Genomic DNA, 113,014 nt, shown 5'->3' with positions numbered 1-113,014 from the left:
GGCCAGCGCCGCGGCGATCTTGCCGATTTCGCGGTTGTGATAGATGTCGCGCACCGTCACGTGGGCGAAGGCCGGATCGGCGCGCAGGGCAGAAGCCAGGCGCGCGGCGAAGAAGGAGTGGCCGCCAAGGTCGGTGAAAAAATCCGCGTGGCGCCGGATCGCCTGGCCGGGGAACAGCTTGGCCAGTTCGCGGAACAGCGCGGTTTCGGCCGGCGTCTCGGGCAGGTCCGATTCGCCAGCAAGGCCGGCCGGCGGGGCCGACAGCGGCATCGCCTTGAGCGCCTTGCGGTCGATCTTCCCGGAGGTCAGGCGCGGCATCACGGGCAGCATCTCGTAGCGGCCGGGCACCATGTACGGCGGCAGGTGTTCGGTCAGCGCGTGGCGCAGGGCAGAACCATCGAGGTCGCTGGCCGACGGCACGATGTAGGCCACCAGCTGGTCGATGCCGTCGTCCTTGCGCAGCAGGACCGCCACCGTGCCCACGCCCGGCTGCTGCGCCAGCACCGTTTCGATCTCGCCCAGCTCGACCCGGAAGCCGCGGATCTTGACCTGGTCGTCGGTGCGGCCAAGGCATTGCACTTCGCCGTCGGCGTCGATGCGGGCCAGGTCGCCGGTGCGGTACAGGCGCGCGTCGTGCGGGCCGGTGGACCAGGGATTGGCGATGAATTTTTCCGCCGTCAGGTCGGGGCGGCCCAGGTAGCCGGCGGCCAGGCCGATGCCGGTGATGCACAGCTCGCCCATTTCGCCGCGCGGCAGCAGCGTGAGGATCGGGCCTTCGGTGCCGATCACCAGCAGGCCGTAGTTCGGCAGCGGCGTGCCGATCGTGATCGGACGACCGGGCGCCAGGCGCGCCAGGCTGGCCGACACCGTCGCTTCGGTCGGGCCGTAGGTGTTGAACATCTGGCGGCCGGGGCGCGACCAGCGCTCGACCACCGATTCCGGGCACATCTCGCCGCCCAGGTTAATCAGGCGCAGGCTCTCGACTTCCTCGGCGAACAGCGCGAGCAGGGTCGGCACCGCGTGCAGCACGGTGACGTGGTTGGCGGCGAGCATGCGCGGCAGCGTTTCCGGGTCGCCCGAGATTTCCTTGGGGCCGACCCAGAGCGTGGCGCCGACCAGGTAGGCGATCCAGATTTCCTCGAACGACATGTCGAAGGCGACCGAAAAGCCCTGGTAGACGCGGTCGTCGGCGCGGATGCCCAGCACCTGGTTTTCGCTGCGCAGGAAGTGGCAGATGCTGCGCTGGCTGATCAGGATGCCCTTCGGCTTGCCGGTCGAGCCGGAGGTGTAGATGACGTAGGCCGGCGCGTCGGGCGACACCGGACCGCGGCCATGCGGGATCTGGCCGGCCGGCAGCGGCTCGAGCAGCGCTTCGTGGGTCCAGACCGGGCGCGCCACGCCATCGAGCTGGGGCGCGAACAGCTCGCAGCTGACCACGCCGATGGCCGACGCGTCGTCCAGGCACACCTGCAGGCGCTCGACCGGGGTGTCCTGGTCCACCGGCAGCCAGGCCGCGCCGGTCTTGGCGATGGCCAGCTGCATGACCAGCAGTTCGATCCCGCGCGGCAGCCACAGGCCGACGATGGCGCCGGGCGCGACGCCAGCGTCCATCAGGCGCGAGGCGGCCAGCGTGGCCAGCGCATCGAGTTCGGCGTAAGTGAGCTCGCGATCTTCGTAGATCAGCGCGATCTGGCCGGGCGTGCGCCGGGCGCTCGCTTCGAACAGGTCGGCGAGGATTTCTTCTCTGAGCAGGGAGGGATCGGCCGGGCCATACAGGACATCCGGGCTGAGACTGGGGGCGTGGGACTGGGCGAGGTCGTTCATTCAAGGGTGGTTCTGAGCTTGACGCGGCGGTTGCAGCGCCAGCCTCCACCTTACAGTATTTTCGGCGAAACATTGTTCCTTAACGTACTCTTAATGTTGGGAGGGACGTCTTGACAATCCGGCTCCTGCCCCCGATATTCGTCACACTTGATAAAGGAGATTCACAATGTCCATTCGATCCATTGGTGCAATAGCAGTTTTGGCGGCGTCTGCCTTGTGCGCGGCGCCGGCAGCATGGGCCCAGGACGCCACCGTCAAGCAAGTGTACGAGGCGGCCGAGGCCGGTAAATTCATCGAGGCGCAGGCCATGATGGACAAGGTGCTGGCCGACCATCCGAACAGCGCCAAGGCGCATTTCATCGAGGCCGAGCTGCTGGCCAAGCAGGGCAAGTTCGCCCGGGCCGGCACGGAGCTGGCGACGGCAGAGCGGCTGGCGCCGGGATTGCCGTTTGCCAAGCCGGCGGCGGTGGAAAAGCTGCGTTCGCTGGTGGCGGGCGCGAAGGCGCGCAGCGCGCCAGCGGCCGCGGCTGTGGAACCGGCGCGCGTGGCTGCCGCCGACATGAGTTATGAGCGGCAGACGCCGGCCGGCGGAGGAATTCCGTGGGGCATGATCGGTTTTGTCGGCATCCTGGCGGCGCTGGCGATGATGTTCTTCCGCAGGAAGTCTGCGGCGCAGGCGGCGCAAGGCGGGTATGCGCAGGCCGCGGGTCCGGCCGGCACGCCGGGCATGGGCGCGCAGTATCCGCAGTACGCCAATCCCGGCCAGGCGCCCTTTGGTGCGGGCGCGGCGCCAGGCGGCGGCATCGGCTCGGGCATCATGGGCGGGCTGGCGACCGGCGCGGCGCTGGGCGCGGGCATGGTGGCGGGCCAGGCGCTGGCGCATCATTTCACCGATGGCAATCGATCGAATCACGATTCGAATGCCAGCAACCTGACCTCGAATCCGGAGCAGTTCACGCCGATCGACACGCCGCCGTCCGGGTATGACATGGGCGGGGACGATTTCGGCGTGTCCGATCCGGGCAGCTGGGATAGCGGCGGCGGAGGTGGCAGCGACTGGGATTGATATATAGCTTGTCGTACCTGCGCAGGCAGGTACCCATACCGAGCGTGCGCCGTCTATCAGCATCCTCAGCATGGGTACCAGCCTGCGCTGGTACGACAGCGGGTACTGATCGCGGCGCTGAGTAATCGGCGAAGGTGGTAGATTACGGGTGAGTTCCGCATCCCCGCGGGGCGCACCCGGAGTCGCGCGATGCTTGGTCTTACGGCCCTTGAACTGGCGCGGATCCAGTTCGCCTTCACTATGTCGTTCCACATCCTGTTCCCGGCCATCACGATCGGCTTGGCGAGCTACCTGGCGGTGCTGGAACTGTGCTGGCTGCGCACCCGGCAACAGGTGTACATCGACCTGTACCAGTTCTGGCTGAAAATCTTCGCCGTCAATTTCGGCATGGGCGTCGTCTCCGGCCTGGTGATGGCCTATCAGTTCGGCACCAACTGGAGCTTCTTTTCCGAATTCGCCGGCAGCATCACCGGCCCCTTGCTGGCCTACGAGGTGCTGACCGCGTTCTTCCTCGAGGCCGGCTTCCTCGGCGTGATGCTGTTCGGCTGGACCCGCGTGGGCCCCGGCCTGCACTTTCTCGCCACCTGCATGGTCGCCGCCGGCACGCTGATCTCGGCCACCTGGATTCTCGCTTCCAACAGCTGGATGCAAACGCCGCAGGGCTACGCCATCGCCAACGGCGTGGTGGTGCCAATCGACTGGATGGCCGTCATCTTCAATCCGTCCTTTCCCTACCGACTGCTGCACATGTGCGTGGCGGCCTTCCTGTGCACCGCGCTGTTCGTCGGCGCGTCCGGCGCCTGGCACCTGCTGCGCTTTAACGACACGCCCGCGGTGCGCAAGATGCTGTCGATGGCGATGTGGATGATCGTGATCGTCGCGCCGATCCAGGCGGTGATCGGCGACTTCCACGGCATCAACACACTCGCGCACCAGCCGGCCAAGATCGCGGCCATGGAGGGGCACTGGGAGAACCGCGGCGACGAGGCGCTGCCGCTGATCCTGTTCGGCCTGCCCGACATGCAGGCCGAAACGACGCGCTACGCCGTCGAGGTGCCGCACCTTGGCAGCCTGATCCTCACGCATTCGTGGAACGGCCAGATCAGGGGCCTGAAGGAATTCGCGCCGCGGGACCGCCCAAATTCGGCGATCGTGTTCTGGTCCTTCCGCGTCATGGTGGGGCTGGGCGTGGCGATGATCGGGCTGGGGCTGTGGGGGCTGCTGAACCGGCGCGGCGGCGCGATCTTCACCTCGCGCGCCTTCCTGCGCGCCGCGCTGTGGATGGGGCCGAGCGGCCTGGTGGCGCTGCTGGCCGGCTGGATCACCACCGAAGTGGGGCGCCAGCCGTGGGTGGTGTACGGGTTGATGCGCACCAGCGAAGGCGTGTCGGCGCACGCGGCCGGGCCGCTGGCGCTGACGCTTGGCCTGTTCATCGTGGTGTACTTTTTCGTGTTCGGCGTCGGCATCGCCTACGTGTTCCGGCTGGTCAAGGACGGGCCGCGCCACTTCGACGCCAGCCGCGCGGCCGACGGCGCGCTGGGAACGCCGAGCCGGCCGCTGTCGGCCACGGCCGAACAACTGCCGCTGGGGAGGTGAGGATGGACTTCGACCTGGCGGTGATCTGGGCGATCATTATTTTCTTCGGCGTGTTCATGTACGTGGTGATGGACGGCTTCGACCTCGGCATCGGCATGCTGTTCCCGTTCTTCCCGGAGCGCATCGACCGCGACGTGATGATGAACACTGTCGCGCCGGTGTGGGACGGCAATGAGACCTGGCTGGTGCTGGGCGGCGCCGGGATGCTGGCGGCGTTCCCGCTGGCCTATTCGATCATCCTGAGCGGGCTGTACCTGCCGCTGGTGTTCATGCTGCTGGGGCTGATTTTTCGCGGCGTCGCCTTCGAATTCCGCTTCAAGGCGCGCGACCATGAGCGCCACATCTGGGACAAGGCCTTCATCGGCGGCTCGGTGGCAGCGGCGTTCTTCCAGGGCGTCACGCTCGGCGCCTTCCTGCAGGGCATCCCGGTGCACGGGCGAGCGTACGCGGGCGGGCCGTTCGACTGGGTGGCGGCATTCCCGCTGCTCAGCGGCGTGGGCGTGATGATCGCCTACACGCTGCTCGGCAGCACCTGGCTGATCATGAAGACCGACGGCGCGCTGCAGCAGCGCATGATCGGCGTGGCGCGTCCGTTCGCGCTGATGCTGCTGGGCGCGATCGGCGTCGTCAGCGTGTGGACGCCGCTGACGCAGCCGCTGGTGGCGGCGCGCTGGTTCAGCTTTCCCAACATCGTGCTGTTTTCGCCGGTGCCGCTGCTGGTTGGCGGGTGCGTGTTCTGGCTGCTGCGCTCGCTCAAGGGCGAGCCGTACCTGAGTCCCTTCCTGGCGGCGCTGGGGCTGATCTTCCTCGGCTACAGCGGCATGGCGATCAGCATCTGGCCGAACATCGTGCCGCCGGCGGTGTCGATCTGGGACGCGGCCGCGCCGCCGCAGAGCCAGGGCTTCGCGCTGGTCGGCACGCTGGTGATCCTGCCGTTCATTCTCGGCTACACGGTGTGGTCGTATTACGTCTTCCGCGGCAAGGTGCGGGCGGGCGAGGGCTACCATTGAAGGCGCGCTTGTGGCTGCGGCGGATCGGCTGGCTCGTCGCGATCTGGGCGGGCAGCGTGGCGGCCCTCGGATTGGCAGCGGGCCTGATGCGCTTGCTGATGCGGCTCGCTGGCCTGCACACCGGAATATGACCAAGTCGTCGACCTGCGGAGGCAGGTACCCATGCTGAGATAGCCGAAGTGGTCAAGCACGCTCACTACGGGTACCTGCCTGCGCAGGTACGACATGTATTAGGTTCGCGCGAAGCCAGACCATGTCACAATGCCCGTTCGTCATGATTCGTAGAGGAGACTGGCCGATGACCCCGTACCAACGCTTTGTCGAAGCACGCGATTTCCTGCAGCAGCATCGCACCGATTACGAGCACGCCTACCACGGCTACATCGCGCCCGCGCTCAACGAATTCAACTGGGCGCTCGATTACTTCGACGTCCAGGCGCAAGGCAACGACACGCCGGCCCTGCGCGTGGTCGGCGACGACGGCGCCGACCAGTCGGTCAGCTACGCCGAGATGTCCGCCCGCTCGAACCGCGCCGCGAATTACTTGCGTAGTCAAGGAGTTGGGCGCGGCGATCGCGTGCTGCTGATGCTGCCGAACCGCGTCGAATTGTGGGAGATCATGCTGGCCGGCATCAAGCTGGGCGCGGTGATGGTCCCGACCAGCATGCTGGCAATGCCGGCCGACCTGGCCGACCGCATGCAGCGCGGCGCCGTCCGCCACGTCATCGCGCAGGCGTCCGAGGCGCCGAAGTTCGCGCAGCTGGCCGGCGACTTCACCCGCATCGCCGTTGGCGGCTCGCCCGAAGGCTGGCGCGACTTTTCCGCCAGCGCGGCCAGCGACGCCGCATTCGTTGCGCAAGGCGTGACGATGGCGCACGATCCGCTGCTGCTGTACTTCACCTCCGGCACGACGGCCCAGCCCAAGCTGGTGCTGCACAGCCACGAGAGCTACCCGGTCGGCCACCTGAGCACGATGTACTGGATCGGCCTGCAGCCGGGCGACGTGCATTGGAACATCAGCTCGCCCGGCTGGGCCAAGCACGCGTGGAGCTGCTTCTTCGCACCGTGGAACGCCGGCGCCACCGTGTTCGTGTACAACTACGAGCGCTTCAGCGCCAGGGCCACGCTCGACGTGATCGCGCGCTGCGGCGTGACCTCGCTGTGCGCGCCGCCAACCGTGTGGCGCATGCTGATCCAGGAAGACCTGACCCAGTGGAAGCTGCCGCTGCGCGAACTGGTGGGCGCCGGCGAGCCTCTCAATCCGGAAGTGATCGAGCAGGTGGAGAAGGCGTGGGGCATCCGCATCCGCGACGGCTTCGGCCAATCCGAGACTACCGCGCAGATCGGCAACACGCCGGGACAGGTGGTCAAGCCAGGGTCGATGGGGAGGCCGCTGCCTGGCTACCATATCGAGCTGCTCGACATCGACGACCATCCGTCGGACGAGGGCGAAATCGCCGTCAAGCTCAAGCCCGACCTGGTGGGCCTGATGCTCGGCTACGAAGGCGAGCACGCCAAGACGTCCGAGGTGATGCGCGCCGGGTACTATCACACCGGCGACACCGCGACCCGCGACAACGACGGCTATTATTTTTACGTCGGCCGCAACGACGACGTATTCAAGTCGTCCGATTACCGCATCAGCCCTTTCGAGCTGGAGAGCGTGCTGGTCGAGCACGACCTGGTGCTGGAAGCGGCGATCGTGCCAAGTCCCGATCCCTTGCGCCTTTCGGTGCCGAAGGCCTTCATCACGCTGCGCGCGGGCGTCGAGGCGAGCAACGCGGTGGCGCAGGACATCTTCGCGTTCGCGCGCGCGCGCCTGGCGCCATACAAGCGGATTCGCCGTATCGAGTTTCGCGAGCTGCCGAAGACCATCTCCGGTAAAATCCGCCGCGTCGAGCTGCGCAAGGAAGAAACCGCGCGCGGCGATGCGGGGCAGGGCGCCGGCGAATTCCGCGAAGACGACGCCACCTGAATTTTTAGTCCATCATTGTTAGTGACATGAGCAAACCAACTACCCGCAGCAAATCCTACGAAGTCCGGCGTTCGACGGTGCACGGCAACGGCGTGTTCGCCACGCGCGCCATCGAAGCCGGCGAGCGCATCATCGAGTACAAGGGCGAGCGCATCGACTGGCCCGAGGCGCTGCGCCGCACCGCGGAGAAGGACGGGCCGGTGGGTCACACCTTCTTCTTCACGCTCGACGACGGCAACGTGATCGACGGCGGCGCGAAGGGTAACGACGCGCGCTGGATCAACCATGCGTGCGAACCGAATTGCGAGGCGTATGAAGATGACGGCCGGGTGTATATCCACGCGCTGATGGACATCGAGCCGGGCGAAGAGCTGAACTACAACTACGCGCTGGTGTACGACGAGCGCCACACGGCGAAGGTCAAGGCCCAGTTCAAGTGCCTGTGCGGTACGCCGGGTTGCCTTGGCACGATGCTGGCGCCAAAGAAGCGCAAGTCGCGCGCGAAGTCCGCCGTCGGCTGACGCCGGAAATTAACAGACTCCGGGTCTGACCCCGCAGGGTCAGACCCTTCGCGAAGCGCCGCGAGCGCCTGGAAGCCGCAGTCATTGCGCTAGCTGGCGATACTTCGGCAAGTTGCCTGACGATTCTTCAGCTTCTTCATAAAGGCCCTTCAACTCGTCAGCGACGAGCGAATAGTCCACCAGCTCTTGCTCGAGATCGGCCAGCAGCGGGTCTTGCGCATCCATGCGATCGTGCTGAGATGCAAGCCGCTCGACTTCCTTTTGAACTAGTTGCACCAACACGACCAGCGACTGATTGCTAAGTTTATTCATGTTCGGGCTCCGCCTCTGTTCTATTTGCTGGCCACCGACGCGAGTGCGGCGGGTTCAAAATGGTGGTCCGCAGCCAATGAAACCAAATTGTAGCCAGTGAGCCGAATGCGGAGCCTGCTTTCGCTCAGCATAGCTTTGTTGATTCCCGTCAACACTCTGCGCACAACTGCGGAGTAACTTGGCCGCTGCAGCAAGTTTCCTTCATGCTACGGCAAAGCCGGGCAGCCAGTGGAGGTGATAATGAGTGGTAGCCAGATCATTGCGGCAGGTGCGGCGCTAGATGCGTTTAGCTGCGACACTCAGCGCAATAGGCTCATGCGTCTAGAGTTCCCGTTCAAAGACGGCCCGCAAACCGCGATCCTTCTGCCAGACACGCTTCACGCCCACGAAGAGGTATCGCGCGACTTCCGGTTCGATGTAGAGTTGCTGTCGGACGATGAATGCATCCCACTCAAGATGCTGATGGGTAAGATGGTTGCGATCGCGCTGGTGCGCGCGGACGGGTCGCTGCGCTACTTCAACGGCTACGTTTCGGAGTTCCGGTTCGTGCGCACCGACAGCGGCTTTGCCTTTTACCATATGGCACTGGTCCCCTGGTTGGCGTTCGCCAGATTGCGCAAGGACAATGTCTCCTTCCACGCCAAGAGCGTCCGCGAGATCACCGAGGAAACTTTTAAGCAGTACAGTCAGGCCGACTGGCAAATGTGCAGTGTCGATAATGACAAGCGGCTGACCGTTGCCAATCAGTACAACGAGACCGATTACAACCACCTGCACCGCCGCTGGGAAACGCTCGGGCTGCACTACTGGTATGAGCACCGGCTCGACGGCCACACGCTGATGTTGTCGGACCAGAGCATGTTGCGTGGGCCGATTGACGATTCCGGTCACAACCATGCGGGCGTAATCCCGTTCCACCCCGAGAATGGGGCTCTGGAATACGAAGGTGTCCGCAAATGGACGGCCGTGCAGCGCCTGGGTTCCGGCAAAACCACGCTGGCGAGCTTCGACTACAAGAACCCGGTGGCTCGGCGCGCTAGCGCCCATTCGGAGAACGCTCAGCCCGATGTCGTCCCTTACGAGGTGTACGAAGACACCGGTTCCGACGGCTTTCGCACCCACCTCGACGGCGAACAGCTGGCGAAGCAGCGCATGTTGGAGAAGGACAAGGACACCCAATATTTCGAGGCTGAGGGTAACGACCGGGCAGTGCAGGCGGGGCGCACTTTCAGGCTTGGCAAGCACGTCAGCGCCAAGGTGCGCCTGGCGCAATACGATCGCGGGAGGGACGGCAGCGAGGGCAGTGGCGAATATCTGATCCTTTCGGTCGACCACGATGCCAGCAACAACTATCAAGCCGGGAAGGAGGCACGTTCGCACTATAGGAACCGGATGGTCTGCGTCCGCCAGGACGTCTGCTGGCGCCCGGGTACCAATTTCAATAGCCAGCCATGCCCCAATCCAGGCGTCCAGACGGCGATCGTCGTCGGCCCGGATGGATCGGAGATTTACACCGACGGCTTCGGTCGCGTCAGGGTGCAGTTTCACTGGGATCGGCTCGGAACGTACAACGAGAACAGTTCGCCTTGGATTCGGGTAATGGCGCCGGCGGCGGGCCAGCAGTCGGGTCAAATCCGCCTGCCTCGCGTGAACGAGGAAGTAGTCGTCGTTTACGCGAACGGCAATATCGACCATCCGCTCATACTCGGGTCGGTTTATAACGGGAAAAACTTTCCGCCTTGGAAGCTGCCGGAACAATCCGCATTGGCCGGCTTGCGAAGCCGGGGAGCTAGGTGGAGGCGTACGTGGCAACCACCTCATCCTGGACGATACGAAGGAAAAAATCCAGGTCCAGCTCAAGAGCGATCACCGTTGCAGCCAACTCTCGCTCGGGCACATTACGCGTATTGAAGACACTGCCGGCCGTAAGGACGCACGCGGCGAAGGCTGGGAGTTGCGGACCGACGGGCACGGTGTGGCGCGTGCCGCGCACGGCATGCTGATAACGACGGAAGCCAGGCAAGAGGCACGCGGGCCGATCAAGGACATGGGCGAAACCTCGCATCGACTAACCGTGGCGGGGGATCAACATCAGGTGCTGGCGAAATTGGCGCAGCAGAGCGGGGCCCAGGACGCGGGAGACAACCAAGAGAACGTCGCGGTCGCGCTGCAATCGCAGGCCGATTCGGTGCGCGGTTCCGTTAGCCCCGCCGAAGGATTTCCTGAACTTGGCGCCCCTCATATCGTAGTTGCAAGCCCGGCGGGCATTGCCGCCACCACGCGAGGTGACATCCATGTTGCGAGCGACCACCACACCGGCATCACGACTGGCAAGAATCTCTCGCTTGCCGTCGGGAAGAATCTCTTCGCGAGTATCCGCCAGACCCTCCGGCTATTCGTCCAGAAGGCGGGCATGAAACTGGTCGCAGCAGGCGGCGATATTGACATCCAGGCACTGTCGGATGGAATCAAACTACTGGCCAAACTCGAGATCTCGCAGCAGGCAAACCGCATCACCATCAGCGCCAAGGAGGAGGTCGTCATTAATGGGGGCGGGAGCTATGTCAAGTTTGCGGCAGGATCGATAGAACTCGGTACAAGCGGGACCTTCGTCGCGCATGCCGCAAACCACAGTGTGCGTTCAGCGAAAAGCGTTACGGTGCCTTCGATTACGCCCAAATATTCGTCGAGCTCTGAATACGATCCAAACGATTTGGAGCAGCACTTCTCCTTTCAGGACGAGGACGGCAACCCAATCACGTGGCTTCACCATCGGATCGACAGTTCCGGAACGAAGTTGCATGAAGGCGCCCTCGACGCCCAAGGACGAACTCCAGCGTTCCCGATGGACAAAGAAATACTCGGTACTTTTTGGATGAAGCGGGAATGATATGTCTGACCAAAAAAATGAGCAGCAGGAGCGAAGCCTATCCGCGCCGATTGAGGGGAACATCGACCCCGAAATTAAACTTTTGGCCGCCATCGCTTACGGTGAGGCGTCAGTACAGGACGAACCAGAGGAAGTTCTCGGTATCGCATATGCGGTATGCAACCGGGCTCGTGCCTGGGGGAAGACGGTTTCCGGCATGCTGAAAGCGGATTCCCACTATACCTACGCAGCAGATGGTACGAACAAGCGATTCAATTTGTTGTTGTCGTCATCGGCCGTAGCGATTAATAAGTCGATACCGATGCGGACAGCGGTGAACGCGGCTATCAATGCGCAGAACGAAAAAGGACATGATCCATCCAACGGCGCGTTTTGGTGGGATGGTGTGGATCTAAAAGAAAAGAGATCCAAAAACCCACGAATTAGCCGCGGATTTAAGTATGGGGCGCAAGAGCACAATATTTACCAAATGGAACCGATTCTTAAAGTTGGAATTCGGTACTGGCAAGTCCAAAACACGAAAACGAAGAAGCTGGTCGACAGTGCTGAGCGCGGGCGTTTTGATACGGTATATGTCTCGACTGCGGCGCGAGGGCAAACGATCTTTTGGCGGTACAACCCTGATTTCGTAAAAGCAACTGGTACAAAGGATTACAAATGAAATTCGGCATAATTCTTTTCGCTTTCTCGCTTTCTGCAACCGCGGCAGAGAAAGTGGACAACCAACGATTTTACGCTACCCGCGAGCAGCAAATTTTTAAGGAAGAAGATAAACGGGAATTCAAGTGGGGATACATAAAGGGCGATGATGTGCCATTTGCCACTTGGAGCGGCTTTGTTAGCGGACGCTCTGTCTATATTGAAGTTCACGGAAATACCGTAAGGTTGCAGGCGGGCGAAAAATGGACCATTTTATCCTTTGCCAGTGCGCCTGCTTTACCTGGCGGCGACGCGGGTTCGCCAACGCTCGACGACAAAGGCGCAGATATTTATGTCAAGTCCGCGAAGGACCGCCGAGACAGTCTTATCTGCATCGAATCGCTCGGTCCCGATATTTATACGCGTCACCGTCCATATTGGGAGGTGTATGTCATTACAAATCCTCTCGCCGATCCTGGTATTTATCGCATATCGGGCATAAATGCCGATTGCCGAGGAATTGAGCGTGCACATAATGGTAATTTGCTCGTGCCAACATGGGATGTTCGTAAAGATAAAACTCCGGGAGTTGTGATTAACTATTATGCGATAGAGAAAAATGGATTTCGGAAGACGGGGATTCGCTTTACAGGCAGCATTGCGTCGGAATACGCGGATGAGTACATAATCGACAGCAGGGATTGAACTCATGCTCAGAACATCCCGTTTTCATGCGCGCAGCAGCCAGATTCCGGCTCGGGCGGGGATCTGGTCAGCGCGCGAAGATGCACCGCCGACAAACACGCTACAGTCATTGCGCGGGCTGGCGATACTTCGGCACGGTACCGGACCATGGTTCCCAAGGTCTTCCTAGACGCTCCTCAGTTCGTCAGCGACCCGCGCACGGTCTAGCATCTCTTGCTCCAGAGCAGCTTTCAGCAGGCCCAGGTATCCCTATGATCGCTCGGGGACCGGCGATTCTCCGCGGCCCATTTCCTCGCACCTACGAAGGCAGGTACCAATACTGAATGTGCTTTCGGCGCATTTCTCGCGCAGCAACGGTGCCTGCCTTCGCAGGACGGTGAGCAGATTATTCGTTGGGGCGCCAAATTGCTTTATACTTAAACTATTATCAGGCCCATGGAGCGGGAATGAAGATAGTTTGCGTGGGAGGCGGCCCGGCGGGCCTGTATTTCAGCCTGCTGATGAAGCAGCACGACCCGTCGCACGAGATCACTGTCGTCGAGCGCAACCGCCAGGACGACACCTTCGGCTGGGGCGTGGTGTTCTCGGACCAGACGCTGGGTAATCTGGCCGCCGCCGACGAGCCGACCGCGCGCGCCATCCTGCAGTCGTTCAACCACTGGGATGACATCGACGTCCATTTCAAGGGCAGCACCGTCACCTCCGGCGGCCACGGCTTCTGCGGCATCGGCCGCATCCGCCTGCTTGGCATCCTGCAGCAGCGCTGCCTCGAGCTGAGCGTGAACCTGGTGTTCGGCACCGATGTGGCAGACGATCAAACGCTGGCCGCGCAATATGGCGCCGACCTGGTGGTTGCCTGCGACGGCCTCAATAGCCGCATTCGCAACCGCTACGCCGGCACCTTCCAGCCCGAAATCGACCAGCGCCAATGCCGCTTCGTCTGGCTCGGCACGCGCCAGAAATTCGACGCCTTTACCTTCGCCTTCGAAGAAACCGAGCATGGCTGGTTCCAGGCGCACGCCTACCAGTACGACGAAAACACCTCCACCTTCATCGTCGAAACGCCAGAAGAAGTTTGGCGCGCCTGCGGCCTCGATGAAATGAGCCAGCAGGACGCCATCGCGTTCTGCCAGCGCCTGTTCGCCAAATACCTGGGCGGCCACGACTTGATGAGCAACGCGTCGCACCTGCGCGGCTCGGCGATGTGGATCCGATTCCCGAAAATCGCCTGCCGCGAATGGGTGCACTGGAACGATTTCGACGGACGTCGCGTGCCGGTCGTGCTGATGGGCGACGCCGCCCACAGCGCGCATTTCTCGATCGGTTCGGGAACCAAGCTGGCTCTGGAAGACGCGATCGAACTGGCGCGCAGCTTCGCCCGCGGCGGCAGTGTCGACAAGGTTCTGGCGTCGTACCAGGAGGCCCGCTCCATCGAGGTGCTCAAGCTGCAAAGCGCGGCGCGCAATTCGATGGAGTGGTTCGAGAACGTCCAGCGCTACACGGCGATGGAGGCGGAGCAGTTCGCCTACTCGATGCTCACCCGCAGCCAGCGCCTGTCGCACGAGAACCTGCGCCTGCGCGACCCGGCCTACGTCGAACACTTCGAGCGCTGGATCGCGCGGCGCGCCTTCGAGCAGGCCGGTGTCAACATGCCGGCCGCTGCCAAGCCGATGCCGCCGATGCTCACGCCGTTCCGGGTGCGCGGCACGGTGCTGAAGAACCGCATCGTGGTCTCCCCGATGGCGCAGTATTCGGCGCAGGATGGCGTGGCCGGCGACTATCACCTGATGCACCTGGGCGCACGCGCCATGGGCGGCGCCGGCCTGGTATGCGCCGAGATGACCTGCGTGTCGGCCGACGCGCGCATCACGCCTGGTTGCCCAGGCCTGTACGAGCCGCGTCACACCGAGGCCTGGCGCCGCATCGTCAACTTCGTTCACGCCAACAGCGACGCGAAGATCGCGATCCAGTTGGGCCACGCCGGCGCCAAGGGCTCGACCCGGCGCGCGTGGGATGGCGCCGACCTGCCGCTCGACGAGGGCAACTGGCCGCTGGTGTCCGCCTCGCCGCAGCAGTACCTGGCCGGCGTATCGCAGGTGGCGCGCGAGGCGAGCCGCGACGACCTGCGCCGCATCCGCGACGACTTCGTGCGCGCCGCGCGCATGGCCGCCGACGCCGGCTTCGACTGGCTGGAGCTGCACTGCGCTCACGGTTACCTGCTGTCGTCGTTCATTTCTCCACTGACCAACCATCGCACTGACGAATACGGTGGCTCGCTGGATAACCGCTGCCGCTTTCCGCTCGAAGTGTTTGCCGCGATCCGCGCCGTCTGGCCGGAAGAGCGGCCGATCAGCGTGCGCGTGTCGGCGCACGACTGGGTCGAGGGCGGCATCGTGCCTGGCGACGCGGTGCAGGTGGCGCGCCTGTTCAAGGAGGCCGGCGCCGATATGATCGACTGCTCGTCGGGCCAGGTCAGCAAGCTGGAAAAGCCGGTGTACGGACGCATGTTCCAGGCGCCGTTTTCGGACCGCATCCGCAACGAGGCGCAGATTCCGACGATCGCCGTGGGCGCCATCTACGAAGCCGACCACGCCAACAGCATCATCGCCTCCGGCCGCGCCGACCTGTGCGCGGTGGCGCGGCCGCATCTGATCAACCCGGCCTGGACGCTGACCGAGGCGGCCAAGATCGGCTACACCGCGCTGCCATGGCCGAAGCAGTACTACGCGGCCAAGGTGCAGCTGGAACGCAATCTGGAACGCGAACGCCAGCTCGCTGCGGCAAACAGCGGCTTGACGCCGCAGCAAATCGCAGCCCGGCTGCTCGAAGGCTAAAGGAGAATCACACGATGCGACATTTGACGGGCGAAGCCCACCAGCTTCCCGGCCAGCGCAGCACTCTGGCCGATTACGCCGCGCGCCACTTCCGGTTCGAGCTTGGGCAGGGCGTGGCCACCATCACGCTCGACCGTCCCGAGCGCAAGAATCCGCTGACTTTCGATTCGTACACCGAGCTGCGCGACCTGTTCCGCAAACTGGCCGAGGCCGACGACGTGAAGGCGGTAGTCATCACCGGCGCGGGAGAGAACTTCTGCTCGGGCGGCGATGTGCATGAAATCATTGGCCCGCTGACGAAACTCGACATGCCCGGCCTGCTGGCATTCACCCGCCTGACCGGCGACCTGGTGAAAGCGATGCGCGCCTGTCCGCAGCCGATTGTGGCGGCCATCGACGGCGTGTGCGCCGGCGCCGGCGCAATGCTGGCGCTGGCTTCCGACCTGCGCTACGGCACCGCGCGCAGCAAGACTGCCTTCCTGTTCACCCGCGTCGGCCTGGCCGGCTGCGACATGGGCGCCTGCGCCTTGCTGCCGCGTGTGATCGGGCAGGGCCGCGCCGCCGACCTGCTTTACAGCGGCCGCAGCATGGGCGGCGAAGAGGCTGAACGCTGGGGCTTCTTCAATCGCCTGTGCGAACCGGGCGAAGTGCTGGCGCAGGCGCAGGCGCTCGCCGCCTCGCTCGCCGACGGGCCGACCTTCGCGCACGGAATGACCAAGAAGATGATGCAGCAGGAGTGGAACATGGGCGTCGACGAGGCGATCGAGGCGGAAGCGCAGGCGCAGGCGATCTGCATGGCCACCAACGATTTCCACCGAGCCTACCACGCCTTCGCGGCGAAACAGAAACCGCAATTTGAAGGCGACTGAGACGACATGGCAGACACCAAATACCTGGATTGGCCGTTCTTCGAGCCACGCCACAAGGAACTGGCGCAGGCGCTCGACGCGTGGGCGGCGGAGCATATTCACGACGACCACGGATCGAACATCGATGAGGCCTGCCGCTCGCTGGTGGCGCAGCTCGGAGCGGCCGGCTGGCTGAAACACGCGGTCGGCGAAAAAATCGACACGCGCGCGATCTGCCTGATCCGCGAAACGCTGGCGCGCCATTCCGGCCTGGCCGATTTCGCGTTTGCGATGCAGGGACTGGGCAGCGGGGCGATCTCGTTGTTCGGAAGCGAGGCGCATCGCGAGCACTACCTGCCGAAAGTGGCGCGCGGCGAGGCGATCGCCGCCTTCGCGCTGTCCGAGCCGGAGGCCGGTTCCGACGTCGCGGCGATGCAATGCGCGGCGCGGCTGGACGGCGACCACTACATTCTCGATGGAGAGAAGACGTGGATCTCGAACGGCGGCATCGCCGATTTCTACGTTGTGTTCGCACGCACCGGAGAAGCGGCCGGCTCGCGCGGCATCTCGGCGTTCATCGTTGACGCGGATTCGCCCGGTTTCGAGATCGCCGAGCGGATCGAGGTCATCGCGCCGCATCCGCTGGCGCGCCTGCGCTTTTCCAATTGCCGCGTGCCGGCGGTGAACCGGCTTGGCGCGTCGGGGCAGGGCTTCAAGGTGGCGATGGCCACGCTCGACGTGTTCCGCACCTCGGTGGCGGCGGCGTCGCTCGGGTTTGCGCGGCGCGCGATGGACGAAGCGCTGGCGCGGGCCGCTTCGCGCAAGATGTTCGGCAAGACTCTGGCCGACTTCCAGCTGACGCAGGCGAAGCTGGCGCAGATGGCCACCGGAATCGACGCCGCGGCGTTGCTGACCTACCGCGCCGCCTGGCAGCGCGACCGGGGCGAGCGCGTCACGCGCGAGGCGGCGATGGCCAAGCTGACCGCCACCGAAACGGCGCAGCAGGTGATCGACGCGGCGCTGCAGATGTTCGGCGGCCTGGGCGTGGTCAGCGGCCAGCCGGTCGAGAAGCTGTATCGCGAAATTCGCGCGCTGCGCATCTACGAAGGCGCCACCGAGGTGCAGCAATTGATCATCGCGCGCGAGCTGCTGGACGATGTCGGCGTGAAGCCGCAGGGCTGACATATTTAAAGGACGAACATGGAATTCTTGCACCCTGCAGGCTGGCCGCGTGCCAAGGGATATTCGAATGGCGTAGCAGCGTCAGGACGCACGATCTGCGTCAGCGGCATGATTGGCTGGGATGCCGATGGCGTGTTCCAGACCGACGACTTTGCCGGCCAGGTGCGCCAGGCGCTGGCGAACATCGTGGCGGTGCTGGAAGAGGGCGGCGCCCGGCCCGAGCATATCGTGCGCATGACGTGGTACGTCGTCGACAAGAAGGAGTACCTGGATGCGGCGCGTGAGGTCGGCATCGCTTACCGTGAGCTGATCGGCAAGCATTACCCGGCGATGAGCGCCGTGCAGGTGGCCGCGCTGATCGAGGACCGCGCCCGCGTGGAAATCGAAGTGACGGCGATTGTCCCGGAATAGATCGAAGCCGGGGTCTGGTCCTGCGGACCTGACCCCATTGTCGCAATTCGATAAACTCAACATGGGGTCAGGTCCGCAGGACCAGACCCCTTCCTCCGGTTACAGCCCGACGGGGAAAGTCTCTGGCGCCTCGCCGGTATCCCAGTGGCTGGTCGTCTCCAGCGGCTGCACCGCGTCGGTGCGGTCGAAGTGGATCACCGCGTCAAACTGCTGCGGCAGGTCGGCTGTGAAGTAATGGCTCTGGCGTTCGGTGCGCGGCAGGTACAGCACGCCGATTGCGCGCTCGAGCCGCTGTTCGCTCAGTGCCTCGCGCACCGCGCCGGCGGGCCGCAGCGGCAGCATGAAGTTGCCGATGCCGGTCTGGTGAAACACATCCTCGTAGCTGCCGTCGAGCGCAGGGCGCACCTGCTTGCGCTCGGCCGGGCCGTCCCAGTCCGAGGCCGCGGTGACCCAGCCGTCATACGTCGAAAAGCCCACCAGGAAGGCATCGTCGCCATAGCGTTTGCGCGACAGCTCGCCGACATTCCACTCGCCCTGGCGGCCGATTTCGGTGGCGCGCGCGTCGCCCACATGCGAGTTGTGCTCCCACACGACGATGCGCGGCGGCGTGCCGCGCGTTTCGCGCAGGTGCACCGACAGCGCGTCGAGCGTGTCCGACATGTGCTGGTCGCGCAGGTTCCATGAGGAGATCCGGCCGCGGAACATGGTGCGGTAGTATTCCTCGGCGTTCTTGACCAGCCGCGCGTTCTGCTGCGCGTAGAAGAAGGCGTCGCTGGCGGCGATGCCGTCCTGGCGCATGTAGTCGGCGGCGCGCTGCTGCAGCTCGTGCAGCTGGGCGATCACTTCGTGCTGGCACGATTCGGAGTGGCCGATGCCGGCCGCGTAGGCGTATTGCTGGCTGTCGTCGCCGTAATGGTCGAAGCAGCCGTAACGCTGGCGCGCTTCGCCGGCGGCGTCCGGGTCGACCTGGTCGAGGTAGCGCAGCACTTCGGACATCGAGGTGAACAGGCTGTAGAGATCGAGGCCGTAGAAGCCGGCCTTGGCGGCGGGCGCCTGGCGGTCGTTGTAGCTGCGCAGCCAGTCGACGAAATTGACCACATCGGCGTTGCGCCACATCCAGCTGGGGAAGCGCTGGAAGCCGGCCAACGCGCTTTCGGCGTCGTGGTCGTCGCCTTCGGCGCGCACGTAGCGGTTGACGCGGTAGGCGTCCGGCCAGTCGGCTTCGACGGCGACCGCGGTGAAGCCCTTTTCGGCGATCAGCCGCTGGGTGATGCGTGCGCGCTCTTCGTAGAATTCGTGGGTGCCGTGGGTGGCTTCGCCAAGCAGGACGTAGCGGGCGTCGCCGATCATGTCGAGCAGGCCGTCGTAGTCGGCGGGGGCGCCGCGGATGCACTGCGCGCGGGCGGCGATCGCGGCGTTCAGTTGCGATTGGGCGAGGCTCATGGCTCAGGAATCCTTTTCAGCGTGCCATGCCAACGCTAGCAGATCCTGCACTTCGGCGTCGCTCGTCTGGTCGAAGTGGCGGTACCACTGGCTGACCGCATGGAAGCCGAATGGCGTGGCCAGGCAGACCATCTCGTCGACTTCGGCCTCCAGCGCCGCCACGCTGTCCGGGGCGCCGACCGGGGCGGCGACGACCAGCCGTGCCGGCCTGCTTTTCTTGACCACTTCAACGGCGGCGCGCAGCGTGGCGCCGGTGGCGATGCCGTCGTCGACAATGATCACGGTGCGTCCTTCCAGCCTGGGCGGCGGGCGGCCGCCGCGGTACAGCTTGTCGCGGCGCTCGATTTCCGCCAGCTCGCGCTCGGTCGCTTCCTCGATCGCCTGCTTGGTCACGAGGCCCGATTCGACCAGGCCGGCCTGGACCACGCGCACGCCGCCGGCGCCGACCGCGCCCATCGCGTATTCCTCATGGCCCGGCATGCCGAGCTTGCGCACCAGCATCACGTCGAACTCGACGCCGAGGGCCTTGGCCACGGCGAATCCAACCGGCACGCCGCCGCGCGGCAGTGCCAGGATCAGCACATCGGGCTTGCCGGCATATTCCGACAGACGCTCGGCCAGCAACTGGCCGGCATGCGCGCGATCCTTGAAATGATCCCCGATCGCCATGGCCGCCCCCTACATTACGTCGCTCATTTCTTTATATGACAGGAGCCCGGCGAATTCAAGCCGGTGGAGTCAGCCCAGGTTTTCGCGGTGGAAGCGCAGATGGTCTTCCATGAAGGTGGAGATGAAGTAGTAGCCGTGGTCGTAGCCCGCATGGCGCCGCAATTCGAGGCGCTGGCCGGCCTGCGCGCAGGCGCTTTCGAACACTTCGGGACGCAGCTGGGTGCGCAGGAACTTGTCGCCCAGGCCCTGGTCGATCAGGATGCCGTTGGGGAAGGGCGCGTTCATCGTGCGCATCAGTTCGCTCGCATCGTAGCGCTGCCAGGCGGCGTGGTCGGCGCCCAGATAGCCGGTGAACGCCTTCTCGCCCCAGGGACAGAGCGAAGGCGCAGCGATCGGCGCAAAGGCGGACACCGAGCGGAACAGGTCCGGGTTGCGCAGCGCCATCACCAGCGCGCCGTGGCCGCCCATCGAATGGCCGAAGATGCCGACGCGGTCGCCGTCCACCGGCAGCTCGGCGACGACGAGTTCGCGCAGCTCGAGCAGATAGCTGTACATGCGATAGTGGCGGCTCCACGGCTCGGTGGTGGCGTCGAGGTAAAAGCCGGCGCCGGCGCCGAAATCCCAGTCGTCGGTTTCACCGGGCACGTTGGCGCCGCGCGGACTGGTGTCGGGGGCGATCAGGATCATGCCCTCGCGCGCCGCGTAGCGCTGGGCGCCGGCCTTGGTCATGAAGGTTTCTTCGTTGCAGGTCAGGCCGGCCAGGTAGAACATGGCCGGCAGACGCGTGCCCGCCGGCGCGCGGGGCAGGAAAACCGAGAAGCGCATCGGCAGGCCGATTGCGGCGGAATCGTGCTGGTAAAAGCGTTGCAGCCCGCCGAAGCAGGCATGTTCACTAAGTAGTTCTGGCATACGGTGGTCCGGATCGGGTTAACTGCCGCAGTATGCCTTGCCGCGCCGATTATTGCCAACGCGCGCAGATTGCGCCCGCTAGCCGTCGAGATGGTGCGATACGACGGCGCGCACCGTGGCGAAGTCGTCACTGGTCGCTCGCAGAGCGGTCGCCAGCAAGGTGAACCTGGCGCGGATCTCGAGGTCCGTCGGCCCGTGCTGGCCGGGCAGCGCGGGCGCGATGCCGATCCAGTCGTCCGCATGGATGCCAAACAAGGTTGCCCAACTGCCGATGCGCACGCCCGCATACAGAAGCTTGCATTCGAGCGGGGCGCAGCCGCCCGCCATGCAGGCGAGGAAGAACATGCTGTCGGCGTCGTCGCGCACGATGGCGGCGTTGCGCAGGGCAACGTCATGGATGATGGCCGCGCGCCGGTAGCGGCCGGTGAACGGGCTGCCCACCGAGGACCACAGCGTGCGGGGAATGGTGGCGCCATTGGTGACGGCGCCCTTGGGCGCCTCCCAGCGCCGGCCGCTGGGATCGGTGTACCAGAACGTTTCGAGCAGCCGCATGTCGCGGTCCTCGCCATTTTCACTCAGCCATTCAGTCTTGGGATTGCCCGAGAACGTTCCGCAGTCCATGATGGATCACCTCCGCCTTGCCATTTCAGCACGAGGTGCGCGATCCCGCGCTGGGCTGGCGCAAGAACGCGGGGGTTCTGCCATCCTCCATCGCGATCGTTCAGGCCGCGGCGACAAGATCGGGGTCAGGTCCGCAGGACCAGCCCCCCGGACTTCGTTTCAGACCAGCTGGAACGCGCCGACCAGGGCGCCGAACCCGAGAACCCACAGCAGATGGATTTTCGTGCGCCAGATGACCAGGCCGCTGGCCAGGGCGAGCGTCCACAGCGGCCAGTCGTGCCGCGCATCGGCGCCGGCCGAGCCAAGGATGAAGCTGGTCGAGAGCAGCAGCGCGATGACGATCGGCGCCATGCCTTGCTTGAAGGCACGCACCGCGCGCAACTCGCGGTTGCGGTGGCCCCACTGGGCCGCGACGTAGGTCAGCACGGTGGAGGGAATCATGATGCCCAACATGGTCACCATCACGCCGAGCACGGCGGCGGCCATGCTGCCGGCGTTGAGGCCGACATTCCAGCCCATCAGCGCGACGAACAATACGTTCGGTCCCGGCGCGGCCTGGGCCAGCGCAATCGACGCGTTAAATTGCGCCTGCGTCAGCCAGTGATGCTGCTCGACCAGGTAGCGGTGCATTTCCGGCGTGGTGGAGATGGCGCCGCCGACCGACATCAGCGACAGCATCAGGTAGTGCGAGAACAGGTCGAACCAGTCGGCCCAGCCGAGCACGAGGTGAATTGGCGGGCTCATGCTTTCAGCCTGCGGTAGGTCAGCACGCAGCCGAGGCCGCCGAGGCCGATCAGCACGTAGCTCAGGTGAAAGTGCAGCAGCGCGACCATGACGAAGCCGGCGATGGCGATGGCGGCGCACCAGGCCAGCGGCATCGGGTTGCGGCTCAGCGCTGCCGACAGTTTCAGTCCCGCCGCGCCGATCAGCCCGGCGGATACGGCCGCCATACCGCGCAGCGCGCCGGCCACGTACGGGTTGTCGGCGAACTGGGCGTGCACCAGGGCCAGCAGCAGGATCAGCACCAGCGGCACGGCCAGCATGCCGGCCAGCGCCGCCATCGCGCCGGCGAGGCCGAAATAGCGCCCGCCTATCATCATCGACAGGTTCACCACGTTCGGGCCGGGCATGATCTGGGCGACCGCCCAGTCTTCGATGAATTCGTCCGGCGTCAGCCATCGCTTGCGCTCGACCAGTTCGCGCTGCACCACGGCCAGCACGCCGCCGAAGCCTTGCAGGGCCAGTAAAGTGAAGGAAACGAACAGGTCGGTCAGCGATTGCGGACAGGGCCGCGGGTCGGGGGGCGCAGAGGTCATACAACCATTATCGCGTGGGGCGGCGCCGCTTGTCCATGCTGGAAAGTACTAATTCGGGGCGCATTCGTGCCGGACGACACGCGCCGTGAACGCGTGGTAGTGTGCACCTGTTCGCCGATGTTGAACGCCCGTATTGACATTTCGATGGGAAGCTGACATTGACTTTGACTGGCGTTCGCGGATACTCCCTCTGGGCAACGACGCGCAATGTGCGGCATTTTGTGTAAGGAATCGCGATGACTTCTCTCCCGAACGGTCTGGCCGGAAATCTCGCTCTTGATGAGCCGAACTATGAACGGCGCGACTCGCGCTGCCGCGACATCGTCGACCATGCGATCGCCGTCCAGGAATCGCGCAACACTATGTCCGCCGTCGAGTATCTCAAATCCCATGACATCGCCCCTCACGTGATCGAGCGCGTCCTGCTCGATCCGCAGCGCCGCCGCACCATCGCCGCCCACTGATCGTTCTCGCCTGACCATCCGGCGCTCGGCGCCGCCTGGCTCATCACGCGTCAATCAATATAAAAATGATATCAAAATCCGGTCTTCCGAAGGCATCGGAAATGCGGAGTTATGCACAAAAAAGTCCGGCGAGAATTATCGAGAAAATTTTTTTGAACTTCCGCATTGACTTTGCAAGCCATTGATTTCGTTGAGGTTTTTTATTGCCTTCTGAACGGGCATTTTGTTGAAAGCCCCGTCTTTCAAGGCTTGCGGGGTGTCAAGCGCCGCTTATCCACAAAGTTATGCACATCGATTGTGGATATGTGAAAAAGTGCTTTAAAAACGGCTACTTAGCTCATCCATTGAATTTGAAGGATGAGCAGCGGCGGCGCCGCGCGGCAAGTTAACAACACTGCGTCGCGCGAAAAGTGGCGGTTTTCCTTGCGCTATTTTACTGGATAAATGTACAGTTCTACTAATTTCCCGATCGATTGCCTTTCATGTCTGTTGTTGCCGTTCCCGAGATCCAGGACGATCCGTATTCCAGCCTTAATCCCGAGCAGCGTTCGGCCGTCGAGCACGATGTCGGTGCGGCCGAGGGCGCCGCACGCCCGCTGCTGGTGATCGCCGGCGCCGGCTCGGGCAAGACCAACACCCTCGCGCACCGGGTCGCGCGCCTGATCCAGAGCGGCGCCGATCCCCAGCGCATCCTGCTGCTGACGTTCTCGCGCCGCGCCGCCACCGAAATGACGCACCGGGCCGGCAGCGTGCTGCACCGGGTGATGGGCATGCGCGGCAGCCAGGCGCCGACCAGCCTGCCGTGGGCCGGCACCTTCCACAGCATCGGCGCACGCCTGCTGCGCGAATATGCGGGGCGGATCGGGTTGGACGAATCGTTCACCATTCACGACCGCGGCGACTCGGAAGACCTGATGGGCCTGGTGCGCCACGAGATCGGCCTGACCCAGACCGCCAAGCGCTTCCCGCTCAAGGGCACCTGCCTGTCGATCTATTCGCGCGTGGTCAACAGCCGCGATCCGCTGGCGCTCGTGCTGCAGAGCACGTTTCCCTGGTGCAGCGAGTGGGAGGCCGAGCTGAAAACCTTGTTCGGCGCCTACGTCGACGCCAAGCAGGAGCAGAACGTGCTGGACTACGACGACCTGCTGCTGTTCTGGTCGGAAATGGCGTGCGACCCGGAACTGGGGCCGGAGCTGGGCGGCCTGTTCGACCACGTGCTGGTGGACGAATACCAGGACACCAACCGGCTGCAGGCGGCGATCATCACCGGAATGAAGCCGGACGGGCGCGGCGTGATGGTGGTGGGCGACGATGCCCAGTCGATCTATTCGTTCCGCGGCGCGACGGTGCGCAACATCCTCGATTTCCCGAAGCAGTTTTCCCAGCCGGCCCGGATGATCACGCTGGACCGCAACTATCGCTCGACCCAGCCGATCCTCGACGCCTCGAACGCGGTCATTGCCGGCGCGCTCGAGCGCCACGCGAAGACGCTGTGGACCGACAAGGTTTCGACCGTGCAGCCGCAGCTGGTGCTGATTCCCGACGAGGCCGAGCAGGCGCGCTGGGTCTGCAACCGCATCCTCGAGCAGCGCGAGGCGGGCACGGCGCTGATCCAGCAGGCGGTGCTGTTTCGCGCCGCCAGCCACAGCGCCGCGCTCGAACTCGAGCTGATGCGCCGCAATATTCCCTTCGTCAAATTCGGCGGCCTGAAGTTCCTGGAGGCGTCGCACATCAAGGACGTGCTTGCGGTCTTGCGCTTCGCCCAGAATCCGAGCGGGCGCATGGCCGGTTTCCGCGTCGCCCAGTTGATTCCCGGCATAGGCCCGGCCACCGCGACCAAACTTCTCGACGCGGTGAGCGAGGCGGCCGAGCCGATGGCGGCGGTCGAGGCGTTTGCCGCCCCGGCCAAGAGCAGCGGCGACTGGCAGGAATTCGTCGCCCTGTACCGGGCGCTGCGCACGCCGGGCCTGCGCTGGCCGGCGGACATCGAGCTGGTGAAGAACTGGTACCTGCCGCACCTGGAGCGCATGCACGACGACGCGCAAGTGCGCGCCGCCGACGTCGAGCAGCTGGCGCAACTGGCCGGCGGCTATGGCACGCGCGAAACCTTCCTGGCCGAAATCACGCTCGACCCGCCGGAAGCGACCAGCGACCGCGCCGGCCCGCCGCTGCTCGACGAGGATTACGTGATCCTGTCGACCATCCATTCATCGAAGGGACAGGAATGGAAATCGGTGCATGTGCTCAACGTCGTCGATGGCTGCATTCCATCGGACATGAGCACCGGCAACGCCGACGATATCGAGGAAGAGCGGCGCCTGCTGTACGTGGCGATGACGCGCGCCAAGGAAAACCTGCACCTGGTGGTCCCGAACCGCTTCTTCATCAAGCAGCAGGCGCAGATGGGCGACCGCCACGTGTATGCGGCGCGCAGCCGCTTCATCGCGCCGGCCATGCTCAAGCATTTCGAGGAGTGCGTGTGGGTCACGGCCGACACGCAGCAGAGCCGCAAGCCGATGCCCGACAGCGTGCGCATGCTGGTGCGCGACCGCGCCCGCAACGCGTGGAAATAGAATCAGCCGGGTTCGGTGGCGACGGCGACGTACTGTTCGACCGTGCCGTCGGCGCCCTTGTAGGCCTTGATCGAGCAGTGCAGCTGGCGCGATACGCCGGCCACGTCGGTGCGCAGCGTGCCGCTCCAGGCGCCGGTGCTCGACAGCTCGGACAGGATCTCGGCGGCAATCTCTGGCGGAAAGGCCTCGCGGTGCACGGCGTGCAGGTCGCGTCCGCGCAGCCGTTCGAGCGGCTGGCCGGCGACCTGGCAGAAATGCGGATTGGCGTCGACAATGCGGCCTTCGCGGTCGAGCGTGAGCACCAGCGCCCGTTCGCCGACCTCGTTCAGTATCTGGCGCGCGCGCTGCAGCTCGGCCAGCGCGGCGTCGCGCGCGTGGGCGGCGTTGGCGAGGGTGGTGTAGGCGCGCAGGGCCGCGATGACCGTGGTGAACAGCTTGCGCGTGGTCAGGTCGGCCTTGCTCCAGAAATCGTTGATGTCGTAATCGACGATGATGCTGTGTTCGAGGGCCTGGCCCGGCTGGCCGGTGCGCAGCACGATGCGCACCAGGTCGTTGTGCAGTTCCTCGCGGACCTTGCGGGCAAACAGCAGGCCGGCGTCGGCCGTTTCCATCATCACGTCGAGCAGCACCAGCGCGATGTCGGGCGTGTCGCGCAGCTTCTCCAACGCCTCCTTGCCGGAGTAGGCGTGCAGGAAGCTGAGGCGGCGGCCCTGGAAGTGGGTGTTGCTGAGCGCAAATTTTGTGACCACATGGACATCGACATCGTCGTCGACAATCAGGATGCGCCAAGGCGCCAGCTCGTCCACGACAGGCGCGCCCTCAGAAGGCGCTTCGTCGTCGATGAACAGGTCCGGGTCGTCTTCGTTCACACGGTCGGTCGCTTGCATGGGCCAACACTAAGTCAGCGCGGGCGCTTTGTCAAAGCAATTCCGGCTGGGCGAAAACCTTGTTAAATCCATCTTCTTCGAGGACTTATCCCCCGCGCGTCGTTTTTGTAGGAATATGCCTCGTGGCTATGTGTAGGACAAAACGCCATCACACGCAAGTCATTGATTTGGAAAGGTTAAATTTCTGCCTGCGGAATGGGCATTTTGTCAAAAATGGCGTGGTTGATGGGCTTTCAAGGCGGCAATGATGCCTTGTCCACAATGTTATCCACAGTTTGTGTGGATATCTGGAAAAGCGCAATGAAATCCGGGGCTTAGCGACCCCGGCCGCGGCGACCGGCGCGTGCACGCAAGAAACGCTTGCCTGCCTGCAGCGCGGACAGGATAGCCGCCGGCGCCGCGATCAGCAGGGCGCCGATCGCGATGCCGGCTGGCGGACTGGCCAAGCCGCGCAGGTAGGCGACGCTGGCGAACCAGCAGGCGCAGCACACCGCCAGCTCGACGGCGGAATCGGTATCGGCGGTGCGGCTGCGGTTCGATGGGCTTGCCATGATCGGCTCCCGTGCAATTGGCCAGCGCCCATGCTAGCGCGCCGGAGCGTGACGAAACTTGAACCAAAGCAAGAATCAGAGCAACGCCTTCAGGCGGTCCAGCTCCGCCAGGAAACGGTCGCGCGACAGCGTGGGCGGCCACGGCTCCCACGCCTGCCCGCCGTAGTGCGCCACCAGCGGATCGTTCGACAGCGGCGGCACGGTGATTTTCAGCGTGTGCAGCACTTCGTGGGCCGACCAGCCCACCACGTGCACCGCTTCGCTGGCGGCGGCCAGGCGGTCGGCGCGCTTGTGCTGCGCGTGGTCGGCCGGCGTCCACGGCGCCAGCCCGTAGCGCAGGAACACCGCCCGTTCGAGGCGGCTGGTGAGGTCGCGGAAGCTGTCGCCCATGAACGGCTTGAGCACCGAGATGCAGTCGAAGCCCAGCAGGCCTTCTTCGGCGTCGTGCAGCAGCTCGCGCAGTTCGTCGAGCGGCGTGAGGGGCGCCGGCGCGGCGGCGCGGCGCAGCAGCAGCACCGTGATCGAATGCTGGGCCACCGACAGCGGCAGGGGCCAGGCCGAATGCCCGCCCCAGCGGTAGGTGCGGGCGAGGCCGAGCGCGAGGTCCTCGTCTTCCCAGTCGGACGGCGTCGGGTTGAGCAGGTCGAGCCGTTTGCCCGACGGCATGCGCACCCACGCGCGGGTGTGCGGATCGTGCGGTGTCGTTGTCATCGGGCGATTCTACAAGATCGCGCCCGCCTCGGACGCAGCCCTCAGGCTCGCCAGCGCGTGCGCGAGCGCCTGCTCGAACTCGGCAAACTGGGGGCAGGCCATGGCCAGCTGGCCGGCACGGGCGCGTGCTTCGAGCGCGCTGGCCAGTTCCTGCAGCCGCGGAGAACTCAGATAGCCGGCGCTGCCCTTGACCGCATGGAAGGCGTCGGCCGCGGCGCCTTGGTCCCCGCGGGCGATGGCGGCGCGCGCCTGGTCCACCCGGCGCGGCGCTTCCGCCAGGAAGGCTCTTGCGATGCTCACCATGTGGGCGGCGCTCAGGCCGGGCAGCGGCACGATGTGCAGCGGATCGGCGGGCGGCGTGTCCGGCGCGGCCGGCGCGGCCGGCGCGGCCGGTTCGGTGCGCGGCAGCTCGCGGCCCGCGGCCAGCAGTTTGTCGATGGTCTGCTGGATGGCCTCGTGCAGCCTGGCGTCGTCCACCGGCTTGGACAGGAAGCCGTCCATGCCGGCCGCGATATAGCGTGCGTTGTCGGGCGCGCTGGCGTTGGCCGTCAGCGCGATGATCGGGATGCCCGGATCGCGTACTTTCAGGGCTCCGGGCCGCGGCACGCGGATCGTGCGCGTGGCCTGCTCGCCGTCCATCACCGGCATGCGGATGTCCATCAGCACCATGTCGTAATCGGCGCTGGCCAGGGCGCGCAGCGCCTCGACGCCATTTTCGACGATGTGCACCCGGTGTCCCATCGTCTCGAGCAGCGCGCCGATGATGATCTGGTTGGTCCGCATGTCTTCGGCGCACAGGATGTTGAGCCGGTATGCGTGGCGCTCGCGACGCGGATCCTGGGGCGTCTCGGGCGGCGCCGCGGCGGCCGCCAGCGGCAGCGTGAAGGCGAAGCGCGAGCCGGCGCCGGGCTGGCTGTCCACCGAGATCGAACCGTGCATCAGCTCGACCAGTTCCTTGCAGATCGCCAGTCCCAGCCCGGTGCCGCCGTAACGGCGCGTGGTCGAATGGTCGGCCTGTTCGAATTTCTGGAACAGGCGCGCCTGCACGTCGGGATCGATGCCCGGCCCGGTGTCGCGCACCGCGAAACTGACCGGGGTGAGGCTGCCCACGGGCGGCCCGGCGGCGACGGTCAGCCGCACCTCGCCCCGTTCGGTGAACTTGATGGCGTTGCCGAGCAGGTTGACCAGGATCTGGCGGATCCGCGTCGGGTCGCCTTCGACGAATTCGGGCAGGCCATCGGCCAGGTTCACGCGAAGCGCCAGTCCCTTTTCGTCGGCCTGGCCTTGCAGGATGCCGGTGGCGTCGGCGATCAGGCCGGCCAGCCGGAACGAGGTCGATTCCAGCGTCAGCTTGCCAGCATCGATCTTGGAGAAATCGAGGATGTCGTTGAGGATCGCCAGCAGCGACTCGCTGTTGTGCAGGCCGATGCGCAGGTACTCGCCGGTGCGGCCCTGCACCGCGCTGTCGCGCAGGCCCAGCTTGAGCATGCCGATCACGCCGGCCAGCGGCGTGCGGATGTCGTGGCTCATCGCCGACAGGAAGTCGATGCGGTGGCGGCTGACCACCTCCGCGTGCTCCTTGGCCACCGTCAGCTCGGCGTTCGCGCGCAGCAGTTCCTGGGTGCGCGTGGCCACGCTTTGCTCCATCTTGTCGCGCAGGATGCGGATCTGGTCGGCCAGCGCGAAGGCCAGCAGCAGCGCATCGACCGTGCCGCCGACCAGCGAGAGCAGGGGAGTGTTGTTGCCCGCCGCGGAGATCAGTCCGAGGTTGGCCGGCACGATCAGCAGCGCCGGCGCCAGAACGGCGATGAAGCCGTACACGAAATAGCGGGCCGGATGGAAGCCGCGGCGCCACGCGACGATGCCGCAAATGAGCGCCAGGACCATCCAGAAACTGAGCATGATGGTGGCCAGCTTGTGCGCCCATCCGATCGCGAACAGGCAGGTGGGCAGCAGCAGCAGGGGCAGCACCAGGTTGATCTTGCTGATGGCCGCCAGCCTTGGGGCGATTTCCTTCAGGCGCAGGAACGGCAGGTAGAACAGGGTGGAGAACACCGGCAGCAGGAAAAACGGCACATAGTGGAAGCGCGCGTCGCGGAAGTCGATCAGGTCGGCAAGCACGTTGAATGCCGTCGCCCAGGCGAGGCCGAACGAGACGACATACAGCGCGTAGTACAGGTAGGACGGGTTGCGGGTGAACGAGTAGATGAAGAAGTTGAAGATCGCCAGCGCCGCGAGCGCGCCGAGCGAAGCGATGATGATGAAGTTTTCGCGCGCGACCAGTTGCTGGAACTCGTCGCGGGGCTGCATCACCATCACCGGCGCGCGGACGAAGTAGGGGCTCGAAAAGCGGATCACCAGCTGGTAATCGCCCTGCGGCGCCAGTGTGACGTCATTGCCGTAATGGAGCAGGTAGTCGTGATGGACCTTGAAGCCGGTGCGAAGGTGCTGGATGCTGCCGTCGGCGCCGAGCAGGCGCGACTCGGCCACGTAGATCATCGTGTTATGCGGCGACATCACCCACTGGGTCGATGGCGATTCGTTGCGCAGCGGGATCACCATCCAGTAGGCGCCGCCGGCCGGATCGACCTTGGCGACCGGCTCGAGCGTGGCCCGCCACGCCGGCACGGCCGCGGCGCTGGCCGGGAACTCGCCGCCGCGGTCCTTGAACAGCGCCGCGTCGGTCATTGCGACGCGGCCGGCATGGGCGAGCACTACCTGGCCGGCGCCTGCGTGTGCGAGGGCTGGCCAGACCAGCGATTGCAGGGCCACCAGGAACAGCAGTAAAAGGACGCGCATGGATACTGTGTATGAATAGTTGAACCAGCCGGCGAATACGGCCCAGCGCGAAGACCATGCATTTTAATCTACAACATGCGCTTGTTTGCGTAAGCGGGGCGACGGCGCCGAAAAAACTGATCACGATGAGGGTTTTGGACCACAATGGCGTGGAATCAACCAGGAGCGCTGATGGGCGAGATCCCAGAACGAATCGATTGCGATGTGCTGGTGGTGGGCGGCGGGATCAACGGCGCCGGGATCGCGCGCGACGCGGCCGGTCGCGGCCTGCGCGTGCTGCTGTGCGAGAAGGACGACCTGGCCGCGCACACGTCGTCGGCGTCCAGCAAGCTGATACACGGCGGCCTGCGCTATCTCGAGCACCGCGAATTTGGCCTGGTGCGCAAGGCGCTCATCGAGCGCGAAGTGCTGCTGCGCAGCGCGCCGCACATCATGCGGCCGCTGCGTTTCGTCATGCCGCACGACGCCGGCCAGCGCCCCGCATGGCTGATCCGCACCGGCCTGTTCCTCTACGACCGGCTGGCGCGGCGCGAATTTTTGCCCGGGTCCGCCGGCGTGGACCTGCGCCGCCATCCGGCCGGCGCCGCGCTGCAAGCGGAGTTCACCCGCGGCTTCGAATATTCCGACGGATGGGTCGACGACGCCCGCCTGGTGGTGCTGGCGGCGCTCGACGCGCGCGAACGCGGCGCGCTGGTCCTGACCCGCACCACTTGCGGCGGCGTGCAGCGCCATCCGCTGCACTGGAGCGCAACGCTGACCGGCGCGGCGGGCGAGACGCGGCGCGTCAGCGCGCGCTGCCTGGTCAACGCCACCGGGCCGTGGGCCGCGACCTTCCTGCAAGGCGCGCTCGGCACGCAGCCGCAGCCGCAGCTGCGCCTGGTGAAGGGCAGCCACATCGTCGTGCCGCGCCTGTTCGAGCACGACTTTGCCTACATCTTCCAGCATCCCGACGGGCGCATCGTTTTCGCGATGCCCTACGAACGCGACTTCACGCTGATCGGCACCACCGACGCCGACTTCCGCGGCAACCTCGACGCCGTCGCCATCGACGATGCGGAGACTGCCTACCTGTGCGAGCTGGCGAACCGCTACTTCCGCCAGCCGATCGGCCCGGCCGACGTGGTGTGGTCCTACGCCGGCGTGCGGCCGCTGGTGGACGACGATGGCGCCAGCGCGCAGGCGGCGAGCCGCGACTTCCGGCTGGCGCACGACACCGATGGCGCGCCGCTGCTCACTGTCCTCGGCGGCAAGATCACCACCTTCCGCAAACTGGCCGAAGAGGCGGTGGACTGGATTGGCCCGCAGCTGGGCAACCGTCATCGAGGATGGACCGCGCAGGCCTGCCTGCCCGGCGGGGACCTGTTCGGCGCGCACCCATCGAATCGCAGCGTGCTCGAATTCGACCAATGGGCGGCGGCAATGCAGCAACGCTACCGCTGGCTCTCGCCGGCGCTGGTGCGGCGCTATGCGCGCGCGTACGGCGCCCGCATCACCGTGCTGCTGGAAGGCTGCCGCACGCTGTCGGACCTCGGTCCCGAGATCGTGCCGGGGCTGTATCCGGCCGAAGCCGACTACCTGATCACCCACGAATGGGCGCGCAGCGCGGCCGACATCCTTTGGCGGCGTTCCAAGCTGGGACTGCACCTGCCGGCGGGCAGCGCGGCGAAGATCGATGCCTGGATCGCTGCCCGCGGCGCCAGGGTCAGCGCGGCCGCGCCACGATCCGGTAGCGCAGCTCCATCGTATCCATCACCGTCATCGCGCCCCCCAGCACCGACATCGGCGTGATGCCGAAATCGCTCTGGCGCAGCTGCAGCGTGCCGCTGGCGGTGAGGCCGCCGGCCGATTCGTCGATGTGCGGCTCCACGGCCACGGTGCGGCTCACGCCATGCAGCGTGACGGTCAGCTGGACCGGCTGGCCGGCGCGCCGCTCGGCGTGCAGCGACACCACCGGAAAACGCTCGGCGTCGAGCACGCGCCCGAGCATGTTGGCGCGCGTGCCGGCGATGGCGTCGTCCGGCGGCGGCGCGCCGAAGCCGGCCTCGCGCCGCAACTGCGCCTCGTCGACGCTCATCTGGTCGAGCCGGAAGCTGAAGTCGGCGCGTCCCTGGTCCGGCGCCGCGAAGCCGGTCACGGTGCGGCTGGCGACGACGTGGTCGTGGCCGAACCGGGCGAACGGGCCGCCGCGCCGCACGGTGACGGCGATCAGCGATTGGGCCGGATCGATGGCCAGCACCTTGCCGCCGGCCTGGCGGTACCAGGCGAACGCGTCAAGCTGCGGCGAGGGCGGTGCCGGCGGGGCCACGCGCGCGCAGCCGGCCAGCGCGCCGGCCAGCGCGAGCAGCGCGCTTACCTGGCGTGCGCGGCCAGCCATGCGTCGATCTCCGGCAAGCGTTCGCTGCGCGCCTTGATGCGGTCCTTGATGCTGGCGACCGCGGTCTCGGCATCGCGGCGCGAACCCGGCGCCAGGTTGGCGCTGGCGTACGCCTCCAGCTTGGCGATCGTCGCCGGGTCGGCCGAGCCGGCGGCCAGGCGCGGAATGTAGCGGCTGCGCGAGCTCGCGTCGATGCGCTCGTTTACCTTGTCCAGGTGCGCCAGCGCGTAGTCGAACGCCAGTTCGGGGTGCTCGCCGGCCACCTGCGCCAGCATCGCCGCGCTGTTGGTCAGGCCAGGTTCCTCGGTCATCGCCAGATCCAGGGCGCGGCGCGCCAGGCCCTCGTCGGCGGACCCTGCCAGCAAGCGGTACAGCTGGTCCTTGATCATAGGCGACTTCTCGCGCCCGGCTTCGCCATGCAGCGCGTCCCACGCGGCGTTGTCGGCGTGCTGCGCGACGACGGACATGAGTACCTTGCGAAGGGGACTGTCGCCGGCCTGGACGTACAGGCGGCGCGCTTCCGCAACGGTGGCCTGGTCGTTCAGCTTGGACAGGATGGACACCAGTTTTTCGCGCAGGTTGGCGATCGTGGCGTTCTCGCCGGCGCGCGGCGCCCAGCCGACCTGCTGGAATACAGGCTGCAGCCGCTTGACCGCGAAGGCGTCGAAACGATCCTGGCGCGCGCGGTCGCCGCCGTACATGTCGTGGATGTCGCTGAACACGCTGGCGATCTTGCCCCATACCTGAGGATCGGCGGACAGCGGCGCGGCGTTCGACAGGTCGAGGAAGTCGGACGCCGGCTGCATGCCCGCCAGGCCAATCGACCAGGTATCGGCGAGAAGGCCCATCTGGTCGATCGGCGCCAGCTGCGAGAAGCTTGCCGCGAGGGCGCGGAATTGGCGCGGTCCGTAGATCGTGCGGTAGTAGCCGTTCTGGCCGGCGTTGACGATGACCGCGCCGCAGCCCGGCACGTCCACGGTGGCCTTGCCGTCCGTGACCAGGGTGCGCACCCGGTGGCTGGACCCGGCCGACTGAAGGGTGACCGGCACGCGCCAGCGCAAGGGCTGCCTGCCCGCCTGGCCGCGGCTGAATTCCGATTGCGTCAGCTCCACCTTCGTGCTGCTGCCGGTGCAGGCGGCGGCGTCGACCCGGATCAACGGCACGCCCGGCTGCAGGGTGAAGTCGTGGGCGATCTGCGTGACGGGCTTGCGCGCCGCCGCTTCCATCGCGCGCCACAGGTCGTCCGACACGGTATTTTTGTAGGCGTGCTGGCGCATGTACGCGCGCACGCCATTGCGCCACGCTTCGGCGCCGACGTAATCTTCCAGCATGCGAATCACCGATTCGCCTTTCTGGTAGGTGATCTCGTCGAAGGCCTGGCTGGCCTGTTCGACCGTCTCCACGTGCTGCACCACCGGGTGCGTGGAGGCGACCGAGTCGCGCACCATCGCACTCTCGCGCACGTTGACCGCATTGAGCGCGGTGTTCCATTCGGGATGCAGGCGCGCGGTCATGCTGCTCTCCATCCACGAGGCGAAGCCTTCGTTGAGCCACAGGTCGTCCCACCACTGCATCGTCACCAGGTCGCCGAACCACTGGTGCGCCATTTCATGCGCGGCGGTGAGGAACACCTCCTGCTTGTCGGACTGGGTCGAGATGGCCGGATCGAGCAGCATCGCGTATTCGAACGAAAAGATGGCGCCCCAGTTTTCCATCGCGCTGAAAAACTGGCTGCGCCCCGGCGCGGCCACGTTGTCCAGCTTGGGCAGCGGGTAGGGCACGCCGAAATAGCGGTTGTATTCGCCGAGGATCGCCTTCGAAGCATCGAGGGTGAAGGCGGCCTTGGCGGCGCCGCCCCTGGTGGTGATCACACCAAGTTCGGTGGCGCCGGCCCTGGTGGTGGCGCGTTCGAATTCGCCCAGGCCGAAGAACAGCAGATAGGTCGACATCTTCGGCGTGGCGGCAAATTTCACCACGCTGCGCCCGTCCGGCAGCACCCGGCTTGAAGCGGCCGGCATGTTACTGACCGCCATCTGGCCCGCCGGCACGGTCGCCTGCAGCGTGAAGCTGGCCTTGTAGGCTGGCTCGTCCCACGACGGAATCATGCGGCGCGCGTCGGAATTTTCGAACTGCGTGTACAGCGCGCGCTTCTTGCCGGCGCCGGTATCGTAATCGAGCGAGAACAGGCCGGCCGCCTGCTGGCCGATGACGCCCTGGTAGTCGAGCGCCAGAAGGTAACGCCCTGCCGGGACGGTGCGGGGGAAGCGGAAGGTCGCGCTCTGCGCGTCGGCGTCGATACTGATGGTTGCTGCGGCGGGCGCGCCGCCGGCGGCAGGCGTAAGTGTGGCGCGGTCGAACTTGAGGTCGGCCGCGTTGAGCGTGATGGTGTTTGTTGGCGCTTCGACGTCGAGCGTGATGACGACCCTGCCGGCGAAGGCGGCACGCTGTGCGTCCGGGGTGATGGCGACGTCGTAGTGAATGGGACGCACGCCGCGCGGCAGCTGCGTGGTGACGGTTGCGACGCGCGCCGCCGCGGGGGCGGCCAGCAGGGGTTGGGCCGCCAGGCCGGCAAGTGCGAGAACTGCTGCTGAAATCAGGCTGCGATGCATGAAGATCCTTGTACGTGGGTTGTCACGCAATCTAAAGTGAAAGGGCGGGCATGTCAACGCGCGCACGCCGGCGATTCGGGTATGATCGCAGGCTGCAAGTACGACCTACCGCAACCGAAAGGAAAGCCATGATCGACCTGTATTCCGCGGCCACGCCGAACGGCCACAAGGTGTCCATCGCGCTGGAGGAACTGGCGCTGCCGTACACGCTGCACGAGCTCGACCTGCAGGCGAACCAGCAGAAGGAGGACTGGTTCCTGGCGATCAATCCGAACGGCCGGATTCCCGCCATCGTCGACCGCGCCGAGGACAATTTTGCCGTGTTCGAATCCGGCGCGATCCTGGTGTACCTGGCCGAGAAGACCGGGCGCCTGATGCCGCATGACGCCAAGGGGCGCTCGCTGGTGATGCAGTGGCTGATGTTCCAGATGGGCGGCATCGGCCCGATGATGGGGCAGGCCAATGTCTTCTTCCGCTACTTCCCCGAGAAGATCCAGCCGGCCATCGACCGCTACCAGGGCGAGAGCCGGCGCCTGTTCCGGGTGCTCGACACGCGCCTGAAGGACCACGAATTCCTGGCCGGCGATTATTCGATCGCCGACATCGCCAACTGGGCATGGGTGCGCACCCACAACTGGTCCGGCGTGCCAATCGACGAACTGCCGAACCTGCAGCGCTGGATCGATGCGATCCGCCAGCGCCCGGCGGTGCAGCAAGGCCTGCTGCTGCCGCCATCGCCGCGCGACCTGGCGTCGAACACCGACGAGAATGCCGAAAAATACGCCGCCGCCGTGCGCGGCATGGTCGAAACCGGCCAGTCCAAAAACGCCTGAAACTATCTGGAGAGAGAATGAAACTGTACGTCAGCAGCCATGCACCCAACCCGCGCCGCGTCACCATGTTCATCGCCGAAAAGGGCATCACGGGCATCGAGAACGTCACCATCGACATCCTCGCCGGCGAGCAGCACAGCGAATCGTTCGTCGCCAAGAATCCGCTGGCGCGCGTGCCGGCGCTGGAGCTGGACGATGGCCGCGTGCTGTGCGAAACGCGCGCGATCTGCAGCTACCTGGAAGGGCTGTATCCGGAGCCGAACCTGATGGGCGAGGGCTTCGAGGAGCGCGCCTTCATCGAAATGGCCGACCGGCGCGCCGAGCTGCACTTGTTCGCGCAGATTGCCAATTCGGCGCGCCACACGCATCCGGCGCTGGCGGCGCTGGAGAAGCCGCAGTTTCCCGATTTCGGCGCGTCGCAGGGCGAGAAGGTGCGCGAGGGAGCCCGCTGGCTCGATGGCGCGCTGGCCAATCATCCCTACGTGGCGGGGCACCGGTTCACGATCGCCGACATCACCGCGTTCTGCGCGCTGGAGTTTGCGCGCGGCCTGTTGAAGTTCAAGCCGGGCGCCGAAGGGTTCAACAACCTGCAGGAGTGGCGCGACCGGATCGCGGCGCGTCCGTCCGTGGGCCGGCCTTAAGAAAGCCGTCGTACCTGCGAAGGCAGGTACCTATGCTGAATGTGCGTCATTGCTTGCTCAGCATGGGTACCTGCCTTCGCAGGTACGACGTTTTTGCGATCAGGCGACGCGCTTGTACCAGGGCTGGTGCGGGAACACCGCCTGGTAGCTCGCCGCCAGCGGGTCCCCGTGCGGGATCTCGCGGTCCAGCCCCAGCACGCCGAACAGCGACAGGCTGTCGTGGAACAGCCGCAGCACGCGCTGGCGCAGCAGCGGGCCGAAGTCGGGCAGGGCGCGCTGGCATGCGATCAGCTGGAATTCGTTGAACGAGGCGTCCGTCACGACGTTGTACTGGGCCCAGGTGATGCGCTCGCGCAGCGACGGCAGCAGTACCGCGCGGCCGTCGGCCACGTCGAAATAATCGGTCAGCTGCGCCGTGCCGCCGCTCTTGAAGTAATTTTCCTGGTATTCCGCCAGGCGTTCGGCGGGAATGCTGGCCAGGTGCGCCGCGGCCACCATCTCCTCGTTGGCCACGGTGGCGTAAATCTCGGTGCGCAGGTGCAGCTGCTCCTCGGCCAGCAGGATCGCCAGTGACCACGCTTCCTCGGGGCCGGCGCATTCGGCCAGCCACACCTTCGGCACGGCCGACGCGCGCAGGCACGACGCCAGCACGATGCGCGCCTGGCGCGCCCGTTCCGGATCGTCGAACAGCGCGGCCGGCTGCACCGACAGCGCGCGCAGCAGGGCAGCCCCGGCGCCCGGCTCGTGCAGCACCCGGTCCTGCAGTGACGAGACGGTAGCCAGTCCGCGCGCCTGCATCAGCTGGTGCAGCTTGCGCCGCAGCGCGGGCCGGTCGTAGGCCCTGAAATCGTAGCCGAAACGCTGGAACAGCGCCTCGAGCAGCAGCTCGATCTCGAGTTCTTCCGTCGCCAGTCCTGCTTCCATCGCCAGGTACCCGGTCAATGCAGCCATACCCGCATCAGCGACAGCAGCTGCGCCACGTCGACCGGCTTGGTGATGTAGTCGGACGCGCCGGCGGCGATGCACTTGTCGCGGTCGCCCTTCATCGCTTTCGCGGTCAGCGTGATGATCGGCAGCGACTTGAACTTCGGAATGCGCCGGATCGCGCGCATCGTGTCGTAGCCGTCCATCTCCGGCATCATGATGTCCATCAGGACGATCTCGATGCTCGGGTCCTTCTCCAGCACCTCGATGCCGTCGCGGCCGTTCTCGGCGAACGATACCTGCATCTGCTGACGCTCGAGCAGCGAGGACAGCGCGAAGATGTTGCGCAGGTCGTCGTCGACGATCAGCACCTTGCGTCCGGCCAGGCCGCCGTCGGCCGCATGGATCTCTTCGAGCATGCGGCGCTGCAGTTCGGGCAGCGAGGCGTGCGAGCGGTGCAGGAACAGCGCGGTCTCGTCGAGCAGGCGCTCGGGCGAGCGCGCGTCCTTGATCACGATGGTCTTGGCGTAGCGCTTGAGCTTCGTCACTTCCTTCTTGTTCAGCTCCTTGGCGGTGTAGATCACGATCGGCAGGTCGCGCAGGTTCGGCTCCTTGCCGATCACGTCGAGCAGGTCGAAGCCGCTGATGTCGGGCAGGGTCAGGTCGAGCACCATGCAGTCGAAGTGCGACGAGCGCAGCGCGTCGAGCGCCTGCGCGCCGGTTTCCACCGCGACGATGCGCAGGTCGGAGTCGCCGATCAGCGAGACGATCGAATCGCGCTGCATCTTCTCGTCGTCCACCACCAGCAGGCTGCGCTTGCCGCCCATCAGGAACTTCTGGATGCGGGTGAATTCCTCCTGCAGCGCCTCGCGCGACACCGGCTTGTTGATGTACGAGATCGCGCCCTGGCGCAGCGCGCGCTCGCGCTCGCGCAGGCTGGACATCACGTGCACCGGGATGTGGCGCGTGCTCGGGTCGCGCTTCAGGCGGTCGAGCACCGTGAAGCCGTCGATGTCGGGCAGGTCGAGGTCGAGCAGGATCGCCGACGGCAGGTAGTCGCGCGCCATCGACAGCACCGAGTCGCCCAGGTGGGTGACGATGCCCTTGAAGTTCTTCTCGCGGGCGAATTCGAGCACCATTTCGGCGAACGCCTCGTCATCCTCGACGATCAGCACCGAAGGATCTCCCGGTGCGATCAGGCCGCGGTCGTCCGGCATCGAATTGAATTCGACCACCTGGACCGAATTGGCCGTGCTTGGCGCCGGGGCGACGTCGTTCTCCAGCTGCAGCGTATTGGCGTACACCACCTGGGCCGGCGGCGCCATGCGCGCAGGCTGCGGCTGGCGCGCCTGGTCGTAGTTGATGAAGCCGGCGCGGTTGTAAGGCAGGAACAGGGTGAAGGTGGAACCGGTGTTGACCACCGATTCGACCCGGATCTCGCCGCCCAGGAGGCGCGCCAGTTCGCGCGAAATCGACAGGCCAAGGCCGGTGCCGCCGTACTTGCGGGCGGTCGAGCCGTCGGCCTGCTGGAACGCTTCGAAGATCAGCTGCAGCTTGTCGGCGGCGATACCGACGCCGGTGTCGCGCACCGAGAACGCCAGCACCGCGTCGGCGTGCACCAGGCTCGGATGGTCGCTGGTCCAGCCGCTGGTGACCAGCGAGATGTTCAGCGCGACCTGGCCGTGGCTGGTGAACTTGAACGCGTTCGACAGCAGGTTTTTCAGCACCTGCTGCAAGCGCGTGGTATCGGTCATCACCGCGGTAGGCAGCGTGTCGGCCAGTTCCACCGTGAATCCGAGGTGCTTCGCTTCGGCCATGTGGCGGAAGGTGCGGTCGACGTAGTTGCGCAGGTTCGAGAAGCGGTACTCGGACACGTCCAGCGTGACCGTGCCGGACTCGATCTTCGACAGGTCGAGAATGTCGTTAATGAGCGTCAGCAGGTCGGAGCCGGAGCCGTGGATAGTTTTCGCGAATTCCACCTGCTTGCCCGACAGGTTGCCCTCGGGGTTATCCGACAGCTGCTGCGCGAGGATGAGCAGGGAGTTGAGCGGGGTGCGCAGCTCGTGCGACATGTTTGCCAGGAACTCGGACTTGTACTTCGACGACAGCGCCAGCTGGGTCGCTTTCTCTTCCAGCGCCAGCTTGGCCTGCTCCACCTCGCGGTTCTTCCGTTCCACCTCGATGTTCTGCTCGGACAGCAGGCGCGCTTTCTCCGCCAGCTCCTGGTTGGTCTGCTGGAGCTCTTGCGCCAGCGACTGGGACTGGGTCAGCAGCGACTCGGTCCGGCTGTTCGCCTCGATGGTGTTGAGCACCACGCCGATCGACTCCATCAGCTGGTCGAGGAAGGACAGGTGGGTTTCGGTGAAGCGGTCGAGCGAGGCGATCTCGATGACCGCCTTGACCTGCTGCTCGAACAGGATCGGCAGCACGACGATGTTGGTGGGCGGCGCCGCGCCCAGGCCCGACGAAACGACGATGTAATCGCGCGGCACGTCGGTCAGCCAGATGCGGGTTTTCTCGACCGCGCACTGTCCGACCAGGCCTTCGCCCGGCAGGAAGGAGGTCGCGAGCTTGCGGCTGGAACGGTAGCCGTAGCTGGCGATCATGCGCAGGCGCGCATCCATCTCCTGCGAGTCCATCATGTAGAACACGCCGTGGTGGGCCGACACCAGCGGCGCCAGCTCGGACAGGATCAGCTTCGTCACCGCCTGCAGGTCGCGCTGGCCCTGCAGCAGTCGCGTGAAGCGCGCCAGGTTGGTCTTGAGCCAGTCCTGCTGTGCGTTCTTCTGCGTGGTTTCCTTCAGGTTTCGGATCATCTCGTTGATGTTGTCCTTCAGGTAGGACACCTCGCCGCGCGCCTCCACCTGGATCGAACGGGACAAGTCGCCTCGCGTCACCGCGGTCGCCACTTCACCAATCGCGCGCATCTGGTTGGTCAGGTTAGCCGCCAGCTGGTTGACGTTCTCGGTCAAGTCCTTCCAGGTGCCGCCGACGCCCGACACGTTCGCCTGGCCGCCCAGCTTGCCCTCGGTACCCACCTCGCGCGCCACCCGCGTCACTTCCGACGCGAACGAGGACAGCTGGTCCACCATCACGTTGATGGTGTCTTTCAGTTCCAGGATCTCGCCCTTCACGTCCACGGTGATCTTCTTGGACAGGTCGCCGCGCGCCACCGCGGTCGTCACCGCCGCGATGTTACGCACCTGGCCCGTCAGGTTCGACGCCATGAAGTTCACGTTATCGGTCAGGTCCTTCCAGGTGCCGCCGACGCCCGGCACGTATGCCTGGCCGCCCAGCTTGCCCTCGGTACCCACCTCGCGCGCCACCCGGGTCACCTCGGATGCGAACGAGGACAACTGGTCCACCATCACGTTAATCGTGTTTTTCAGCTCGAGAATCTCGCCCTTCACGTCCACCGTGATCTTCTTCGACAGGTCGCCGTTCGCCACCGCGGTCGTCACGTCCGCGATGTTACGCACCTGGCCGGTCAGGTTCGACGCCATGAAGTTCACGTTGTCGGTCAAGTCCTTCCAGGTGCCGCCCACGCCCGGCACGTTCGCCTGGCCGCCCAGCTTGCCCTCGGTACCCACCTCGCGCGCCACCCGGGTCACCTCGGATGCGAACGAGTTCAATTGGTCCACCATCACGTTGATGGTGTTTTTCAGTTCGAGAATCTCGCCCTTCACGTCCACCGTGATCTTCTTGGACAAGTCGCCGTTCGCCACCGCGGTAGTCACGTCGGCGATGTTTCGCACCTGGCCGGTGAGGTTACCCGCCATCGAGTTCACCGAGTCGGTCAAGTCCTTCCAGGTGCCCGCGACGCCCTTCACCTGCGCCTGGCCGCCCAGCTTGCCCTCGGTACCCACCTCGCGCGCCACGCGCGTCACTTCGGAGGAGAACGAGGACAGCTGGTCCACCATCACGTTAATCGTGTTTTTCAGCTCCAGAATCTCGCCCTTGACGTCCACGGTAATCTTCTTGGACAGGTCGCCGTTCGCCACCGCGGTCGTCACGGTCGCGATGTTACGCACCTGGCCCGTCAGGTTCGAGGCCATGAAGTTCACGTTATCGGTCAAGTCCTTCCAGGTGCCGCCCACGCCCGGCACGTAGGCCTGGCCGCCCAGCTTTCCTTCGGTACCCACCTCGCGCGCCACCCGGGTCACTTCGGAAGCGAACGATCGCAGCTGGTCCACCATGACGTTGATGGTGTCCTTCAGCTGCAGGATCTCGCCGCGCACGTCCACCGTAATTTTCTTCGACAAATCGCCGTTCGCCACCGCGGTGGTCACCTCGGCGATGTTACGCACCTGCGAGGTCAGGTTACCCGCCATCGAGTTCACCGAGTCGGTCAGGTCCTTCCAGGTGCCGGCCACGCCCTTCACCTGCGCCTGGCCACCCAGCTTGCCCTCGGTGCCCACTTCCCGCGCCACGCGCGTCACTTCGGACGAGAACGAGGAGAGCTGCTCCACCATCGTGTTGGCGGTGGTCGCCGCGCGCAGGTACTGGCCCTTGAGCGGGTGGCCGTCCACTTCCAGCGCCATGGTCTGCGACAGGTCGCCTTTCGCCACGGCGCCGATCACGCGCGCCATCTCGGTGGTCGGGCGCACCAGGTCGTCGATCAGGGTGTTGACGGAGCTGATGATGGTCTGCCAGCCGCCGGCCACATTGGGCACCGCGGCGCGCTGGGTCAGGCGGCCCTCGCGGCCCACCACGCGCGACACTTCGGTGACCGCCTTGACCATCTTTTCCTTGGTCTCGATGATGTCGTTCATGGTGTCGGCGATCTTGCCGGCCACGCCGGTCCAGTCGGACGGCATGCGCGCGGTGAAGTCGCCTTTTTTCAGCGCCATCAGCGTGGAAAGAAGCAGCTTGGCGTCCAGCTCTTCAATGAAATCGCTCATGTTATTCATCGACATTGTCCTCGTTTTTTGGGAGTGAATGGGGTGGCCGGATCTGGGTCCGGCTCGTGATGGTGGAATGCTTTGCGCCGGCGGAGGCCAGCAGGTCGGAAACGGTGTCGGCCGCCAGCGGCTGGCTCACCATCGCGCCCTGGTACTGATCGCAGCCGAGCGCGCGCAACTGCGCCAGCTGTTCGTCGGTGTCGACGCTTTGCGCCAGCACCGACAGGCCGAGCGCGCGCGCCAGGTGGATGATCGCGGCGACCATATCGGCGCCGCCGGGGGCGCCGAGGTCGCGCACGAAGGCGCAATCGATCTTGATGGCGTCGAACGGCAGGTCGCGCAGCGCGGTCAGCGAGGCGCCGGCGCTGCCGAAGTCGTCGACCGCCAGGCGCACGCCGGCCGCGCGCAGCGCCTGCAGCACCGGGCGCGCCTCGTCGGCAGGGGAGAGCAGGTGTTCGGCGATCTCGAGCTCGAGCCAGCCGGCTTCGAGCCCGCACTTCTCCATGTGGGTTGCGACCCACTGCGCCAGCGCCGGTTCGATCCGGGCGCCTGCCAGGTTCACCGAGATCGGCAGCGACTGGCCCTGGCGGCGCCAGCGCGCGGCCTGCGCACACGCCGCGCCGATGGTCCACTCGCTGACCCGTTCTAGCAGCGCGCGGTCGTTCACCTGCGGCAGGAAGGCCGGCGCCGCGAGCAGGCCAAGGCTGCGATGGCGCCAGTGCAGCAGCGCTTCGACGCCGGCCAGGGCGCCGCTGTCCATGTCCGCTTTCGGCAGGAACAGCAAGGTCAGTTCGTCGCCATCGAGCGCCTGCTGCAGTTCGGCGGCCCAGCGCGCCCGTTCCACTTCGAGCGTGTTCAGCTCTTCGCGGAAGAACACGATGCTGCCGCGGCGGTGCCGCTTGGCGTGGTACATCGCGAAGTCGGCATTGCGCAGCAAGGTGGCGGCGTTGGCCGCGTCCTGCGGATACAGGCCGATGCCGATGCTGGCCGCCGTGCGCACCTGCTTGCCGCCGATCTCGTACGGCTGCTGGTTGGCCTGCTCGATCTTGCGCGCCACGCCGGCCGCGTTGGCGGCCGCGCCGGGGCCGGCCAGCAGCACCACGAACTCGTCGCCGCCCAGACGCGCCACCACATCGGAGGCGCGCACCGCGGCCAGCAGGCGCGCGGCGACCTGGCGCAGCAGCTCGTCGCCGGTTTCGTGACCGAGCGTGTCGTTGATGCGCTTGAACTGGTCGAGGTCGAGGAACAGCAGCGCGAATTCGCCGGCATGGCGATCGGCGAAGGCGACCGCGTGCTCGAGCTGGTGGATCAGCGCGCGGCGGTTCAGCAGGCCGGTCAGGGCATCGCGGATCGACAGCTCGTGGGCGCGCTGCTCGGCCAGCTTGCGTTCGGCCACTTCGAGTTCGAGCTCGCCATTGATGCGCTCGAGGTCCTGCAGGCGCTGGGCGCCAAGGTCGTCGTACAGGCGCGCCAGTTCCTCGGTCTTGGCCACCAGCGCCAGGTTGTACTTGGTCAGCTCGACGAAGACCCGCACCTTGGTCTGCAGCACTTGCGGGATCACCGGCGTAAACAGGTAGTCGACCGCGCCGGCCTGGTAGGCCTTGAGGCGGTGCAGCTCGTCGGGGTAGTGGGCGGTGATGAAAATGATCGGCAGCGCGGCGGAACGGGGATGGGAGTGGATCGCCTCGGCGGTCTGGTAGCCGTCCATGCCCGGCATGTTCACGTCGAGCAGGATCACCGCGAATTCGTGGGTGAGCACCTCTCGCAGCGCCTGCTGGCCGGAAGTGGCCGTGATCAGCTCGTACTCGTTGCCGCGCGTGGCACCGGCGAGCGCCGTTTCCAGCGCGAGCAGGCTCGCGGCGTCGTCGTTGACAAGCAGGACTTTAGGGATTTGCACGTCGGGACGGGACCTGTTTTGAGAATAGCTGGGCGGCAGAACGTCGGCAGTTTGCCCGGCAATTACGTTGTGGAATTCTACGTCAAGTATTTCACCGACGCCCGTCCGACACGTGAGCAATTTGGTAAAAATACAACAACAACCGCAGCCTGCTTAAAACCATCATACTCGCTAAAAAATTTCCATAGCGCACAATAGAAAGTGGTAGCTTTAATGCAACGAAGGCGTCGTCTGTCATAGTGCGATGACGACGCTGTCACAGGTGATATTTTGATAGAGTTTTAAACGGCAGGACGTTTCCTGGGGTGAAATTATTTGCGTATTTTACCATTTCCGCGATTGAACTTTAACAAAAAGTCAACTACGATTAGTGCTTACGGGCGCTTTAGTAATAAACGTGGGAGGGGACGATGGTTGAAATGGCTCAACTCGTTAGACTCGTGGAAAGCAAGGACGAAACGAACTGGCACAATGCGTTAGTCGACGTCGCCAGTTCGCTCGGCTTCGATTCGGTTATGTGCGCGGCGGTACCGTCGAAACACGCCGGCGTCGAGTCATCGTTTGTGCACAGTAATTATTCGCTGGAATGGCGAAGTCATTATCTTTCGGCGAAACTATATGAAGTCGACCCCACTGTTACTCACTGCAGGCGCAGCGTTTTGCCGCTAGTCTGGGAACCGGAAACTTTCATCCAGCATCGTCAGATTGAACTGTATGAAGAGGCAAGCGGCTTCGGAATTCGCGCTGGCGTCACGTTTCCTATGCATGGTAGCAATGGCGAAGCCGGCCTGATTAGCTTTGCAACTGACGCGCTGCCGGGCGGGAGTTTCACCGATCGACTTGTCCACTATATGGCTGATCTGGCGCTAGTGCGCGATTATGCCTTCGAATCGGCCTTGCCTTTCATTCACGGGCGGGCCAGCGCAGAACCCGTGCCGCATATGACCAAACGAGAACTTGAAGTACTCAAGTGGATCATGGCCGGCAAATCGTCATGGGAAATTTCGCGCATCACGAGCTGCGCCGAAGCGACTGTGAATTTTCACATTTCCAATATCCGTCAGAAATTCGGCGTGAACACGCGTCAGCAGGCGATCGTCAAAGCGATCGCCCTTGGCATGATCACGCCAGAAGATCCCCATCGCTGAGCTTGCCGCTGGTGTACAGTCGAATCAGCAACGCGACTGGCGGTGGCACTCCCAGCCCTGTTTCGAACCGGCTCCCGCTCGACTGGGTGACGCCGAAGCGGGCCCAAAAGGTTGCCTGGCTCTCCCGCTTGCTGATTCTTAGCTGGCGCAAGCCTATTTCTTCGTGGACACGGACCGGCGCCGCGCATGCATCGTTAGCCGCGTACGTGAATTCGTTCGTCACGGGCTGCAGGTTGTTGTCGTGGTCCATTTCATCTCCCTCGCTTGAAACCCGCAGTATTTCACCGACCCGAGTTCCTTCCACCTATCAACTCTGATAGTTATGCAAATGCCATATTTGGCCGATTCTGAATGCACGTTGCATAACTTATTAGACACAAGGGGGGGCCGAAAATGTCAATGCAAATCCAAATCGCCGCGCGCCGGGAATTCAAATCTCTGGATCTCTGGGAAATGCACAAGCTGCGCGCCAAAGTGTTCAAGGATCGCAAGGGTTGGGAGGTGCCAGTGATGAGTGGCATGGAAATCGACGGGTACGACGCGCTCGATCCGTACTACATGATGATCCGCGAACCCGGCGTTGAGACGCTGCGCGGCTGCTGGCGCCTGCTTCCGACGGAAGGTCCCTACATGCTGAAAGACTCCTTTGCCGAACTTTTGCATGGCGAAGCGGCCCCGGTGGATTCCCGCATCTGGGAGCTGAGCCGGTTTGCCATCGAGACCGACTGCGATTCAGCCTACAAGGTGTCGCAGATCACCATGGAGTCGTTCGCCGCGATGACAGAGTATGGGCGTAAACACGGAATCGAACGGTTCGTGACCGTGACTACAACATCGCTCGAACGGTTGGTGACGCGCGCCGGCTTCGTGACCGAGCGCTTGGGGCCACCGGTGCAGATCGGCATCGAGAAGGCGGTGGCGCTCTATATCGACGTCGATGCTACCTTTGACGTGTTGAACCAGTACCGGCTCGCCGCTTGAGTCACCGCCAGGGGGGCAGGCAGCCGCCAGCCGCGCCCCCGATTTCCTACATCACATCAGATCCGGCGGCGAGACGTACATGTTTGCTGGCAAAAATGCCACATGACATGGTTTCCCGAAGTTATTAATAGTATCCTTGATCGGAGCGCGGCGCCTTCCAGTAAATGCGCCCTCAGAGCCGGCGCCGCGCGACTCTCCGACAAGGTACGACAATGACGCAAGCGATCAAGCGCAGCATTCGCAGCACGGTTGCCGGCAACGCGCCGGCGCAGCTCCTGTTCTGGGGAGCCGGCGCCGCTTTTTCGCTGCTGGTGGCGGTGGCCATGTATGCGATGGCGGTGCGTACCGTCGAGGAAGAAGCGCGCCAGCGCTTCGACAGCATTGCGCGTTGCGCCCAGGTGGCCCTGGAGGCGCGCCTTGAAACCTTGCACCAGTTGGGGCGTGGCGCCGCGGCGCTGTACGAGGCCGCCGACGCGCCACTGACCCGCGCCCAGTTCCAGCGCTATGTCGATTCGCTGGAGCTCGCGCGCCGCTTCCCGGCCGTCGAACGGATCTCGCTCTCCGTGGATGGCCCCGCGCAGCAGATTGGGATCGACATCCCCGGCGTGCCCCCGGCGCCGGCGCGCGCGCATCGGATGGGGATAGAACTGCCGGTGGTCCGGCGCGGCGTGGCGGAAGGCGCCGTCGGCATCGACTTCGGTGTGTCCCGCCTGGCGCAGGAGGTCATCGACCAGGTCGCGGTGCCGGGACTGGAGATGGCGCTGTATTCCGGAGTCGGTGAGGCAAGCCTGCTGTTCGGCGACAGCGACCCGCGCGCCACCAGCTTCGAGAAGGTGCTGCCGGTGGACTTCAACGGCAGCGCGTGGCGGGCCCGATTCAGCATGCGCAGGACCGACCTGTACAACCGTTTCGACAAGGTGTTCCCGCTGGCGGCGCTGCTGGGCGGGCTGGCGTGCAGCCTGCTGGTCGCCGTTTCCTTTATTAGGATGTACTGGTCGCGGCGCGAGCAGTTCGAACAGCGCCACCTGCTCGACACGGTGCTCGACACGGTCGAGGCGCACGTATACATGAAGGACCGCGAGCGCCGCTATACCTATATCAATGCGCGCACCGCCGAGGGGATGGGGCGCCGGCCCCACGAAGTGATCGGCAAGCTCGATCGCGACGTGCTGCCCGGGGCGCTGGCCGATGCCTATTGGGAGCAGGACCGCCAGGTGATCGAGTCCGGCGTGCACCAGGCCGGCCAGCACCAGTTCACCCAGCTCGATGGCCAGGTGCGCCAGTTCTGGACCGTCAAGGTGCCGGTGATACGGGCCGGCGAGGTGTGCGCCGTGATCGGGCTGTCGACCGACGTCACCGAGCTCGATAAGCTCAAGGCGCAGGCCGACGCCGCCAATCTGGCCAAGAGCAACTTCCTGTCCAATATGAGCCACGAGATCCGCACGCCGATGAACAGCATTATCGGCATGGCGCACCTGGCTCTCAAGTCGGTCACCAGCCCGAAGCAGCGCGACTATCTCGACAAGATCTACCATTCGAGCCAGCACCTGATGGGGATCATCAACGACATCCTCGACTTTTCCAAGATCGAAGCGGGCAAGCTGGAACTCGAGGCGGTCGATTTCGGGCTCGGCACGCTGATGCAGGACATCGCCAACCAGCTCGGCGACGCCGCCGCGGCGCGCGGCCTGGCGCTCAAATTCGACATCGCGCCGGCCTTGTCGCACCAGCTGCGCGGCGATCCGCTGCGGCTCGAGCAGGTGCTGCTCAATTTCACCGGTAACGCCGTCAAGTTTTCCGAGAACGGGATCGTGCATATCCGGGCCTGGCCGTTGCAGGAATCCGACAACGACACCCTGGTTCACTTCGAGGTGCAGGACGGCGGCATCGGCATGACGCCGGCCGAAATGGGGGAGCTGTTCAAGTCCTTCCACCAGGCCGACCCATCGACCACCCGCAAGTACGGCGGCACCGGGCTTGGGCTGGTGATCAGCAAGCAGCTCGTCGAGCTGATGGGCGGCAGCGTCGGGGTCGAGAGCACGCCCGGCTTGGGCAGCACCTTCTGGTTCACCGCGCGCCTGGGCAAGGGCGTGAGCTTCATGCGCGCCGGGCCGGAACCTGTGCCGCAGGGAGTGCTCGACCAGGTCGCCGGCGCATCGGTGCTGCTGGTCGAGGACAATGTATTCAGCCAGCAGGTCGGGCAGGAGCTGCTGGAGGAGGCCGGCGCCAGCGTGGTCGTCGCCAACAACGGCAAGGAGGCGATCGACCTGATGCTGCGCCAGCGCTTCGACTGCGTGCTGATGGACCTGCAGATGCCGGTGATGGACGGTTTCGAGACGACCCGCATGATCCGCAGCGACCCGCGCCTGCGCGACGCGGTGGTGATCGCTCTGACCGCCAACGCCGGCCGCGACGACCAGGACCGCGCGTTCGCCGCCGGAATGAACGAATTCGTCACCAAGCCGACCTCGCCGAACCAGCTGTTCGAGGTGATCGCGCACTGGATGCGCAAGTGCCCGGTGCGCGCCGAGCCGGCGGCGCCGGTAGCGGCGCCGGAGCCTGCGCCGGCCGCCGAGCCATCGGGCATGCTCGACATGGCGGCGCTGGCGCTCACGTTCGGGTCCAACCCGGACAAGATGCGCAAGTACGCCTTCATGTTCCTCGACGCCGCGCGCGACGGCCTGGCCGACGCCGGGGAGGCGCTGGCGCAGGGCGACCTGGAACGCGCGGCCGACATCGGCCACCGGCTCAAGGCGTCGGCGCGTGCCGTCGGCGCGATGGACTTCGCCCACTTGTGCGCCCGGCTCGAGCAGCAGCGGGTGGGCGGCGCCCTGGCCGACGCCGGCGCGCTGCTGGAGCGGCTGGCCGCATTGCGCGAGGAGCTGGTGCAGCACATGGCGCTGGAACTGGGAGAAGCGGCCGCCGGCTGACGGCGGCCCTACCGCCGCAGCCTTAAAAATAGTATGCTGTGGCGCTGCCGACCCGGCGCCTTAACGGAACACCATGGCATCTCCCGTCACACCCGGCCTTCTTATCCTGCACGGTAACCAGATGGAGCAATTGCGCGCCGCCGTATTCGGCTGGCTGCGCAACCATCCGCTGGCGCCGCTCGAGTCCGAGATCGTGCTGGTGCAGTCGAACGGGGTGGCCGAATGGCTAAAGATTGCGCTGGCCGAGGAGGCCGGCGTGTGCGCCGCGACCCGCGTGGCGCTGCCGGCGCGCTTTTTGTGGGAAGCCTACCGCGGCATGCTTGGCGCCGAGCGGGTGCCGAAGCGATCGCCTTTCGACAAGGGACCGCTGACCTGGCGCCTGATGCGCTTGCTGCCGGCGCTGCTGTCCGATCCGGTATTCCTGCCGTTGCGCCACTTCCTCGGCGACGGCGACCCGGAGCGCCGGCTGCAGCTGGCCGAGCGCCTGTCCGACCTGTTCGACCAATACCAGGTGTACCGCGCCGACTGGCTGGAGGACTGGGCCGCAGGCCGCGACGTGCTGCGCGGCGCGCGCGGCGACGAAATCGCGCTGCCGGCGGACCAATGCTGGCAGGCGCAGCTCTGGCGCTCCGTCAACGACAGCCTGCCGCCCGCGCTGCGCCAGTCCGGCCGCGCCACCATCCACCGCGAATTCGTGCGCGCCGGCGAAGAAGGGGCCGCGCCCGCCGGCCGCCTGCCGCGCCGCGTCGTCGTTTTCGGCATTTCCGCGCTGCCGTACCAGACCCTCGAAGCGCTGGCGGCGCTGTCGCGCCATTGCCAGGTTTTGCTGGCGGTGCCCAATCCCTGTCAGTTCTTCTGGGGCGACATCATCGAAGGCCATGCGCTGCTCAAGGCGGAGCGCCGGCGCCAGCGGCCGCGCGAGGGACACGACCTGTCGGGCATCCCGATCGAGGACATGCACGCCCATAGCCATCCGCTATTGGCGAGCTGGGGCCGGCAAGGGCGCGACTTCGTGCGCATGCTCGACGAATTCGACAGCGAGGCGCAGGGCCGCTTCGAGAACATGCGGGTCGACCTGTTCAGCGAGGGCGAGGGCCAGACCCTGCTCGGACAGGTGCAGGCGGCCGTGCGCGACCTGCTGCCGCTGTCGGAGCACAATTACGCGCTGAAAGAGGGCGACCGCTCGATCGAGTTCCAGGTCGCCCACAGCGTCCAGCGCGAAGTCGAGGTGCTGCACGACCAGCTGCTGTCGTGGTTCGGCGCCGATCCATCGTTACGTCCGCGCGACATTGTGGTGATGGTGCCCGATATCGACACCTTCTCGGCCGCGATCCACGCGGTGTTCGACCAGCACAAGCGCAGCGACCCGCGCTTCATCCCGTTCGAGATCGGCGACGTCAAGGACCGCAGCGTCAATCCCTTGCTGGTGGCGCTGGAGTGGCTGCTGCGCCTGCCGCAGCAGCGCTGCCGCCAGAGCGAGGTGCGCGACCTGCTCGACGTGCCGGCGCTGGCAGCGCGCTTCGGGCTGGAGGGCGAGGATCTGCCGACGCTGGGCCACTGGATCGAGGGCGCCAGCGTGCGCTGGGGGCTGGACCAGCAGCACCGCGACGGGCTGGGGCTGGGGTCGGCCGGCGAGCAGAACGCCTGGATCTTCGGCGTGCGGCGCATGCTGCTCGGGTATGCGAGCGGCGCCGGCGCCAGCTTCGGCGGCATCGAACCGTATGCCGAAGTGGGCGGGCTCGATGCGGCGCTGGCCGGCTCGCTGGCCCAGCTGATCGAAACGCTGCTGGCCTGGCGCGCCACGCTGGCGCAGTCGCGCACGCCGGCCGAATGGGGCGAGCAGGCGCGCGCGCTGCTGGCGGCGTTCTTCGACGGTTCCGACGAAGCCGACCGGCTCACGCTCGGCCAGCTCCAGGAAGCGCTGCAGAACTGGCTCGAAACCTGCGAGAACGCCGAATTTTCCGAAGCGGTGCCGCTGGCGGTGCTGCGCGAAGCCTGGCTCGGGGCGCTCGACGAACCGACCCTGAACCACCAGTTCGTCTCCGGCGGCGTGACTTTCTGCTCGCTGATGCCGATGCGCGCGGTGCCGTTCCGGGTGGTGTGCCTGCTCGGCATGAACGACGGCGACTTCCCGCGCCGCGCCCGCCAGGCCGACTTCGACCTGCTGGCGCTGCCCGGCATGGCGCGTCCCGGCGATCGTTCGCGCCGCGACGACGACCGCTACCTGATGCTCGAAGCGCTGCTGGCGGCGCGCGACAAGCTATATATAAGCTGGGTGGGGCGCAACGTGCGCGACAACAGCGAGCAGCCGGCGTCGGTGCTGGTGTCGCAATTGCGCGACTACCTGAAGGCCGGCTGGAACGTCGACCCGCATGCGATGACGACGGAGCACGCGCTGCAGCCGTTCAGCCGGCGCTATTTCGAGCGGGGCGGCCTGCTGACCTATGCCGGCGAATGGCGCGCCGCGCACGCCGAAGCGATCGCCGCTGGCGACGCGGTGCTGCCGCGGTTCGAACTCGAGAGCGGCTACCAGTTGAAGCTGGCCGAACTGGCCAACTTCCTCCGGCAGCCGGCACGCTATTTTTTCCGGCGCCGGCTTGGCGTCTGGTTCGCCGACGCCGAGGAGCTGGGACAGGACGAGGAACCGTTCGCCCTCAATGCGCTGGAGCGCTACTTCCTGGAAGACAGCCTGCTAGACGATTCGGCGGCGGAGCCTGAGGAAAATGTGCGCGCCGCACTGGCTGCACGTGCGGAGCGGCTGGCGCGCGAAGGCGTGCTGCCGATCGGGCAGGCCGGCCGCATCTGGCAGGAAGACCTGGTCACGGCCCTGGTGCCTGTGCGCACCGCATGGCTGGCGCTGAACGCGCGCTTTCCGGACAGCGCGCCGAAGCAGGCGATCGGCCTGGAGTTCGACGGCGTCAAGCTGGATGACTGGATCGACCGCCTGCGCACCAATGGCGAGGAAACGGCGTGGCTGATGCAGATCTCGTCGAAGGTGCTGGACAAGGACGGCGCGCCGCGTGGGGACAAGCTGATCGGTCCGTGGCTGCGCCAGCTCGCGGCCGCGGCAGCCGGCCAGCCGGTGGCCGGGCACCTGGTCGCGCGTGATGCGGTAGTGGCGATGGCGCCGCTCGACCCCCAAGAAGCGCGCACTGAACTGGCCGCGCTGGTGGCGCTGTGGCGGCAAAACCTCGACCAGCCATTGACGGTGGCGTGCAAGACCGCGCTGGCGCTGCTGCGCGAAGGCGACGCGCGCGCCACCTACGATGGCGGCTTCCAGATCGGCGGCGAGGTCGAGGACCTGTGCCTGGCCCGCTTATGGCCGGACTTTGCGGCGTTCAGCGCGAGCGGCGAATGGCTTGAGACGTCGCAGGCGCTGTATGGGCCGCTGGCCTACTGGCTCGGCGCCCACATCGCCGTCGCGCCGCTCGGCAAGGAGCCGGCATGAGCGAACTCCTGAAGCCGATCGATTTTCCCCTGCACGGCTCGCGCCTGATCGAGGCCAGCGCCGGCACCGGCAAGACCTGGACCATCGCCGCGCTGTACGTGCGGCTGGTGCTCGGGCACGGCGGCGACGCAGCCTTCGCCCGTGCGCTGCTGCCGAGCGAAATCCTGGTGATGACCTTCACCCGCGCCGCCACGCGCGAACTGTCGAACCGCGTGCGCGAGCGGCTGATCGAGGCGGCCGCATTTTTCCGGTCGGAAGATCCGCCGGCCGATCCTTTCCTGACCCCGCTGGCGCTGTCGTATCCTGGCCACGCCGAACGCCAGCAGGCAGCGTACCGCTTGGTGATGGCGGCCGAAACGATGGACGAAGCGGCCATCTTCACCATCGACGCCTGGTGCCAGCGCATGCTGCGCGAGCATGCGTTCGACAGCGGCAGCCTGTTTGACGAGGAACTGGTCAGCGACGAGCGCGCGCTGTTCGAGGACGCTGCGCACGATTACTGGCGCCAGAACGTCTACCCGCTGAACGATGAGGCGCTCGGCGCGCTGATGGCGTGCTGGAACGATGTCGGCGTGCTCAAGCAGTCGGTGCGCGACCTGGTCGCCCGCGCGGGCGCGCTGGGCGACACGCCGGACGAACCGCTGGCAAAGCTGATCGAACGGGTGGAGCGGCTGCGCAAGGCGGAGCTGGCGCGGCTCAAGGAAGGCTGGGGCGAGCGCGCCAACCAGATGGAGCGGTGGATCGCCGCGCAGCGCGAGATCGCGCCGAAAGCCTTCAACGGCAACAAGATGCGCGCCGACTCGCTGGTAAAGTGGTTCGACGCACTGCGCGCATGGGCCGCCGACGCCGGCATGCTGATGCCCGACCTGACGCCGTCGGCGTGGAAACGCCTGACACCGGACGGTATCGAAGACGCGTTCAGCGCCGGCTTCTGCGCCGAGGTTCCCGGCTGCTTCGAGGCGACCGCCGGCCTGCTTGCGGCCCTCAAGGCGATCGAGCCGCTGTCGCATTCCCTGTACCGCCACGCGGCGTCCAGCATTGCGAGGCGCATGGCGGAGCTGAAGATGCGCAGCCGCCAGTTCGGCTTCTCGGACATGCTCGACCGTCTGAAGGCCGCGCTCGAAGGGCCGAACGGTGACGCGCTGCGTAGCCGCATCGCCGCGCAGTACCCGGTCGCGATGGTGGACGAGTTCCAGGACACGTCGCCCGACCAGTACGCGATTTTCAACCTGCTGTACCGGGTAGCCGACAACGACCCGGCGCACGGCCTGTTCCTGATCGGCGACCCGAAGCAGTCGATCTACGGCTTCCGCGGCGCCGACATCCACAGCTATCTGTCGGCGCGCCGCGCGACCGAAGGCCGCCACTACAAGCTGGGCACCAATTACCGCTCGACCCGCGCGCTGGTGGGCGCGGTGAACCAGCTGTTCCTGCACGCCGAAAACTGCCATGCGGCGGGGGCATTCCGGTTCAGGAAGGGCGACGTGAACCCGCTGCCGTTCGACGAGGTGGACGCCAACGACCGCGCGCAGCGGCTGGTCGGAGTGGCGGGGCCGTACCAGGCGCTGGCGATCTGCAGCTCCGACCGCGAGGACATGCGCGCGGCCGACTACCGCGAGTTCTTCGCGCATCACTGCGCCGAGCATATCGTGGAAATGCTCAACGATCCCGGGGTCGGCTTCGAGGAGAACGGCGCCTTCACCCGCCTGGCGCCGGCCGACATCGCGATCCTGGTGCGTGACCGCAAGGAAGCGGCGGCGATCCGGCGCGCACTGGCGCAGCGCGACGTGAAAAGCGTCTACCTGTCGGACAAGGACTCGGTGGTCGAGAGCGACGAAGCGGCGGACGTGCTGCGCTGGCTGCACGCGGTCGCCAATCCGCTCGACGGGGCCCTGGCGCGCGCCGCCTTCGCGACCCGCACCGCGGGGCTTTCGCTGGCGGCGCTGGCGCGCATCTCGTCGGACGAACTGGCATGGGAAGAGCGCGTGGAGCAGCTGAAGGCGCTGCACGTGGTCTGGCAGCGCCAGGGCGTGCTGGCGATGCTGCGCCGCTTCGTGCACGAACTGAATCTGCCTTCGACCCTGCTGGCCGAACCTGGCGGCGAGCGCCGCCTGACCAACCTGCTGCACCTGGCCGAACTGCTGCAATCGGCAAGCGGCGCGCTGGACGGCGAGCAGGCCCTGATCCGCTGGTTCGCCGAACAGGTGGCGGGACTGGGCGAGGGCGGCGACGAGCGCGTGCTGCGGCTCGAGAGCGACGCCGAGCTGGTGAAGGTCGTCACGGTGCACAAGTCGAAGGGCCTCGAATACCCGCTGGTGTACCTGCCGTTCGCCGTCACCGCGCGCAAGACCGACCGCCGCAACCGCAGCTTCTTCGAATATGCGGACGAAGATGGCGAACGCCGCGTCGACCTGGCGCTGTCGGACGAGGCGCTGGATGCGGTCGACCGCGCGCGGCTGGAGGAAGACCTGCGCCTGCTGTACGTGGCGCTGACCCGCGCCCGCCATTTCCTGTGGCTGGGGGTGGCGGCGATCGCCGCCCGCAAGGCCGGAGAGAACCAGCTGCACGAATCGGCGCTCGGCTACCTGCTGGGCGGCGGCGACAAGATCGCGGCGGCCGACATGAACGGACGGTGGGAGCGGCTGCGCGGCGACGTGGAGGCGATCGAACTGAAGCCGCTGGCCGCGCCGGAAGGCCTGACGCGGCTCGCGCGCGCCGAAAACCTGCCGGAGCTGGGCCCGGCGCCTGCCTTTACCGGGCGCTTCGAGCGCAACTGGTCGGTCGGCTCGTTCACATCGCTCACGCGCCAGACCGGCGTGGCGCCGATGCGCTCGCAGGAAGAAACGCTGCTCGAGGAAGAACCACCGCAGGCGCCGCTGCGCACCGACGACGCGCCGTGGCACCGCTTCCCGCGCGGCCCGGTGCCCGGCAATTTCCTGCACGAGCAGCTGGAATGGATGGCGCAGGAAGGCTTCGCGCGGGTGTCCGAGGAAGGCTTCGATGCCCGCCTTGGCGCGCGCTGCGAGCGTGCCGGCTGGGCCAACCGCAAGGAAGACGCGATCGAATGGCTGCGCGCGGTGGCGACCACGCCGTTGCCGCCACTGGGCGCGCCGCTGGCGGCGCTGCAGGGCGTGCTGCCCGAGATGGAGTTCTGGTTCCCCAGCCGCCACCTGGACAGCATCGCGCTCGACCAGCTGTGTGCCGATGCCCTGCTGGACGGCGTGGCGCGGCCGGTGCTGCCGGAGCGCCAGCTGCACGGCATGCTCAAGGGTTTTGCCGACCTGGTTTTCGAGCACGAAGGCCGCTTCTGGGTGCTCGACTACAAATCGAATGCGCTGGGCGCCGGCGACGCCGCCTACGGCCAGCAGGCGATGGCGGCCGGGATGGCGGCGCACCGCTACGACATCCAGGGCGCGATCTACATGCTGGCGCTGCACCGCCTCCTGCGAAGCCGCCTGGGCGACGATTACGATCCCGCGCGCCAGCTGGGCGGCGCGGTGTTCCTGTTCCTGCGCGGGATCGCCAACGCGTCCACGCGCGGCTGCTACCTGCTGCCACCCGACCTGGAACTGCTCGATGGCCTGGACCGGCTGCTTGGCGACGAAACATGATGACTACTGACCTGGCGCCCCTGTGGGCGGAAGTGGATGCGCTGACCGAAGCGGGGGAATTGCGCCGGCTGTCGGGCGCCTTTGCGCGCTTCATCGGCTCGGTCGGTGACGCTCCCGCGCCGCTGATGCTGGCCTGCGTGCTGCTGTCGGAACTGGAGGGGCGCGGCCACAGCTGCCTGATGCTGGGCGAACTGGCGGCCGACCCCTGCGCGCTGATGGGATGGAGCGAGGAGCAATGGCAGGCGCTGGCGGCGGCCGCCGGGCCGCTGCCGAAAACGGCCCGGGCGTGGGCCCAGCTGCTGGCCGGCGCCAGCCAGGTGTGGCACGCGGGCGAGTTCAGTTACGACGAGCCGCTGGTGCTCGATGGCGACCGGCTGTACCTGCGCCGCTACTGGCGCGACGAGATGACGGTGGCGAATACGATCGGCGCGCGTGCACGCGAGGTGCGCGAGGTGAACGGCGCCAGGGTGCGCGAGTGGCTCGACAAGCTGTTCGCGTCGCATCGCGAGGCTGACAAACCGGACTGGCAAAAGCTGGCCTGCGCCATCGCCGTGCGCGGCTCGGTGGCGATCATCACGGGCGGCCCCGGCACCGGCAAGACCTACACGGTGGCGCGCCTTTTGGCGCTGTTGTTCGCCACCGCGCCCGACGCGGCGGGCCAGCGCATCGCCCTGGCGGCGCCGACCGGCAAGGCGGCCGCGCGGCTGAAGCAGTCGATCGACAAGGCGCTCAATGAACTGGCCGGCAAGGTGGGCGGCGACCTGGCGCTGAAAGACCTGACCGCGCGCATGGGCGCGGCGCGCACGCTTCACAGCCTGCTCGGCGCGCGGCCCGACACCCGGGCCTTCGCCCACCATCGCGGCAATCCGCTCGACGTGGACGTGCTGATTGTGGACGAGGCCTCGATGGTGCACCTGGAGATGATGGCGGCGCTGCTGGACGCTCTGCCGCCTGGCGCCAGGCTGGTTCTGCTGGGCGACAAGGACCAGCTGGCGTCGGTGGAGGCGGGCGCGGTGCTGGGCGACCTGTGCCACGACGCGCAGGCCGGCGGCTACGACGGCGCCACACTGGCCTACGCGCGGGCCGCGAGCGGCGAGACCATCCCGCCGGCATTTCTCGGCGGCGCAGGCGCGCTGGCCCAGCAGACCGTGATGCTGCGCCACAGTCGGCGATTCGGCGGCCCGATCGGCCAGTTGGCGCTGGCGGTCAACGCCGGCGACGTGGGGCGCGCGGAAGCAGTGCTGCGCGGCGGCGCCGAGGGCGTGCGCTGGATCGAGCACGCGCAGCAGGCCCACGTGCTGCAGCTGGCGATCGACGGCTACCGGCCTTACCTCGAAACGATCAGGGGCGGCGACCCGAAGGCCGTGCTGCAAAGTTTCGAGGCGTTCCGGATCCTGTGCGCAGTGCGCGAAGGCGAGTGGGGCGTGGCGGGCCTGAACGAGGCGATCGAGCAAAAGCTGGAAGCGGCGCGCCTGATCCGCCGCCGCGGCGAATGGTACGTGGGGCGCCCGGTCATGGTGACCCGGAACGACTACGGCACCAAGGTTTTCAACGGCGACATCGGGCTGACGCTGGCCGACCCTGCGCGCCCGGATTCGCTGCGTGTGTACTTCCTGGAGGGCGACGAGGTGCGCAGCGTGCTCGCGACCCGCCTGCGCCACGTCGAGACGGCGTACGCGATGACGGTGCATAAATCGCAGGGATCGGAGTTCCGCCACACGGTGCTGGTGCTGCCGAAGTCGGGCGGGGGGATGCTGGCGCGCGAGCTGGTCTACACCGGCATCACGCGGGCCAGCCAGGAGTTCACGCTGGTGTCGCCGGCCAGCGCAGTGCTGGCCGAAGCGATCGGCCGCAAGACGCAGCGGGCCAGCGGGTTGAGGACGATGCTGGAGAGGTGAATCAAGATGGGGTCAGGTCCGCAGGACCAGACCCCGTCATTTGGGGTCGCGGCATTCGCGCCGGCGACAAAACCGGGGTCAGGTCCAGCGGACCTGACCCCATCGATCTTACACGCGGCGGTGGCGCGGCTTGAGGTGCTTGGAGCCGCGGGTGCGCATCGCCGCCTTGACGATGCGGCCTTCGCCGCGGCCGGCGTGGGCGAGCTGCGCGTCTTCGCCACCCATCAGGCGGCGGATCGACAGCGCGTCGAAGGCGCGCACGGACGATGCCCGCGCATTCAGCAGCACCAGCGTGGCGTGCTTGCCGGCCGCCTTGATGCGCATGATCAGGCAGCGGCCCGCTTCTTCGGTGTAGCCGGTCTTCGACAGGCCGATGTCCCAGCCCTTGGCGCCGACGAAGCGGTTGGTGTTGTGGTACTCGACGCCGCGGCCGTTGATGTTGATGATGTCCTTGGCGTCGGTGGTGATGCGGGTGATCTCCGGATAGGCCGACGCGGCGACGGCCATCTTGACCAGGTCGGAGGCGGTCGACTTGTTGTTCGGCGACAGGCCGGTCGGCTCTTCGATCACGGTCTGGGTCATGCCCAGCGCGGCGATCTTGGCCTTGACGGCGGCCTTGAATGCCTCGGTGCCGCCCGGGTAGGTGCGGCCCAGCGAGGCGGCGGCGCGGTTATCCGACGACATCAGCGCCAGTTGCAGCACGTCGCGGCGCGAGATGGTCGCGCCGACCGGCACGCGCGAGGTGCTGTGCTTGAGCATGTCGACGTCCACCTTGTCGATCGAGATCGGCGCGTCGAGGTCGGGCTTCGAGTCCAGCACGACCATCGCGGTCATCAGCTTGGTCAGCGACGCGATCGGGACGATGGCGTTGGCGTTTTTCTCGACCAGGACCTTGCCGGTGTCGTCCTCGACGACGAGCACCGATTGCGATCCGAACGGCGCGGCGACGGCAGCGGCGGTGGAGATCGACAACAGGACGGTGGCGAACAGTTTTTTCATGTGGGCGTTTTCGTGGAGTGCTGGTTCAATATCGGGCGCCAGGGGCGAGGGCGCTGCGCTGATGCTGAAAATAATCTGGCTATGGAGCAACTAACTATTGCGGGAAGATATCATCCAATTTGGGGTGTGTCTATGGCGCACAAGTCGAATCGTGTCTCAACATGTAAATTTCATGGAAAAAAGGCCCTGCGCACTGCAGAGCCTTTCGAAACTGACAAGCGGAAACGGTGAAAACTATTTCGACTGATAAATCTTGTCGAACTCGCCGCCGTCGTCGAAGTGCTTCTTCTGGGCCGCTTTCCAGCCGCCGAACAGCTCGTCGACGGTAAACAGCGCGATCGGCTTGTAGTTGGCCGCGTACTTCTTCGCCACCGCCGCCGAGCGCACGCGCATGAAGTGTTTCGCGCCGATTTCCTGACCCGCTTCAGAGTACAGGAAGTTCAGATAAGCCGTCGCCTCCTTGCGGATGTTGCGCTTGTCGACGACCTTGTCGACCACGGCGACCGGCGACTCGGCCAGGATCGAGGTCGGCGGATACACCACCTCGAAGTTGTCGCCGAATTCGGCGCGCACCAGCTGCACTTCGTTTTCGAACGTCACCAAGGCGTCGCCGATCTGGCGCTGGGTAAAGGTGGTGGTGGCGGCGCGCCCGCCGGCGTCGAGCACGGGCACGTTCTTGAAGATCTTGCCGACCAGCTCGCGCGCCTGCGCTTCCGTGCCGCCCTTTTTCTTCAGCACCGAGCCCCACGCCGCCAGGTAGGTGTAGCGGCCGTTGCCGGCGGTCTTGGGATTGGGGATCACAACTTTCACGCCCGGGCGGGCGAGGTCGTCCCAGTTTTTGATCTGCTTGGGATTGCCTTTGCGAACCAGGAACACCATGGTCGAGTAATACGGCGCGGCGTTGTTCGGGAATTTTTTCGCCCAGTCCGCGGCGACCAGGCCGCGGTCGGCCAGCATGTCGATGTCGTTGGCCTGGTTCATCGTCACGACCGACGCTTCCAGGCCGTCGGCCACCGAGCGCGCCTGCTTGCTCGAGCCGCCGTGCGACTGCTTGACGACGACCGTCTCGCCGGTCTTCTGCTTGTAGTCGGCGATGAAGGCCGGGTTGATGTCCTTGTACAGCTCGCGCGCCACGTCGTAGGACACGTTGAGCAGTTCGACTTCGGCGGCGCCGGCGGCGAACGGCGCGGCAAGGGCGCCCAGGGTCAGGGCGAGGATCCAGCGGCGAAGGGGAGACGGGCGGGTGATTGTCATTATTTTCTCGCGTGTTTGGTGTTGTGGAAACTGAACAGCATGGTCTAGAATTTCCGCCAAAAACGGAACAACAGTTTTTCTATATGCTTAGACGGCAATGTTGTAGCGCAACCTCAGGCGCGCGGCTCATCAGGCAAAGCACGCGGCTTTCCGGTATAGTCGTTGTATGCATCTTGAAGCTTAGCAACACCTTTTTCCCGAAATCATTGCGTTATTGTTCATGAGTCCAGTCATCCGTCCTGCCGCACCCGACGACGCCCCGGCGGCATGCACCGTGCTGCGCCGCTCGATCCTCGAAAGCTGCGCCGCAGACCATCGCCACGACCAGGCCAGGCTCGACGCCTGGCTGGGCAACAAGACTCCCGCGCAAGTGGTCGCGTGGATGAGCGCTCCCGCCAATCATATGCTCGTTGCCGAGCGCGATGGCGCACTGGTGGGCGTGGCGCTGATCACGCAGGGCGGCAAGCTGTCGCTGTGCTACGTGCTGCCCGAGGCGCAGCATTGCGGCGTCGGCAAGGCCTTGCTGGGCGCGGCCGAGGCCAAGGCGCGCGAATGGGGCGTCGGCGTGCTGCGCCTGCACAGCACCACCGCCGGCAGCGGCTTTTACGCGCGGCATGGCTACGTCAACGCCGGCAAGGACAAGACCTGCTACGGTCTCGAGTGCGAGGTGTTCTGGAAAAAGCTCGACGCCGAGCCGGGCGCGGCGGGCACCCCGGGCAAGCGTTTCTGCAACTGCACCGGTTCCTGATTACACATCTGTTCAATTTGCTGTCGTGCACAAGCGCCTTGCGTTATAGTGGGCGCCTCGAATTGATGAGTTAGATATGGCTTCGCGCAGAGAATTCCTTCACCACAGTGTTTGCCTGTCGGCGCTCGGCGCGCTGGCCACCCCGCTGATCGGCTGCGCCCACGCCAGCACCGCCAGAACGGTCGCGGCGAAATCGTCCGGCCGCAGCGTCAGCCGCGCGGCAGCGCCATCGCCGTCGCGTCCGGCCGAGACGACCGAGCTGGCGCCGCCTCCCGACATCTTCGACGCCCAGGTGCTCGACCTCGACTTCTGGCTCAAGCCGCGCACGCTGACCCTGATCCGCCCGCAGAGCGGCGAGAAAACGAAAGTGCTGTACTGGCGCGACGGCGAGGTGATCGACTCGGCCTACCAGGAGCTGTGCCACATCATGCGGGACGTCAACGGCAAGGAAACCGCGCCGATCGACCCGAAACTGTTCGAAACGCTGTGGGGCACCCAGGCCTTCGTGGCGCGCTACGGCATCGAGCAGCCGCTCGAGATCCTGTCGGGCTACCGCACCGCCAAGTCCAACAACCGCCTGATCGAGCAGGGCATTCCGGCGGCGCGCCAGTCGCTGCACATCGAAGGCAAGGCGGCCGACATCCGCATCGCCAGCCTCAATTCCGAAGTGCTCGGCGGCCTGGTGCGCAGCTTCCGCCAGGGCGGCGTCGGTTTCTATTACCGCGAAGGCCCGAAGGGCGGCTGGATCCACGCCGACACCGGCCTCAAGCGCACCTGGAAGGGCTGAGGCGGGCCCGGCAAAACTCGCGCGCAGCCTCCTTGTCTAACCGGTTGCCCGGATTCGGGCTCACTGGTCATTACACGAGGAGGTAGCGATGGCAACCCTGGACATGCCCACCACCGACCGCCGCCATATTCCCGAGCGGCGTCACGCCTTGCCGGCCGAACGGTACGGCTGGAAAGTTTCGGCGATCGATTACATTGCGCTGGCCCTGCTGGTCATTGGCGGCCTGAACTGGGCGTGCGTGGCCCTGTTCAACGTCGATGCGGTCGCGACCCTGTTCGGCGCGCAGAGTCCCGCGACGCGGCTGATCTATTCATTGGTGGGAATCGCGGCGCTGTACACGGTCTACTTTGCCGCCAGGATGGCGCGGCGGCCGCATTGAGCTCAGGCTGTCGTACCGCTTCCGGCAGGTACGACAGCCGCAACCTGGTGCGGGGCCGAGGAATCGAACCTCGTTTTCAGTCTCGGGCGACTGGGCTTTACCAATAAGCGAACCTCGCAACTGCATCCTAATGCCGAATTGCCGATGCGCAATTAAGATGCGTCAAAACAATATAGATTTCCTCACTGAATTTAGTCATATTGATAGGGTTTGACCGGGACGGCATCGTCATGCTGGTTTTCCTGGTCTTTCATGTCAACCAGGTGGTCCCACCAGATGTACCAGCCGCGCCGCTTGTCGGCGATGATTTCCGGGTGCTCCACCATGTAGTTGTCGATGAATTTGTCAAATTCTGAAACATAGCCGCCGTGGCGGACACGATAATCCGCAGCCTTCGCTTTCATAATTCCTCCTCTTGGCACATGTTTGACCTGGCGCAGCGGTTCCGCTCGCCCAAGGCTATCCTTCCGCGTCCATGTACTGCACGGCGGAAATGCCGTACGATACGCGCCGTCACCAGCTTATTTCGAACCAGGTAATGAATCAAGAATCGCACGAACAGGCGCCGCGCTTCCGGCCCGTCCGCTGGACCGCCCTGGAAACGCCGCAGGATGTGGAACTGTGGATCGACGAACACAACCGCAGCCTGCTGGAGCACATCGGCCCGCAGGAAACCGGCTACGGCGTCTGCTTCACGCTGGCCATCGGCGGCACCATCACGATGCAGACCAGCGGCGACGCGATCTTGCTCGACGTGGACGCCGACGCCCAGTGGGTGGCGCCCCTGATTGTCGCCGCCACCGGCGCCGAGCCGCCCGCCGGCCAGCTGTGGGTGCTGCCGGAAGACCGGCTGGTGCAGCTGATCCTCGGGCTGTCGAGCCTGGTCGAGAGCACCATCCTGGTCAGCGGCCACAAGTTCGGCGCGCGCAATCGCAGGATGGCGGCCTGACGCACCTCCAAATACTTGACTAGTCAACCTTTTTCCAGGCGAACCCTCATGGTCTCATCCCCGTTCCGTCGTCACGCCCTGAAAACCGCCGCCGCACTGCTGGCGGCAAGCCTGGCGCTGCCGGCCCTGTCCGCCGACCTGCTCGACAGCGCCAGGGCGCGCGGCACCCTGCGCATCGCGATGGAAGGCACGTATCCGCCGTTCAATTTCAAAGACCAGAAGACGGGCGAGCTGGCCGGCTACGACGTCGACGTCGCGCGCCTGCTGGCGGCAAAACTGGGCCTCAAGCCCCAGTTCGTCAGCACCGAGTGGGCGGCCATTCTGGCGGGCCTGGGCGCCGGCAAGTACGACGTCATCATCAGCCAGGTCGGCATCACGCCCAAGCGGCTGGAGGCTTTCGATTTTTCCGACCCGTACACCTATTCCAGCCCGCAGCTGATCGTGCGCAAGGACGAAAAGGCGCAATACGCCTCGCTGGCCGACCTGAAGGGCAAGAAAGTCGGCGTGGGGCAGGGCAGCGTGTTCGAGCAGCAGGCCAGGGCAGTGCCCGGCATCACGGTGAAGAGCTACCCGGCGGCGCCCGAGAACCTGCAGGACCTGGCGTTCGGCCGCATCGACGCCGCCCTCAACGACAGCCTGATGGTGTCCTACCTGCTGAACAACTCGCAACTGCCGATCAAAGCCGGCGCGCGGGTCGGCGCGATCGAGCGCACCGGCATCCCGTTCCAGAAAGGCAATCCGCAATTCAAGGCGGCGCTCAACAAGGCGCTGGCCGAGGCGGCCGCCGACGGCAGCCTAACGAAGATATCGGTGAAATGGTTCGGCGCTGACGTCAGCCGTCCCGCGCCTTGATGGACCTGCTTGCCCTGCTGCGCGAGGCCGCGCCGGTCATGCTGACGGGCGCCGGCTACACCCTGGTGTTCGCGCTGGCCTCGATGCTGGGCGGCCTGGCGCTCGGCTTTCCGGTGGCCGTGCTGCGCATGTCGCCGTACGCGGCGCTGCGCTGGCCCGCGACGCTGTACGTGAGCGTGATGCGCGGCACGCCGCTGCTGGTGCAGATCTTCGTCATCTATTACGGCCTGCCCAGCATCGGCATCGAATTTACCCCGGTGACGGCGGGCATCCTGGCGCTGTCGCTGAACGCCGGCGCCTACCTGTCGGAAAGCCTGCGCGGCGCGATCGACAGCATCGGCGCCGGCCAGTGGCGCGCCAGTTTCAGCCTGGGCCTCGGCTACTGGCAGACGCTGGGCCACATCGTGCTGCCGCAGGCGCTGCGGGTGGCGGTGCCGTCGATGAGCAACACCTTGATCAGCCTGATCAAGGACACCTCGCTGGTGTCGGTCATCACCATGACCGAGCTGATGCTCTCGACTAAGGAAGTGATTGCCACCACCTTCCGCCCCTTGCCGCTCTACATCGCCGCCGCGGCGCTGTACTGGTGCATGAGCCTGGCGTTCGAAAGCGTCCAGCGGCGCGCCGAGCGGCGTTTGAACAGAGCCCATCAATAAACTCGACAGCGCGGCCGCGCGCGTGCTAGTCTTGCCGGTATAGCAACGACGACCGAATTTCTAACGCCTGCGAGGGGTTATGGACAACGATCGCAATCCGGCGATGGCGCTGGCGGACGGCGGCGGCATCGGCCTGGCGCGCCGCCGCGACGACGAGGCGGCCTGTTTCAACGAACTGTACCTGCTCGCCCCGGTGGGCTATTTCGTGCTGGGCTTCGACAGCCGCGTGCTGCTGGCCAACCGGACCGGCGCCGCCATGCTCGGCATCGCGCGCGCCAATCCCGGCGCGCACCGCTTCCGCACCTTCATCGCGCCCCATCTGGCGGGCGACTTCGACCGTTTCATCGGCCGCGCGCTCAACAGCACCGAGCCTGAGCAATGCCGCCTTTCGCTGCGCGGCGCCGCCGGCGCAGAGTTCGAGGCGATCCTGTTCGCCAGCGCCGACGCCAGCGGCCAGGCCTGCCGTGTGGTGCTTGAACCCTGCGACGGCAAGCTGGGCGCGCTCGAACGCGGCGAGGAGCGCTTCCGCCGGATCTTCGACGCGGCCGGCGACTACCTCGGCACGCTGGCGCCGGCCGCCGACCCTGGCGAGCGGCCCGCATCGACGGAGGCGATCTGGCGCCAGGCGAACTACGACGATCTCACTGGCCTGCCGAACCGCCACATGTTCATGGACCGCCTGCGCCTCGAGGTGAAAAAGGCCGACCGCGGCGGCGCCTTCCTGGCGCTGGTATTCCTCGACCTCGACCACTTCAAGGAAGTCAACGACCAGCACGGCCACGCGATGGGCGACGCGCTGCTGGCGGAGGCGGCGCGCCGCATCGCCGCCTGCGTGCGCGCCTCCGACACGCTGGCGCGACTGGGCGGCGACGAGTTCGTGGTGATCCTGGCCGGGATCGACCATGTCGGCAGCGTCGAGCGCATCGGCCAGGCGCTGGTGGCGGCGCTGGCGCGGCCGTTCGAGATCAACGGCGAACGGCTGTCGGTGTCGGCCAGCGCCGGCGTCGCGCTGTATCCGCCCGACGCGGGCAACGTCGCCGACCTGCTGGCGCGCGCCGACCAGGCGATGTACGCGTCGAAGAAGGCCGGCCGCAACCGCTTCAGCTACTTCACGCCGGATTTGCAGGAGGCCGCGCTGGAGCGCCAGCACGTCGCAGCCGACCTGCGCGCGGCGCTCGCGACTGGCCAGTTCGAGATCGTCTACCAGCCGATCGTCTGCCTGGCCACCGGCACCGTGCGCAAGGCCGAGGCGCTGCTGCGCTGGCGCCATCCGATCCGGGGCCTGCTGGCGCCCGCCGAATTCATCCCGTTCGCCGAATCGAACGGGCTGATCGTCGACATCGGCGACTGGGTGTTTCGCGAGGCGGCGCGGCAGGTGCAGCTATGGCAGCGCGAGATCCACCCCGCGTTCCAGGTCAGCGTGAACAAGTCGCCGGTGCAGTTCCGGCGCGACGCCTCGCTGTACCAGGCCTGGCTCGACTACCTGGCCGAACTGGGCATGCAGGCGCAAAGCATCGTCATCGAGATCGCCGAGGGCGTGCTGTTCGAGGGCGCCGACAAGGTGCTCGAGCGGCTGCGCCAGTACCGCGCGATGGGGCTGCAGGTTGCGCTCGACCACTTCGGCACCGGCTATTCGTCGCTGTCGCACCTGAAGCGCTTCGGCATCGATTTCCTTAAGATCGACCAGTCCTTCGTGGCCACGCTGGGCGCCGAGAACGGCGAGCTGGCGCTGTGCGAGGCGATCATCGCGATGGCGCACAAGCTCGGGCTGAAGGTGGTGGCCGAAGGCGTCGAGACAGGCAGGCAGCTGGCGCTGCTGACCGATGCGGGCTGCGACTACGCGCAGGGTTTCGCGATCGGCCATCCGATGGCGGCGACCGAACTGGAAGCGCTGGCGCGCGCGGGCGCGGTGGATTTCTTTCGGACGACGACACCATGACCTGACCGAGCTCGCGGAAGTCGATCGAAGCGTGGGGCGTAGCGTGGTGGTAGCGGTGGCCGGGTACGCCGGCTGACGCGTGGCGAAGCGGCTCCGCAAACAGCACGTCGTACCTGCGGAGGCAGGTACCCATACTGAGCCAGACGAAAGTAAAAGCGTATTCAGTATAGGTACCTGCCTTCGCAGGTACGACATTCCTGGGTGCGATCTACATATTCGGGTAGTTCGGCCCGCCGCCGCCCTCCGGCGTGACCCACACGATGTTCTGCGTCGGGTCCTTGATGTCGCAGGTCTTGCAGTGCACGCAGTTCTGCGCGTTGATCTGCAGCCGCTCGCCCGATTCGCTCGGCACGAACTCGTACACGCCGGCCGGGCAGTAGCGCGCTTCCGGCCCCGCATACTTGGCCAGGTTGATATTCACCGGCACGCTGGCGTTCTTCAGCGTGAGGTGGATCGGCTGGTCTTCGGCGTGGTTGGTGTTGGAGATGAACACCGACGACAGCCGGTCGAACGTCAGCTTGCCGTCCGGTTTCGGATAGGCGATCGGCTTGAAGTTCGCCGCCGGCTTCAGGCACTCGTGGTCGGCGTGCGTGTGGTGCAGCGTCCACGGCGCCTTGCCGCGGAAGACGATCTGGTCGATGCCGGTCATGATCGAGCCCAGGTACAGGCCCTTCGACAGCCACGGCTTGACGTTGCGCGCCACGTGCAGTTCTTCCTTCAGCCACGACTGCTCGAACGCGGCCGGGTAGGCGGCCAGTTCATCGTGCTGGCGCTGTTCGCCCAGCGCGCCGAATGCGGCGTCTGCGGCCATCATGCCCGACTTGATCGCGGCGTGGCTGCCCTTGATGCGGCTCATGTTAAGGAAGCCGGCGTCGCAGCCGATCAGCGCCCCGCCAGGGAACACCAGCTTCGGCAGCGACTGCAGGCCGCCGGCCGTGATCGCGCGCGCGCCGTACGAGATGCGCTTGGCGCCTTCGAAGAACGTGCGGATCGCCGGATGGGTTTTGTAGCGCTGGAATTCCTCGTACGGCGACAGATAGGGATTCTCGTACGCCAGGCCGACCACGTAGCCGACCGCGACCTGGTTGTTCTCCAGGTGGTACAGGAAGGAGCCGCCGTAGGTGTCTGCGTCGAGCGGCCAGCCGGTGGTGTGAATCACCAGGCCGGGCTTGTGCTTGGCCGGATCGATTTCCCACAGTTCCTTGATGCCGATGCCGTACGACTGCGGGTCCTTGCCCGCGTTCAGGTCGTACTTCACCATCAGCTGCTTGCCGAGATGGCCGCGCGAGCCTTCGGCAAACAGCGTGTACTTGGCGTGCAGCTCCATCCCGAGCTGGAAGTCGGGGCCTGGCTGGCCATCGCGCTTGACGCCCATGTTCCCGGTCGCGACGCCCTTGACCGAGCCGTCGTCGTTGTACAGGATTTCGGCCGCGGGGAAGCCGGGGAACACTTCGACGCCCAGGGCCTCGGCCTGCTGACCGAGCCAGCGCACCACGTTACCGAGCGAGATGACGTAGTTGCCGTGGTTTTCGAAGCAGGCCGGCACCATGAAGCCCGGAGTCTGGTAGGCCTTGGTCTCGGTCAGGAACAGGATGCGGTCTTCGGTCACCTCGGTGTTGAGCGGTGCGCCCAGCTCTTTCCAGTTCGGGATCAATTCGGTCAGCGCGCGCGGGTCCATCACGGCGCCCGACAGGATATGGGCGCCCAGTTCGCCGCCTTTTTCCAGCACGCAGACCGACACTTCCTTGCCTTGTTCGGCCGCCAGCTGCTTGAGGCGGATCGCCGCCGAAAGGCCGGCCGGGCCGCCGCCGACGACGACGACGTCGTATTCCATCGCCTCGCGTGGGCCGTACTGTTCGAGAATGTTGATTGGCTCTGTCATGGTCTTTTTATAGGGTAAAAAATTTAAGCACGAGTGTGCGGCTTTTTGATGCCGATTGCAACTCAGCCCGCCATTTTACGGGCTTTATTAGGCGCGGCAGTCTAATACTGGCAATTTGTGTAATGATTATGCTTTCGCAAGCAGAATCGCACAGGAGTCGAACGTGGGGATTGAAGTCAATTTCGAAGGAAAAATCGCGATGGTCACGGGCGCCTCCAGCGGCCTCGGAGCGCGGTTTGCGAAGGCACTGGCGGGCGCCGGCGCGCAGGTGGTCCTGGCGTCGCGCCGCACCGAGCGGCTGAAGGAGCTGCGCGCCGAGATCGAGGCCGACGGCGGCGCCGCGCACGTGGTGACGCTCGATGTCACGGACATGGCCAGCATCAAGAGCGCGATCGCGCACGCCGAGACCGAAGCCGGCCCGATCGACATCCTGGTCAACAACTCCGGCGTGTCGACCACGCAGCGCCTGCTCGACGTGACGGAAGACGACTATTCCTACGTGATGGACACCAACCTGCGCGGCGCCTTCTTCGTGGCGCAGCAGGCGGCCAAGCGCATGATCGCGCGCGCCAAGGGCGATCCGAAAAAGCAGCACCGCATCATCAACATCGCGTCGGTGGCGGGCCTGCGCGTGCTGCCGCAGATTGGCGTGTACTGCATGAGCAAGGCCGGCGTGGTGCAGATGACCAAGGCGATGGCGGTGGAGTGGGGGCGTTACGGCATCAACGTCAACGCCATCTGCCCCGGCTACATCTCGACCGAAATCAACGAGGAGTATTTCGAGACCGACCAGGGCAGAAAGCTGATCGACCTCCTGCCGCGCAAGCGCGTGGGCAAGCCGGAGGATCTCGACGGCCTGCTGCTGTTGCTGGCGGCCGAGGAAACCCACTTCATCAACGGCGCGATCATCTCTGCAGATGACGGCATGATGGCGCATTAAAGCAAATGGGGTCAGGTCCGCGGGACCAGACCCCGGCTCCGGCAGCATCGGGGTCTGGGCCCGCGGAGCGACGGGGACGCCGAGTCCCCATCTTCGAATTACCCCGTCACACCCATCAGCTTGTGCACCAGTTCCGACGATGTCGACGCCGAGAACTTGCGCATCAGCTTAGCGCGGTGCATCTCCACCGTGCGCGGACTAAGGTCGGTCTCGCGCGCGATCACCTTGCTGGTCTTGCCCTCGACCAGCAGCGCGGCGATCTCGCGCTCGCGCGGCGTCAGCTCCGCCGTCACCGGCCGCTTCTCGCTCAGGTCCTCGAACGTCCACACGCCGGCGCCCAGCGCCTGCTGCGGGTCCAGCGCGCGCCCGCTTACGTGGCACCAGAACAGCTCCCCGCTGGCGCGCCGCATGATCCGTTCGTCCGAGTAGCGCCCTTTGGCGTTCATGATCGGCACGATGCGGTCGCCCGTGCGCAGGAATTCGTCCAGGGTCGGGTACAGCACCAGGAAGGACTGGCCGCGCAGCGCGTCGCTCGGGTAGCCGAACATCGATCCCAGCGCTTCGTTGGCCGACTGGATTACGCGGTCGACCGAAATGCACATGCCGACCGGCGCGTGCTGGAAAATCGTCTCGTAGTCGATGGCGTAGGGCGCTTTGATCTCGTGCAAATCGATGGGTCCCGATGGTTTGAATAGCAGGTAGTTCTACGGTATTGTGCTTTTGGCTCGCGTATTTTATGCTGAGAATCTACTCTGAGGTGCAGAAAGAGCGAATTCGGCTTAACTATAAAAGGGACGGGTATGAATAAAGTTTATCCTGACGCGGCATCGGCGCTGGCCGGTATCGTCAAAGACGGCCAGACCATCGCGGTCGGCGGCTTCGGCCTGTGCGGCATCCCGGAGGCGCTGATCAAGGCGCTGCGCGATTCCGGCGTGACCGGCCTGACCGCCATCTCCAACAACGCGGGCATCGACGACGCCGGCCTTGGCCTGCTGCTGCAGACGCGCCAGATCAAGAAGATGATCTCGTCCTACGTCGGCGAAAACAAGGAGTTCGCGCGCCAGTACCTGGCCGGCGAGCTGGAAATCGAATTTACCCCGCAAGGCACGCTGGCCGAGAAGCTGCGCGCCGGCGGCGCCGGCATCCCGGCGTTCTTCACCAAGACGGGCGTGGGCACCATCGTCGCCGAAGGCAAGGACGTGCGCGAATTCGACGGCGAACAGTATGTGCTCGAGCGCAGCCTGGTGTCGGACGTGTCGCTGGTGAAGGCCTGGAAAGCCGACAAGTCGGGCAACCTGGTGTTCCGCAAGACCGCCCGCAACTTCAATCCAAACGTGGCGATGGCCGGCAAAGTGACCATCGTGGAAGTCGAAGAACTGCTCGAAACCGGCGCGATCGATCCCGATCACGTGCACCTGCCAGGCATTTTCGTGCAGCGCATCGTCGTCAATGCGCACCCGGAAAAGCGCATCGAGCAGCGCACCGTGCGCCCAAACTAAGAACAGAATTCGGAGACTACAATGGCTTGGACTCGTGATGAAATGGCTGCGCGCGCAGCGAAGGAACTGCAAGACGGTTTCTATGTGAACCTGGGCATCGGCCTGCCGACCCTGGTGGCGAACTATGTGCCGAACGATATCGAGGTGTACCTGCAGTCGGAGAACGGCCTGCTGGGCATCGGCCCGTTCCCGACCGAAGACGAAGTGGACGCCGACGTCATCAACGCCGGCAAGCAGACCGTGACGGAGCTGCCGGGCGCGGCCTACTTCAGCTCCGCCGATTCGTTCGGCATGATCCGCGGCGGAAAGATCAACCTGGCGATCCTCGGCGCGATGCAGGTGTCGCAATACGGCGACCTGGCCAACTGGATGATTCCGGGGAAAATGGTCAAGGGCATGGGCGGCGCGATGGACCTGGTGGCCGGCGTCAAGCGCGTGGTCGTGGTGATGGAGCACGTCGCCACCGCCAAGGACGGCAGCACCTCGCACAAGATCCTCAAGCACTGCAACCTGCCTCTGACCGGCGTGCGCGTGGTCGACCTGATCATCACCGACCTGGGCGTGATCGAAGTGTCGGACAAGGGATTGAAGCTGGTGGAACTGGCGCCTGGCGTGACCAAGCAGCAGGTGGTCGAGGCGACCGAGGCGGAGATCGACGTTTCGGCGGTCTGAATCTGGCTGTAAAAAAAGATGGGGCGGGTCCGCGGGACCACGCCCCATTTTTCATTGGCGTCATTCCTGCCTGCGCAGGAGCGACAGCACTGCTATTGCAGCGTCCAGACGTACTGCATTTGCATCCACGCCTGTTCCGGCACGCCGTTCAGGGTCGCCGGCTTGAATTGACACTTCGAGATGCCCACCACCGCGGCCTGGTCCAGCGAGCGGAATCCGCTCGACTTCAAAATCTTCGAATCGGCCACCTTGCCGTCGGTGCCGATCAGGAACGACAGCATCACCGTCCCCGTCTGTTCGAAACGGCGCGCCTCCTGCGGATAGACCGGCTTGGCGCAGGTGTTAAAGTCGGCGACCGCCTTGGTGCGCACGTCCGGCGCCTTCGGGGCTTCCGGCATTTGGGCGCAGCCCGCGGCCAGCAATGCGGCCAATCCAAGCATGCCGGCGCGATTGAATCCTTCGAAACGTGACATCGGTTCTCCTTTGTTGTGGTGGTTTCCTAATGCAGTGTCCAGATGTACTGCATCTTCATCCAGGCCTGGACGGGAACGCCGTCTTCGGTCGCCGGTTTGAAATGGCAACGCGCGATGCCAACGCGCGCGGCCCGGTCGAGCGGCCGGAAGCCGCTGGATTTGAGGATCCTCGAATCGGCCACGCCGCCTTGCGCATCGATGAGGAAGGAGAGCGTGACGGTGCCCGTGTTCTCGTCACGCAGCGACTGTTTCGGCCACAGTGGCTTGGCGCAGGTAGTGAAATCGGCGAGGGCGGGTGTCCTCACGTGTTGCGTCCTGGCCTGGGCCGGCACATGCAGCGCCGCCGCAAGGCACGCCGCGGCCATCGCGCACATCGCCACCGCCGCTTTCCAGTTCAGGGCCTGTGCGTCCGGCCGCACCAGGCGCCGGATGCGTTCCACCAGTTCGCCGCCATTCGCGGCCATCGCCAGGTGCTGTCCCGCGAACTGCATCTTCTCCAGTTCCGACAGGGCCAGGGCCACGCGGCGCGCATCGCCCAGATGGGCGGCCGCCAGGTCGTCGGCGATCTGTTCGCGCTCGGCGCGGATGCGGCCGGAAATCCACCACACGGCGGGGTGGTAGAACAGCAGCGTCTCCACCACGTTCTGCCCGAGGTTGACCAGGTAATCGAAGCGCTGGATGTGCCCCATCTCGTGCGCCAGCAGCGCTTCGAGCAGGTCGGGCGGCATGCCGGTGAGCAGGCTGGCGGGAACCATCACAACAGGGCGCCACCAGCCGGCGGTGATCGGGCTGGCCAGCTTGTCGATCACGCGCATGCGCACCTCGCGCGTGATGCCGAACTGGTTCGCCATCGCAGACACGCGCGCCTGCCAGTGGTGATCGGCGCGGTCGCGATTCGCCAGGCGGCCGATCCACCACAGTCCCATGCCCATGCGCAGGGTCAGCGCGCAGGCGCAGGCAGCCCAGGCCATGACGATCCATTCCAGCTTCGCCTGCAGCCATGTGAGCGCGCCGGCGTCGGCCGCGTGCGAACTCGATACCGTTTGCATGGCGAAGTGGGCGGCGTTACCTGCCGCACCGGGGCCGGACAGGCGCGACGCCAGCTCGATGGCCGGCCAGGCCACGCACAGCAGAAGGGCGCCGCAGGCGACGGCGTAGCGCCGCTGCGGCCGCGCGCCGCGCAGGGCAATCATCGCAATCGCCGTGGCGCAGCCGATCAGCGCGCCCTGCCAGATGAAATGGAGCAGCGTCCAGCCGATGCCGCTGACCAGAGAGGTGGCGGACAGGCTCATTTCTTGTCCTCTTTCAGCATCTTCTCGATCTCCTCGCGCTCCTTTTTCGAGATTCCGCTGCGCAGCGCAGCCATCACCAGCGCCTTGGCCGATCCGGAAAACGCCTTCTGCATCAGGTCTTTCAGCAGGTTGGTCTGCAGCGCGTCCTGCGCCTGCGCGGGGGCATACACGTGCGAACGCTGGCTTTCGTCGCGGATCAGCAGGCCCTTGGTGTGCATGATCTGCATCAGGCGCAGCACGGTGGCGTAGGTCACGTCCGGGCGCTCCTTCTGGATTTCTTCATGCACCTGCCTGGCGCTGGCGGAGCCCAGCGGCCACAGGGTGCGAAGCAGGTCCAGCTCGGCCGCCGTCGGTTTGGGGATGTTCGGTGTGCTCATGGTGCGATCCTCCGGGAATTGAAGGCAGCTTAGCGCGAATAGACAATCGTGTCTAATAAAATATTTTCGTTCAAATAACTTGTGCTGGTAGTAGTTCACGCATAGCATAGACAGCATTGTCTACATCGATCTTGGGGGCGGGATGAATGTGCGTGACTTTCGTATCGGCTGGCGCCTGCTGCTGAAGGAGCCCGGTTATTCGGCCGCGGTGGTGTTCGGCCTGGCCGTCGGCTTCGCGGTGTGCTTCCTGCTGCTTGGCTTCGTGCGCTACAGCTTCACCTACAATGCCGCAATCCCCGCCAGCGACCGCATTTTTGTCGTCAAGGAGAGGCGCAACCTGCTGCCTCGTCCCGACTGGCGCACGATGGCGCCCCTGGCGCTGCGCGATCTCGCAGTGGCATCCGGTCCGAACATCACCGCCACTTCGGCAAAATCGTTCGACCTGGCCGCGCGCATCGGGTCGAGGGTGGTGCCGTTTCCGCTGCAGGTGGCGGACGCCAATTTCATCGATTTCTTCGGCATCGGGGCGGTCGAAGGCGATGCCGCCGCGGCGCTGGCGCGGCCCGATGCGCTGGTCCTGAGCGAGTCGCGGGCGCGCCAGCTGTTTGGCGATACGCACGCGATCGGGCAGCGCCTGCAGATCGACGGCGCGACGTTCGAGGTGAGGGCGATCGTGCGGGATCTGCCTGCGAATACCACTGTCAGCATCGACGCGCTGGTCGGCGTTGGCGCGCACAGCTGGGACGCGGCGCCGGCCCAGAGCGGGCCGCAGTGGCGCAAGAGCGCCGCCGTGTACGTGAAGACGGCGCCGGGCGTCGATGAGCGTGGCCTTGCCGCACTGATGCAGGATGCCGTGGCGCGCGAGATCGACGCGCCGTTCAAGGCGCGCATGGGTAGCAGCGCGCCCGCCGGCCACCTGACCGATATCGGCATGACGCGGCTGTCCGACATGTATTTCGATCCGGACCTGCTATCGGGCCGCTCGGGCGCCAAATACGGCAGCAAGTCCGGGGTTTCGGGCCTCGCCGCGCTAGCGGTACTGATCCTGGTGCTCGCCAGCGCCAACTACATCAACCTGGCCACGGTGCGTACGCTCGGGCGCCAGCGCGAAATCGGCATTCGCAAAGTGATCGGTGCCAGCGGACCGCGGCTTGCCGCGCAGTTCGTGGCCGAATCGCTGGTGGTGTCGATGCTGGCGACGCTGTGCGGGCTGTTCTTCGCCTGGCTCGCCACGCCCGTATTCGCAACGCTGGTGGACCGGCCGCTGGAAGGCATGTTTTCCGTCGCAGCCTGCGCCACGATGCTCGCGCTCGGCGCGGTGGTCGGCATTGTGTCCGCTGTCTATCCGGCCTCGCTGGCGCTGGGACAGGCCGCCGGCGGTGCGCTTCAGGGCCGCGGCAGCAGCGAAACGCGGCACGGGATGGCGGTGCGGCGCGTGCTGTCGGCGTTCCAGTTTGCCGCCGCGATCGCCCTGATCGCGATCACCCTGGCGGTAAGCTGGCAGACCCGGTACGCGAGCCACGCCGATCCCGGCTTCGATGCCGCGTCGATGCTGGTGGTGGCGATTCCCGGCAAGTTGGACTCTCCCGGTGCCCGCGCGTTCAGGGATGCGCTGACGCGCGTGCCGGGCGTGAGCGGGGTGGCGGGGATGTCGGATGCGGTCGGACGCGACGGCAACAAGATCACCTATATCGTCAACCGTCCGGGCAGGGAAACGGTGCCGGTGGAGGCCAGGATCGTCAGCCCCGAGTTCTTCGGCGTGTATCGCATCGGCGCCCTGGCGGGAAGGGTGCTCGGCCCGGCGCAGGACGGGATGCAAAGCACGTCGGTCGTGATCAATGCGATCGCCGCGAAGGCGCTGGGATTCGCCTCCCCCGAAGCTGCGGTCGGCCAGATGTTCAACGACACGCTGCGCATCGTCGGCATCGTTCCCGACCTGCGCTACCAGAGCCTGCGCCAGGCGCCACAGCCGATGGTGTACCGGATCGGGCCGGATCAGACGGTGCTGACGGCGCGCGTCGAAGGCAGTGTCGCCGCGGCCAGACCGCTGGTCGAAGCGCTATGGGCGCGTCATTTCCCGAACGACGTGCCGGATATCGAATCGGCGCAGTCCGTGTTTACCGCCACCTACAGCGAAGATGCGCGGCTGGCCCGGATACTCACCGCCGCCAGCGTGGTAGCCACCGCGCTGGCGTCGTTCGGCATCTACGTGCTGTCGGCGTACAGCGTGAAGCGACGGGCGCGCGAGATCGTGCTGCGCAAGCTGCATGGCGCAAGAGCCGCCGACGTGGGCCGCCTGATCGCGCGCGAGTTCGCATGGCTGATCGGGGCCGGCGCGCTGGCCGGACTGCCGGTTGCATGGCTGGCCACGGCGCGCTACCTGGCCGGCTTCGTCGAGCGCGCGCCGATGGGCGGCTGGCCGCTGGTGTACGCATTGGCCTGCGTCGCCGTCGTGGCGCTGTGCGCGACGGCGCGCCACACTCTGGCGGCCGCGCGCATGTCCCCGGCGCTGGCGCTGCGCGATAACTGATTTCACACCACGAAGGACCATTACGGAGAACCCATGCTGAAAAGATTGATCGTCGTCGCTTCGCTCCTGTTGCCTCTGGCCGTATCGGCCACCGATTTGCCCGATTACCCGTTCATCCATGTCGGCGGCAGCGGCTTTTCGTATGTCATGCCTGATGTCGGCGAGATAGACTTCGAGGTGTCGGCGTATCACAGCGACCCGGAAGCGGCGCGCCAGGTGGTTGAGGGCCGCATCGCCGAGATCCGCGCGCTGGTGGCGCAGCTGGCACTGGCCAACACCGACGTCGAGATTCGCGACCTGCGCAAGGAGATGCGCAAGCCCGATCCGGCGCGGCCTGGCGTGGTCCTGTACGACATCAAGTGCGGCGTGCATATCAAGGTGACCGAACTGTCGAAGTGGCGCGAGCTGATGGGACCGCTGATCGCAATGCCGAACCTGGACGCCTTCATGTCGGCTTTCGATACCAGCAAGCGCGACGAGGTCGAGATGGATTTGACCAGCGAGGCGATCAAGGCGGCGAAGCGAAAGGCTGAGGCCATTGCCGCCGGGTTCGGGCGCAAGCTCGGTCCCGTGAATGCCGTGTCGGCGGGCGACCTGAAGAACCTATCGCGCGCGATGGGCTTTGCGGGCGTCGAGCCGAATCGGGCGCGGAACGTCGTCGCTCGCAACGAGCGCGAACGCGAAGCGCTGCTGATGATCGAAGTGATGAAAATGTCGCGCTCGGTGGACGTGATCTTTCGCATCAAGTAGCCGATAACACGTCGTTCCTGCGCAGGCAGGAACCTATGCTGAATAGAGTACCTCGCTGTTTCGCTCAGCATGGGTACCTGCCTGCGCAGGTACGACGACAATCGGCGACTACTCGTTCTTGACGATGCCGCGCACGTTCATTGCGAACAGGCCCACTTGTAGTGCGATCAACGCCCACGCTTCGTCGTGCCAGCCCCACACGATCCACAGCACGTTGCTGAGCACGAACATGGAAAAGCCGAAGATGCGGCGGTCGGTGCGCTTCGATCCAACGAGGTAGGCGGCGTACAGCGTGACGGCCATGGCCGGCCACTGCAGATAGTCGATCCAATTGGGCATGCCGCTCAAGCCGCCGATTTGCGGCGCGCCGGCGCGTGGGTCTTGGCCGGCGCCGCCTTCGCCGCTGCCTTCTTCGGCTTGGCGCTGGCCGCCACGCGCTCGGTCGTCTTGCTCGCCACTTTGCGCGGCTTCGCGGCCGGCGCCTCCTCCTCGTCGTTGGCCGCAGACGGCTTGCGCGACTTGCGCGGTGGTGGCGGCTCGTCGTCGTCCTCCGCTTCCGCCTCCGCGGCAGCCGCCTTGCCGGGCTTCTTGCCGATACTTTGCTGGAGCAGCGCGACCAGGTCCACCACATTGCTCGACGCCGGCCGCGCGCTTTCTTTGCCCGGCATAGTGATGGTCTTGGTTTCCTTCGCCTTGATCTTCTTCTCCACCAGTGCCATGACGTCTTCGCGATAGGTGTCGTGATACTGCTCCGGCTTCCAGTCTTCGCTCATGCCTTCGACCAGCGCCATCGCCATCTTCAGTTCCTTGTCCGTCACCGCCGCCGTCTTGGCGCTCTTGGTCGGGATTTTCAGTTCGTCGGTGGCGCGGATCTCGTCGGCGAAGCGCAGGGTGTTGAGCACGATGGTGTCGTCCACGCACACCAGCGCGGCCAGGTGCTGCTTGACGCGGATGACCACCGTGGCGATGCCGATCTTGCCGGCCTTGCGCAGCGTCTCGCGCAGCAGCGCGTACACCTTGTCGCCTCCCTTGCCGGGCGCGAGGTAGTAGGGCTGCTCGTAGTACAGCAGCGGCACCTGGTCGGCATCGACGAAGGCGAGGATGTCGATCGTGCCGGTCGCTTCCGGGTTGGCGCGCCGCAGGTCTTCGTCAGACAGAACCACGTATTCGCCGGAGGTGTACTCATAGCCCTTGACGATGTCGTCCCAGGTCACTTCCTTGTTGTTTCCCTTGTTGTAGCGCTTGAAGCCCACCGGCGAAAAGTCGCGCCGGTCCAGCATGGTCAGGTCGAGCGAATGTTCGCTCACGGCCGGGTACATCTCCACCGGGATGTGCACCAGGCCGAAGCTGATCGCTCCCTTCCACAGGCTGCGCGCCATGAAGTTCTCCTATTCCCCGACGTAGCCGGTGGCCGGCAGCACGACGCCGGTGATGTAGCTCGAGCAGATCGACGAGGCCAGGAACACGTAGGCCGGCGAGATCTCTTCCGGCTGCGCCGGCCGGCGGTACGAGGTGTCGCCGCCGAAATTGGCGATCTTGTCGGGCGCCTGGTCGGCCGGATTGAGCGGCGTCCACACCGGCCCCGGCGCCACCGCATTGACGCGGATGCCCTTGTCGAGCAGGTTGGCCGCCAGCGACATCGTGAAGGCGTGGATCGCGCCCTTGGTGGTGGAGTAGTCGAGCAGGTGCGCGTTGCCCTGCAAGCCGGTCACCGATCCCGTATTGACGATCGCGGCGCCGCGCTTGAGGTAGGGCAGGGCCGCCTTCGCCATGTGGAAGTAGCCGTAGATATTCGTGCGCATGGTCTCGTCGAAGCGCTCTTCGGTGAGGTCGAGCAGCGAACTGGCGTGCTCCTGGAAGGCTGCGTTATTGACCAGCACATCGAGCCGGCCCCATTCCGCCACCACCTTGTCGACCGCCTCCTGGCAGAACTCCATGTCCTTGACGTCGCCCGACACGGTCACGCAGCGGCGGCCCTCGGCCTCGACGTAGCGCTGGGTTTCGGCGGCGTCCTCGTGTTCGTTCAGGTAGAAGATGGCAACGTCGGCGCCTTCGCGCGCGAAGAGCACGGCCACCGCGCGGCCGATGCCGGAGTCGCCGCCGGTGACGATCGCCACCTGGCCCTGCAGCTTGCCGCTGCCCTTGTAGTGCTCGGCCATGAACATCGGCGTGAGCTCCATGTGCGCTTCCATGCCCGGCTTGCTCAGGTGCTGGCTCGGCAGCGGCGGCGCCGGATAGGTCACCGATCCGGTCTGCACTGCCGCCTTGCTCTCTTTCTCCGGCCCTGCCGCGGCGTCCTTCTGGTCCTGCCGGCTCTGGATTGCTTTCTGCTTCTCCGCTACCTCGTCCTGTATCGCCATTGGTCGCTCCCTTCGTGGTCGTTTTAGTATGCGCCGGCGCGGGGCCTCGACTCGGTGCGCTTCCACACATATAGCGCAGTGCGGGTATCCGCGACGGGTGCTTTATGGCAAACTACGGGCTACCGTTTTCGAGGAGAAAGTATGTCGCAGCAGGCCGATGCCCGCACCCAGCCAGTCGGCTTGTTCCTGCACCTGGCCGCCGAGCGCCGGGTGGAGTTCCAGGCGGCGTGCGGAAACCAGTTCGGCCGCCTGTTCGTCGCCGAAGACGCGGCGCAGGCCGCGCACATCCTCGCGCACGAGCAGGTCGACCTGCTGGTGATCGACCTCGATCGCTTCGACCGCAGCCTTGACCGCGCCGCGCTGGAGGAGCTGGTGCGAAGCCGCAAGGGCGCGCCGGTGCTGCTGGTGTGTCCGTTCGATGCGGCTGGCTGGCTGTCCGACCTGATGGCGTGCGGTCCGGTCGATTATGCGATCGGCCCGATCGCCGACGCCGCGCTCACTCAGCGGATCGGGGCGCCGGGCGCCAACGCTGACGCCAGGTCCGACGCGCTGCGCGGCGTGCGCGAGGGCGTTTTGCGGGCCGTGGCCGGCATCGACGACATCGCCGAGCTGGCGCCCGGCATCTGCGCGGTGCTTGCTGCGTGGCCCGGCGTGGTGCATGCGGCGATGTTCACCGCCAGCGAATCGGGCGACGTTACGCTGGCGGCGCAGCACTCGCCGGCGGGTATCGACATCGAGCGCGCCGGCCGCGGCTTTCCCGGATTTAGCGCCGCGGCGAGCGGCGAACTGGTGCTGCTGGACGCGCCGGAGAAGGCCGGCGATCCCGAACTGGCGGTCGCTTTGCACGACATGGGCGCCGCCATGGTGGCGGCGGCGCCGATCCCGTCGCGCGGCCCCGGCGCGCCGCAAGGCAGCATCTCGCTGATGTTCGCGCAGCCGCGCCAGCTTTCCCCCGACTCGCTCGCCGCGCTGGCCGAACTGGCGCAGCTGGCCGGCCTTGGCCTGCGGATGGCCGGCATGGCGCGCGACACCGAACTGCTGCTGGCGCGCGTGACCAGCCTGGCCACCACGGATGCGCTGACCGGCGTCGCCAACCGCCGCCACGGCGAAGCGCTGCTCGAGCAGGAAATCAAGCGCGCCCGCCGCTACAAGACGCCTCTCGCGCTGATCGGGTTCGACGTGGACCATTTCAAGGCCATCAACGACCGCTACGGCCATCCGACGGGCGACGCCGTGCTGCGCATCCTGGCCGACGCGGTGCGCGCGGCGCTGCGCGGCAGCGACCTGCTGGCGCGCAGCGGCGGCGACGAATTCCAGATCGTCGCGGCCCACACCAGCGCGATCGACGGCCTGAAGGTGGCGGAAAAAATCCGCATGGAGATCGAGGCGACCGTGTTCCCGGGCTGCGACCGGCTGACCATCAGCCTTGCCGTGGCCCAGGCGGGCGAAGAGGAAAGCGCCGATTCGCTGATGCAGCGCGTTGCCGCGGCATTGAAGCGGGCCAAGCGCGCGGGACGCAACTGCGTCGAACTGGCCATGCAGTGACGCCGATGCTTGGATGGCTGAAGCAGTACCGGCGCGGCCTGCTGGCGGGCGACATCAGCGCCGGCATCGTGGTCGCGATGATGATGATCCCGCAGGGGATGGCGTATGCGATGGTGGCCGGAGTTCCGCCGGTCGCCGGCATCTACGCCAGCATCCTGCCGCCGTTGATCTACGCCGTGTTCGGCACCAGCATGACGCAATCGGTCGGCCCCATGGCGATCATTTCGCTGATGACGGCCGCCGCGCTCGGGCCGCTCGCTGTCGCGGGCTCCGGCCTGTACACCGTGCTGGCGGCGCAACTGGCGCTGCTGTCGGGCGTCGTGCTGCTGGCCTGCGGCCTGCTGCGCATCGGCTTTCTCGCCAACTTTTTCTCGCGTCCCGTGATGAGCGGGTTCACCATCGGCTCGGCCATCGTCATCGCCTGGGGCCAGGTGTCGACGCTGGCGGGCGCCGATCTGCCGCGCTTCCATGTCCCGAGCCTGATGCTGGGCGGCGCTTCGCTGGCCTTGCTGCTGCTGGCGCGCGCCTACCTGGCGCCGCTCCTGCGCCTCGCCGGAATGAACCCGGCGGCCGCCGACATCGGTGCGCGGCTGGCGCCGATGGCGGTGGTGATCGGCGCGACCGTGCTGGTGGCGTGGCTTGATTTGAATGTGCGCACCACCGGCGCGGTGCCGGCCGGCCTGCCGCGCCTGAACATGGCCATCTCCAACGCCCACTGGCGCTCCTTGCTGCAGCCGGCGCTGCTGATCGGCTTCATGATTTTCCTGATCAGCATGTCGGCGGCGCAGGCGCTGGCGCTCAAGCGGCAGGAGAAACTGCACAGCAATTTCGAGCTGATCGGGCTGGGCGCCGCCAACATAGGCAGCGCGCTGTCGGGCGGCTTCCCGGTCACCGGCAGCATGTCGCGCTCCGCGGTCAATTTCTCGGCCGGCGCCAATACGCCGCTGGCCTCCGTCATCACGGCGGCGCTGCTGGCGATCGCGCTGGTGGCGCCGACCGGCTGGCTGGCGCTGCTGCCGCTGCCGACGCTGGCCGCCACCATCATCGTCGCCGTGCTCGGGATGCTGGAGCTGGACACCTTGCGCACGGCGCTGCGCTACGACCGCGGCGACGCGCTCGCGCTGGTCGCCACCGCCGCCGGCGTGCTGGCGATGGGTGTCGAGGCGGGCGTCGTGATTGGCGTGGTGCTGTCGATGGGAACCCTGATCTGGCGCGCCAGCCGTCCGCACATCGCGGTGTTGGGACGGATCGCCGGCACCGAGCATTTCCGCAATATCGAGCGCCATAGCGGCGGCACCGCGCCCGGCTTGCTGCTGCTGCGGATCGACGCCGGCCTATTCTTCGGTAACGTTGAAGCGGTCAACCAGCGCATCGAGGAAGAACTGGCGGCGCGCCCGGCCACGCGCGACTTGGTGCTGGTGCTGTCGGCGGTGAACGCGATCGACACGTCGGCGCTGTTCGGCCTGACGGAGCTGAACCAGATGCTGCGCCATCGCGGCATCGGCCTGCACCTGGCCGAAGTGAAAGGGCCGGTGATGGATCGGCTGAACGCCAGCGACCTGCTGGCGCGGCTGAACGGGAAAATCTACCTCAGCACCGCAATGGCCTGGGACGAGCTGGCGGGAAAAGCGTGACAGCACGCGGCGGCTGTGGCATCGTTACAGGGTACAAAATCCACGGAGAGTCGTCACCATGCGTCACCTGATCACCATCGCCTGCCTGCTGGCCGCGATCCTGTTCTACTCGCAGGGCAGTGCCGCCGCGCCTGTGTTCCTCGTGCTTGGCATGGTCTTCGAAGGGGCCTTCTGGATGCGGATCGTCCGGCGCAAGCACTTGAAATGAAACTCTCGCCGGGCATCCCGGTCTTGCGCAGCTTTTCGGAGCAGCACACGCGCGAGTTGTACATCGACTTCATGGGCTTCAAGGTGAACTGGGAACACCGCTTCGAGCCTGGCACGCCGCTGTACATGGAGGTCGAGCGATCCGGCCTGGTGCTGCATATCTCCGAGCATTACGGCGACGCGGCGCCCGGCGCGACCGTCTTCATCCGCATCGACGACATCGCCGCGCTGCACGCGGAACTCAATGCGAAGCACTATCGCCACGCGCGCCCGGGGCTCCAGCAGCAGGACTGGGGCACGGTGATGCAGATCGACGACCCCTCCGGCAACCGCCTGCGCTTCTGCCAGTCCTGAGTGCCGCCCGTCAAACCTGGGTCTGACCCCGCGGGGTCATACCCTTTTCGCGCGGCGGCGCCAGCACGATCGGCGCTTCGAGTTCGGGATGCAGGCCGTGGTGGCCCTTGAACGCGGCGGCGACGGCGGCCATGTCGCGCTCCTGGTCGCCGGTCAGGTCGATCGTGTCGACCACCGACAGTTCCTTGTTCGGATAATCGATGTAGACGATCAGCAGCGGCACCTTGGCGGCGACGGCCAGGTGATAGAAGCCGCTGCGCCAGTGCGGCCGGTAGCTGCGCGTGCCTTCCGGCGCCAGCGCGATCCAGCACCAGTCGGCCGCGTTCATGGTGTCGGCCAGGCGCTGGGTGGCGCCGGTGGCGTTGTCGCGTTCGACCGCCATGCCGCCCCAGTGGCGCATCGCCACGCCCATCACGCCCTTGAACAGCGATTCCTTGCCGAGCCAGCGGAAGGGCAGGCCGACGGCCCACTTGGCCAGCAGGCCGACGATGAAGTCCCAGTTCGAGGTGTGCGGGTACACCACGGCGACGCCGTGCGGGCCGGGCAGCGGCTTGAAGCGCACGCGCCAGCCGAACAGATTGAGCAGCCGCAGCGATATCCGCTGGCCCAGGGTGGGAAGTGTTGCAGCTTGCAGCTGGTATTGGTCCATGTTTCTCTCCGTCGGCCTGTCCAGCAGGTTCTGAGCATTGTGCCATTTTCCGGCTATGCGTTAAAACAATTGCAATGGGGAAAATTGCGCATCGCATTTTATAGCGGACGGGACGGGGGAGACAAGCAAAAAAGGTGGCAGTGTGGCGCGCGCTGCTTGTATCATGCCTTGGTTAAACCAACAGGATTTCCATGGACATTACGATTTATCACAACGCCCGCTGCGGCACGTCGCGCAACACGCTGGGCCTGATCCGCAATGCCGGCGTCGAGCCGACCATCATCGACTACCTGGCCCATCCGCCTTCGCACGCGCTGCTCAAGGCGATGACGGCCGCCGCCGGCCTGTCCGTGCGCGACGTGATCCGCACCAAGGAAGCGGCGTACCAGGAGCTGGGACTGGATGATCCGGCGCTCGACGACGACGCGCTGATCGACGCGATGCTGGCGCATCCGGCGCTGATCGAGCGGCCGTTCGTGGTCAGCGCGCAGGGCGTGCGCCTGTGCCGGCCGGCGGAGCTGGTGCTCGATATCCTGCCGCCGCAGCAAGGCGCCTTCACCAAGGAAAACGGTGAGCAGGTGATCGACGAACACGGCCGGCGCATCGCGCGCTAGCCGCCAGGACCTGCGCCGATGAGAACCCTGGCAATGCCATCCGGCCGGTCGATTCCCGTGCTCGGGCAGGGCACGTGGGGCATGGGCGAGGATCCGGGCCGCAAGCGCCAGGAGGCCGATGCGCTGCGGCTCGGGATGGACCTGGGCATGACGCTGATCGATACCGCCGAAATGTACGGCGAGGGCGGCGCCGAGGAAGTTGTGGCGGCGGCGCTGGCCGGGCGGCGCGACCAGGCTTTCATCGTCAGCAAGGTGTATCCGCACAATGCGGGGCGGCGCGCGGTGCAGGCGGCGTGCGAGCGCAGCCTGGCGCGCCTTGGCACCGGCCATATCGACCTGTACCTCCTGCACTGGCGCGGCTCCGTGCCGCTGGCCGAAACGCTGGAAGGATTCGAGGCGCTCAGGAAGGCCGGCAAGATCCTCGATTATGGCGTCAGCAATTTCGACGTGGACGACATGCGCGAGGCGGCCGGCGCCGGCGTGGCGGTCAACCAGGTGCTGTACAACCTGGCGCGGCGCGGCGTGGAATGGGACCTGCTGCCGTGGTGCCGCAAGCATGGGATGCCGTTGATGGCGTATTCGCCGCTGGAGTCGTCGGCGGCGGAGCAGGCCGCGCTGCTTGGCACCCCGGGATTGATGCGGGTGGCGGAACGTCACAACGCCAGCGCGGCGCAGATTGCGCTGGCGTGGCTGCTGCACCAGGAAGGCGTGGTGGTGATTCCGAAAGCGGTATCTTTGCGCCATGTGCGCGAGAATCGCGCGGCGCTGGATATCGTGCTGAACGCCGAGGACATCGCAGAACTTGATGCTGCGTTTCCTCCACCGCGGCGCGCAACGCCGCTCGATATGCGCTAACTGAAAAATGGGGTCAGGTCCGCAGGACCAGACCCCATTTTCACTCGTCAGTCCTTCGGCACCGTCATCGCCTGCTTGATCATTACGCAGCGCTTGTCCTCCTGGTGTGTGGTGAGCAGCGCGCGGCGGGTGCCGGCCGACAGGTCCTTGTACTGCGCCACCGCCGTTTCCAGCCGCTTGACGCTGGCCGGCGAACAGCCCGCCGGAATCAGCTCGCCGTAGCTGCGCATGTAGACCGGTCCGGCCGCCTTGTCGATCGCCGGCAGTTTGGCCAGCCGCTCGGCCGCACTCGCTTCGCTGAGGGCACCCTGTTCGGCCGGGTACAGGCTGTTCATCGCGACGCGCACCTTCGAGAACGGCAGCGTGGTCTTCAGGTCGTGCACCTTGGCCAGCCACTCGGCCTTGACCGCCGGATCGGGACGCGCCACCGTCGCGGCCAGCGCGGCCGACTGGCCGGTATCGGACTTGTCGCGCGCCAGTTCGGCCGTCACCAGTTCGGCGCTGCCCGGGTAGGCGAAGCGGTTCAGGCGTTCGATGATGGACCAGCGTACATCCTGGCCGATCGCCAGGCCGTCCACTTTCAGCTTGCCGTCGAGGAGGCCGGCGAGGCGATCCAGCGCGCCTTTGCTGCTTGCCACTTCGAGGTACTGGCCGAACCAGCGGCGCTGGAAGTTGCTGTCGCCCTTGTTCGCTTCGACACCGGCCCAGGCCTGGTCTTCCATCGCCTGCGTGGTCGCGCGCGTGTAGGCGGCGTTGGCGTGCATCGCGTCGAGGTAGTACTTCGAGGTCGACATCATGCCCAGCACCTTGCCAAGCAGGGTGTAGTCCTTCTCGGCGCCGGCATTGGCCAGCGCGGTCTTGATGAACTCATTGAGCGGCAAGTGGCCGTCGCGCACGCCGTCCCAAAGGCTTTGCCACAGCATCGAGCGCAGCAGCGGGTCGTCAACCTGTCCCAGGCTCGCCTGCGCGGTGGCGAACGAGCGCTTGTCCAGCTGGACCTTGGCGAAACCCCAGTCCTGATAGTTCGGGTAGACCAGGTCCGGGCAGGCGCTGCCGGCCAGTTCAGGCACGCGCGTGCTGGCGCCCTTGTAGGTGGTGGGAACGTTCTTCAGCAGGACCATCTTTCCGCCTTCGAGCTTGAAGGTGGCGACCTGCACGCGCTGCTCGCGCAGGGTCGGCAGGGCGACGCCCGGCGCGCTTTGCTGCAGCGTGAAGCTGGCGATCTTGCCCTTCGAGCAGGTGTACTTCGCGGCGACGGTGTTCACGCCTGCGTGGTACAGCCACTGCTGGGTCCACGGCCCGAGGTCGCGCCCGGCCGCTTCGCCCAGGCTGCCGATGAAGTCGTCCAACTTCGCGTTCTTGAAGGCGTACTTGACCAGGTAGTTGTGCACGCCTTTGCGGAATACTTCGTCGCCGAGCAGGTGGCGCAGCTGCATCAGGGTCGAGGCGCCTTTCGCGTAAGTGATCTGGTCGATGTTGTCGAAGGCGTTGGCGGTGGACGGCACCGGCACTTCGATCGGGTGCGTGGTGAGGGACTGGTCGGCGGTGTAGGCGCCTTGCTTGGCGCCGGAGTAGAACGACTGCCAGGCGTTCTTGAATTCGGTCGCCTCGGCGGTGGCCAGCGTGCCCATGAAGGACGCGAAGCTTTCGTTCAGCCACAGCCCGTTCCACCATTTCATCGTCACCAGGTCGCCGAACCACTGGTGCGCCATCTCGTGCATGATCACCGCGGCCAGGTTCTGGCGCTGCGACGCGGTCATCTCTTCCTTGTACATGAAGCCGCGCTCGGCGAAGGTCACCGCGCCGGCGTTTTCCATCGCGCCGTACAGGAAGTCGGGCACCAGCAGCTGGTCGTACTTGTCCCACTGGTAGGGAATGCCGAAGTATTCGTCGAAGAACGCCAGGCCCTGCTTGGTGTACTTGAACCAGTCGGCCGGATGGATCTGCGCGGCCACCGACTGGCGCGCGAACAGGCGCATCGGGTATTTGCCGCTGGTGTCTTCCCATACCTTGTACGGGCCGGCGTGCAGCGAGAAGTTGTAGGGGCTGAGCTTTTTCGAAGCCGGGAAGGTCCAGCGCTTGCCGGCGGCGTCGGGCGCCACCGCGGTTTCGCGCGTGGTCGACACCACCACCCAGTCGGCTGGCGCGGTCACGTTGACCTGGAAGGTGGCCTTCAGGTCGGGCTGGTCGAACAGGGCGAACATCTGGTGCGCGGCGGCCGGCTCGAAATGCGAATAGGTGTAGACCTTGCCGTCGACCGGATCGACCATGCGGTGCAGGCCTTCGCCGTTGGTGCTGTGCAGGCGCGTGTAGCTCACCACTACCGTGTTGCGGCCCTTGACCAGGTCCTGCGGCTGCAGCGTGATGAAGAACTGGTTGTAGTTCGGCGCGAGCTTCTTGCCGTTCACTTCGAGCGAGGCGATGGTGGCCTTGTCCAGGTCGATGGTCAGCGGCGTGCTGTTGTCGGCCAGGTCGAAGCTGATGCGGCTGGTGCCGGAGAACGACTCCTTGCCGGTCAGCGCGAAGTCCAGCACATAGTCGACGTTCGATACGCGCGCCGAACGGGCGGCCGCTTCGGCCTGGGTGATGTAGGTGTTGGCTGCGCGCGGCGCCTGGGCGCAGGCTGCGCCGCTGGCGAAAGCGGCGGCGACGGAGAGGGCGAGGACTCGGCGGGTGAATGGTTTCACGATGTTCCTTTTATTGGGGGGCGACGAAAGAGCGGGCCAGAATATCACGCCAATTCTGGAAAGAAAATCTTGACTTGATATGTATATGGCGGGAGATTACCGGCTGGCTAACGGACTTCAACAGGAGCGTGCAGATGAATGACAACAACGACGCAGTGGACTTGCGGATCACCCGGACCTTCAACGCCCCGCGCGAGCTGGTGTGGAAGACGATGACGCAGGCCGAACACCTGAAGCATTGGTGGGGGCCGAAAGGCGTGCCGATCGACGTGAAGAAGCATGAGCCGCGGCCGGGCGGCGTTTTCCACTACTGCATGCATTTCCCGGGCGGGATGGATATCTGGGGACGCTTCCTGTATCGCGAGCTGGCCGAGCCGGAGCGCATGGTGTGGATCAACGGCTTCGCCGACGCGGAAGGCAATCCGATCGCCAATCCGATGAGTCCCGTCTGGCCGCTCGAAGTGCTGAACACGACCACGCTGGAGGAGGTCGATGGCAAGACGGTGCTGCACTTGCTGTCGCAGCCGCTCAACGCCAGCGAGGCCGAGCGGGCGGCGTTCCTGGCGATGCATGCGTCAATGCAGGGCGGGTTTGGCGGTATGTACGACCAGTACGAGGAGTATCTGGCGTCGCTGAAATGAAAATGGGGTCAGGTCCGCAGGACCAGACCCCGAGTTGCCACTTCCTCGATTACGCTTGCAATGCAGGGTAGTCGGTATAGCCTTCAGCGCCCGGACCATAGAACAGCTGCGGACGCGCCGGATTGAATTCGGCATTCGCTTTCAGACGCTGCGGCAGGTCCGGATTGGCGATGAACAGCTTGCCGAACGCCACCGCATCGGCCTTGCCGGCAGCGATCAGGGCATCGGCGCTCTCGCGCGTCAGCTGCTCGTTGGCGATGTAGACGCCGCCGAACTCCTTCTTCAGCAGCGGTCCCAGGCTGTCGTCGCCCACCGCTTCGCGCGCGCAGATGAACGCGATGCCGCGTTTTTTCAGTTCGCGCGCCACGTAGCCGAAGGTTTCGTCCGGCGTCGAGTCGCCCATGTCGTGCGCGTCGCGGCGCGGCGCCAGGTGCATGCCTACGCGGTTCGCGCCCCACACTTCGATGCACGCATCGGTCACTTCGAGCATCAGCCGCGCGCGGTTCTCGATCGAGCCGCCGTAGTTGTCGGTGCGCTGGTTGGTGCTGTCCTGCAGGAACTGGTCCAGCAGGTAGCCGTTGGCGCCGTGGATTTCCACGCCGTCGAAGCCGGCCAGCTTGGCGTTCTCGGCGCCCTTGCGGTAGGCCGCCACCACGCCCGGAATTTCTTCGGTCGTCAGAGCGCGCGGAACAGGGTAGCCGCGTTCCGGACGCAGCAGGCTGACGTGGCCCTTGGCCGCGATCGCGCTCGGCGCCACCGGCAGGTCGCCGTTCAGCAGGTCAGGGTCGGAGATGCGGCCGACATGCCACAGCTGCAGGAAGATGCGGCCGCCGGCCTTATGCACGGCCTCGGTCACTTGCTTCCAGCCCTCGACCTGCTCGTCCGACCAGATGCCCGGGGTGTTTTCGTAGCCGACGCCTTGCGCGGTCACGGAGGTCGCTTCCGACAAAATGAGGCCGGCGCTGGCGCGCTGCTCGTAGTACTTGGCCATCAGCGCGTTCGGCACGCGCGCGCCGCCGATGGCGCGGGCGCGGGTGAGGGGCGCCATGATGATGCGGTTTTTCAGTTGCAGGTCGCCGATGGTGATCGGATCGAAGATCGTCGTCATGTTGAGTTCCTTAAAGTCCTTGGTGGATATGGGCAAGGAAAGCCTGGATGGTTTCCTCGTTGCGTTTGTAGAAGATCCATTGGCCGACGCGGCGCGAAGTGACCAGTTCGGCGCGCTGCAAAGCGGCAAGATGGGCCGACACGGTCGACTGCGACAGGCCGGTGCGCGCATCGATCAGCCCGGCGCACACGCCGATATCGAGCGGGTGCTCCTGCTGCGCGAAGTTGGCGTGCGGATCCTTCAGCCAGCAAAGGATTTGCCGCCGCACCGGATTGGCCAGCGCCTTGTGGATTGCGTCGATGTTCATGTATCGGGTTTTATCGAATCTAATATCGTGATTCTACGATATATCCGGAAATGGTGCCGGCGGGCCAGAAAACAAGGGCGATCAGGGGAAGTGCGCCAGGATCAGTGCGATCAGCGCGGGCAGCGCCTGAATGTATAAGATCGAGCGCTTGACGGTGACGGCGCCCCAGATGCCGGCGACGATCACGCACGTCAGGCCGTAGATCTTGAACAGGAACCCGACGTGCCAGGCGGGATGCAGCAGCCCGATCAGCAGCGCGGCGACCAGGAAGCCGTTGTAGCAGCCCTGGTTCGACATCGCCGGCGCCAGGATCTCGGCTTTCTCGGCCGACAGCCCGAACACCTTGCGCCCGCGCGTCTTGAACAGCACCGTCTCGAGCATAAAAAAATAGGCGTGCAGCAGCGCAACCAGCGCGATCAGGACGTTTGCGGCAATTTGCATGGCTGGCTCCGGTGATTGGTATGGGAGCACAGTGTACATGTTGTCAACGCGCCGCCGTCGCCATCGCCCACAGGCGCCCGCCGAACTGGTTCAGCGCCAGCCCGCCCAGCACCAGCGCTCCGGCGGCGATTTTCCACCACGGCAGCGACTCGCCGAGGAACAGCGCCGCGCTGGCCATGCCGGCCACCGGCACCAGCAGCGAGAACGGCGCCACCGTGGCGGTCGGGTACTTGCGCATCAGCATAGACCAGATGCCGAAGCCGAGGATGGTGTTGGGGTAGGCCTGGAACAGCACGGTCGCCAGCGACCTGAGGCCGAAGCGGCCGGCCGCCAGCTGCCACGCGGCGCCGCCTTCGACGATCCACGACGCCAGCAGCAACGGCGGCGTCGCCACCAGCGAACCCCACACCACCAGCGACAGCGCGTTCACCTGGCCCATCTTCTTGGTCACGATGTTGGCGCTGGCCCAGCACGCGCCGGCCAGCACCACCAGCACGAAGCCGATCAGCGTGGCCGTGCCTTCCAGATGGATCGCCACCAGCGCCATGCCGCCGAACGCGATCAGCGCGCCCAGCAGCTGCGCCGGCCGCGGCCGCTCCCTGAGCATCAGCACGGCCAGCCCGATCGTGAAGAAGGCCTGCAGCTGAATCACCAGCGAGGCCAGGCCGGCCGGCAAGCCGAGTTTGATGCCGGTAAACAGCAAGGTGAACTGCAGGGCGAACTGGAACATGCCGTAGGCCAGGACCAGTCCGATCGAAGTGGCCGGGCGCGCGACAAAGAACACGAGCGGCAGCGCGGCAAACAGGAAGCGCAGGGCGGTGAACAGGATGGGCGGCAGGTCCTGCAGGCCGATCTTGATGACGACGAAGTTCACGCCCCAGATGCAAACCACGCCGAGCGCGGTGAAGATGTCTGCGGGCGTCATCGTGTGCTTCATGGGTGCGGCTTTCCGGTTGTCGTGTGGTCAGCAGGCGATTATCACCCACTTCGGCCGGGCTTGCTGGGCGCTGCCCGCTGTGCTAACGTCGCTGCAATTTTTCAACCATGGCACGGACCTTCCTGCCAATACCGGGGAGCTGTCCATGAGCTGGGTCATTCTGTTTTTCGCAGGCGTGCTGGAGATCGCATGGGCCGTGGGCCTGAAGCACACCGCCGGCTTCACGCGGCTGTGGCCCTCGGTGTTCACGCTGGCGACCATGGCCGGCAGCGTCGGCCTGCTCGGCCTGGCGTTGCGGAGCCTGCCGCTCGGCACGGCCTACGCGGTGTGGACCGGCATTGGCACCGTCGGCACCGCGGTGTTCGGAATGGTCATGCTGAACGAGCCGGCGGGCGCCCTGCGCTTGCTGTCGATCGCGATGATCGTCGCCGGCATCGCGGGTCTGAAGCTGCTGACGCCGGCCTGAATTATTTGAGGCGCGCCCAGCGCTCGTAGATGCGCGCCAGTTCGCCGCTCGACTGAAGCTTCGCCAGCGCGTGATCGATCATCGGCGCGACGGCCGGATCGGCTTTCCTGCTGGTCCAGAAATACACGTAGTCCTCGTCGAACACCGCCGGCAGGATGCGCAGCTTGTCCTGCAGGTGCTCGACGCGAATGAGGTATTTCAGGGTGAATTCGCTCATGTAGGTGTAGCGGCCGTGGCCGTACAAGGTCTTGCGCAGGTTGACGACATTGTCGCCGGTGCTGTCGTCGACCTGCAGGCCGCGCGCCTTCAGTTGTCCGATGTAGGCCGAGCCGCGGGCGGTGTTGATCAAGGGGTGCAGGCGCACCAGGTCGTCGAGATTTTCGACCGTCTGCAGGTCGGTCGCAACGGCGGCCAGGCGATGGCGGGTTTCGAACACGGGCACGCTGGAGCGGATGGCGATCTGGCGCCGGCGCGTCGATTCCATCACCCCGCACGCAGCCCAGGCACTGCCGCGTTCGAGCGCATCTTCGATCACCGGCAGCGAGCGGGGACGTTCGGAGGCGCTAAAGTGGAGGCGTGGCTCGATCCGTTCGATGGCGGCCATCAGGTCCGGGCAGAACCCTTGCGGCACACCGTGGCCCACGATCCATTTGGGCGGGATGCTTTCCTGCGGCATGATGTGGACGTCGATCGGCGCGGCGTCAGCGCTGGCGGCGAGCAGCAGGGCGCAAGCAAACGCGATCGCTTGCCGGGAAATACCTCCGATGCCCATATTTATCATTGTTCTTGTTGAAGCGATGCACAGCCGTGGATTGTCGCACAATTTAGAACGGTGCGAGGCGCGGACATGTATCCGGACCAGGTGTGCGCGGTGATCCAACAGCGCCGCTTCGGCCAGACCGCGGCCATGCAGGCCGGTATCGACGCCGCGCAGGGGAGCATCATGATGCGGTGTGCCTCGCGTGGGGCGCGCGCGATGTTCATGATGCGGCTGCGGCCCAAGGGATCATGCCTTGAGCGCTGAAACGGTCTGGCTCCTGGTCGGATTTGCGGAGCAGGCATTGTTCATGCTGCGCTTGGTGGTCGAGTGGCGGCGTAGCGAACGCGCGCTCAACACCGTGATTCGCCGGTTTTGGGCTGGCTATAAGTGATGCCTTGTCCAGATCTTGGGCAGAACAAGGGGGAGAAGTACTGTCAATATTCGCCCGAATCCGATAAGTGCACCCACCATCAACAAGCCGGCCGCTAGCTGCGCTCCGTGGGCGCCTGCGGCAATTGCCGAACGCAAGAAAAACCAGCAAACTCCGGCTGCAACCATGCCTGCTACGCTGGTCGAAACCTGAAACCATCTACGAAGTTCCAGCGGCATTAATTCCCCTTATCTCACTAAGTCGGTTGTCAATGACTGCTCTTTGTAGCGAAAAAGCAATCTGATCGAAAGAGCAGTCACCGGCTGCTATTGGCCGAGCGCAACCGTTATTGGGCGGCTGCTTCCGGCCCCAAGCGGACGATGGACTTCATGCATCTTCGAGATCAAAAGCCCAAGCAGGATATGCATCCCAAGTAGCGTAGTGGCGCACGAATTCAGCCTTTGTCTCTCGAGAGCTACGTTTCGAGGCAATCATCTCCAGCAACTCAGTTACAAGCTCAGCTTCGAGAAAATAGACATACCCTTCTTCCTTGTCGTTCCGCGCGACCGTGTCGTCCTTTCCAAACTGGACAATCTTCGCCTCATTGCTCAACTGGAACGGTTCGCGCGTGTAGATCACGGATTGCTCCGGCATCTGTCCGACAAGAAAAATCGCATCTAAAAGCTGCATATCACCTCAAGAGAGAAAGTACTGAGCCGTACCGTGAACGTCTGCTTCTGGCCGGAACCGGTCTATCGCTGTTCGACCGGTTGAATCAGCAGCCGATAGCAGTCCTTCGCCAAGCCTCAGTCTACGGCGAATGTTGCTATGAGGGCAAGTATGTGGGGCGCCTTTTTTTTTAGTTGGCGGCGAACTCCGGATTAGTGCGGGTCAGGTAGTACCATTCCTGGTTCGCGCCCGCATTCACGTCCGGGAACAGGATGCGGCCATCGAGTTCCGACAGCACCGGCGTGCCGTCGGCGCGCACGCCGATCTGCTGGCCCTTGGCGACCGGGTCGAAGCTCGACCACTGGCGCACGAAGGCGTCGTCGGCGTGCATCTTGTCGTGCACCACCACCATCGACAGCGCCTCCATCTCGGCGGCCGGCACCGGCGTCGGGGCGGGGGCGTCGATGATTTTTTGGAAGGCGAGCGTATTCATGATGGCGCGGTACGCCACGTCGGGCGCGGCCGGGTCCTTGTGCTGGCCGCACTCGAGCGTCAGCGCGTAGCCGCCGGTGCTGCGCATGAATTCGGTGGTGCCGACGCCGTAACGCAGCACCGTCTCCAGCTGCGACTTGTCGCTCATGCGGCGCTGCACGCCTTCGCCGTAGGTGGCCAGCCAGCCGTCGACGAAGCGGCGCACGCCGAGTATGCGCGCCATCGCACGTTCCTTCTCCGCGTGTTTGAACGGCTGCAGCGTGCCTTCGTTGTTCTGCGGGCCGACCATCACGAACGGCTCGCTCTGCGCGTTGAACGAGTGCAGGTCGAGCAGCACGTCATGCTGCGCCAGCAGAGGGCACAGCCAGTTGGCGATCTGGTCTTCGAAGTCCTGCGGGTTCTCGTTCGGGAACAGGTTGCGGTTCAGGTTGCGCTCGCCCGCGCGCTGCTCGAGCCGATAGGCGAGGGGATTGGTGACCGGGACGAAGGTGACGCTGCCGTTGGCGATCAGGAGCTTGCCGCTGTCGATTTCTTCCATCACGCGCAGGATCGCCTTCGTGCCGCAGGTTTCGTTGCCGTGCACGGCGCCGGTGATAATCAGGCGCGGCCCTTTGCCGAGGCCAGTGTAGTTGATCGATTTGAATTGCAGGTCGCGTGCGATGGTCATTGCTGCCAGATCCATGAAAATGTCGGTGCCGACATTTTATCGGGAAACGGTAGCGCGTGCGGAAAGCGCGTGGCATCATGCGCCGCATGATAAGCAAGGCAACTACTCCCCGCGTGCATGGCCTCGACACGCTGCGCGCGCTCGCCATCGTGCTGGTGGTGCTGCACCATTACGTGCTGTTCGTCAGCGGCGACAATACCTTCGGCTGGGTCGGCGAGATCGGCTGGGTCGGCGTCGATCTGTTCTTCGCGCTGTCCGGCTACCTGATCGGCAACCAGATCTTCGCAGCGATGCGCAGTCCGCAGGGCTTCTCGCTGGGCCATTTCTACGGCCGCCGCCTGCTGCGCACCCTGCCGAATTTCTACGCGGTCCTGGCGCTGTACTTCCTGTCGTCCTGGTTCCGCGTCGACAAACCGCTGCCGCCGCTGTGGAAGTTCATCACCTTCACGCAGAACATCAACCTCGAACCGGGCACCGCGTTCTCGCACGCCTGGTCGCTGTGCATCGAGGAGCAGTTCTACCTGCTGCTGCCGGCGGCCGCGCTGCTGATCGGCGCGTTGCGCGGCGGCGCGCGCTGGGGCTGGGCCGCGATCGCCGCCACCCTGGCCGCAGGAATGGCGGTGCGCGGCGTGCAGTGGCAGGACCTGGTGCATGGCCCGCTGGCGCAGCACAACTACTTCAAGTTTATCTATTACTCGTCGTTCTGCCGCTTCGACGAGTTGGTGGCGGGCGTCGCGCTCGCGCTGCTGAAGAACTTTCACGGCGGCGCGTGGCGGCGGCTGACCGCGCACGGCAACCTCGCGCTGGGGGCGGGAACCGCGGTGTGCGCGTTCGCGTTCGCGATGTTCCTCGACGACCGTTATGGCTTCGCGATCACGGTGTTCGGCTATCCGCTGCTGGCGCTGGGGTTCGGTCTCCTGATCGTTGCCGCGCTGGGCGAACGCTCGCTGCTGCGCGCCGTCCGCGTGCCTGGCGCCGGCAGCCTTGCGCTGTGGTCGTACGCGATCTACCTGACGCACAAACAGGTGTGCATCCTGGCCGCGCGGCCGCTGGCGGGGTGGGGGTACGGGCCGGAGTCGCCGCTGGCGATCGGAGTGCTGCTCTTGCTGTCCGTGCTGTCGGGATGGGGGCTGTACAAGCTGGTGGAGACGCCGTTCATGACGCTGCGGGATCGCTACCTTCCGTCGAACTTGCGGACGGCGCCGACCAGGGCAGGGTCCGGTCCGGCGGACCTGACCCCAGGCGTCTAGCTCACCGCGTCGATGATGTCGTACGCCGCCGGCATCGCGCCGAGGTAGCCGAGCACCGCGCCGGTGTCGTAGCCGCTGGTCTCGATCACCCCGCGCAGGCCCGGCACCGCTTCCTGCGTGTGCCGGCTGCGGTAGGCATTGACCAGCAGCGCGACCAGCTCGACCGGATTGCCGCACGAGCGGCGCATGCGCGTTTCGATCACCGACAGCAGCGCGCGCTGCATGCGCGGGGTCGGGTTGACGATGTGGGCGAAGATGAGCGGGGTATTGGCGATCGATTCGCACAGCGAGCGCTCGATCTGCTCGGGCTTGAGGTCCGAGGCGATGTCGAAATAGGCGCCGTTCCAGCGCGTGCGGGCGTACTGGTGGCCGGGCGGGAAGGAGTCGACCGTGTCGAACCCGCACTTGCGGCTGAGCCAGGAGAGGCCGTCGGAAATGGTATCTAGCAGGGACATGGCGGCAGTGTAAACGAAAATGGGGACTAGGCGTCCCCGTCGTTCCGCGGGACCAGACCCCAGGCTTACGCCGCGAACCGTCCCGCGCGGAAGTCTTCCACGGCCTGCTGCAACTCGGCCTGGGTGTTCATCACGAACGGCCCGTACTGCGCAATCGGCTCGCCCAGCGGCCGGCCGGCAATCAGCAGCACGCGGGCCGGTTCCGCCGCCTTGATGCGCACGCCGTCGGCGCCTTGCGGGTTGGTCAGGATCGCCATCCGCGAACTCGGCACGCCTTTGCCTTCGACCGTCACTTCACCGCGGAAGACATATATGAAGGCATTGTGCCCCGCCGGCAGCTGCTGCTCGAAGCTCGCGCCGGCGGCCAGTTCGATGTCCAGATAGACCGGCTCGGTGCCGTCGCGCTGGACCGCGCCTTGCACACCGTGGCTGGCGCCGGCGATCACCTGTACCGTCGCTCCCGCATCGGTCGAAAACCGCGGGATCTCCTGGTTCGGGATGTCGCGGTACCACGGCGCGCTCATCTTGTCCTTGCCGGGCAGGTTGAGCCACAGCTGGAAGCCTTCCATCAGGCCGTCGTTCTGCTCCGGCATTTCGGAGTGGATCACGCCGCGCCCGGCCGTCATCCACTGCACGCCGCCGTCGGTGATCAGGCCTTCGTGGCCGGCGCTGTCCTTGTGCCGCATGCGGCCCTTGATCATGTACGAGATGGTCTCGAAGCCGCGGTGCGGGTGCTCGGGAAAGCCGGCGATGTAGTCACCCGGCTTGTCGCTGCCGAAGGCGTCGAGCATCAGGAACGGATCGAGCCTGCGCTGCAGCGTCTGCGTCAGCACGCGGTTGATCTTCACGCCGGCGCCGTCCATCACGAACTGTCCGTTGACCACGCGCTCGACGCCGCGCGGCGTTCCCACTCGTTCTGCTGTCAACTGCTTGCTCATCATGTTCTCCTTGATATGGCGGCGCCGGTTCGGCTTAAGCCAGTGCTGCTTCGATGTCGGCGTCGGCCTGGGCCCGCGCCTTGGCGACTGCTTCCGGACCCATGCCGTGGCCTTCCGAGTACACGAAGGTGACGTCGGTCAGGCCGAGGAAGCCCAGGAAGGTCTGCACGTGCGGCATTTGCGAGTCGCTCGCGCCGCCGCGGTGGATGCCGCCGCGCGACAGGGTCACGAATACCTTCTTGTCCTTCAACAGGCCTTCAGGGCCGGTCGCGGTGTAGCGGAAGGTCACGCCGGCGCGGGCAATCGCGTCGAACCAGGTTTTCAGCTGCGCGGTGATGCCGAAGTTGTACATCGGGGCGCCGATCACGATCACGTCCGCGGCCTGCACCTGGGCGATCAGGGCGTCGTCGAGCGCCACGCGCGCTGCCTGCTCCGGCGTGCGCTGGTCGGCCGGCGTGAACAGGGCGCCCAGCGCGGCTTCGTCGATGCTCGGATGCGGGTCGCTGGCCAGGTCGCGGCGCACAACGGTCGCGCCCGGATTGTCGGCCAGCAGGCCGGCGACGATCTTGTCGTTCATGCGGGTGGACTCGGAACCGGTGCTGCGGGCGCTGGAATTGATTTGCAGGATGTTCATGTGGTGCTCCTTTGTGTCTGGTTGTGAAACTGCGATGAGAATCACTTTAACAGTCCCATAATCAATCCGGAAGACGCTACAATGGATAACATTATTCAGCCAGCGGGACAATCAAATGGACGTCGAACCGAACGATTTGCTGCTGTTTGCCCGTATTGTCGAGAGCGGCAGCTTCAGCAAGGCCGCACTGCGCGTGGACCTGCCCAAGTCCACCGTGTCGCGCCGCATCGCGCTGCTGGAGGCGAAACTGGGCGAACGGCTGCTGCAGCGAACCACGCGCAAGCTGATGCTGACCGAATTCGGCGAGAGCCTGCTCGATCACGCGCGCAAGGTGGTGGAGGAGGTGGAGGCGGCCGGCGCGCTGGTGCAGCACCGCCAGCAGGAGCCGAGCGGGCGGCTGCGCGTGTCGATGCCGAACGACTTCGCCAACCTGGGGCTGACGCGCGTGATGACCGAGTTCATGGCGCGCTACCCGGCCATCACACTGGAACTGGATTTGTCGCCACGGCGGGTCGACCTGGTCGCTGAGAACTTCGACATCGCGATCCGCATGGGCGACCTGCCGGACGATTCATCGCTGGCGGCACGCCGGGTGGCGCTGGAAAAGGTGGGCCTGTACGCGTCGCCATCGTACATCGCGACGCGCGGGCTACCGGAGTCGCCCGACGACCTGCTCAAGCACGACCTGCTGTGCCTCCTGAGCCGCAACGGCGGCGCGCAGCCATGGGTGCTCACGCGCGGCAAGGCGCAGTGGGAGCGCGAACTGCCGGCGAAGCTGACCGCCAATTCTCCCGACCTGCTGGCGCGCATGGCTTGCAACGGCGCCGGCATCGCGGCCAGCTCGGACCTGTTCGCGGCGCCGTTCCTGCAAAAGGGGGAGCTTGTGCGGGTGCTGCCGGAGTGGGATCTGCCGAGCGTGACGGGATGGGCGGTGTTCCCGGGACGGCGCCTGATGCCGGCCAAGACCCGGGCCTTCCTCGACATGATGGAAGTGCTGTGCTGCGAAGATGCGAAGAAGCGGTTGTCTGCTTAAGTCTGTCGCTCCTGCGGAGGCAGGAGCCCATGCCGCGGCGGCTCATCTTCAGCATGGGTTCCAGCCTTCGCTGGAACGACGATTCTTATGGCCGGTTGCCCATCATCTCGCCGAGGCGGATGAATCGTTCCGGCGCCCACTCGGGATTGAACGAGATGGTGTTCGGCTTGAACAGCATGACAACGGTGGAGCCAAGCAGGAAGCGGCCCATCTCCTCGCCCTTTTTCAGCACGATGTCCTTGTCCTTGTAGTCCCACTCGGCGATGCGGCCAGGGCGGGTCGGGTTGACCACGCCGTGCCACACGGTTTCCATGCTGCCGACGATGGTGGCGCCCACCAGCGTCATCACGAACGGGCCGTGTTCTGGCGACTCGAACACGCACACCACGCGCTCGTTGCGGGCGAACAGGCCGGGAATGCCGCGCGCCGTGGTCGGGTTCACCGAGAACAGCGCGCCAGGCACGTAGATCATGCGCGTCAGGCGCCCGTCGCACGGCATGTGCAGGCGGTGGTAGTCCTTCGGGCTAAGGTACAGGTTGGCAAAGGCGCCGTGCTGGAAGTGCGCGGCCAGGCTGGCGTCGCCGCCCACCAGTTCCGTGGTGGTGAACTTGTGGCCCTTGGCCTGGAAGATCTGGTGGTCGTCGATGGCGCCGAACTGGCTGATCGCGCCATCGACCGGGCAGATGAAATCGGCGTTCGCGAGAGGACGCGCCTCCGGCTTGATCGGCCGGGTGAAGAATTCGTTGAAGCTGGTGTAGCTGGCGATGTCGGGATTGACCGCTTCGTCCATGTTGACGCCGTACCTGGTGACGAACCAGCGAATCAGGTTGGTCGTCCAGACGCCGCCCCTGGCGCCGGCGACGCGGCCGGCGAGGGTGGTCAATGCTTGTTTGGGCAGCAGGTACTGGGGCAAAACCTTGATGCGGTCGGACACGGTGTCAGCCTTTCAACTTAGACGATTGACAATTATAACGGGACGCTGCTGTAAGGCATAGTTTTCCAGCCGGCTTCGCTGCTAGGCCAGCCGCATCGCGACGGCGCCGCTGGCCACCAGCGCGATCGCGGCCAGACGCTGCCGGCTGATTTTTTCGCGCAGCACCAGCGCGGCGATCGCTGCGGCGAACAGAATCGACGTTTCGCGCAGCGCCGCCACTGCCGCCACCGGCGCCTGCGTCATCGCCCACAAGGCCGTTGCGTAGGCTCCTACGCTGGCGGCGCCGCCCAGCAGCATTACCCCGACGTTGATCCGCGCGTAAGCGAGCAACTGGCCGGGCCGGCTTTTGCCCGCCCACGCCCACAAGCCGATCGAGGTCAGCATGAAAATCCACATCGTGTAGGCCACCGGCGAACCGGATCGGCGCACGCCGGCGCCGTCGATCAGCGTGTAGGACGCGATCATGCAGGCGGTGAGGAGCGCAAAGACCGTGGTGCGTCTTGCGCCAGGGTGGCGCGAACGCGCGGAAATGAACAGTCCCAGGATGCCGCCGCAGATGCAGCCGATCGCCAGCCACTGCGTGATGCCGAGGCGTTCGCCGATCAACGGTCCGCTGGCAAGCGCCACCAGCAGGGGCGCGCTGCCGCGCATCAGCGGATAGGCGTGGCTCATGTCGCCGTCGCGATAGGCCGCCACCAGCAGCGCGTAATACGCCAGCTGCGCCGCGGTGGACGCGGCGATGCAGATCCAGCTTTGCGGCGCCGGCGCGGGAAGAAAGGGCAGGGCGATGGCCGACAGCAGCCCGCCGCCGCCGGCCACCAGTATCGTGACAAGGAAGGTGTCGGGACGCGACTTGACCAGCGCGTTCCAGCTGGCATGCATCAGCGCGCCGAACAGCACCACGCCGACCACCAGCGAACTCACTGGGCGCGAGTCCGGAAATAGCGGCGCGCGGCAACGATGGCGACTGCCTGCATCGCCGCGCACAGGAAGAATGTCGTCCCGACGCGCCAGTCGTGCGGCGGCAGGTGGCTGGCGGCCCCGAGGATCGCGGTGCCGACCAGCGGCATCACGATGACCCCGAAGCTGGAAATGGACTGCAGCGATCCCATCAACTCACCCTGCTGGCCCGCGGCAGTCGCTTTCGAGATGATCGATTGCAGGGCCGGTCCCGCGGCGAAGGACAGAAGGTTGCACAGGATGAAGACGTACATCATCCAGCCCTGCGTGGCCAGGCCATAAAGGATGTAGGTGATCGCGCCCGACAGGAGGCCAAGCAGCGACAGGCGCACTTCGCCGAAGCGATGCATCAGCACGCCCAGCAGGCCGGCCTGCACCACGGCGGCCGTCACGCCCACGCAAAACAGCGCGATGCCGTTCTCGCGCGGCGTCCAGTCGAAGCGGAAGGTGGTGTACAGCACCCAGGTCGATTGCAGCGTCATCTGCGCAAAGGTCATCAAGGCGTAGACCACGACCAGGCCGCGGATCTCGGTGCGCTTGAGCAGCCGGCCCAGGGCGCCGAACGGATTGACGCGCGCCAGAGTGAAGGGCGCGCGGTGTTCGGGGGGCAGCGATTCGGGCACGGCGAAGTAACCGTACAACAGGTTGGCCGCCGACAGCGCGGCGGCGACGTAGAACGGCAGGTGCAGGCCGACACTGCCGAGCAGGCCGCCCAGCATCGGGCCGCAGATGAATCCCAGGCCGAACGCGGCGCCGACCTTGCCGAAGCTTTTGGCGCGGTTTTCCGCCGTGGAGATGTCCGATGCGTAGGCCGAGGCGACCGACATGCTGGCCGACGACATGCCGCCGATGACGCGGCCGATGAACAGGCAGGCCAGGTTCGGCGCCCAGGCGGTGGTGAGGAAGTTGATGCACATGCCCGCCATCGACACCATCAGCACCGGGCGCCGGCCGATGCGGTCGCTGATTGCGCCCAGCATCGGCATGAAGATGAACTGCATCAGGCCGAACGTGGCGGACAGCACGCCGAACCACAGCGCCTGCTGCTCGCGGCCGGCGACGAACTCGCCGACCAGGAGCGGGAGAACGGGCACGATCAAGCCGATGCCCAGCATGTCGATGAAAACGCAGACGAGGACGAAGTTCAGGTTGCCGGCCGACGGCCTGGCGATCGCGGAGCTGCTGGTCATTGGGAAGAGCTTGATTCGGATGAGCCCGTATCTTAGCATCAGGATCAGATCCGTCCCACCTGATCCCAGACCTTCGGCGGAGGCCGGAATTGCATTGCGGTGCAACGGCCGCCGGCGACAAGTTCGGGGTCAGGTCCGGCGGACCTGACCCCATTCATCTGCGAACTCCGCGCGAAACTCGATCAACCGCGTCAGTCGCTGTTCCGCAAGTGCGTGTCCGGCAGCCGTCTGCATCATCGCCGGCAGCTTCGCCAGCTTGGCGTCGATATGATCGAGCGCGTACGCCCGGTCGTCGGGCGCACGCGCGACCGCCAGCGGATCGTCCGGATGCGCCAGCGCGCTGCCCATCTGCCCGGCGATGTAGAACATGCGCGCCAGGCCGACGGCACCAAGTCCATCGAGCCGGTCGGCATCCTGCACGATCTTCGCTTCGATGGTCCGCGCGGCGATGGCGGCCGAAAAGCTGTGGGCCTCGATCGCGTGCACCACCGCGCCGAGCGTCGCCGCCGGGAAGCCCACCGCCGCAAGCTCGCGGCTGGCCAGCGCGGCCGACTGGCGCGACGCGGATGCGCGTTCGGGATGATTCTTGGGCAGGTTGACCAGGTCGTGCAGGTAGCAGGCGGCCATTACCACCAGCGCATCGGCCTCGGGATGATCCGTGAGCAGCGCTTGCGCGTTGCGCCAGACCCGGTGCAGGTGATTGATATCGTGCGCGCCGTCGTCGCCGGCGCTGGCGGAGGCGATGGCGACCAGCCTTGGACGCCAGTCGTTCAGTTCAGGATTCATGCTGCGTCCTTGCCATTTGCGACAGGACGTCGGCTTGCGTGTTCTTGTGGCGCGGCACCCAGCGCAATACCACGCCGCGAAGCTGGGCGATCAGCGCGAGCGCGGCCTGGCGGCAGGCGCGCAGCGATACGGCGGCCTTCGCATCCGGGCCATTCAGGTCGTCGATCACCACCTTGCTGTCGCCGTAGATCGTCAGGCCGTGTGCGCCGCTGTGCACGGCCGCTTCGAGCAGGGCGATCAGCGCGCGGTATTCCGCTTCGCTGCTGTTGCCGTAGCCGGCGGCGCGCGAGATCTCGATCTTTTCGCCGCCGGGACCTTCAAGCAGCGCGCCAATGCCGCAGTGGCCGGGGTTGGGATGCGCGGAGCCGTCGAACCACGCGCGCCAGGCGGTGGGCGCTCCGTCGTGCCGCGCCTGGCGACGCGCCAAGGTGCTCGCGCGCTCGCGCCTGCGCGCCGCCGCGCGCTCGGCGCTGGCGGCCTTCAGCGCCAGGCGCGCCGCGACCAGGTGTTCCAGCGACTGCGTGCCGGCGCTGGCCTGCATCGTCTCGCGCAACGCCTGTTCGGGAGTGCGGGCAGATTGCAGGGCGAGCCGGCGGCTGGCGACTAGTTCGGATTTGAAAGCGGCTGACAACAGGGTGGCGAAATCGGGCATCCGCGCAGGATAACCGATTCGCCGACCGGGCACGCACCTGCTTACTTCTGCCGCAGCGTCCACGGCAGGGTGTTGTGGATGCGGGTCGCGGCCACTGCCGCCTGGCCCGCCGCGACGCTGATCTGGTTCAGGCCGCGCACCACGTCGCCGACCGCATACATGCCTGGCACGGTCGTGCACTGGAAGTCGTCGACGACCAGTTCGCCGCAATCGGCGGTTTCCGCGCCCAGCTTCGCTGCCAGGTCGGAGCGCGCGGTTTCACCGAGCATCGGGTACATCACGTCGAACTCGTGCGCCTTGCCGTCGCCGGTGTGGAGCACTGGTTTCATGTCGTCGCCCATCGTCACTTCGCGCACCGCCGAGCGCACGTAGCGCACCCCCGCCGCTTCGAGCCGCTGGCGTTCTTCCGCGTCCAGGATCGAGCCTTCGGTGCGGTCGAACAGCGTCACGTCTTCGCTGAAGCTGCGCATGAACATGGCGTGGCCGATCGGATTTTTCTCCGACGAGATGACGGCGATGCGCTTGTCGATCACGTCGTAGCCGTCGCACACGGGGCACAGGCGCACGGCGCCGGAGGCGACCGCATCGCGCCAGCGCTCGATCGGCAGGCTGGCGTCGACGATGCCGGTGGCGATCAGCACGGTCAGCGCGCGCACCTCGCCGCCGTCGTACTCGCCGACAAACGTGCCGTCCTCGATGCGCAGGCTCAGGATCTCGGCGTCGGTCACGGCGCCGCCATAGCGCTCCAGCTGCTCGCGCAGGTTGGCCAGCAGCTCGGCGCCGGCGACGCCCTCGGGAAAGCCCGGATAGTTGTGGGAGACCGGGATCAGGCTGAGCCGGCTGTTGCCTTTGTCGAAGACGGCGACCTTGCGGGTGAAGCGGCGCAGGTAGATGGCCGCGGTGAGCCCGCCGGGGCCGCCGCCAATGATGAGGGTGTCGTGAACGTCAGGAGAGGTAGTCATTGCACGATGATAAGCGACCATCCTGGGCCGCGTCGCGCCGCTGAAACGGCGGGTGTTGGGGCGGGCGGGAAAAAACCCTTGTCATAATCGATCGGCGTCTCTATAATGCTGGTCTTCGGGCGGTTAGTTCAGCTGGTTAGAATACTTGGTCGACATCCAAGGGGTCGGGGATTCGAATTCCTCACCGCCCACCAGAATTTAGCAAGAGCGAGAAAGGCACCATGGTTATGACACCGCGAACTACGACGGAGTTGTTCCAGCGACGCTAGTCGAGGTGGATTCTTTCGCTCTTTGAAAAGAAAAAACGCGGCTAGGCCGCGTTTTTTTTCGTCTGCATTTTTGTTACCCTCACAATTGTCAGTATTTCGGCGCCCGGCGCCACATGGAGAACAGCATGGTTTCAGTCCGCCTTCCCGATGGTTCCGCCCGTGAATTCGACGGCCCGGTCACGGTAGCCCAGGTCGCCGCCAGCATCGGCGCCGGCCTTGCCAAGGCCGCGCTGGCCGGCAAGGTCGACGGCAAGCTCGTCGATACGTCCTTCCTGATCGAGCAGAACGCCGACCTGGCCATCATCACCGACAAGGACCCGGAAGGTCTGGACGTGATCCGCCACTCGACCGCGCACTTGCTGGCCTACGCCGTCAAGTCGCTGTTCCCCGACGCCCAGGTCACCATCGGCCCGGTCATCGAAAACGGCTTCTACTACGACTTCTCGTACAAGCGCCCGTTCACGCCGGACGACCTGGCGGCCATCGAGAAGAAGATGACCGAGCTGGCCAAGAAGGACGAGCCGGTCACGCGCCGCGTGCTGCCGCGCGATGAGGCGGTCGACTACTTCAAGTCGATCGGCGAAGCCTACAAGGCCGAGATCATCGCGTCGATCCCGGCCGGCGAAGACGTTTCGCTGTACGCTGAAGGCGGCTTCACGGACCTGTGCCGCGGCCCGCACGTGCCATCGACCGGCAAGCTGAAGGTGTTCAAGCTGATGAAGCTGGCCGGCGCCTACTGGCGTGGCGATTCGAAGAACGAGATGCTGCAGCGCGTCTACGGCACCGCCTGGGCGAAAAAGGAAGACCAGGAACTCTACCTGCACAATCTGGAAGAGGCGGAAAAGCGCGACCACCGCAAGCTGGGCAAGCAGCTCGACCTGTTCCATTTCCAGGACGAGGCGCCGGGCCTGGTGTTCTGGCATCCGAAAGGCTGGACGATCTGGCAGCAGGTCGAGCAGTACATGCGCAACAAGTACCAGGTCAACGGCTATCAGGAAGTGAAGGCGCCCCAGATCCTCGACCGCACGCTGTGGGAGAAGACCGGCCACTGGGAAAACTATCGCGACAACATGTTCTCGACCGAGTCGGAAAACCGCTCGTATGCGCTCAAGCCGATGAATTGCCCCGGCCATGTGCAAATCTACAACGCCGGCATGAAGAGCTACCGCGACCTGCCGCTGCGCTACGGCGAGTTCGGCCAGTGCCACCGCAACGAGCCGTCCGGCGCGCTGCACGGCATCATGCGCGTGCGCGGCTTTACCCAGGACGACGGCCATATCTTCTGCACCGAAGAGCAGATTGCGCCGGAAGTGGTGGCCTTCCACGCGCAGGCGATGGAAGTCTACAAGGACTTCGGCTTCGAAAATATCGACGTGAAGATTGCTCTGCGTCCGGACAACCGCATCGGCTCCGACCAGGTGTGGGACGAGGCCGAAGAGGCGCTGCGCGCGGCGCTGCGTTCGTGCGGCGTCAAGTGGACCGAGCTGCCGGGCGAGGGCGCATTCTACGGTCCGAAGATCGAGTACCACCTGAAGGACAGCCTCGGCCGTCCGTGGCAGGTCGGCACCATGCAGGTCGACTTCTCGATGCCGGGCCGCCTGGGCGCCGAATATGTCGCCATCGACAACTCGCGCAAGGTGCCGGTGATGCTGCACCGGGCCATCGTCGGCTCGATGGAGCGCTTCATCGGCATGCTGATCGAGCACCACGCCGGCGCCTTGCCGCTGTGGCTGGCGCCGGTCCAGATCGCGGTATTGAACATCTCGGATGCGCAAGCGGAATTCACGCAGAGCGTTGCAGATCTGTTACGAAAAGCCGGATTCCGCGTTCACGCTGATTTGCGGAACGAGAAGATAACCTATAAAATACGCGAACATTCCGTCCAAAAGCTGCCTTATATCCTTGTGATCGGCGACAAAGAGCGGGATGCCAACACTGTGGCCGTGCGAGCACGTGGCAATGTCGACTTGGGCGTAATGTCCGTCGATGCCCTCGTGGAGCGACTCAAGCAAGAGATCGCGTCCAAAGCTTGATTCAGCGCGGCCGAATCATCAGACTTTAAAAGGAAACACCATAGCTACTGACAAGTCGCATCGCATCAATGGCGAAATCACTGCCCCCGAAATGCGTCTCTCCGGGGTGGAAAACGAGCCGCTCGGCATTGTGAGCCTGGCTGAGGCTTTTCGTCTGGCCGAAGAGGCTAACGTCGACCTGGTGGAGATTGCGCCAACCGCGCAGCCACCAGTTTGCCGCCTGATGGACTACGGCAAGTTCAAGTATTCGGAGCAGAAGAAGGCTCACGAAGCGAAGCTCAAGCAGAAGATCATCCAGGTCAAGGAAGTCAAGTTCCGCCCGGGTACCGATGATGGCGATTACGGCATCAAGCTGCGCAACCTGATCAAGTTCCTGGACGAAGGCGACAAGACCAAGATCACGCTGCGTTTCCGCGGCCGCGAAATGGCGCACCAGGACATCGGCTTCCGCATGCTGGAGCGCCTGAAGGCCGACCTCGAGCCGTACGGCCAGGTCGAGCAGTTCCCGAAGATGGAAGGCCGCCAGATGATCATGATTCTGTCGCCGAAGAAGAAGAAGGCTTAAGATTGCGATACGGTTTTCCGGCATTTGCTCGAGAATCCGTATCATGATATCGGTGGGGTCAGGTTCTGTGAACCTGACCCCATTTGCTTTCTTGCTTGCGATGTATTTGCTTTGCCGCTGTTGCCAATGGCCGGGCAAATCGTGCTACAATCACCGGCTTCTCTCCTTCACCGGAGGGAATTATGTGAAAGCAGGCATCTAAGCGCAGCGCGTTGCTGCCACCTGCAATCCTCTACTGGAGCTGTCCGCCAAGGACAGAACTACAATGCCAAAAATGAAGACCAAAAGCTCCGCGAAGAAGCGTTTTCGCGTGCGTCCAGGTGGAACCGTCAAGTCGGGCCACGCCTTCAAGCGTCACATCCTGACCAAGAAGACCACCAAGAACAAGCGCCAGCTGCGCGGCACCCGCAACATCAATGCGTCCGACGTCACGTCCGTCATGCGCATGATGCCATCTGCTTAATCTCACAACTAAGGAGTTACTATGCCTAGAGTAAAACGTGGGGTTACAGCTCGTGCCCGTCATAAGAAAATTCTTGTTCAAGCTAAAGGCTACCGTGGTCGCCGCAGCAAGGTATACCGTGTTGCCAAGCAAGCAGTCATGCGCGCTGGCCAGTACGCCTACCGCGATCGCCGCAACAAGAAGCGCGTCTTCCGCCGCCTGTGGATCGCCCGTATCAACGCCGCTTCCCGTGAGCATGGCGTGACGTACAGCGTGTTCATGAACGGCCTGAAGAAGGCAGCTATCGAACTGGACCGTAAAGTCCTGGCCGATATGGCAGTGATGGACAAGCCGGCATTTGCCGCGATTGTCAACGCCGTCAAGGCAAAGATCGCTGCGTAAGCACGGTCGATGTCAAGCGCCGTCTTGCTGACGGCGTGAAAAGAGCGGGGCAAAGGTTCAAACCTGTGCCCCGTTTTTGATTGTGGCGCACCTTTCGCGCCGCGCCAGACAGGAAAAAACAACGCATGGACTCCCTGGAACAACTCGTCGTTGCCGCGCAGGCTGACTTTATCGCCGCCGAAGACGCTGCCGCACTGGAAAACGCCAAGGCCAAGTACCTCGGCAAGACCGGCCAGATCACCGAACAGATGAAGGGCCTGGGCAAGCTCGATCCGGATCAGAAGAAGGCGCAGGGCGCCCTGATCAACGCCGCCAAGGTGCAGATCGAAACCGCGCTCACCGCGCGCCGCGACGCGCTGGCCAACGCCCAGCTCGAGCAGCGCCTCAATGCCGAGGCGATCGACGTGACCCTGCCGGGCCGCGGCCGTTCGATCGGCGGCATCCATCCGGTGATGCGCACCTGGGAGCGCGTCGAGGAGATCTTCCGCTCGATCGGTTTCGACGTGGCCGACGGCCCCGAGATCGAAAACGACTGGACCAATTTCACCGCATTGAACAGCCCCGAGAACCATCCGGCCCGTTCGATGCAGGACACTTTCTATATCGAGGGCAACGACAGCACCGGCAAGCCGCTGCTGCTGCGTACCCACACCAGCCCGATGCAGGTGCGCTACGCGCGCACGCACACGCCGCCGATCAAGGTCATCGCGCCGGGCCGCACCTATCGCGTCGACAGCGATGCGACCCACTCGCCGATGTTCCACCAGGTCGAAGGCCTGTGGATCGCCGAGGACATCTCGTTCGCCGACCTGAAGGGCGTGTACCTGAACTTCGTGAAGGCCTTCTTCGAGACCGACGACCTGCAGGTGCGCTTCCGCCCATCCTACTTCCCGTTCACCGAGCCGTCGGCCGAAATCGACATCGCGTTCGGCTCCGGCCCGCTGAAGGGCCGCTGGCTCGAGGTGTCGGGCGCCGGCCAGGTGCATCCGACGGTGGTGAAGAACTTCGGCCTCGATCCGGAAAAATTCATCGGCTTCGCGTTCGGCTCCGGCCTCGAGCGCCTGACGATGCTGCGCTACGGGATCAACGACCTGCGCCTGTTCTACGAAGGCGACTTGCGCTTCCTGAAGCAGTTCAACTAATAACCTTTTTCGCAGCAAGGCACGCATATGCAATTTTCCGAAAACTGGCTCCGCACCATGGTCAACCCGGCGATGACGTCGGATGAACTGTCCCACATGCTCACCATGTCGGGCCTGGAAGTCGAAGAAGTGGAGGCGGTGGCGCCGCCATTTTCGAACGTGGTCGTGGCCGAAGTGCTGGAAGTGTCCAAACACCCGAACGCCGACCGCCTGAACGTCTGCACCGTCAACGTCGGCACCGGCACGATGCTCAATATCGTCTGCGGCGCGCCCAACGTGCGCGCCGGGATGAAGGCGATCTGCGCGATGGCCGGCGCCGTGCTGCCGCCAGGCGCGGACGGCAAGCCGTTCGAGATCAAGGTCGGCCAGCTGCGCGGCGTCGAGTCGCAGGGCATGATGTGCTCGGCGAAGGAGCTGAAGCTGTCGGAAGAGAGTAGCGGCCTGATGGAGCTGCCGGCCGATGCGCCGGTCGGCCAGAACATCCGCGACTACCTCGCGCTGAACGACCTCAAATTCACCATCAAGCTCACGCCGAACAAGGCCGACTGCCTGTCGGTGCTGGGCGTGGCGCGCGAAGTGTCGGCGCTGACCGGCACGCCATTGACGCTGCCGGCCACGCGCATCGTGCCGGTCACCGGCGATGAAGTGCTGCCAGTGAAAATCAGCGCGCCGGACCTGTGCGGGCGCTTCACCGGCCGCGTGATCCGCGGCCTGAACGCAAAGGCGAAGACGCCGGCGTGGATGGTGCAGCGCCTCGAGCGTAGCGGCCAGCGTTCGGTGTCGGCACTGGTCGACATCTCCAACTACGTGATGCTCGAAGTGGGCCGTCCGTCCCACGTGTTCGATCTCGACAAGATCCACGGCGGCCTCGATATCCGCTGGGGCGTCAAGGGCGAAACGCTGAAGCTCCTGAACGGAAATACCGTGGCGGTGGACGACTGGGTCGGCGTGATCGCCGATGCGCACCAGATCGAATCGCTGGCCGGCATCATGGGCGGCGACGCCACCGCCGTCACCTTGGAGACCACCAACATCTACCTGGAAGCGGCCTTCTGGTGGCCGAATGCGATCCAGGGCCGCGCGCGCCGCTACAACTTCTCGACCGATGCGGCGCACCGCTTCGAGCGCGGCGTCGATTACGCCACCACGGTCGAACACATCGAGCGCATCACCGCGCTGATCGTCGAGATCTGCGGCACCGCTGCGACCGTGGTCGGCCCGGTGGACGACCAGTCGGTCAACCTGCCGGTGCGCGCACCGGTCGTGCTGCGCACCGCGCGCGCGCAAAAGGTCATCGGCGTGCCGCTGACCGATGACGTGGTCGCCGATATCTTCCGCCGCCTCGGCCTGTCGTTCACGCAGGAGCCGGGCCAGTTCGCGGTGACGGCGCCGTCGTACCGCTTCGACATCGAGATCGAGGAAGACCTGATCGAGGAAGTGGCGCGCGTGTACGGCTTCGAGAACATCCCGGCCAAGCCGCCGGTCGCAGCCAGCCAGATGATCATCGCGCCCGAGCATACCCGCTCGCTGTTCGCGCTGCGCCACCGCATGGCCGACCTGGGCTACCAGGAAGTGGTCAACATGAGCTTCGTCGAATCGCAGTGGGAGACCGATTTCTCCGGTAACGACGACCAGATCAAATTGCAGAACCCGATCGCCAGTCAGATGAGCGTGATGCGCTCGTCGCTGATCGGCAGCCTGGTGGCCAACGTGCGCTACAACCTGAACCGCAAGGCCGGCCGGGTGCGCGTGTTCGAGATCGGCGCCGTGTTCCAGCGCAATCCGTTCGCCGTGGACGGCGCGCTGTCGATCGCCGGCTTCGACCAGCCGAAACGCCTGGCGGCGATGGCCTACGGCCCGGCGGCGGACGAGCAGTGGGGCCAGCCTTCGCGCCCGGTCGACTACTTCGACGTCAAGGCCGACCTGGAAGCGATGTTCGCCCCGGTGGCGCTGCGCTTCGCCAAGCTGGAGCACCCGGCGCTGCACCCGGGCCGCTCGGCATCGGTCGAAGTGGACGGCAAGGTGGTCGGCTTCATCGGCGAGCTGCACCCGAAATGGCTGCAGAAGTACGAACTGGCCCAGGCGCCGGTGTTGTTCGAAGTCGATGTAGTTGCGCTTCAGCAACGCCCGGTGCCCAAGCACGTCGATATTTCGAAATTCCCCGGCGCCACCCGCGACCTCGCGATGGTGGTGAAGAACACCGTCGCCGCGCAGGACCTGATCGACGCGTTTATTGCCGAAAAGCAGGTAAATCCAGCCGGAAACATCGTGCAAGCCATTGTTTTGTTTGATGAATATCGCGGAAAAGGGCTGCAGGCGGACGAAAAAAGTCTTGCTTTCCGCTTTAGCTTGCAAGATACTCAAACCACCTTGCAGGACGATGTCGTCGACGCGCTGATGGCGGCGATGGCCGAGACCGCAAAGCAAAAACACAACGCAACGATGCGTGGCTGATTGCCAAAGAGCAATCTTCAACACATTTGCTAGATTTGATAAGGCAGGGCTGGAAAATTAATAACAACGACGTTGATTCGGCAGTACTCCAATCGGCACTGGCGGCCGACCTGCATCGGGCGATGCAGGTCGCCAAGACGCGCCAGGAAGCCGAGAAGGACTTGCCGACGCTCACCAAAGCCGAGCTGGCCGAACTGCTGTTCGAGCAGGTTGGCCTGAAC

Annotated in this window: 103 protein-coding genes and 2 tRNA genes (2 of these 105 running past the window's edge); 57 read left to right on the top strand and 48 right to left on the bottom strand. The window is 65.5% G+C overall.

Translation table 11 applies throughout. The features are described from left to right. On the bottom strand, positions 1–1,824 hold the beginning of the coding sequence (locus Q4S45_RS10905) for a Pls/PosA family non-ribosomal peptide synthetase (protein WP_305511819.1). 2,190 nt of this gene lie to the left of the window's left edge; only the first 1,824 of its 4,014 coding nucleotides appear in the window; the start codon lies at positions 1,822–1,824; its stop codon lies off the left edge, out of view. A gap of 166 nt (positions 1,825–1,990) precedes the next feature. Between Q4S45_RS10905 and Q4S45_RS10900 the strand changes: the two genes are divergently transcribed. From Q4S45_RS10900 to Q4S45_RS10875, 6 genes are all read left to right on the top strand, one after another. Beyond that, positions 1,991–2,890, top strand: a complete 900-nt coding sequence (locus Q4S45_RS10900; protein WP_305511817.1) for a M48 family metallopeptidase — start codon at positions 1,991–1,993, stop codon at positions 2,888–2,890. Between the two features lie 189 nt (positions 2,891–3,079). Beyond that, complete coding sequence (locus Q4S45_RS10895) at positions 3,080–4,486, top strand: cytochrome ubiquinol oxidase subunit I (protein WP_305511815.1); 1,407 nt, start codon at positions 3,080–3,082, stop codon at positions 4,484–4,486. A gap of 2 nt (positions 4,487–4,488) precedes the next feature. Then, positions 4,489–5,496, top strand: coding sequence for a cytochrome d ubiquinol oxidase subunit II (cydB, locus tag Q4S45_RS10890; RefSeq protein ID WP_305511813.1), 1,008 nt, complete (start codon positions 4,489–4,491; stop codon positions 5,494–5,496). Beyond that, positions 5,442–5,627, top strand: coding sequence for a DUF2474 domain-containing protein (locus Q4S45_RS10885; RefSeq protein WP_374046091.1), 186 nt, complete (start codon positions 5,442–5,444; stop codon positions 5,625–5,627). Before cydB ends, Q4S45_RS10885 begins: the two co-directional genes overlap by 55 nt. Positions 5,628–5,794: 167 nt before the next feature. After that, entirely contained in the window at positions 5,795–7,471 is a 1,677-nt protein-coding gene (locus tag Q4S45_RS10880; protein ID WP_305511808.1) for an AMP-binding protein, read from the top strand. Positions 7,472–7,497: 26 nt separating this feature from the next. After that, the gene (locus Q4S45_RS10875) at positions 7,498–7,992 is read left to right on the top strand and encodes an SET domain-containing protein (protein ID WP_305511806.1); all 495 of its coding nucleotides are present in this window, start codon (positions 7,498–7,500) and stop codon (positions 7,990–7,992) included. An 81-nt stretch (positions 7,993–8,073) separates the two neighbouring features. Here the strand turns inward: Q4S45_RS10875 and Q4S45_RS10870 are convergent, their stop codons facing one another. Next, positions 8,074–8,304, bottom strand: a complete 231-nt coding sequence (locus Q4S45_RS10870) for a hypothetical protein (protein WP_305511804.1) — start codon at positions 8,302–8,304, stop codon at positions 8,074–8,076. A 240-nt stretch (positions 8,305–8,544) separates the two neighbouring features. Here Q4S45_RS10870 and Q4S45_RS10865 point away from each other — a divergent pair, with 240 nt between their 5' ends. The 8 genes from Q4S45_RS10865 (at position 8,545) to Q4S45_RS10830 (ending at position 17,813) form a co-directional block, all read left to right on the top strand. After that, positions 8,545–10,215: a type VI secretion system Vgr family protein gene (locus Q4S45_RS10865; RefSeq protein WP_305511797.1), complete on the top strand. Its 1,671-nt coding sequence runs from the start codon at positions 8,545–8,547 to the stop codon at positions 10,213–10,215. Next, entirely contained in the window at positions 10,124–11,194 is a 1,071-nt protein-coding gene (locus Q4S45_RS10860) for a type VI secretion system Vgr family protein (protein WP_308633179.1), read from the top strand. Before Q4S45_RS10865 ends, Q4S45_RS10860 begins: the two co-directional genes overlap by 92 nt. Before the next feature lies 1 nt (position 11,195). Then, complete coding sequence (locus Q4S45_RS10855) at positions 11,196–11,855, top strand: hypothetical protein (protein ID WP_305511795.1); 660 nt, start codon at positions 11,196–11,198, stop codon at positions 11,853–11,855. Beyond that, positions 11,852–12,538 carry a hypothetical protein gene (locus Q4S45_RS10850; protein ID WP_305511793.1) on the top strand — a complete coding sequence of 229 codons (687 nt, stop codon included), beginning with the start codon at positions 11,852–11,854 and terminating at the stop codon, positions 12,536–12,538. Before Q4S45_RS10855 ends, Q4S45_RS10850 begins: the two co-directional genes overlap by 4 nt. 446 nt (positions 12,539–12,984) lie before the next feature. After that, the gene (locus Q4S45_RS10845; protein WP_305511791.1) at positions 12,985–15,372 is read left to right on the top strand and encodes a bifunctional salicylyl-CoA 5-hydroxylase/oxidoreductase; all 2,388 of its coding nucleotides are present in this window, start codon (positions 12,985–12,987) and stop codon (positions 15,370–15,372) included. Between the two features lie 14 nt (positions 15,373–15,386). After that, entirely contained in the window at positions 15,387–16,241 is an 855-nt protein-coding gene (locus Q4S45_RS10840; protein WP_305511789.1) for an enoyl-CoA hydratase family protein, read from the top strand. 6 nt (positions 16,242–16,247) lie between these two features. After that, positions 16,248–17,402 (top strand): acyl-CoA dehydrogenase family protein, encoded by a 1,155-nt coding sequence (locus tag Q4S45_RS10835; RefSeq protein ID WP_305511787.1) that lies wholly within the window; start codon positions 16,248–16,250, stop codon positions 17,400–17,402. Between the two features lie 18 nt (positions 17,403–17,420). Continuing rightward, on the top strand, positions 17,421–17,813 hold the full coding sequence (locus Q4S45_RS10830) for a RidA family protein (RefSeq protein WP_305511786.1): 393 nt from the start codon (positions 17,421–17,423) through the stop codon (positions 17,811–17,813). A 99-nt stretch (positions 17,814–17,912) separates the two neighbouring features. Here the strand turns inward: Q4S45_RS10830 and Q4S45_RS10825 are convergent, their stop codons facing one another. The 6 genes from Q4S45_RS10825 to Q4S45_RS10800 all read right to left on the bottom strand — a co-directional run bounded on the left by Q4S45_RS10825 (position 17,913) and on the right by Q4S45_RS10800 (position 22,771). Beyond that, a complete protein-coding gene (locus Q4S45_RS10825) occupies positions 17,913–19,256 on the bottom strand; it encodes an erythromycin esterase family protein (protein WP_305511783.1) in 1,344 nt (447 codons plus the stop codon). Positions 19,257–19,259: 3 nt separating this feature from the next. After that, positions 19,260–19,925: a phosphoribosyltransferase gene (locus tag Q4S45_RS10820; protein WP_305511781.1), complete on the bottom strand. Its 666-nt coding sequence runs from the start codon at positions 19,923–19,925 to the stop codon at positions 19,260–19,262. A 69-nt stretch (positions 19,926–19,994) separates the two neighbouring features. Next, positions 19,995–20,834 carry an S-formylglutathione hydrolase gene (gene fghA, locus Q4S45_RS10815; protein WP_305511778.1) on the bottom strand — a complete coding sequence of 280 codons (840 nt, stop codon included), beginning with the start codon at positions 20,832–20,834 and terminating at the stop codon, positions 19,995–19,997. 78 nt (positions 20,835–20,912) lie between these two features. Further along, the gene (locus tag Q4S45_RS10810) at positions 20,913–21,386 is read right to left on the bottom strand and encodes a DUF1353 domain-containing protein (protein ID WP_305511776.1); all 474 of its coding nucleotides are present in this window, start codon (positions 21,384–21,386) and stop codon (positions 20,913–20,915) included. A 228-nt stretch (positions 21,387–21,614) separates the two neighbouring features. Next, entirely contained in the window at positions 21,615–22,199 is a 585-nt protein-coding gene (locus Q4S45_RS10805; RefSeq protein WP_305511775.1) for a chromate transporter, read from the bottom strand. Beyond that, positions 22,196–22,771 carry a chromate transporter gene (locus Q4S45_RS10800; RefSeq protein ID WP_305511774.1) on the bottom strand — a complete coding sequence of 192 codons (576 nt, stop codon included), beginning with the start codon at positions 22,769–22,771 and terminating at the stop codon, positions 22,196–22,198. Before Q4S45_RS10800 ends, Q4S45_RS10805 begins: the two co-directional genes overlap by 4 nt. A 236-nt stretch (positions 22,772–23,007) precedes the next feature. Between Q4S45_RS10800 and Q4S45_RS10795 the strand changes: the two genes are divergently transcribed. Together Q4S45_RS10795 and Q4S45_RS10790 are read left to right on the top strand one after the other, a co-directional pair. Next, entirely contained in the window at positions 23,008–23,235 is a 228-nt protein-coding gene (locus Q4S45_RS10795; RefSeq protein WP_305511772.1) for a hypothetical protein, read from the top strand. A 482-nt stretch (positions 23,236–23,717) separates the two neighbouring features. After that, complete coding sequence (locus Q4S45_RS10790) at positions 23,718–25,808, top strand: ATP-dependent helicase (protein WP_305511770.1); 2,091 nt, start codon at positions 23,718–23,720, stop codon at positions 25,806–25,808. 2 nt (positions 25,809–25,810) lie between these two features. Here the strand turns inward: Q4S45_RS10790 and Q4S45_RS10785 are convergent, their stop codons facing one another. From Q4S45_RS10785 to Q4S45_RS10770, 4 genes are all read right to left on the bottom strand, one after another. Beyond that, the gene (locus Q4S45_RS10785) at positions 25,811–26,695 is read right to left on the bottom strand and encodes a PAS domain-containing protein (RefSeq protein WP_305511768.1); all 885 of its coding nucleotides are present in this window, start codon (positions 26,693–26,695) and stop codon (positions 25,811–25,813) included. Between the two features lie 314 nt (positions 26,696–27,009). Then, a complete protein-coding gene (locus Q4S45_RS10780; protein WP_305511766.1) occupies positions 27,010–27,246 on the bottom strand; it encodes a hypothetical protein in 237 nt (78 codons plus the stop codon). Positions 27,247–27,321: 75 nt separating this feature from the next. Further along, positions 27,322–27,957, bottom strand: coding sequence for a phosphohydrolase (locus tag Q4S45_RS10775; RefSeq protein ID WP_305511764.1), 636 nt, complete (start codon positions 27,955–27,957; stop codon positions 27,322–27,324). 9 nt (positions 27,958–27,966) lie between these two features. After that, positions 27,967–30,756, bottom strand: a complete 2,790-nt coding sequence (locus Q4S45_RS10770; protein ID WP_305511762.1) for an ATP-binding protein — start codon at positions 30,754–30,756, stop codon at positions 27,967–27,969. Between the two features lie 171 nt (positions 30,757–30,927). Between Q4S45_RS10770 and glpD the strand changes: the two genes are divergently transcribed. Continuing rightward, the gene (gene glpD / locus Q4S45_RS10765) at positions 30,928–32,544 is read left to right on the top strand and encodes a glycerol-3-phosphate dehydrogenase (protein ID WP_305511760.1); all 1,617 of its coding nucleotides are present in this window, start codon (positions 30,928–30,930) and stop codon (positions 32,542–32,544) included. On the opposite strand, the gene Q4S45_RS10760 is transcribed toward glpD, so the two are convergent. Together Q4S45_RS10760 and Q4S45_RS10755 are read right to left on the bottom strand one after the other, a co-directional pair. Then, positions 32,459–33,130 (bottom strand): YceI family protein, encoded by a 672-nt coding sequence (locus Q4S45_RS10760; protein WP_305511759.1) that lies wholly within the window; start codon positions 33,128–33,130, stop codon positions 32,459–32,461. The two genes, glpD and Q4S45_RS10760, sit on opposite strands and share 86 nt — an antisense overlap. Then, positions 33,106–35,739: a M1 family metallopeptidase gene (locus Q4S45_RS10755; protein ID WP_305511758.1), complete on the bottom strand. Its 2,634-nt coding sequence runs from the start codon at positions 35,737–35,739 to the stop codon at positions 33,106–33,108. The genes Q4S45_RS10760 and Q4S45_RS10755 overlap by 25 nt, the downstream gene beginning before the upstream one ends. Positions 35,740–35,867: 128 nt before the next feature. On the opposite strand from Q4S45_RS10755, the gene Q4S45_RS10750 reads away from it, so the two are divergent. Both Q4S45_RS10750 and Q4S45_RS10745 read left to right on the top strand, forming a co-directional pair. Beyond that, a complete protein-coding gene (locus Q4S45_RS10750; RefSeq protein ID WP_305511756.1) occupies positions 35,868–36,572 on the top strand; it encodes a glutathione S-transferase family protein in 705 nt (234 codons plus the stop codon). A 17-nt stretch (positions 36,573–36,589) separates the two neighbouring features. After that, positions 36,590–37,213 (top strand): glutathione S-transferase family protein, encoded by a 624-nt coding sequence (locus Q4S45_RS10745; protein ID WP_305511754.1) that lies wholly within the window; start codon positions 36,590–36,592, stop codon positions 37,211–37,213. A 99-nt stretch (positions 37,214–37,312) separates the two neighbouring features. On the opposite strand, the gene Q4S45_RS10740 is transcribed toward Q4S45_RS10745, so the two are convergent. The 3 genes from Q4S45_RS10740 to Q4S45_RS10730 are packed head-to-tail and all read right to left on the bottom strand — an operon-like array spanning position 37,313 to position 44,935. Beyond that, complete coding sequence (locus Q4S45_RS10740; protein WP_305511752.1) at positions 37,313–38,164, bottom strand: protein-glutamate O-methyltransferase CheR; 852 nt, start codon at positions 38,162–38,164, stop codon at positions 37,313–37,315. After that, on the bottom strand, positions 38,152–43,047 hold the full coding sequence (locus tag Q4S45_RS10735) for a response regulator (protein WP_305512089.1): 4,896 nt from the start codon (positions 43,045–43,047) through the stop codon (positions 38,152–38,154). The genes Q4S45_RS10740 and Q4S45_RS10735 overlap by 13 nt, the downstream gene beginning before the upstream one ends. Next, positions 43,040–44,935, bottom strand: a complete 1,896-nt coding sequence (locus Q4S45_RS10730; RefSeq protein ID WP_305511750.1) for a bifunctional diguanylate cyclase/phosphodiesterase — start codon at positions 44,933–44,935, stop codon at positions 43,040–43,042. Before Q4S45_RS10730 ends, Q4S45_RS10735 begins: the two co-directional genes overlap by 8 nt. Positions 44,936–45,345: 410 nt before the next feature. On the opposite strand from Q4S45_RS10730, the gene Q4S45_RS10725 reads away from it, so the two are divergent. Then, positions 45,346–46,083, top strand: a complete 738-nt coding sequence (locus Q4S45_RS10725; protein ID WP_305511749.1) for a LuxR family transcriptional regulator — start codon at positions 45,346–45,348, stop codon at positions 46,081–46,083. On the opposite strand, the gene Q4S45_RS10720 is transcribed toward Q4S45_RS10725, so the two are convergent. Next, complete coding sequence (locus tag Q4S45_RS10720) at positions 46,058–46,333, bottom strand: DNA-binding transcriptional regulator (protein ID WP_305511748.1); 276 nt, start codon at positions 46,331–46,333, stop codon at positions 46,058–46,060. The two genes, Q4S45_RS10725 and Q4S45_RS10720, sit on opposite strands and share 26 nt — an antisense overlap. A 143-nt stretch (positions 46,334–46,476) precedes the next feature. Here Q4S45_RS10720 and Q4S45_RS10715 point away from each other — a divergent pair, with 143 nt between their 5' ends. From Q4S45_RS10715 to recD, 5 genes are all read left to right on the top strand, one after another. Then, positions 46,477–47,064, top strand: coding sequence for an acyl-homoserine-lactone synthase (locus Q4S45_RS10715; RefSeq protein WP_305511746.1), 588 nt, complete (start codon positions 46,477–46,479; stop codon positions 47,062–47,064). Positions 47,065–47,276: 212 nt separating this feature from the next. Further along, complete coding sequence (locus Q4S45_RS10710; protein ID WP_305511744.1) at positions 47,277–49,994, top strand: ATP-binding protein; 2,718 nt, start codon at positions 47,277–47,279, stop codon at positions 49,992–49,994. A gap of 73 nt (positions 49,995–50,067) precedes the next feature. Then, positions 50,068–53,442 (top strand): exodeoxyribonuclease V subunit gamma, encoded by a 3,375-nt coding sequence (recC, locus tag Q4S45_RS10705; RefSeq protein WP_305511742.1) that lies wholly within the window; start codon positions 50,068–50,070, stop codon positions 53,440–53,442. Then, the gene (gene recB / locus Q4S45_RS10700; RefSeq protein WP_305511740.1) at positions 53,439–57,053 is read left to right on the top strand and encodes an exodeoxyribonuclease V subunit beta; all 3,615 of its coding nucleotides are present in this window, start codon (positions 53,439–53,441) and stop codon (positions 57,051–57,053) included. Before recC ends, recB begins: the two co-directional genes overlap by 4 nt. Continuing rightward, a complete protein-coding gene (gene recD / locus Q4S45_RS10695; protein WP_305511739.1) occupies positions 57,050–58,951 on the top strand; it encodes an exodeoxyribonuclease V subunit alpha in 1,902 nt (633 codons plus the stop codon). The genes recB and recD overlap by 4 nt, the downstream gene beginning before the upstream one ends. Positions 58,952–59,059: 108 nt before the next feature. Here recD and Q4S45_RS10690 read toward each other — a convergent pair whose 3' ends face one another. Next, positions 59,060–59,950, bottom strand: coding sequence for a serine hydrolase (locus Q4S45_RS10690; protein WP_305511737.1), 891 nt, complete (start codon positions 59,948–59,950; stop codon positions 59,060–59,062). 234 nt (positions 59,951–60,184) lie between these two features. Continuing rightward, positions 60,185–61,204, bottom strand: coding sequence for a sulfate ABC transporter substrate-binding protein (locus tag Q4S45_RS10685; protein ID WP_305511736.1), 1,020 nt, complete (start codon positions 61,202–61,204; stop codon positions 60,185–60,187). 220 nt (positions 61,205–61,424) lie between these two features. On the opposite strand from Q4S45_RS10685, the gene Q4S45_RS10680 reads away from it, so the two are divergent. The 3 genes from Q4S45_RS10680 to Q4S45_RS10670 all read left to right on the top strand — a co-directional run bounded on the left by Q4S45_RS10680 (position 61,425) and on the right by Q4S45_RS10670 (position 63,118). Next, positions 61,425–61,952, top strand: coding sequence for a GNAT family N-acetyltransferase (locus Q4S45_RS10680; protein ID WP_305511734.1), 528 nt, complete (start codon positions 61,425–61,427; stop codon positions 61,950–61,952). Between the two features lie 76 nt (positions 61,953–62,028). After that, a complete protein-coding gene (locus Q4S45_RS10675) occupies positions 62,029–62,739 on the top strand; it encodes a DUF882 domain-containing protein (RefSeq protein ID WP_305511732.1) in 711 nt (236 codons plus the stop codon). A gap of 88 nt (positions 62,740–62,827) precedes the next feature. Then, positions 62,828–63,118 (top strand): DUF378 domain-containing protein, encoded by a 291-nt coding sequence (locus Q4S45_RS10670; protein ID WP_305511730.1) that lies wholly within the window; start codon positions 62,828–62,830, stop codon positions 63,116–63,118. A gap of 45 nt (positions 63,119–63,163) precedes the next feature. On the opposite strand, the gene Q4S45_RS10665 is transcribed toward Q4S45_RS10670, so the two are convergent. Both Q4S45_RS10665 and Q4S45_RS10660 read right to left on the bottom strand, forming a co-directional pair. After that, a tRNA-OTHER gene (locus Q4S45_RS10665) sits at positions 63,164–63,236 on the bottom strand. Between the two features lie 73 nt (positions 63,237–63,309). Next, the gene (locus tag Q4S45_RS10660; RefSeq protein WP_305511728.1) at positions 63,310–63,522 is read right to left on the bottom strand and encodes a DUF3460 family protein; all 213 of its coding nucleotides are present in this window, start codon (positions 63,520–63,522) and stop codon (positions 63,310–63,312) included. 134 nt (positions 63,523–63,656) lie between these two features. On the opposite strand from Q4S45_RS10660, the gene Q4S45_RS10655 reads away from it, so the two are divergent. The 4 genes from Q4S45_RS10655 (at position 63,657) to Q4S45_RS10640 (ending at position 67,514) form a co-directional block, all read left to right on the top strand. Further along, positions 63,657–64,067, top strand: a complete 411-nt coding sequence (locus Q4S45_RS10655; RefSeq protein WP_305511726.1) for a hypothetical protein — start codon at positions 63,657–63,659, stop codon at positions 64,065–64,067. 48 nt (positions 64,068–64,115) lie between these two features. After that, a complete protein-coding gene (locus tag Q4S45_RS10650; protein ID WP_305511724.1) occupies positions 64,116–64,919 on the top strand; it encodes a transporter substrate-binding domain-containing protein in 804 nt (267 codons plus the stop codon). Beyond that, the gene (locus Q4S45_RS10645; protein WP_305511722.1) at positions 64,919–65,575 is read left to right on the top strand and encodes an amino acid ABC transporter permease; all 657 of its coding nucleotides are present in this window, start codon (positions 64,919–64,921) and stop codon (positions 65,573–65,575) included. The genes Q4S45_RS10650 and Q4S45_RS10645 overlap by 1 nt, the downstream gene beginning before the upstream one ends. A 79-nt stretch (positions 65,576–65,654) precedes the next feature. Further along, the gene (locus Q4S45_RS10640) at positions 65,655–67,514 is read left to right on the top strand and encodes a bifunctional diguanylate cyclase/phosphodiesterase (RefSeq protein WP_305511720.1); all 1,860 of its coding nucleotides are present in this window, start codon (positions 65,655–65,657) and stop codon (positions 67,512–67,514) included. A 208-nt stretch (positions 67,515–67,722) separates the two neighbouring features. On the opposite strand, the gene Q4S45_RS10635 is transcribed toward Q4S45_RS10640, so the two are convergent. Continuing rightward, on the bottom strand, positions 67,723–69,396 hold the full coding sequence (locus Q4S45_RS10635) for an electron transfer flavoprotein-ubiquinone oxidoreductase (RefSeq protein ID WP_305511718.1): 1,674 nt from the start codon (positions 69,394–69,396) through the stop codon (positions 67,723–67,725). 163 nt (positions 69,397–69,559) lie between these two features. On the opposite strand from Q4S45_RS10635, the gene Q4S45_RS10630 reads away from it, so the two are divergent. Further along, entirely contained in the window at positions 69,560–70,336 is a 777-nt protein-coding gene (locus Q4S45_RS10630) for an SDR family oxidoreductase (RefSeq protein WP_305511716.1), read from the top strand. 98 nt (positions 70,337–70,434) lie between these two features. Here the strand turns inward: Q4S45_RS10630 and Q4S45_RS10625 are convergent, their stop codons facing one another. Continuing rightward, the gene (locus tag Q4S45_RS10625) at positions 70,435–70,938 is read right to left on the bottom strand and encodes a PAS and helix-turn-helix domain-containing protein (RefSeq protein ID WP_305512088.1); all 504 of its coding nucleotides are present in this window, start codon (positions 70,936–70,938) and stop codon (positions 70,435–70,437) included. A gap of 198 nt (positions 70,939–71,136) precedes the next feature. Between Q4S45_RS10625 and Q4S45_RS10620 the strand changes: the two genes are divergently transcribed. Next, positions 71,137–71,835 carry a CoA transferase subunit A gene (locus tag Q4S45_RS10620; protein ID WP_305511714.1) on the top strand — a complete coding sequence of 233 codons (699 nt, stop codon included), beginning with the start codon at positions 71,137–71,139 and terminating at the stop codon, positions 71,833–71,835. 21 nt (positions 71,836–71,856) lie between these two features. Then, positions 71,857–72,507 carry a 3-oxoacid CoA-transferase subunit B gene (locus Q4S45_RS10615; RefSeq protein WP_305511711.1) on the top strand — a complete coding sequence of 217 codons (651 nt, stop codon included), beginning with the start codon at positions 71,857–71,859 and terminating at the stop codon, positions 72,505–72,507. 92 nt (positions 72,508–72,599) lie between these two features. Here the strand turns inward: Q4S45_RS10615 and Q4S45_RS10610 are convergent, their stop codons facing one another. The 3 genes from Q4S45_RS10610 to Q4S45_RS10600 are packed head-to-tail and all read right to left on the bottom strand — an operon-like array spanning position 72,600 to position 74,649. Then, a complete protein-coding gene (locus Q4S45_RS10610; protein WP_305511709.1) occupies positions 72,600–72,980 on the bottom strand; it encodes an energy transducer TonB in 381 nt (126 codons plus the stop codon). A 26-nt stretch (positions 72,981–73,006) separates the two neighbouring features. Then, complete coding sequence (locus Q4S45_RS10605; RefSeq protein ID WP_305511703.1) at positions 73,007–74,272, bottom strand: M56 family metallopeptidase; 1,266 nt, start codon at positions 74,270–74,272, stop codon at positions 73,007–73,009. Next, a complete protein-coding gene (locus Q4S45_RS10600) occupies positions 74,269–74,649 on the bottom strand; it encodes a BlaI/MecI/CopY family transcriptional regulator (RefSeq protein WP_305511701.1) in 381 nt (126 codons plus the stop codon). Before Q4S45_RS10600 ends, Q4S45_RS10605 begins: the two co-directional genes overlap by 4 nt. A 142-nt stretch (positions 74,650–74,791) precedes the next feature. Between Q4S45_RS10600 and Q4S45_RS10595 the strand changes: the two genes are divergently transcribed. Together Q4S45_RS10595 and Q4S45_RS10590 are read left to right on the top strand one after the other, a co-directional pair. Then, positions 74,792–77,179, top strand: coding sequence for an ABC transporter permease (locus Q4S45_RS10595; RefSeq protein WP_305511699.1), 2,388 nt, complete (start codon positions 74,792–74,794; stop codon positions 77,177–77,179). A 33-nt stretch (positions 77,180–77,212) separates the two neighbouring features. Then, the gene (locus Q4S45_RS10590; protein ID WP_305511697.1) at positions 77,213–77,929 is read left to right on the top strand and encodes an SIMPL domain-containing protein; all 717 of its coding nucleotides are present in this window, start codon (positions 77,213–77,215) and stop codon (positions 77,927–77,929) included. A 108-nt stretch (positions 77,930–78,037) separates the two neighbouring features. Here Q4S45_RS10590 and Q4S45_RS10585 read toward each other — a convergent pair whose 3' ends face one another. The 3 genes from Q4S45_RS10585 to Q4S45_RS10575 are packed head-to-tail and all read right to left on the bottom strand — an operon-like array spanning position 78,038 to position 80,289. Beyond that, the gene (locus Q4S45_RS10585) at positions 78,038–78,268 is read right to left on the bottom strand and encodes a hypothetical protein (RefSeq protein WP_305511695.1); all 231 of its coding nucleotides are present in this window, start codon (positions 78,266–78,268) and stop codon (positions 78,038–78,040) included. A 5-nt stretch (positions 78,269–78,273) separates the two neighbouring features. Continuing rightward, complete coding sequence (locus Q4S45_RS10580) at positions 78,274–79,308, bottom strand: Ku protein (protein ID WP_305511693.1); 1,035 nt, start codon at positions 79,306–79,308, stop codon at positions 78,274–78,276. Positions 79,309–79,317: 9 nt separating this feature from the next. Next, positions 79,318–80,289 (bottom strand): SDR family oxidoreductase, encoded by a 972-nt coding sequence (locus Q4S45_RS10575; protein WP_305511692.1) that lies wholly within the window; start codon positions 80,287–80,289, stop codon positions 79,318–79,320. Between the two features lie 141 nt (positions 80,290–80,430). Here Q4S45_RS10575 and Q4S45_RS10570 point away from each other — a divergent pair, with 141 nt between their 5' ends. The 4 genes from Q4S45_RS10570 to Q4S45_RS10555 are packed head-to-tail and all read left to right on the top strand — an operon-like array spanning position 80,431 to position 84,029. Next, positions 80,431–81,834: a diguanylate cyclase gene (locus Q4S45_RS10570; RefSeq protein ID WP_305511690.1), complete on the top strand. Its 1,404-nt coding sequence runs from the start codon at positions 80,431–80,433 to the stop codon at positions 81,832–81,834. A 5-nt stretch (positions 81,835–81,839) separates the two neighbouring features. Then, positions 81,840–83,468, top strand: coding sequence for a SulP family inorganic anion transporter (locus Q4S45_RS10565; protein ID WP_305511688.1), 1,629 nt, complete (start codon positions 81,840–81,842; stop codon positions 83,466–83,468). Positions 83,469–83,526: 58 nt separating this feature from the next. Continuing rightward, positions 83,527–83,676, top strand: coding sequence for a hypothetical protein (locus Q4S45_RS10560; RefSeq protein WP_305511686.1), 150 nt, complete (start codon positions 83,527–83,529; stop codon positions 83,674–83,676). Next, a complete protein-coding gene (locus tag Q4S45_RS10555) occupies positions 83,673–84,029 on the top strand; it encodes a glyoxalase superfamily protein (protein WP_305511684.1) in 357 nt (118 codons plus the stop codon). The genes Q4S45_RS10560 and Q4S45_RS10555 overlap by 4 nt, the downstream gene beginning before the upstream one ends. 10 nt (positions 84,030–84,039) lie before the next feature. Here the strand turns inward: Q4S45_RS10555 and Q4S45_RS10550 are convergent, their stop codons facing one another. Beyond that, positions 84,040–84,678 carry a 1-acyl-sn-glycerol-3-phosphate acyltransferase gene (locus tag Q4S45_RS10550; protein ID WP_305511683.1) on the bottom strand — a complete coding sequence of 213 codons (639 nt, stop codon included), beginning with the start codon at positions 84,676–84,678 and terminating at the stop codon, positions 84,040–84,042. Between the two features lie 191 nt (positions 84,679–84,869). On the opposite strand from Q4S45_RS10550, the gene arsC reads away from it, so the two are divergent. Then, positions 84,870–85,292, top strand: coding sequence for an arsenate reductase (glutaredoxin) (gene arsC, locus Q4S45_RS10545; protein ID WP_305511682.1), 423 nt, complete (start codon positions 84,870–84,872; stop codon positions 85,290–85,292). A gap of 18 nt (positions 85,293–85,310) precedes the next feature. Further along, positions 85,311–86,147 (top strand): aldo/keto reductase, encoded by an 837-nt coding sequence (locus Q4S45_RS10540; protein WP_305511680.1) that lies wholly within the window; start codon positions 85,311–85,313, stop codon positions 86,145–86,147. Positions 86,148–86,194: 47 nt separating this feature from the next. On the opposite strand, the gene pepN is transcribed toward Q4S45_RS10540, so the two are convergent. After that, positions 86,195–88,834, bottom strand: a complete 2,640-nt coding sequence (pepN, locus tag Q4S45_RS10535) for an aminopeptidase N (RefSeq protein WP_305511678.1) — start codon at positions 88,832–88,834, stop codon at positions 86,195–86,197. A gap of 134 nt (positions 88,835–88,968) precedes the next feature. Between pepN and Q4S45_RS10530 the strand changes: the two genes are divergently transcribed. After that, positions 88,969–89,475: an SRPBCC domain-containing protein gene (locus tag Q4S45_RS10530; protein ID WP_305511676.1), complete on the top strand. Its 507-nt coding sequence runs from the start codon at positions 88,969–88,971 to the stop codon at positions 89,473–89,475. 49 nt (positions 89,476–89,524) lie between these two features. Here the strand turns inward: Q4S45_RS10530 and Q4S45_RS10525 are convergent, their stop codons facing one another. The 4 genes from Q4S45_RS10525 to Q4S45_RS10510 form a co-directional block, all read right to left on the bottom strand. Next, complete coding sequence (locus Q4S45_RS10525; protein ID WP_305511675.1) at positions 89,525–90,583, bottom strand: alkene reductase; 1,059 nt, start codon at positions 90,581–90,583, stop codon at positions 89,525–89,527. 10 nt (positions 90,584–90,593) lie between these two features. Further along, a complete protein-coding gene (locus Q4S45_RS10520; protein WP_305511673.1) occupies positions 90,594–90,890 on the bottom strand; it encodes a helix-turn-helix transcriptional regulator in 297 nt (98 codons plus the stop codon). 81 nt (positions 90,891–90,971) lie between these two features. Next, positions 90,972–91,331 carry a DUF1304 domain-containing protein gene (locus Q4S45_RS10515; RefSeq protein ID WP_305511671.1) on the bottom strand — a complete coding sequence of 120 codons (360 nt, stop codon included), beginning with the start codon at positions 91,329–91,331 and terminating at the stop codon, positions 90,972–90,974. Between the two features lie 43 nt (positions 91,332–91,374). Continuing rightward, a complete protein-coding gene (locus tag Q4S45_RS10510) occupies positions 91,375–92,256 on the bottom strand; it encodes an EamA family transporter (protein WP_305511670.1) in 882 nt (293 codons plus the stop codon). A 157-nt stretch (positions 92,257–92,413) separates the two neighbouring features. Here Q4S45_RS10510 and sugE point away from each other — a divergent pair, with 157 nt between their 5' ends. Beyond that, a complete protein-coding gene (sugE, locus tag Q4S45_RS10505; protein ID WP_305511668.1) occupies positions 92,414–92,734 on the top strand; it encodes a quaternary ammonium compound efflux SMR transporter SugE in 321 nt (106 codons plus the stop codon). 1 nt (position 92,735) lies between these two features. Here sugE and Q4S45_RS10500 read toward each other — a convergent pair whose 3' ends face one another. After that, positions 92,736–93,506: an ABC transporter substrate-binding protein gene (locus tag Q4S45_RS10500; RefSeq protein WP_305511666.1), complete on the bottom strand. Its 771-nt coding sequence runs from the start codon at positions 93,504–93,506 to the stop codon at positions 92,736–92,738. Between the two features lie 75 nt (positions 93,507–93,581). On the opposite strand from Q4S45_RS10500, the gene Q4S45_RS10495 reads away from it, so the two are divergent. Continuing rightward, complete coding sequence (locus Q4S45_RS10495) at positions 93,582–93,758, top strand: hypothetical protein (RefSeq protein ID WP_305511664.1); 177 nt, start codon at positions 93,582–93,584, stop codon at positions 93,756–93,758. Further along, complete coding sequence (locus tag Q4S45_RS10490) at positions 93,748–93,885, top strand: hypothetical protein (RefSeq protein WP_305511662.1); 138 nt, start codon at positions 93,748–93,750, stop codon at positions 93,883–93,885. The genes Q4S45_RS10495 and Q4S45_RS10490 overlap by 11 nt, the downstream gene beginning before the upstream one ends. A gap of 366 nt (positions 93,886–94,251) precedes the next feature. Here Q4S45_RS10490 and Q4S45_RS10485 read toward each other — a convergent pair whose 3' ends face one another. Further along, positions 94,252–94,554, bottom strand: coding sequence for a hypothetical protein (locus Q4S45_RS10485; protein WP_305511660.1), 303 nt, complete (start codon positions 94,552–94,554; stop codon positions 94,252–94,254). Positions 94,555–94,723: 169 nt separating this feature from the next. Further along, a complete protein-coding gene (locus Q4S45_RS10480; RefSeq protein ID WP_305511658.1) occupies positions 94,724–95,692 on the bottom strand; it encodes a succinylglutamate desuccinylase/aspartoacylase family protein in 969 nt (322 codons plus the stop codon). Between the two features lie 77 nt (positions 95,693–95,769). Between Q4S45_RS10480 and Q4S45_RS10475 the strand changes: the two genes are divergently transcribed. Next, on the top strand, positions 95,770–96,942 hold the full coding sequence (locus Q4S45_RS10475; RefSeq protein WP_305511656.1) for an acyltransferase: 1,173 nt from the start codon (positions 95,770–95,772) through the stop codon (positions 96,940–96,942). Here the strand turns inward: Q4S45_RS10475 and Q4S45_RS10470 are convergent. The 3 genes from Q4S45_RS10470 to Q4S45_RS10460 all read right to left on the bottom strand — a co-directional run bounded on the left by Q4S45_RS10470 (position 96,939) and on the right by Q4S45_RS10460 (position 98,969). Next, a complete protein-coding gene (locus tag Q4S45_RS10470; protein ID WP_305511654.1) occupies positions 96,939–97,397 on the bottom strand; it encodes a hypothetical protein in 459 nt (152 codons plus the stop codon). The genes Q4S45_RS10475 and Q4S45_RS10470 overlap by 4 nt on opposite strands. A gap of 65 nt (positions 97,398–97,462) precedes the next feature. Continuing rightward, a complete protein-coding gene (locus tag Q4S45_RS10465) occupies positions 97,463–98,335 on the bottom strand; it encodes a pirin family protein (RefSeq protein WP_305512087.1) in 873 nt (290 codons plus the stop codon). Between the two features lie 34 nt (positions 98,336–98,369). Further along, complete coding sequence (locus Q4S45_RS10460; protein ID WP_305511651.1) at positions 98,370–98,969, bottom strand: FMN-dependent NADH-azoreductase; 600 nt, start codon at positions 98,967–98,969, stop codon at positions 98,370–98,372. Between the two features lie 115 nt (positions 98,970–99,084). Between Q4S45_RS10460 and Q4S45_RS10455 the strand changes: the two genes are divergently transcribed. Continuing rightward, positions 99,085–100,002: a LysR family transcriptional regulator gene (locus Q4S45_RS10455; protein ID WP_305511649.1), complete on the top strand. Its 918-nt coding sequence runs from the start codon at positions 99,085–99,087 to the stop codon at positions 100,000–100,002. A gap of 85 nt (positions 100,003–100,087) precedes the next feature. Here the strand turns inward: Q4S45_RS10455 and asd are convergent, their stop codons facing one another. The 6 genes from asd to Q4S45_RS10425 form a co-directional block, all read right to left on the bottom strand. Continuing rightward, positions 100,088–100,936, bottom strand: a complete 849-nt coding sequence (asd, locus tag Q4S45_RS10450) for an archaetidylserine decarboxylase (protein WP_305511647.1) — start codon at positions 100,934–100,936, stop codon at positions 100,088–100,090. Positions 100,937–101,017: 81 nt separating this feature from the next. Next, positions 101,018–101,860: an EamA family transporter gene (locus Q4S45_RS10445; protein ID WP_305511645.1), complete on the bottom strand. Its 843-nt coding sequence runs from the start codon at positions 101,858–101,860 to the stop codon at positions 101,018–101,020. After that, on the bottom strand, positions 101,857–103,086 hold the full coding sequence (locus Q4S45_RS10440) for an MFS transporter (protein ID WP_305511643.1): 1,230 nt from the start codon (positions 103,084–103,086) through the stop codon (positions 101,857–101,859). Before Q4S45_RS10440 ends, Q4S45_RS10445 begins: the two co-directional genes overlap by 4 nt. A 129-nt stretch (positions 103,087–103,215) precedes the next feature. Next, a complete protein-coding gene (locus Q4S45_RS10435) occupies positions 103,216–103,872 on the bottom strand; it encodes an HD domain-containing protein (protein ID WP_305511641.1) in 657 nt (218 codons plus the stop codon). Continuing rightward, positions 103,862–104,503, bottom strand: a complete 642-nt coding sequence (locus tag Q4S45_RS10430; protein WP_305511640.1) for a ribonuclease HI family protein — start codon at positions 104,501–104,503, stop codon at positions 103,862–103,864. Before Q4S45_RS10430 ends, Q4S45_RS10435 begins: the two co-directional genes overlap by 11 nt. Before the next feature lie 62 nt (positions 104,504–104,565). Next, positions 104,566–105,486 (bottom strand): NAD(P)/FAD-dependent oxidoreductase, encoded by a 921-nt coding sequence (locus Q4S45_RS10425; RefSeq protein WP_305511638.1) that lies wholly within the window; start codon positions 105,484–105,486, stop codon positions 104,566–104,568. 117 nt (positions 105,487–105,603) lie between these two features. Here Q4S45_RS10425 and Q4S45_RS10420 point away from each other — a divergent pair. From Q4S45_RS10420 to Q4S45_RS10385, 8 genes are all read left to right on the top strand, one after another. After that, a tRNA-Val gene (locus Q4S45_RS10420) sits at positions 105,604–105,680 on the top strand. 200 nt (positions 105,681–105,880) lie between these two features. Further along, positions 105,881–107,788: a threonine--tRNA ligase gene (gene thrS, locus Q4S45_RS10415; RefSeq protein ID WP_305511636.1), complete on the top strand. Its 1,908-nt coding sequence runs from the start codon at positions 105,881–105,883 to the stop codon at positions 107,786–107,788. A gap of 91 nt (positions 107,789–107,879) precedes the next feature. Beyond that, positions 107,880–108,353 carry a translation initiation factor IF-3 gene (gene infC / locus Q4S45_RS10410; protein ID WP_305511634.1) on the top strand — a complete coding sequence of 158 codons (474 nt, stop codon included), beginning with the start codon at positions 107,880–107,882 and terminating at the stop codon, positions 108,351–108,353. 265 nt (positions 108,354–108,618) lie between these two features. Then, complete coding sequence (gene rpmI / locus Q4S45_RS10405) at positions 108,619–108,816, top strand: 50S ribosomal protein L35 (RefSeq protein WP_073213547.1); 198 nt, start codon at positions 108,619–108,621, stop codon at positions 108,814–108,816. Positions 108,817–108,837: 21 nt separating this feature from the next. Further along, positions 108,838–109,197 (top strand): 50S ribosomal protein L20, encoded by a 360-nt coding sequence (rplT, locus tag Q4S45_RS10400; protein WP_305511629.1) that lies wholly within the window; start codon positions 108,838–108,840, stop codon positions 109,195–109,197. A 125-nt stretch (positions 109,198–109,322) separates the two neighbouring features. After that, positions 109,323–110,339, top strand: a complete 1,017-nt coding sequence (gene pheS / locus Q4S45_RS10395) for a phenylalanine--tRNA ligase subunit alpha (protein ID WP_305511627.1) — start codon at positions 109,323–109,325, stop codon at positions 110,337–110,339. Positions 110,340–110,366: 27 nt separating this feature from the next. Next, positions 110,367–112,793, top strand: a complete 2,427-nt coding sequence (gene pheT, locus Q4S45_RS10390; protein WP_305511625.1) for a phenylalanine--tRNA ligase subunit beta — start codon at positions 110,367–110,369, stop codon at positions 112,791–112,793. A gap of 122 nt (positions 112,794–112,915) precedes the next feature. Next, positions 112,916–113,014 carry the start of an integration host factor subunit alpha gene (locus tag Q4S45_RS10385; RefSeq protein WP_305512086.1) on the top strand. Its footprint extends 249 nt past the window's final position, so 99 of the gene's 348 nt are visible here — the first part of the coding sequence; its start codon is at positions 112,916–112,918; the stop codon falls past the right edge of the window.

It is taken from the genome of Massilia sp. R2A-15, from assembly GCF_030704305.1.
GTDB lineage: Bacteria > Pseudomonadota > Gammaproteobacteria > Burkholderiales > Burkholderiaceae_D > JAFCUW01.
The sequence above is the reverse complement of the archived record's forward strand: the minus strand, read 5'-3'. Positions and strand labels throughout refer to the sequence as shown.

Coding starts and splice junctions, on each gene's coding strand:
- Q4S45_RS10900 (WP_305511817.1), top strand. CDS start 1,991: ATGTCCATTCGATCCATTGGTGCAATAGCAGTTTTGGCGGCGTCTGCC.
- Q4S45_RS10895 (WP_305511815.1), top strand. CDS start 3,080: ATGCTTGGTCTTACGGCCCTTGAACTGGCGCGGATCCAGTTCGCCTTC.
- cydB (WP_305511813.1), top strand. CDS start 4,489: ATGGACTTCGACCTGGCGGTGATCTGGGCGATCATTATTTTCTTCGGC.
- Q4S45_RS10880 (WP_305511808.1), top strand. CDS start 5,795: ATGACCCCGTACCAACGCTTTGTCGAAGCACGCGATTTCCTGCAGCAG.
- Q4S45_RS10875 (WP_305511806.1), top strand. CDS start 7,498: ATGAGCAAACCAACTACCCGCAGCAAATCCTACGAAGTCCGGCGTTCG.
- Q4S45_RS10870 (WP_305511804.1), bottom strand. CDS start 8,304: ATGAATAAACTTAGCAATCAGTCGCTGGTCGTGTTGGTGCAACTAGTT.
- Q4S45_RS10865 (WP_305511797.1), top strand. CDS start 8,545: ATGAGTGGTAGCCAGATCATTGCGGCAGGTGCGGCGCTAGATGCGTTT.
- Q4S45_RS10855 (WP_305511795.1), top strand. CDS start 11,196: ATGTCTGACCAAAAAAATGAGCAGCAGGAGCGAAGCCTATCCGCGCCG.
- Q4S45_RS10850 (WP_305511793.1), top strand. CDS start 11,852: ATGAAATTCGGCATAATTCTTTTCGCTTTCTCGCTTTCTGCAACCGCG.
- Q4S45_RS10845 (WP_305511791.1), top strand. CDS start 12,985: ATGAAGATAGTTTGCGTGGGAGGCGGCCCGGCGGGCCTGTATTTCAGC.
- Q4S45_RS10840 (WP_305511789.1), top strand. CDS start 15,387: ATGCGACATTTGACGGGCGAAGCCCACCAGCTTCCCGGCCAGCGCAGC.
- Q4S45_RS10835 (WP_305511787.1), top strand. CDS start 16,248: ATGGCAGACACCAAATACCTGGATTGGCCGTTCTTCGAGCCACGCCAC.
- Q4S45_RS10830 (WP_305511786.1), top strand. CDS start 17,421: ATGGAATTCTTGCACCCTGCAGGCTGGCCGCGTGCCAAGGGATATTCG.
- Q4S45_RS10825 (WP_305511783.1), bottom strand. CDS start 19,256: ATGAGCCTCGCCCAATCGCAACTGAACGCCGCGATCGCCGCCCGCGCG.
- Q4S45_RS10820 (WP_305511781.1), bottom strand. CDS start 19,925: ATGGCGATCGGGGATCATTTCAAGGATCGCGCGCATGCCGGCCAGTTG.
- fghA (WP_305511778.1), bottom strand. CDS start 20,834: ATGCCAGAACTACTTAGTGAACATGCCTGCTTCGGCGGGCTGCAACGC.
- Q4S45_RS10810 (WP_305511776.1), bottom strand. CDS start 21,386: ATGCGGCTGCTCGAAACGTTCTGGTACACCGATCCCAGCGGCCGGCGC.
- Q4S45_RS10805 (WP_305511775.1), bottom strand. CDS start 22,199: ATGAGCCCGCCAATTCACCTCGTGCTCGGCTGGGCCGACTGGTTCGAC.
- Q4S45_RS10800 (WP_305511774.1), bottom strand. CDS start 22,771: ATGACCTCTGCGCCCCCCGACCCGCGGCCCTGTCCGCAATCGCTGACC.
- Q4S45_RS10795 (WP_305511772.1), top strand. CDS start 23,008: ATGACTTCTCTCCCGAACGGTCTGGCCGGAAATCTCGCTCTTGATGAG.
- Q4S45_RS10790 (WP_305511770.1), top strand. CDS start 23,718: ATGTCTGTTGTTGCCGTTCCCGAGATCCAGGACGATCCGTATTCCAGC.
- Q4S45_RS10785 (WP_305511768.1), bottom strand. CDS start 26,695: ATGCAAGCGACCGACCGTGTGAACGAAGACGACCCGGACCTGTTCATC.
- Q4S45_RS10780 (WP_305511766.1), bottom strand. CDS start 27,246: ATGGCAAGCCCATCGAACCGCAGCCGCACCGCCGATACCGATTCCGCC.
- Q4S45_RS10775 (WP_305511764.1), bottom strand. CDS start 27,957: ATGACAACGACACCGCACGATCCGCACACCCGCGCGTGGGTGCGCATG.
- Q4S45_RS10770 (WP_305511762.1), bottom strand. CDS start 30,756: ATGCGCGTCCTTTTACTGCTGTTCCTGGTGGCCCTGCAATCGCTGGTC.
- glpD (WP_305511760.1), top strand. CDS start 30,928: ATGGGCGAGATCCCAGAACGAATCGATTGCGATGTGCTGGTGGTGGGC.
- Q4S45_RS10760 (WP_305511759.1), bottom strand. CDS start 33,130: ATGGCTGGCCGCGCACGCCAGGTAAGCGCGCTGCTCGCGCTGGCCGGC.
- Q4S45_RS10755 (WP_305511758.1), bottom strand. CDS start 35,739: ATGCATCGCAGCCTGATTTCAGCAGCAGTTCTCGCACTTGCCGGCCTG.
- Q4S45_RS10750 (WP_305511756.1), top strand. CDS start 35,868: ATGATCGACCTGTATTCCGCGGCCACGCCGAACGGCCACAAGGTGTCC.
- Q4S45_RS10745 (WP_305511754.1), top strand. CDS start 36,590: ATGAAACTGTACGTCAGCAGCCATGCACCCAACCCGCGCCGCGTCACC.
- Q4S45_RS10740 (WP_305511752.1), bottom strand. CDS start 38,164: ATGGCTGCATTGACCGGGTACCTGGCGATGGAAGCAGGACTGGCGACG.
- Q4S45_RS10735 (WP_305512089.1), bottom strand. CDS start 43,047: ATGAATAACATGAGCGATTTCATTGAAGAGCTGGACGCCAAGCTGCTT.
- Q4S45_RS10725 (WP_305511749.1), top strand. CDS start 45,346: ATGGTTGAAATGGCTCAACTCGTTAGACTCGTGGAAAGCAAGGACGAA.
- Q4S45_RS10720 (WP_305511748.1), bottom strand. CDS start 46,333: ATGGACCACGACAACAACCTGCAGCCCGTGACGAACGAATTCACGTAC.
- Q4S45_RS10715 (WP_305511746.1), top strand. CDS start 46,477: ATGTCAATGCAAATCCAAATCGCCGCGCGCCGGGAATTCAAATCTCTG.
- Q4S45_RS10710 (WP_305511744.1), top strand. CDS start 47,277: ATGACGCAAGCGATCAAGCGCAGCATTCGCAGCACGGTTGCCGGCAAC.
- recC (WP_305511742.1), top strand. CDS start 50,068: ATGGCATCTCCCGTCACACCCGGCCTTCTTATCCTGCACGGTAACCAG.
- recB (WP_305511740.1), top strand. CDS start 53,439: ATGAGCGAACTCCTGAAGCCGATCGATTTTCCCCTGCACGGCTCGCGC.
- recD (WP_305511739.1), top strand. CDS start 57,050: ATGATGACTACTGACCTGGCGCCCCTGTGGGCGGAAGTGGATGCGCTG.
- Q4S45_RS10690 (WP_305511737.1), bottom strand. CDS start 59,950: ATGAAAAAACTGTTCGCCACCGTCCTGTTGTCGATCTCCACCGCCGCT.
- Q4S45_RS10685 (WP_305511736.1), bottom strand. CDS start 61,204: ATGACAATCACCCGCCCGTCTCCCCTTCGCCGCTGGATCCTCGCCCTG.
- Q4S45_RS10680 (WP_305511734.1), top strand. CDS start 61,425: ATGAGTCCAGTCATCCGTCCTGCCGCACCCGACGACGCCCCGGCGGCA.
- Q4S45_RS10675 (WP_305511732.1), top strand. CDS start 62,029: ATGGCTTCGCGCAGAGAATTCCTTCACCACAGTGTTTGCCTGTCGGCG.
- Q4S45_RS10670 (WP_305511730.1), top strand. CDS start 62,828: ATGGCAACCCTGGACATGCCCACCACCGACCGCCGCCATATTCCCGAG.
- Q4S45_RS10660 (WP_305511728.1), bottom strand. CDS start 63,522: ATGAAAGCGAAGGCTGCGGATTATCGTGTCCGCCACGGCGGCTATGTT.
- Q4S45_RS10655 (WP_305511726.1), top strand. CDS start 63,657: ATGAATCAAGAATCGCACGAACAGGCGCCGCGCTTCCGGCCCGTCCGC.
- Q4S45_RS10650 (WP_305511724.1), top strand. CDS start 64,116: ATGGTCTCATCCCCGTTCCGTCGTCACGCCCTGAAAACCGCCGCCGCA.
- Q4S45_RS10645 (WP_305511722.1), top strand. CDS start 64,919: ATGGACCTGCTTGCCCTGCTGCGCGAGGCCGCGCCGGTCATGCTGACG.
- Q4S45_RS10640 (WP_305511720.1), top strand. CDS start 65,655: ATGGACAACGATCGCAATCCGGCGATGGCGCTGGCGGACGGCGGCGGC.
- Q4S45_RS10635 (WP_305511718.1), bottom strand. CDS start 69,396: ATGACAGAGCCAATCAACATTCTCGAACAGTACGGCCCACGCGAGGCG.
- Q4S45_RS10625 (WP_305512088.1), bottom strand. CDS start 70,938: ATGTGCATTTCGGTCGACCGCGTAATCCAGTCGGCCAACGAAGCGCTG.
- Q4S45_RS10620 (WP_305511714.1), top strand. CDS start 71,137: ATGAATAAAGTTTATCCTGACGCGGCATCGGCGCTGGCCGGTATCGTC.
- Q4S45_RS10615 (WP_305511711.1), top strand. CDS start 71,857: ATGGCTTGGACTCGTGATGAAATGGCTGCGCGCGCAGCGAAGGAACTG.
- Q4S45_RS10610 (WP_305511709.1), bottom strand. CDS start 72,980: ATGTCACGTTTCGAAGGATTCAATCGCGCCGGCATGCTTGGATTGGCC.
- Q4S45_RS10605 (WP_305511703.1), bottom strand. CDS start 74,272: ATGAGCCTGTCCGCCACCTCTCTGGTCAGCGGCATCGGCTGGACGCTG.
- Q4S45_RS10600 (WP_305511701.1), bottom strand. CDS start 74,649: ATGAGCACACCGAACATCCCCAAACCGACGGCGGCCGAGCTGGACCTG.
- Q4S45_RS10595 (WP_305511699.1), top strand. CDS start 74,792: ATGAATGTGCGTGACTTTCGTATCGGCTGGCGCCTGCTGCTGAAGGAG.
- Q4S45_RS10590 (WP_305511697.1), top strand. CDS start 77,213: ATGCTGAAAAGATTGATCGTCGTCGCTTCGCTCCTGTTGCCTCTGGCC.
- Q4S45_RS10585 (WP_305511695.1), bottom strand. CDS start 78,268: ATGCCCAATTGGATCGACTATCTGCAGTGGCCGGCCATGGCCGTCACG.
- Q4S45_RS10580 (WP_305511693.1), bottom strand. CDS start 79,308: ATGGCGCGCAGCCTGTGGAAGGGAGCGATCAGCTTCGGCCTGGTGCAC.
- Q4S45_RS10575 (WP_305511692.1), bottom strand. CDS start 80,289: ATGGCGATACAGGACGAGGTAGCGGAGAAGCAGAAAGCAATCCAGAGC.
- Q4S45_RS10570 (WP_305511690.1), top strand. CDS start 80,431: ATGTCGCAGCAGGCCGATGCCCGCACCCAGCCAGTCGGCTTGTTCCTG.
- Q4S45_RS10565 (WP_305511688.1), top strand. CDS start 81,840: ATGCTTGGATGGCTGAAGCAGTACCGGCGCGGCCTGCTGGCGGGCGAC.
- Q4S45_RS10560 (WP_305511686.1), top strand. CDS start 83,527: ATGCGTCACCTGATCACCATCGCCTGCCTGCTGGCCGCGATCCTGTTC.
- Q4S45_RS10555 (WP_305511684.1), top strand. CDS start 83,673: ATGAAACTCTCGCCGGGCATCCCGGTCTTGCGCAGCTTTTCGGAGCAG.
- Q4S45_RS10550 (WP_305511683.1), bottom strand. CDS start 84,678: ATGGACCAATACCAGCTGCAAGCTGCAACACTTCCCACCCTGGGCCAG.
- arsC (WP_305511682.1), top strand. CDS start 84,870: ATGGACATTACGATTTATCACAACGCCCGCTGCGGCACGTCGCGCAAC.
- Q4S45_RS10540 (WP_305511680.1), top strand. CDS start 85,311: ATGAGAACCCTGGCAATGCCATCCGGCCGGTCGATTCCCGTGCTCGGG.
- Q4S45_RS10530 (WP_305511676.1), top strand. CDS start 88,969: ATGAATGACAACAACGACGCAGTGGACTTGCGGATCACCCGGACCTTC.
- Q4S45_RS10525 (WP_305511675.1), bottom strand. CDS start 90,583: ATGACGACGATCTTCGATCCGATCACCATCGGCGACCTGCAACTGAAA.
- Q4S45_RS10520 (WP_305511673.1), bottom strand. CDS start 90,890: ATGAACATCGACGCAATCCACAAGGCGCTGGCCAATCCGGTGCGGCGG.
- Q4S45_RS10515 (WP_305511671.1), bottom strand. CDS start 91,331: ATGCAAATTGCCGCAAACGTCCTGATCGCGCTGGTTGCGCTGCTGCAC.
- Q4S45_RS10510 (WP_305511670.1), bottom strand. CDS start 92,256: ATGACGCCCGCAGACATCTTCACCGCGCTCGGCGTGGTTTGCATCTGG.
- sugE (WP_305511668.1), top strand. CDS start 92,414: ATGAGCTGGGTCATTCTGTTTTTCGCAGGCGTGCTGGAGATCGCATGG.
- Q4S45_RS10500 (WP_305511666.1), bottom strand. CDS start 93,506: ATGGGCATCGGAGGTATTTCCCGGCAAGCGATCGCGTTTGCTTGCGCC.
- Q4S45_RS10495 (WP_305511664.1), top strand. CDS start 93,582: ATGTATCCGGACCAGGTGTGCGCGGTGATCCAACAGCGCCGCTTCGGC.
- Q4S45_RS10485 (WP_305511660.1), bottom strand. CDS start 94,554: ATGCAGCTTTTAGATGCGATTTTTCTTGTCGGACAGATGCCGGAGCAA.
- Q4S45_RS10480 (WP_305511658.1), bottom strand. CDS start 95,692: ATGACCATCGCACGCGACCTGCAATTCAAATCGATCAACTACACTGGC.
- Q4S45_RS10475 (WP_305511656.1), top strand. CDS start 95,770: ATGCGCCGCATGATAAGCAAGGCAACTACTCCCCGCGTGCATGGCCTC.
- Q4S45_RS10470 (WP_305511654.1), bottom strand. CDS start 97,397: ATGTCCCTGCTAGATACCATTTCCGACGGCCTCTCCTGGCTCAGCCGC.
- Q4S45_RS10465 (WP_305512087.1), bottom strand. CDS start 98,335: ATGAGCAAGCAGTTGACAGCAGAACGAGTGGGAACGCCGCGCGGCGTC.
- Q4S45_RS10460 (WP_305511651.1), bottom strand. CDS start 98,969: ATGAACATCCTGCAAATCAATTCCAGCGCCCGCAGCACCGGTTCCGAG.
- Q4S45_RS10455 (WP_305511649.1), top strand. CDS start 99,085: ATGGACGTCGAACCGAACGATTTGCTGCTGTTTGCCCGTATTGTCGAG.
- Q4S45_RS10440 (WP_305511643.1), bottom strand. CDS start 103,086: ATGACCAGCAGCTCCGCGATCGCCAGGCCGTCGGCCGGCAACCTGAAC.
- Q4S45_RS10435 (WP_305511641.1), bottom strand. CDS start 103,872: ATGAATCCTGAACTGAACGACTGGCGTCCAAGGCTGGTCGCCATCGCC.
- Q4S45_RS10425 (WP_305511638.1), bottom strand. CDS start 105,486: ATGACTACCTCTCCTGACGTTCACGACACCCTCATCATTGGCGGCGGC.
- thrS (WP_305511636.1), top strand. CDS start 105,881: ATGGTTTCAGTCCGCCTTCCCGATGGTTCCGCCCGTGAATTCGACGGC.
- infC (WP_305511634.1), top strand. CDS start 107,880: ATGCGTCTCTCCGGGGTGGAAAACGAGCCGCTCGGCATTGTGAGCCTG.
- rpmI (WP_073213547.1), top strand. CDS start 108,619: ATGCCAAAAATGAAGACCAAAAGCTCCGCGAAGAAGCGTTTTCGCGTG.
- rplT (WP_305511629.1), top strand. CDS start 108,838: ATGCCTAGAGTAAAACGTGGGGTTACAGCTCGTGCCCGTCATAAGAAA.
- pheS (WP_305511627.1), top strand. CDS start 109,323: ATGGACTCCCTGGAACAACTCGTCGTTGCCGCGCAGGCTGACTTTATC.
- pheT (WP_305511625.1), top strand. CDS start 110,367: ATGCAATTTTCCGAAAACTGGCTCCGCACCATGGTCAACCCGGCGATG.